General features: G+C 62.8%; 104 protein-coding genes and 2 tRNA genes (2 of these 106 running past the window's edge). 42 read left to right on the top strand and 64 right to left on the bottom strand.

Going from position 1 to position 115,343, the window contains the following annotated elements; all coding sequences use genetic code 11:
• A protein-coding gene (locus tag U0004_RS02225) for a DUF6445 family protein (protein ID WP_070258463.1) crosses the window boundary here: on the top strand, positions 1-369 show its end. It extends 897 nt beyond the left edge of the window; only the last 369 of its 1,266 coding nucleotides appear in the window; its start codon lies off the left edge, out of view; the stop codon is at positions 367-369.
• Between the two features lie 209 nt (positions 370-578).
• On the opposite strand, the gene U0004_RS02220 is transcribed toward U0004_RS02225, so the two are convergent.
• From U0004_RS02220 to U0004_RS02135, 18 genes are all read right to left on the bottom strand, one after another.
• Positions 579-1,520, bottom strand: a complete 942-nt coding sequence (locus tag U0004_RS02220) for a LysR family transcriptional regulator (RefSeq protein ID WP_034752932.1) — start codon at positions 1,518-1,520, stop codon at positions 579-581.
• Between the two features lie 93 nt (positions 1,521-1,613).
• Complete coding sequence (locus tag U0004_RS02215) at positions 1,614-2,588, bottom strand: glycoside hydrolase family 43 protein (protein ID WP_070258461.1); 975 nt, start codon at positions 2,586-2,588, stop codon at positions 1,614-1,616.
• A gap of 4 nt (positions 2,589-2,592) precedes the next feature.
• Positions 2,593-3,567, bottom strand: a complete 975-nt coding sequence (gene yjfF / locus U0004_RS02210) for a galactofuranose ABC transporter, permease protein YjfF (protein ID WP_070258459.1) — start codon at positions 3,565-3,567, stop codon at positions 2,593-2,595.
• Positions 3,564-4,646: an ABC transporter permease gene (locus tag U0004_RS02205; protein WP_070258457.1), complete on the bottom strand. Its 1,083-nt coding sequence runs from the start codon at positions 4,644-4,646 to the stop codon at positions 3,564-3,566. Before U0004_RS02205 ends, yjfF begins: the two co-directional genes overlap by 4 nt.
• Positions 4,643-6,184 carry a sugar ABC transporter ATP-binding protein gene (locus tag U0004_RS02200; RefSeq protein ID WP_070258455.1) on the bottom strand — a complete coding sequence of 514 codons (1,542 nt, stop codon included), beginning with the start codon at positions 6,182-6,184 and terminating at the stop codon, positions 4,643-4,645. The genes U0004_RS02205 and U0004_RS02200 overlap by 4 nt, the downstream gene beginning before the upstream one ends.
• A gap of 9 nt (positions 6,185-6,193) precedes the next feature.
• Positions 6,194-7,156, bottom strand: coding sequence for an ABC transporter substrate-binding protein (locus U0004_RS02195; RefSeq protein ID WP_070258453.1), 963 nt, complete (start codon positions 7,154-7,156; stop codon positions 6,194-6,196).
• 162 nt (positions 7,157-7,318) lie between these two features.
• Entirely contained in the window at positions 7,319-9,676 is a 2,358-nt protein-coding gene (locus U0004_RS02190; RefSeq protein ID WP_070258451.1) for a glycoside hydrolase family 127 protein, read from the bottom strand.
• 8 nt (positions 9,677-9,684) lie between these two features.
• Positions 9,685-10,719: an arabinan endo-1,5-alpha-L-arabinosidase gene (locus U0004_RS02185; RefSeq protein ID WP_070258449.1), complete on the bottom strand. Its 1,035-nt coding sequence runs from the start codon at positions 10,717-10,719 to the stop codon at positions 9,685-9,687.
• Between the two features lie 68 nt (positions 10,720-10,787).
• Positions 10,788-12,332 (bottom strand): alpha-N-arabinofuranosidase, encoded by a 1,545-nt coding sequence (locus U0004_RS02180; RefSeq protein ID WP_070258447.1) that lies wholly within the window; start codon positions 12,330-12,332, stop codon positions 10,788-10,790.
• A gap of 226 nt (positions 12,333-12,558) precedes the next feature.
• Entirely contained in the window at positions 12,559-13,326 is a 768-nt protein-coding gene (locus tag U0004_RS02175) for an SDR family NAD(P)-dependent oxidoreductase (RefSeq protein WP_070258445.1), read from the bottom strand.
• An 86-nt stretch (positions 13,327-13,412) separates the two neighbouring features.
• Positions 13,413-14,990, bottom strand: a complete 1,578-nt coding sequence (locus tag U0004_RS02170) for an aldehyde dehydrogenase (NADP(+)) (RefSeq protein ID WP_070258443.1) — start codon at positions 14,988-14,990, stop codon at positions 13,413-13,415.
• Positions 14,987-15,979, bottom strand: coding sequence for an AraD1 family protein (araD1, locus tag U0004_RS02165; RefSeq protein WP_070258441.1), 993 nt, complete (start codon positions 15,977-15,979; stop codon positions 14,987-14,989). Before araD1 ends, U0004_RS02170 begins: the two co-directional genes overlap by 4 nt.
• A gap of 12 nt (positions 15,980-15,991) precedes the next feature.
• The gene (locus U0004_RS02160) at positions 15,992-17,734 is read right to left on the bottom strand and encodes an IlvD/Edd family dehydratase (protein WP_070258439.1); all 1,743 of its coding nucleotides are present in this window, start codon (positions 17,732-17,734) and stop codon (positions 15,992-15,994) included.
• Between the two features lie 261 nt (positions 17,735-17,995).
• Positions 17,996-19,066 (bottom strand): aldose epimerase family protein, encoded by a 1,071-nt coding sequence (locus U0004_RS02155; protein ID WP_070258437.1) that lies wholly within the window; start codon positions 19,064-19,066, stop codon positions 17,996-17,998.
• An 18-nt stretch (positions 19,067-19,084) separates the two neighbouring features.
• Positions 19,085-20,032, bottom strand: a complete 948-nt coding sequence (locus U0004_RS02150; protein WP_070258435.1) for a glycoside hydrolase family 43 protein — start codon at positions 20,030-20,032, stop codon at positions 19,085-19,087.
• A gap of 24 nt (positions 20,033-20,056) precedes the next feature.
• Positions 20,057-21,409, bottom strand: coding sequence for an MFS transporter (locus U0004_RS02145; protein ID WP_070258433.1), 1,353 nt, complete (start codon positions 21,407-21,409; stop codon positions 20,057-20,059).
• Positions 21,410-21,518: 109 nt separating this feature from the next.
• Entirely contained in the window at positions 21,519-24,176 is a 2,658-nt protein-coding gene (locus U0004_RS02140) for a TonB-dependent receptor (RefSeq protein WP_070258431.1), read from the bottom strand.
• Positions 24,177-24,603: 427 nt separating this feature from the next.
• Positions 24,604-24,679: transfer RNA gene (locus tag U0004_RS02135), tRNA-Arg, on the bottom strand.
• A gap of 199 nt (positions 24,680-24,878) precedes the next feature.
• On the opposite strand from U0004_RS02135, the gene U0004_RS02130 reads away from it, so the two are divergent.
• The gene (locus U0004_RS02130) at positions 24,879-25,442 is read left to right on the top strand and encodes a c-type cytochrome (protein ID WP_070258429.1); all 564 of its coding nucleotides are present in this window, start codon (positions 24,879-24,881) and stop codon (positions 25,440-25,442) included.
• 133 nt (positions 25,443-25,575) lie between these two features.
• On the opposite strand, the gene U0004_RS02125 is transcribed toward U0004_RS02130, so the two are convergent.
• The 3 genes from U0004_RS02125 to U0004_RS02115 all read right to left on the bottom strand — a co-directional run bounded on the left by U0004_RS02125 (position 25,576) and on the right by U0004_RS02115 (position 30,359).
• Positions 25,576-27,651, bottom strand: a complete 2,076-nt coding sequence (locus U0004_RS02125) for a M13 family metallopeptidase (protein ID WP_070258427.1) — start codon at positions 27,649-27,651, stop codon at positions 25,576-25,578.
• 182 nt (positions 27,652-27,833) lie between these two features.
• The gene (locus U0004_RS02120; RefSeq protein WP_070258425.1) at positions 27,834-29,918 is read right to left on the bottom strand and encodes a M13 family metallopeptidase; all 2,085 of its coding nucleotides are present in this window, start codon (positions 29,916-29,918) and stop codon (positions 27,834-27,836) included.
• A gap of 219 nt (positions 29,919-30,137) precedes the next feature.
• The gene (locus U0004_RS02115; RefSeq protein WP_070258423.1) at positions 30,138-30,359 is read right to left on the bottom strand and encodes a hypothetical protein; all 222 of its coding nucleotides are present in this window, start codon (positions 30,357-30,359) and stop codon (positions 30,138-30,140) included.
• A 368-nt stretch (positions 30,360-30,727) separates the two neighbouring features.
• On the opposite strand from U0004_RS02115, the gene U0004_RS02110 reads away from it, so the two are divergent.
• The 3 genes from U0004_RS02110 (at position 30,728) to U0004_RS02100 (ending at position 35,398) form a co-directional block, all read left to right on the top strand.
• A complete protein-coding gene (locus U0004_RS02110; protein ID WP_070258421.1) occupies positions 30,728-32,170 on the top strand; it encodes a S41 family peptidase in 1,443 nt (480 codons plus the stop codon).
• Between the two features lie 187 nt (positions 32,171-32,357).
• Positions 32,358-33,479, top strand: a complete 1,122-nt coding sequence (locus U0004_RS02105) for a beta-ketoacyl-ACP synthase III (RefSeq protein ID WP_070258419.1) — start codon at positions 32,358-32,360, stop codon at positions 33,477-33,479.
• 209 nt (positions 33,480-33,688) lie between these two features.
• Positions 33,689-35,398: a cation:proton antiporter domain-containing protein gene (locus U0004_RS02100; RefSeq protein ID WP_070258417.1), complete on the top strand. Its 1,710-nt coding sequence runs from the start codon at positions 33,689-33,691 to the stop codon at positions 35,396-35,398.
• Between the two features lie 78 nt (positions 35,399-35,476).
• Here the strand turns inward: U0004_RS02100 and U0004_RS02095 are convergent, their stop codons facing one another.
• Positions 35,477-37,522, bottom strand: a complete 2,046-nt coding sequence (locus tag U0004_RS02095; protein WP_070258415.1) for an NADPH-dependent 2,4-dienoyl-CoA reductase — start codon at positions 37,520-37,522, stop codon at positions 35,477-35,479.
• Positions 37,523-37,682: 160 nt separating this feature from the next.
• Between U0004_RS02095 and U0004_RS02090 the strand changes: the two genes are divergently transcribed.
• Positions 37,683-38,264 carry an SRPBCC family protein gene (locus U0004_RS02090; protein ID WP_231958476.1) on the top strand — a complete coding sequence of 194 codons (582 nt, stop codon included), beginning with the start codon at positions 37,683-37,685 and terminating at the stop codon, positions 38,262-38,264.
• Between the two features lie 2 nt (positions 38,265-38,266).
• Here U0004_RS02090 and U0004_RS02085 read toward each other — a convergent pair whose 3' ends face one another.
• The 4 genes from U0004_RS02085 to U0004_RS02070 all read right to left on the bottom strand — a co-directional run bounded on the left by U0004_RS02085 (position 38,267) and on the right by U0004_RS02070 (position 40,839).
• The gene (locus tag U0004_RS02085; RefSeq protein ID WP_034752899.1) at positions 38,267-38,722 is read right to left on the bottom strand and encodes a hypothetical protein; all 456 of its coding nucleotides are present in this window, start codon (positions 38,720-38,722) and stop codon (positions 38,267-38,269) included.
• Between the two features lie 42 nt (positions 38,723-38,764).
• The gene (locus tag U0004_RS02080) at positions 38,765-39,205 is read right to left on the bottom strand and encodes a DUF2721 domain-containing protein (protein ID WP_034783716.1); all 441 of its coding nucleotides are present in this window, start codon (positions 39,203-39,205) and stop codon (positions 38,765-38,767) included.
• A gap of 112 nt (positions 39,206-39,317) precedes the next feature.
• Positions 39,318-40,274, bottom strand: a complete 957-nt coding sequence (pip, locus tag U0004_RS02075) for a prolyl aminopeptidase (RefSeq protein WP_070258411.1) — start codon at positions 40,272-40,274, stop codon at positions 39,318-39,320.
• A gap of 82 nt (positions 40,275-40,356) precedes the next feature.
• Positions 40,357-40,839, bottom strand: coding sequence for an Lrp/AsnC family transcriptional regulator (locus tag U0004_RS02070; RefSeq protein WP_034783718.1), 483 nt, complete (start codon positions 40,837-40,839; stop codon positions 40,357-40,359).
• Between the two features lie 153 nt (positions 40,840-40,992).
• Here U0004_RS02070 and U0004_RS02065 point away from each other — a divergent pair, with 153 nt between their 5' ends.
• Positions 40,993-41,613 (top strand): LysE family translocator, encoded by a 621-nt coding sequence (locus U0004_RS02065; protein ID WP_231958475.1) that lies wholly within the window; start codon positions 40,993-40,995, stop codon positions 41,611-41,613.
• On the opposite strand, the gene U0004_RS02060 is transcribed toward U0004_RS02065, so the two are convergent.
• From U0004_RS02060 to U0004_RS02040, 5 genes are all read right to left on the bottom strand, one after another.
• Positions 41,550-42,992, bottom strand: coding sequence for a tetratricopeptide repeat protein (locus U0004_RS02060; protein ID WP_139144241.1), 1,443 nt, complete (start codon positions 42,990-42,992; stop codon positions 41,550-41,552). The two genes, U0004_RS02065 and U0004_RS02060, sit on opposite strands and share 64 nt — an antisense overlap.
• A gap of 117 nt (positions 42,993-43,109) precedes the next feature.
• Positions 43,110-43,850, bottom strand: a complete 741-nt coding sequence (gene phbB, locus U0004_RS02055; RefSeq protein WP_034783722.1) for an acetoacetyl-CoA reductase — start codon at positions 43,848-43,850, stop codon at positions 43,110-43,112.
• A 142-nt stretch (positions 43,851-43,992) separates the two neighbouring features.
• Positions 43,993-45,171, bottom strand: a complete 1,179-nt coding sequence (locus U0004_RS02050; RefSeq protein ID WP_034783723.1) for an acetyl-CoA C-acetyltransferase — start codon at positions 45,169-45,171, stop codon at positions 43,993-43,995.
• Positions 45,172-45,384: 213 nt separating this feature from the next.
• Positions 45,385-45,870, bottom strand: coding sequence for a TIGR01841 family phasin (gene phaP / locus U0004_RS02045; RefSeq protein WP_034783725.1), 486 nt, complete (start codon positions 45,868-45,870; stop codon positions 45,385-45,387).
• Positions 45,871-45,998: 128 nt separating this feature from the next.
• Complete coding sequence (locus U0004_RS02040; protein WP_070258407.1) at positions 45,999-46,907, bottom strand: LysR family transcriptional regulator; 909 nt, start codon at positions 46,905-46,907, stop codon at positions 45,999-46,001.
• Between the two features lie 118 nt (positions 46,908-47,025).
• On the opposite strand from U0004_RS02040, the gene metE reads away from it, so the two are divergent.
• The 4 genes from metE (at position 47,026) to minE (ending at position 51,430) form a co-directional block, all read left to right on the top strand.
• Entirely contained in the window at positions 47,026-49,350 is a 2,325-nt protein-coding gene (metE, locus tag U0004_RS02035; protein WP_070258405.1) for a 5-methyltetrahydropteroyltriglutamate--homocysteine S-methyltransferase, read from the top strand.
• A 224-nt stretch (positions 49,351-49,574) separates the two neighbouring features.
• Positions 49,575-50,324: a septum site-determining protein MinC gene (gene minC, locus U0004_RS02030; protein WP_034783729.1), complete on the top strand. Its 750-nt coding sequence runs from the start codon at positions 49,575-49,577 to the stop codon at positions 50,322-50,324.
• A gap of 37 nt (positions 50,325-50,361) precedes the next feature.
• Positions 50,362-51,177 carry a septum site-determining protein MinD gene (minD, locus tag U0004_RS02025; RefSeq protein ID WP_034783730.1) on the top strand — a complete coding sequence of 272 codons (816 nt, stop codon included), beginning with the start codon at positions 50,362-50,364 and terminating at the stop codon, positions 51,175-51,177.
• Position 51,178: 1 nt separating this feature from the next.
• A complete protein-coding gene (gene minE, locus U0004_RS02020; protein WP_034752886.1) occupies positions 51,179-51,430 on the top strand; it encodes a cell division topological specificity factor MinE in 252 nt (83 codons plus the stop codon).
• 3 nt (positions 51,431-51,433) lie between these two features.
• Here the strand turns inward: minE and U0004_RS02015 are convergent, their stop codons facing one another.
• Positions 51,434-51,937 (bottom strand): hypothetical protein, encoded by a 504-nt coding sequence (locus tag U0004_RS02015; protein ID WP_034783732.1) that lies wholly within the window; start codon positions 51,935-51,937, stop codon positions 51,434-51,436.
• A 169-nt stretch (positions 51,938-52,106) separates the two neighbouring features.
• Here U0004_RS02015 and U0004_RS02010 point away from each other — a divergent pair, with 169 nt between their 5' ends.
• The 7 genes from U0004_RS02010 (at position 52,107) to U0004_RS01980 (ending at position 59,647) form a co-directional block, all read left to right on the top strand.
• Positions 52,107-52,796, top strand: a complete 690-nt coding sequence (locus U0004_RS02010; RefSeq protein WP_034783734.1) for a response regulator transcription factor — start codon at positions 52,107-52,109, stop codon at positions 52,794-52,796.
• Positions 52,797-52,877: 81 nt separating this feature from the next.
• Positions 52,878-54,152 (top strand): glutamyl-tRNA reductase, encoded by a 1,275-nt coding sequence (hemA, locus tag U0004_RS02005; protein ID WP_034783735.1) that lies wholly within the window; start codon positions 52,878-52,880, stop codon positions 54,150-54,152.
• Between the two features lie 88 nt (positions 54,153-54,240).
• Positions 54,241-55,317, top strand: a complete 1,077-nt coding sequence (gene prfA, locus U0004_RS02000; RefSeq protein WP_034783736.1) for a peptide chain release factor 1 — start codon at positions 54,241-54,243, stop codon at positions 55,315-55,317.
• Positions 55,318-55,444: 127 nt separating this feature from the next.
• On the top strand, positions 55,445-55,915 hold the full coding sequence (locus tag U0004_RS01995; protein ID WP_034783901.1) for a disulfide bond formation protein B: 471 nt from the start codon (positions 55,445-55,447) through the stop codon (positions 55,913-55,915).
• Positions 55,916-55,926: 11 nt separating this feature from the next.
• The gene (prmC, locus tag U0004_RS01990) at positions 55,927-56,757 is read left to right on the top strand and encodes a peptide chain release factor N(5)-glutamine methyltransferase (RefSeq protein ID WP_070258403.1); all 831 of its coding nucleotides are present in this window, start codon (positions 55,927-55,929) and stop codon (positions 56,755-56,757) included.
• 216 nt (positions 56,758-56,973) lie between these two features.
• The gene (gshA, locus tag U0004_RS01985) at positions 56,974-58,575 is read left to right on the top strand and encodes a glutamate--cysteine ligase (RefSeq protein WP_070258401.1); all 1,602 of its coding nucleotides are present in this window, start codon (positions 56,974-56,976) and stop codon (positions 58,573-58,575) included.
• Positions 58,576-58,603: 28 nt separating this feature from the next.
• Positions 58,604-59,647: a histone deacetylase family protein gene (locus U0004_RS01980; RefSeq protein WP_070258399.1), complete on the top strand. Its 1,044-nt coding sequence runs from the start codon at positions 58,604-58,606 to the stop codon at positions 59,645-59,647.
• A gap of 131 nt (positions 59,648-59,778) precedes the next feature.
• Here the strand turns inward: U0004_RS01980 and U0004_RS01975 are convergent, their stop codons facing one another.
• Entirely contained in the window at positions 59,779-60,561 is a 783-nt protein-coding gene (locus U0004_RS01975; RefSeq protein ID WP_115057392.1) for a LytR/AlgR family response regulator transcription factor, read from the bottom strand.
• Entirely contained in the window at positions 60,554-61,813 is a 1,260-nt protein-coding gene (locus U0004_RS01970) for a histidine kinase (protein WP_070258395.1), read from the bottom strand. Before U0004_RS01970 ends, U0004_RS01975 begins: the two co-directional genes overlap by 8 nt.
• 285 nt (positions 61,814-62,098) lie before the next feature.
• Between U0004_RS01970 and U0004_RS01965 the strand changes: the two genes are divergently transcribed.
• The 3 genes from U0004_RS01965 to U0004_RS01955 all read left to right on the top strand — a co-directional run bounded on the left by U0004_RS01965 (position 62,099) and on the right by U0004_RS01955 (position 63,790).
• Complete coding sequence (locus tag U0004_RS01965) at positions 62,099-62,524, top strand: organic hydroperoxide resistance protein (RefSeq protein WP_034783746.1); 426 nt, start codon at positions 62,099-62,101, stop codon at positions 62,522-62,524.
• Between the two features lie 121 nt (positions 62,525-62,645).
• Positions 62,646-63,122, top strand: a complete 477-nt coding sequence (locus U0004_RS01960; protein WP_070258394.1) for a GNAT family N-acetyltransferase — start codon at positions 62,646-62,648, stop codon at positions 63,120-63,122.
• Positions 63,119-63,790: a Dph6-related ATP pyrophosphatase gene (locus tag U0004_RS01955; RefSeq protein WP_070258392.1), complete on the top strand. Its 672-nt coding sequence runs from the start codon at positions 63,119-63,121 to the stop codon at positions 63,788-63,790. Before U0004_RS01960 ends, U0004_RS01955 begins: the two co-directional genes overlap by 4 nt.
• A 65-nt stretch (positions 63,791-63,855) precedes the next feature.
• Here the strand turns inward: U0004_RS01955 and U0004_RS01950 are convergent, their stop codons facing one another.
• On the bottom strand, positions 63,856-64,332 hold the full coding sequence (locus U0004_RS01950) for an FKBP-type peptidyl-prolyl cis-trans isomerase (RefSeq protein ID WP_070258391.1): 477 nt from the start codon (positions 64,330-64,332) through the stop codon (positions 63,856-63,858).
• 145 nt (positions 64,333-64,477) lie between these two features.
• The gene (locus U0004_RS01945; protein ID WP_070258389.1) at positions 64,478-66,355 is read right to left on the bottom strand and encodes a potassium transporter Kup; all 1,878 of its coding nucleotides are present in this window, start codon (positions 66,353-66,355) and stop codon (positions 64,478-64,480) included.
• 237 nt (positions 66,356-66,592) lie between these two features.
• Between U0004_RS01945 and rarD the strand changes: the two genes are divergently transcribed.
• Together rarD and ettA are read left to right on the top strand one after the other, a co-directional pair.
• A complete protein-coding gene (gene rarD, locus U0004_RS01940) occupies positions 66,593-67,477 on the top strand; it encodes an EamA family transporter RarD (protein WP_070258387.1) in 885 nt (294 codons plus the stop codon).
• 96 nt (positions 67,478-67,573) lie between these two features.
• Positions 67,574-69,241: an energy-dependent translational throttle protein EttA gene (gene ettA / locus U0004_RS01935; protein WP_034783756.1), complete on the top strand. Its 1,668-nt coding sequence runs from the start codon at positions 67,574-67,576 to the stop codon at positions 69,239-69,241.
• Positions 69,242-69,413: 172 nt separating this feature from the next.
• Here the strand turns inward: ettA and U0004_RS01930 are convergent, their stop codons facing one another.
• Positions 69,414-69,995, bottom strand: coding sequence for a porin family protein (locus tag U0004_RS01930; RefSeq protein WP_034752848.1), 582 nt, complete (start codon positions 69,993-69,995; stop codon positions 69,414-69,416).
• A 224-nt stretch (positions 69,996-70,219) separates the two neighbouring features.
• Between U0004_RS01930 and U0004_RS01925 the strand changes: the two genes are divergently transcribed.
• Positions 70,220-70,801, top strand: a complete 582-nt coding sequence (locus U0004_RS01925) for a putative pterin-binding protein (RefSeq protein ID WP_034783760.1) — start codon at positions 70,220-70,222, stop codon at positions 70,799-70,801.
• Positions 70,802-70,944: 143 nt separating this feature from the next.
• Here the strand turns inward: U0004_RS01925 and U0004_RS01920 are convergent, their stop codons facing one another.
• Positions 70,945-71,307, bottom strand: a complete 363-nt coding sequence (locus U0004_RS01920; RefSeq protein ID WP_070258385.1) for a hypothetical protein — start codon at positions 71,305-71,307, stop codon at positions 70,945-70,947.
• Positions 71,308-71,572: 265 nt separating this feature from the next.
• Here U0004_RS01920 and U0004_RS01915 point away from each other — a divergent pair, with 265 nt between their 5' ends.
• On the top strand, positions 71,573-73,027 hold the full coding sequence (locus U0004_RS01915) for a sensor domain-containing diguanylate cyclase (RefSeq protein WP_070258383.1): 1,455 nt from the start codon (positions 71,573-71,575) through the stop codon (positions 73,025-73,027).
• Position 73,028: 1 nt separating this feature from the next.
• Here U0004_RS01915 and U0004_RS01910 read toward each other — a convergent pair whose 3' ends face one another.
• Genes U0004_RS01910 through U0004_RS01880 form a run of 7 tightly spaced genes read right to left on the bottom strand, consistent with a single transcriptional unit; the run spans position 73,029 to position 78,699 of the window.
• Entirely contained in the window at positions 73,029-73,856 is an 828-nt protein-coding gene (locus tag U0004_RS01910; protein WP_070258381.1) for a Rossmann-like and DUF2520 domain-containing protein, read from the bottom strand.
• Between the two features lie 2 nt (positions 73,857-73,858).
• On the bottom strand, positions 73,859-74,446 hold the full coding sequence (locus tag U0004_RS01905; RefSeq protein ID WP_070258379.1) for a DUF924 family protein: 588 nt from the start codon (positions 74,444-74,446) through the stop codon (positions 73,859-73,861).
• Positions 74,447-74,451: 5 nt separating this feature from the next.
• Entirely contained in the window at positions 74,452-75,192 is a 741-nt protein-coding gene (locus tag U0004_RS01900) for an MgtC/SapB family protein (protein WP_034783768.1), read from the bottom strand.
• Positions 75,193-75,441, bottom strand: a complete 249-nt coding sequence (locus tag U0004_RS01895) for a hypothetical protein (RefSeq protein ID WP_070258377.1) — start codon at positions 75,439-75,441, stop codon at positions 75,193-75,195.
• On the bottom strand, positions 75,441-77,264 hold the full coding sequence (locus U0004_RS01890; RefSeq protein WP_070258375.1) for an aminopeptidase P family protein: 1,824 nt from the start codon (positions 77,262-77,264) through the stop codon (positions 75,441-75,443). Before U0004_RS01890 ends, U0004_RS01895 begins: the two co-directional genes overlap by 1 nt.
• 30 nt (positions 77,265-77,294) lie before the next feature.
• Complete coding sequence (locus U0004_RS01885) at positions 77,295-78,014, bottom strand: hypothetical protein (protein WP_070258373.1); 720 nt, start codon at positions 78,012-78,014, stop codon at positions 77,295-77,297.
• Complete coding sequence (locus U0004_RS01880; protein WP_034783773.1) at positions 78,001-78,699, bottom strand: Crp/Fnr family transcriptional regulator; 699 nt, start codon at positions 78,697-78,699, stop codon at positions 78,001-78,003. Before U0004_RS01880 ends, U0004_RS01885 begins: the two co-directional genes overlap by 14 nt.
• 180 nt (positions 78,700-78,879) lie before the next feature.
• Here U0004_RS01880 and U0004_RS01875 point away from each other — a divergent pair, with 180 nt between their 5' ends.
• The 9 genes from U0004_RS01875 to U0004_RS01835 all read left to right on the top strand — a co-directional run bounded on the left by U0004_RS01875 (position 78,880) and on the right by U0004_RS01835 (position 88,321).
• Entirely contained in the window at positions 78,880-80,811 is a 1,932-nt protein-coding gene (locus U0004_RS01875) for an AMP-binding protein (RefSeq protein WP_070258371.1), read from the top strand.
• A gap of 14 nt (positions 80,812-80,825) precedes the next feature.
• Positions 80,826-81,641, top strand: coding sequence for an ABC transporter ATP-binding protein (locus U0004_RS01870; protein WP_070258616.1), 816 nt, complete (start codon positions 80,826-80,828; stop codon positions 81,639-81,641).
• 19 nt (positions 81,642-81,660) lie between these two features.
• Entirely contained in the window at positions 81,661-82,557 is an 897-nt protein-coding gene (locus tag U0004_RS01865) for a branched-chain amino acid ABC transporter permease (protein ID WP_198521486.1), read from the top strand.
• Positions 82,558-82,640: 83 nt separating this feature from the next.
• A complete protein-coding gene (locus U0004_RS01860) occupies positions 82,641-83,699 on the top strand; it encodes a branched-chain amino acid ABC transporter permease (RefSeq protein WP_070258369.1) in 1,059 nt (352 codons plus the stop codon).
• Between the two features lie 65 nt (positions 83,700-83,764).
• Positions 83,765-85,084: an ABC transporter substrate-binding protein gene (locus U0004_RS01855; RefSeq protein ID WP_070258368.1), complete on the top strand. Its 1,320-nt coding sequence runs from the start codon at positions 83,765-83,767 to the stop codon at positions 85,082-85,084.
• A 126-nt stretch (positions 85,085-85,210) separates the two neighbouring features.
• Positions 85,211-86,047 (top strand): ABC transporter ATP-binding protein, encoded by an 837-nt coding sequence (locus tag U0004_RS01850; RefSeq protein WP_070258366.1) that lies wholly within the window; start codon positions 85,211-85,213, stop codon positions 86,045-86,047.
• Positions 86,048-86,063: 16 nt separating this feature from the next.
• Positions 86,064-86,423 carry an MmcQ/YjbR family DNA-binding protein gene (locus U0004_RS01845; RefSeq protein ID WP_034783779.1) on the top strand — a complete coding sequence of 120 codons (360 nt, stop codon included), beginning with the start codon at positions 86,064-86,066 and terminating at the stop codon, positions 86,421-86,423.
• Complete coding sequence (locus tag U0004_RS01840) at positions 86,420-87,676, top strand: phenylacetate--CoA ligase family protein (RefSeq protein ID WP_070258364.1); 1,257 nt, start codon at positions 86,420-86,422, stop codon at positions 87,674-87,676. The genes U0004_RS01845 and U0004_RS01840 overlap by 4 nt, the downstream gene beginning before the upstream one ends.
• A 63-nt stretch (positions 87,677-87,739) precedes the next feature.
• On the top strand, positions 87,740-88,321 hold the full coding sequence (locus tag U0004_RS01835) for a hypoxanthine-guanine phosphoribosyltransferase (RefSeq protein WP_034783782.1): 582 nt from the start codon (positions 87,740-87,742) through the stop codon (positions 88,319-88,321).
• Positions 88,322-88,376: 55 nt separating this feature from the next.
• Here the strand turns inward: U0004_RS01835 and U0004_RS01830 are convergent, their stop codons facing one another.
• The 3 genes from U0004_RS01830 to U0004_RS01820 form a co-directional block, all read right to left on the bottom strand.
• Entirely contained in the window at positions 88,377-89,330 is a 954-nt protein-coding gene (locus U0004_RS01830) for an NAD(P)H-dependent flavin oxidoreductase (protein ID WP_034752807.1), read from the bottom strand.
• Positions 89,331-89,430: 100 nt separating this feature from the next.
• Positions 89,431-90,354 carry an MBL fold metallo-hydrolase gene (locus tag U0004_RS01825; RefSeq protein WP_070258362.1) on the bottom strand — a complete coding sequence of 308 codons (924 nt, stop codon included), beginning with the start codon at positions 90,352-90,354 and terminating at the stop codon, positions 89,431-89,433.
• 7 nt (positions 90,355-90,361) lie between these two features.
• Entirely contained in the window at positions 90,362-90,595 is a 234-nt protein-coding gene (locus tag U0004_RS01820; protein WP_070258360.1) for a DUF1289 domain-containing protein, read from the bottom strand.
• Between the two features lie 278 nt (positions 90,596-90,873).
• On the opposite strand from U0004_RS01820, the gene U0004_RS01815 reads away from it, so the two are divergent.
• Positions 90,874-91,287 (top strand): CopG family transcriptional regulator, encoded by a 414-nt coding sequence (locus U0004_RS01815; RefSeq protein WP_034783786.1) that lies wholly within the window; start codon positions 90,874-90,876, stop codon positions 91,285-91,287.
• Positions 91,288-91,341: 54 nt separating this feature from the next.
• Positions 91,342-92,607 (top strand): extracellular catalytic domain type 1 short-chain-length polyhydroxyalkanoate depolymerase, encoded by a 1,266-nt coding sequence (locus U0004_RS01810; RefSeq protein ID WP_230522870.1) that lies wholly within the window; start codon positions 91,342-91,344, stop codon positions 92,605-92,607.
• A gap of 4 nt (positions 92,608-92,611) precedes the next feature.
• On the opposite strand, the gene U0004_RS01805 is transcribed toward U0004_RS01810, so the two are convergent.
• The 3 genes from U0004_RS01805 to U0004_RS01795 all read right to left on the bottom strand — a co-directional run bounded on the left by U0004_RS01805 (position 92,612) and on the right by U0004_RS01795 (position 97,135).
• On the bottom strand, positions 92,612-93,763 hold the full coding sequence (locus tag U0004_RS01805) for a response regulator (protein WP_034783788.1): 1,152 nt from the start codon (positions 93,761-93,763) through the stop codon (positions 92,612-92,614).
• A gap of 31 nt (positions 93,764-93,794) precedes the next feature.
• Entirely contained in the window at positions 93,795-96,842 is a 3,048-nt protein-coding gene (locus U0004_RS01800) for a response regulator (RefSeq protein ID WP_070258358.1), read from the bottom strand.
• A 95-nt stretch (positions 96,843-96,937) separates the two neighbouring features.
• Complete coding sequence (locus U0004_RS01795) at positions 96,938-97,135, bottom strand: cysteine-rich CWC family protein (protein ID WP_070258356.1); 198 nt, start codon at positions 97,133-97,135, stop codon at positions 96,938-96,940.
• Between the two features lie 231 nt (positions 97,136-97,366).
• Between U0004_RS01795 and argB the strand changes: the two genes are divergently transcribed.
• Positions 97,367-98,260 (top strand): acetylglutamate kinase, encoded by an 894-nt coding sequence (gene argB / locus U0004_RS01790; protein WP_010393729.1) that lies wholly within the window; start codon positions 97,367-97,369, stop codon positions 98,258-98,260.
• 65 nt (positions 98,261-98,325) lie between these two features.
• A tRNA-Thr gene (locus tag U0004_RS01785) sits at positions 98,326-98,400 on the top strand.
• Between the two features lie 166 nt (positions 98,401-98,566).
• On the opposite strand, the gene U0004_RS01780 is transcribed toward U0004_RS01785, so the two are convergent.
• Entirely contained in the window at positions 98,567-99,436 is an 870-nt protein-coding gene (locus tag U0004_RS01780; RefSeq protein ID WP_230522873.1) for a TraB/GumN family protein, read from the bottom strand.
• A gap of 95 nt (positions 99,437-99,531) precedes the next feature.
• On the opposite strand from U0004_RS01780, the gene U0004_RS01775 reads away from it, so the two are divergent.
• The 3 genes from U0004_RS01775 (at position 99,532) to pabB (ending at position 102,810) form a co-directional block, all read left to right on the top strand.
• The gene (locus tag U0004_RS01775) at positions 99,532-100,266 is read left to right on the top strand and encodes a pyrimidine 5'-nucleotidase (protein WP_081345803.1); all 735 of its coding nucleotides are present in this window, start codon (positions 99,532-99,534) and stop codon (positions 100,264-100,266) included.
• Between the two features lie 102 nt (positions 100,267-100,368).
• Entirely contained in the window at positions 100,369-100,944 is a 576-nt protein-coding gene (slmA, locus tag U0004_RS01770) for a nucleoid occlusion factor SlmA (protein ID WP_034752791.1), read from the top strand.
• A gap of 21 nt (positions 100,945-100,965) precedes the next feature.
• Positions 100,966-102,810: an aminodeoxychorismate synthase component I gene (gene pabB / locus U0004_RS01765; protein WP_070258352.1), complete on the top strand. Its 1,845-nt coding sequence runs from the start codon at positions 100,966-100,968 to the stop codon at positions 102,808-102,810.
• Positions 102,811-102,895: 85 nt separating this feature from the next.
• On the opposite strand, the gene U0004_RS01760 is transcribed toward pabB, so the two are convergent.
• Both U0004_RS01760 and U0004_RS01755 read right to left on the bottom strand, forming a co-directional pair.
• Complete coding sequence (locus U0004_RS01760; RefSeq protein ID WP_070258351.1) at positions 102,896-103,255, bottom strand: DUF1428 domain-containing protein; 360 nt, start codon at positions 103,253-103,255, stop codon at positions 102,896-102,898.
• A gap of 116 nt (positions 103,256-103,371) precedes the next feature.
• Complete coding sequence (locus U0004_RS01755) at positions 103,372-103,965, bottom strand: glutathione peroxidase (protein ID WP_034783905.1); 594 nt, start codon at positions 103,963-103,965, stop codon at positions 103,372-103,374.
• Between the two features lie 181 nt (positions 103,966-104,146).
• Between U0004_RS01755 and U0004_RS01750 the strand changes: the two genes are divergently transcribed.
• On the top strand, positions 104,147-105,271 hold the full coding sequence (locus U0004_RS01750; protein ID WP_070258350.1) for an extracellular catalytic domain type 2 short-chain-length polyhydroxyalkanoate depolymerase: 1,125 nt from the start codon (positions 104,147-104,149) through the stop codon (positions 105,269-105,271).
• Between the two features lie 6 nt (positions 105,272-105,277).
• On the opposite strand, the gene gabD is transcribed toward U0004_RS01750, so the two are convergent.
• The 10 genes from gabD to U0004_RS01700 all read right to left on the bottom strand — a co-directional run.
• A complete protein-coding gene (gene gabD / locus U0004_RS01745) occupies positions 105,278-106,732 on the bottom strand; it encodes an NADP-dependent succinate-semialdehyde dehydrogenase (RefSeq protein ID WP_070218955.1) in 1,455 nt (484 codons plus the stop codon).
• Between the two features lie 80 nt (positions 106,733-106,812).
• Entirely contained in the window at positions 106,813-107,655 is an 843-nt protein-coding gene (locus U0004_RS01740; RefSeq protein WP_070258347.1) for a PPK2 family polyphosphate kinase, read from the bottom strand.
• Positions 107,652-108,074, bottom strand: a complete 423-nt coding sequence (locus tag U0004_RS01735; protein ID WP_070258345.1) for a CoA-binding protein — start codon at positions 108,072-108,074, stop codon at positions 107,652-107,654. The genes U0004_RS01740 and U0004_RS01735 overlap by 4 nt, the downstream gene beginning before the upstream one ends.
• A gap of 66 nt (positions 108,075-108,140) precedes the next feature.
• Positions 108,141-108,794: a bifunctional 2-keto-4-hydroxyglutarate aldolase/2-keto-3-deoxy-6-phosphogluconate aldolase gene (locus tag U0004_RS01730; protein ID WP_070258343.1), complete on the bottom strand. Its 654-nt coding sequence runs from the start codon at positions 108,792-108,794 to the stop codon at positions 108,141-108,143.
• Positions 108,795-108,807: 13 nt separating this feature from the next.
• Positions 108,808-109,701, bottom strand: a complete 894-nt coding sequence (locus U0004_RS01725) for an SMP-30/gluconolactonase/LRE family protein (protein ID WP_070258340.1) — start codon at positions 109,699-109,701, stop codon at positions 108,808-108,810.
• A 16-nt stretch (positions 109,702-109,717) separates the two neighbouring features.
• Positions 109,718-111,448, bottom strand: coding sequence for an L-arabinonate dehydratase (araD, locus tag U0004_RS01720; protein ID WP_034783805.1), 1,731 nt, complete (start codon positions 111,446-111,448; stop codon positions 109,718-109,720).
• A complete protein-coding gene (locus U0004_RS01715; RefSeq protein ID WP_070258338.1) occupies positions 111,445-112,458 on the bottom strand; it encodes a 2-dehydro-3-deoxygalactonokinase in 1,014 nt (337 codons plus the stop codon). The genes araD and U0004_RS01715 overlap by 4 nt, the downstream gene beginning before the upstream one ends.
• 84 nt (positions 112,459-112,542) lie before the next feature.
• Complete coding sequence (locus U0004_RS01710) at positions 112,543-113,310, bottom strand: aldose epimerase family protein (protein WP_139144240.1); 768 nt, start codon at positions 113,308-113,310, stop codon at positions 112,543-112,545.
• The gene (locus U0004_RS01705) at positions 113,307-114,506 is read right to left on the bottom strand and encodes a XylR family transcriptional regulator (RefSeq protein WP_070258334.1); all 1,200 of its coding nucleotides are present in this window, start codon (positions 114,504-114,506) and stop codon (positions 113,307-113,309) included. The genes U0004_RS01710 and U0004_RS01705 overlap by 4 nt, the downstream gene beginning before the upstream one ends.
• Before the next feature lie 188 nt (positions 114,507-114,694).
• A protein-coding gene (locus U0004_RS01700; protein ID WP_034783811.1) for a sugar ABC transporter permease crosses the window boundary here: on the bottom strand, positions 114,695-115,343 show its 3' portion. It continues 494 nt past the right edge of the window; only the last 649 of its 1,143 coding nucleotides appear in the window; its start codon lies off the right edge, out of view; the stop codon is at positions 114,695-114,697.

Here is a 115,343-nt window from a genome sequence, read left to right as displayed (position 1 = left end):
AACAATTTCAATTTCTATGCAGGCGTGCTGTATCTGAACCCGCCCGAGCAATGCCAGGGCGGCACCACGTTCTGGCGCCACCAGCCCAGCGGCTGGTACCGGAGACTGCCCGAGGCGGACGTGAAAGCGGGCGGCTATGCCAGCTTCAAGGATTTCCAGAAGCGCTGGCTGCCGAACAGTAAAGTACAGAAATTCAATGACTTGCAGGAACAGCGCGACAGTTGGCAAGCGCTGCTGGAAGTGCCCATGCGCCACAATCGCCTGATCGTGTACAAGGGCCATTACTTTCACTCGATCAGCAATGTGTTTGGCGACACGCCGGAAAATGGCAGACTGGTGCAGCTGTTTTTCTTTGAGGTGCCGGATTAAGCATGCTGCACGAGTATTGTCGGATTACGCCCTGCGGGCTAATCCGACCTACCTGTCTTTTTTGAAGTGCCCGATTAATTGGCGGTAAAAATCCCCGAAGTTGGTGACGGCGCCGAAGAAAATGTTCAGGGCTAGGCGCCGTGCCGCAGGCAGTACGAATGTACGACAAGGCACGGCAACAACGCCATGGACGTTTTATTGGGTGATCGTCAATACATGTCCGCGGCGGTCGCGCGTACAGCTTTGAGCAGCATATCCGCCCCCGGCGACAATAAATGATCCTGCTGGCGGATGATGCCGAACGCATCCATCTTGCACGGCAATTCGATGGGCAAAATGCTCAGCACGTTCAACGATTCGTAGTAATGGGCCACTTCCGTCGGCATCACGTGCAGCGAGTCCGTTTGCTGCAGCAAGGACGTAATCAGCAGCAAAGCCGTCGTGTCGACCACGTCGACAGGCGGCTCCTGCCCCGCGCGGCGGAACATCATGTCGAAGCGGTGGCGCAGGATGCTGCCTTGCGGCGGCAAGATCCACGGCTGGCCCGCCAGGTCTTTCAATTGCAGATTCTTGCGCGACAGCAGCGGATGGCCATTGCGCGCCACGGCGCTGGCCGGCTCTTCCGTCAATTCCTCGTAGATGAGGCCGGCGCTGCTTTCCTTTTCCAGGATGCGCCCGATCATGAAGTCCAGGGTGCCGTGCTGCAGCATGTCCATCAGGGTATTGCTGTGCTCCAGGTGCACGCCGATGCGCATCAGCGGCGCCTGCTGCTTGATGCGGGCGATCGCGCGCGGCAGCAAGGCCATGGCCGGCGTCATGATGACGCCCACTTCCACCTGGCCCGTCAAGCCCGACTTCAGGGCGACGATGTCGTCATGCGCCAGCGACAGGCTCGTCAGGGCCATGCGCGCGTGGCGTATCATCGTCTCGCCGTAGATGGTCGGCTCCATGCCGCGCGGCAACCTGTCGAACAGGCGCACGTCCAGCATCTCTTCCAGGTCCTTGATTTGCTTGGACGCCGCCGGCTGCGTCATGTGCAATTCTTCCGCCGCGCGGTGGATGTTGCGCTGCTCGTCAAGGGCGATCAACAGCAGCAATTGCCGTGTCTTCAGGCGGGCTCGCAAGAACCAGTTGGGGTTGAGGGTATCCATGAATAAATCATATCATGATCGATATCGGTTCTAACTCAATATCGATGTTATAGATATCGGTGTGTCTCCTTTTTGTGCGTAGTCAACGAGCGTTCAGGATGCCTTGCAGGCGGCGCTGGGATTGGCGGCCGGACCGGCCGTTTGATGGATGAATTCGATGGTGCCGTCCGGCTTGTATTTCAGCTCTTCCACGGCCACGGAGCGCCGGTATTCTCCACCGCCGGGCAACTTGTCGTTGTGATAGAAGATGTAGGACTTGCCGTTGAATTCGATGATGGCCTGGTGAATGGTTTTCACGACGGCATTCTTGTCCATGATGGTGCCGCGGAAATGCCAGGGACCTGTCGGCGTCGGTCCTGTCGAGTACGCCGTTTCTTCCGGGAAATTGCGCGAGTACGACAAGTAATACGTGCCCGCATGCTTGTGCATGTAGGCCGCTTCCGTAAACGCATCCATGCCGAAGGTCAGGATCGGGCCGTCCAGCTCCGTCATGTTGGCTTTCAGCTTGGCGTATTTCAAGACCGTGTTGCCCCAGTAAATATAGGCCTGGCCGTCCGTATCGATGAAGACGGCCGGATCGATGTCGTCCCAGGGAATGGCCGTCTGCTTCGTCATGTCGTTCGTGATCAGGGCGCTGCCGCGCGCATCGACGAACGGCCCGGTCGGGCTGTCGGACACGGCTACGCCGATGGCCTTGCCGGGGATGGTCTTGTGGTCGACGGTCGAATAAAAATAGTATTTGTTGCCGCGCTTGACGATGTCGCCGGCCCAGGCATCCTTGCCGGCCCACGCGAAGGTCGAGTAACGCACGGGCGAGCCGTGGTCCGTCCAGTTCGCCATGTCGCACGAGGAATACACGCGCCACTCGTTCATGCGGTAATCCGTATCCGTGGCGCTCGCTTCATCGTGGCCGACGTACAGGTACACCCTGCCATTGTCGACCAGCGCGGCCGGGTCGCCCGTGTAGATATTTTTCACGATGGGGTTGGCCGCCTGCACGCCGAATGGGGCGCAGGCGAGCGCCGCCGCCATGCCGATGGCTGCGGCAAGTGTGTGTTGCTTGAACATCAGATTAACTCCCGTTGGTATTTTTCTGGCCCATGGCCATCAGTCTTTGCACGACGCAAAAGACAAACAGCAGGCCGCCGATGACGATCTTGGTCCACCACGAGCTGAGCGTGCCGTCGAAGGCGATCAGGGTCTGGATGGTGCCCAGCACCAGCACGCCCGACAGCGCACCCGCCACATAGCCGTAGCCGCCGCTGAGCAGGGTGCCGCCGATGACAACGGCGGCAATCGCGTCCAGTTCCGTGCCTTGCGCATGCAAGCCATAGCCGGACAGCATGTAGAACGAAAACAGCACGCCGCCGAGCGAGGCGCAAAAGCCGCTGAAGGCATAAATGAAAACCTTGGTGCGGCCGACAGGCAGCCCCATCATCAAGGCCGATTGTTCATTGCCGCCGATCGCATACACGGCGCGGCCGAACGGCGTGGCGTGCGCCAGCCAGATGGCCAGCAGCAAAGTGACCACGGCGATCACCACGCCCGGCGAGACAAAACCACCAAGAAATTGCAACTGCGTCTGCGACATGGCCACGAACAGCGGATCATCGATGGTGATGGAGTTGATGCTGATCAAGTAGCACAGCCCGCGCGCCAGAAACATGCCGGCCAGGGTGACGATGAACGGCTGTAATTTGAAATAATGGATCAGCGCGCCCATGCTGGCGCCAAATACGGTGCCCAGCGCCAGCACGGTGACGATCACCAGCAGCGGCGGCCAGTGCGCCACGTTGAGCAGCCAGGCGGCGATCATGGTCGACAGGGCCAGCACGGAACCGACGGACAGATCGATGCCGCCGGACACGATGACGAAGGTCATGCCGACGGCGATGACGAGCAAAAAGGCGTTATCGATCAATAAGTTAAAAATGACCTGCGTCGACAGCAGGCCCGGGTAGGCGGCGCCGCCCAGGCCCAGCATCACCACCAGCAGCAAGACCGTGACGAGCGAGGTGAAATACGGGGTGTGCAGCAAACCCTTCATGCTTTTCTCCGATGCAGCAATTGCTTGAATTCCGACGATTGCGACAGGCAGACGAGGAAGACGACGACCGACTTGACGACCATGTTCACTTCCGGCGGCACACCCAGCGAATAAATCGTGTAGGTCAGGGTCTGGATGATGAGCGCGCCGATCATGCTGCCGACTAAGCTGAACTTGCCGCCAGCCAGGGACGTACCGCCCAGGGTCACGGCCAGGATGGCGTCCAGTTCCAGCATCAGGCCAGCGTTGTTCGCGTCGGCGCTCTTGATGTTCGAGCTGATCATCAGGCCCGACAGCCCCGCGCAGGCGGCGCAAAAGACGTACACAAAGAAAATCAGGGTCGCCGTCTTGATGCCGGCCAGGCGCGCGGCGACGGGATTGATGCCGACGGCCTGGATGAACAGGCCCAAGGCCGTCTTGCGCATCAGCACGGCCGTGATGAGGAACACGGCAGCGACGAGGAACAGGGAAAACGGCAAGCCGAACAGGTAACCGCTGCCGATGAAAAAGAAGGGCTGGTAGTAGACGGTGACGATCTGCCCATCCGTGAGCAATTGCGCCAGGCCGCGCCCCGCCACCATCAGGATCAGGGTGGCGACGATGGGCTGCAAGCCCAGGCCCGCCACCAGCACGCCATTCCAGGCGCCGCACAGCAAGGCCGCGCCCAGGGCGGCGGCCAGGGCCCAGCCCATGGGAATGTTGCTCACGTAGGTCGGCACGCCATTTTCCATCACCATGGTGCCGCCGATCAGCATGGCGGCCACGGTGCCGGACAGGGCCACGACGGCGCCCACGGAAATATCGATGCCGCGCGTGGCGATCACCAGGGTCATGCCCAAGGCCGCCAGCATCAGCGGCGCGGCGCGGTTGACGATGTCGATCACGCTGCCGTACAGGTGACCGTCGCGAATTTCCAGATGGAAAAAACCGGGGATGGCGAAGAAGTCGACCAGCAGCAGCAAGAACAGCGCGGCCAGGGGCCGGCTCAGGGGGTGATGCAAGACACTCTGCAACATGGAAGCATTCGTAAGGGAAGCGGCGCGCGCCAGTGGCGCGCTCGATGGCGTGGATAAACTCATGTGGCGTCTCCGGCGATCACTTGCAGCACGGAACTGTCGTCCAGCTCGCCGCGCGCATAGTCGCCGCAGCCCTTGCGGTCGCGCATGACGACGATGCGGTCGCTGCAGCGCAGCACTTCCGGCAGCTCCGACGAGATGAACAGGATGGCCATGCCCTTGCGGCACAGCTTGCTTACATAGCTCATGATTTCCTGCTTGGCGCGCACGTCGATGCCGCGCGTCGGTTCATCGAGGATCAGCATGGCCGGCGACGTCACCAGCCAGCGCGCCAGCAAGGCTTTTTGCTGATTGCCGCCCGACAGGCTGCCGATGGGGGCTTCGATGCTGGCCGTCTTGATGCCGAGCGCCTTCACATATTCATCGGCCAGCGCCTGCTGGCGTTTGAACGGAATGGCGCGCAACAAGCCCGTGCGGGCCTGCAAGGCCAGGATGATGTTTTCGCGCACGGACAGCGACAAAATCGCGCCCTCATGCTTGCGGTCTTCCGAGCAAAAGCCGATGTCCCGGGCAATCGCATCGCGCGGCACGCTGAAGTGGCGTGGCTGGCCCTGCATCGTGATCGTGCCGGAATCGGCCTTGTCGGCGCCAAACAGCAGGCGCGCCAGTTCCGTGCGGCCCGAACCGAGCAAGCCGGCCAGGCCCAGCAATTCACCCTGGCGGATGTGGAAATCCATGGGCAGCAAGGCGCCCTTGCGGCCGAGGCCCTGCGCTTCGAGCACAGTCGGACCAAAGCTGGCGGCGCCCGCGTCTTGCGCCAGATCAAGCGTTTGTTCCTGCGTGTCGGCCGCCACACCGATCATCTTGTTCACCAGCGCCAGGCGCGACAGCTCGCTGCACGCGTACTCTCCCTCGCGCTCGCCATTGCGCATGACGGTGATGCGGTCGGAAATGGCATACGTCTGGTCGAGGAAATGGGTGACGAACAGAATCGCCATGCCCTGCTCGCGCAGGCGGCGCAGCACGGAAAACAGCAGATTGACTTCCGCCTCGTCCAGGCTGGACGTGGGTTCATCGAGGATCAGCACGCGGGCCGAAATGTTCAGCGCGCGCGAAATGGCCACCATTTGCTGGATGGCCAGCGGAAAGCTGGACAGTTGCGCCGTGACATCGATATCGATCTGCAATTGCTGCAGCAAGGCACGCGCCTGTTGCTGCATGCCACGCCAGTCGATAGCGCCAAAGCGGCGCGGATAGCGGCCGATAAAAATGTTTTCCGCCACCGACAGGTTCGGGCACAGATTGACTTCCTGGTACACGGTGCTGATGCCCAGTCCCTGGGCATCCGAGGTGGACGCGGGCGCAATGGGCTTGCCATCGAGCAAAATCTGGCCGCTGTCGGGCGTGTAGACGCCCGTCAGCACCTTGATCAGGGTCGATTTCCCGGCACCATTTTGCCCCATCAAGGTGTGCACTTCGCCCGGATACAGGCGCAGGGCTACGTCGCTGAGGGCTTTGACGCCGGGAAAGGACTTGCTGATGCCGCGCAACTCCAGCAAGGGAGCTGGCGCGGCATTGTGTTTCACTTGCGTCTTCATCATGCGGCAAGCTTAGTACTTACGGTTCGGGAATTCCTTGGCGGCCACCTCGGCAGGGAACACGCCTTCCACCGTCGTGATGCGCGCCGGCACGGGCTTGCCGGCCACCACATCGCGGGCAATCGACATCAGTTGCGGACCCAGCAGCGGGCTGCACTCGACGGTGACATTCAGCTTGCCGGCGATCATGGCCTCGAACGCGCCTTTGACGCCATCGATCGAGATGATGACGATATCCTTGCCCGGTTTCATGCCCGCTTCTTCGATGGCCTGGATGGCGCCGATGGCCATGTCGTCATTGTGCGCGTACAGCACGTTGATCTTCTTGCCTTCGGCCTTCAGGAAGGCTTCCATCACTTCCTTTCCCTTGGCGCGCGTAAAGTCGCCCGTTTGCGAACGGATGATCTTCATCTTCGGATTCTTGCCCACCACTTCCAGGAAGCCCGCCTTGCGGTCGATGGCCGGGGCGGAGCCCACCGTGCCTTGCAGCTCGACGATGTTCAGGGTGGCATCCGGGGTTTTCTTGGCATGCTCGAGCAGCCATTGGCCGGCACGGCGGCCCTCTTCCACGAAGTCGGAACCGATGAAGGTCACGTACAGCGATTTGTCGGCCACGTTGACGGCGCGGTCCGTCAGGATGACGGGAATCTTGGCAGCCTTGGCTTCGCGCAAGACGGTATCCCAGCCCGATTCAACGACCGGCGAGAAGGCGATGACGTCGACCTTTTGCGCGATGAACGAGCGCAGCGCCTTGACCTGGTTTTCCTGCTTTTGCTGGGCATCGGCAAATTTCAGGGTAACGCCATCTTTCTTGGCGGCATCCTTGATGGAGACGGTATTGGCGGTGCGCCATTCGCTTTCGGCGCCCACCTGCGAAAAGCCCATGACGAGGGGCTTGGCGGCGAAAGCGGAAGAAGTAGCGGACAGTGCGAGCAGCATGGCGCTGGCGAGGAGTGTGCGGCGTGTCAATTTCATTCTTGTCTCCAGTTTTTTTTGGAATACCATCACAGCCGGATGCCGGATGGGCGGTTTTTTATGAACCCATGGTAGGAGAAAGCAACATAGCCATCCAATCAATTCTTTTTCGCTTGCGATACCGATTTGCGTATCGGTATCGCCAGCAGAGTCCCTCTTCCCTCAGCGCAGCAAGCGCAGTCCATACAGGCCTCCCGCCACGGAATCCTTGCCAGCGACAAATTTCACGCGCAATTTACCCTTGGCGGCCGCTACCAAGGCCGCAGGCAAGGCAATATCGACCGTATGCAGCTCTTGCGGCGCATCGGCCGCCACGGCGACCGTCTCGACCTTGATGCCGTTGATCAGGACGTCAAAGACGCGGCCCGCATCGAGGGTGGACAGGGTCAGGCGCAATAGCTTCGCTTCGGCTTGCGGGTCGCTCAGTTCATAGCTGAACCAGCCTGTCGCATGGCGCCAGTGCCTGCCCTTGTTGACGCCGTTTTCTCCCCCTTCCGCCTGGAAGAAATGATCAGATTCCGGCTGCTGCTGCCCGGGCGCCACTTGGTCGATGGTTTGCGCATCGAGCGCCAGGCGCTGCGCTTCGGCTTGCGCGGTGGTTTCCTGCAGCTGCGCCATCCTGGCCGGCGTGGACACGGGCCAGTACAGCATGTAGCGAGAGTCATGCAGGCGGAAGAACGGGATCAGTTTTATCTTCGCCGCATCCTTGCCCTGGATCAACCCGGGCGCCGTAAACGTCAGCGGCTGTCCCTTCACGGGACGGATTCTCCGCATGAAATCCTTCTCATCGCTGACGAAAAGGGGCGACGATTCCAACGGGCACACTTGCCCCTGGGCGATATGGCCCATGCGCGAGTCGTCGGCAAAATAGTTCAGTTGTTCATTCGCGAACGGCTGCGTCCTGGCGGCCAGCACGATGGGGCCATGCAGCACGGCATAGTAATTCGACTGGTCCGGCATCTGTTCCAGGCGCGTCGTCATGGGTAGAGCGACATCGACGGTGTCGCCCGCTTTCCAGGCGCGCGTGATGGTCACGTAGTCACCGGGCACGCCGTTCACGCGCATGGACTTGCCGTTGAGCTTCAGGCGCAGCTTGCCCTTGGCTACCCACTGCGGGTAGCGGATCTTCATGCTGAAGGTTTTACTGCCCTGCACGGTAATGCGCGTCGTGTCCTGGTCCGGAAACTGCGTGCTCTGGATAATCTTCACGCCCTGCTCTTTCCAGTCCAGCGTGGACGCCATGAACAGGTTCACGTACAGGGCGTCGCCTTCATGCGCGTAGATGAACTCGCCATACTTGGCCTGGCTTTCGATGCCGGATCCCACGCAGCACCACATGCCCTTGTCCACTTGCGAATACACGCGGTAGTGGTTCGGGCGCATGGGCGTGAAATACACGAAGCCGCCCGTGCCCGGGCGCTGCGACGACAGGATATGGTTGTACAGGGCGCGCTCGTAGTAATCCGCGTAGCGCACCTGCTCATCGCGGCGGAACAGCTGCTGCGTGAGCTTGAGCATATTGTAGGTATTGCACGTTTCCGGCCCCTCGACCTCTTCCACCATCGACGAAAAATCGTGCTCGTCGTGGAAATGCTCCTTGACGCTGTTGCCGCCGATGGCCACCGTGCGCTTGTCGTGCACGGTTTGCCAAAAGAATGTCGCCGCCTGCTGCCAGTCGCGCCGGCCTGTCAGCGCGCCGATGCGCTCGAAGCCGATCACCTTCGGAATCTGCGTATTCGCATGCAGGCCCGTCAGCTTGTCTTGCCCCGCCGCCAGCGGCTGCAAGATCGCCTGATGCGAAAAGCGCACGGCCAGGTCCATGTAGCGCTGCTCGCCCGTCATCGCGTAGACGTCGGCCAGTACTTCGTTCATGCCGCCGTGCTCGGCGCGCAGCATCGCTTGCATCTGCGCATCGGTAAGCGAGGCCGACAGATTCACGGCCCAGTCCGACAAGGCGATCAGTATGGTTTTCGCTTCAAGATGGCCGGCGTACTGGTAGGCGTCGCGCAAGCCGGCGAACACCTTGTGCAGGTTGTACCACGGCACCCATTTACCATTGACGGAGAAGGTGTCGGCCTGCAATTTTCCCTTGGCGATGGCTTGCCAGGCGGCATTGCCGTCGGGGATACCGCCCAGATAGCCGTTGCCATTGGCATCCTGGCATTTCTTCAATTCCACCAGCATGTAGTCGAGGCGTTCGCGCGCCTGCGCGTCGCCCGTCGATGCCACCATCAGCGCCAGCGCGGACAGGTAATGCCCGCCCATGTGGCCGTCCAGCCCTGTCGATTCCCAGTTGCCATAGCTGGACTGCACCTGCGGCAAGCCCGCCTCGCGGCGAAACGGCGCCAGCAATTTGTCCGGATCGAACGCCAGCAGATAGTGCAAGTCCGTCGTTTGCGCATCGAGAAACGGCCCCGCTTTCAAGCGCACGGACGAGAGGGGAAACAGCTCGGCTGCCTGCGCCGCAGGCGCGAGCAGGCCGCCAGCGGCCAGCGCCAGCGTCAACAAGGTCTTTTGCATGGGCGCCCTCAGGGTTTGGCGGCCGGCAGTTGGCGGCTTTGATAGCGGTTCAAGTCGCGCGCATCGACCTGCGGCCAGCCATCCTTGTCCCACGTCATGGGCAGGATCTTGAGCTTCTGCAAGTAATTGTCCGCCGTCTCATACGCGTGCAGCACCAGGTAATCCTTGCCATCGAAGGTGTAGGCGCTGTTGTGGCCCAGACCCTTCCAGTCCTTGTCGCCTTGCAGCACCACCGTGCCGCCGCCCTGCGCCATGTCGCGGCCATCCCTGTCCAGGTAGGGACCCGTCACGCTGTTGGCGCGTCCCACGGCCAGGTGGTAGGTACTTTTTTCCTTCTGGCAGCACAGGCCCCAGGACACAAAGAGAAAATAATCGCTGCCATGCTGGAAGATGAACGGCGCTTCGATTTCCTCCGGTGCGGGCTTGAATTCGCCGGCCCTTGGCGGCAAGGGCACGCGTCGCGCCAGGGAATGCCACTCTTGCGGTTCCGCAATACGGGTCCAGTCGGGCGTCAGTTTCACCAGCTTGATGCCATTCCAGAACGAGCCGAACGACATCCATGGCGTGCCCTTGGCATCGGTGATGATGTTCGAGTCGATGGCGTTCCACTCGTCGCGCTCGGGCACGGATTGCAGCAGCATGCCCTGGTCGACCCAGCGGTAATCGGGCGAACGGGGATTCAAGGTGGTGTTGACGGTCACGCCAATGCCGGACGTGTTCTTGCCGAAGCCGGACACGGAGTAATACAGGTAATATTTTCCGTCATGGAATTGTACGTCGGGCGCCCAGATATGGTCGTCAAACGATGGAGCGGCTGTTTTTGCCCACGTGGGCTGGCCCGCGAAGACGCGCCCTTCGGGCTGCCAGTCGACCATGTTTTTTGAACTGTAAAAGGTGATGCCGGGACCCGTGCTGTACAGATAATACGTGTCGCCTTCTTTGGCCATCACGGGGTCGTGCACGCTGACCTGGTCCGCGTGCGCGGCAGCCATGATCGCCAGGGTGCCCAGAATGGCAGCCATGCCGCGGGTCAATGTATGCATCGTCTACTCCGATATGAATGGGCCGGCCCATCATGCGGGCCGGCCGGATGAATGACAAGGGGTGAAGACTATTCGACAGCCACCACCACGACGGCCTTGGCGGGCACCGATACGGTCAGCTTGCCGCCTTGCGCCTTGGCATTGAACGCCACCGGTTGTACGGCTTGCGGTTGCGCAAAGCTGTTGACGGCATCCATCTTGCCTGCGGTCAGCACGCGGCCATTCACGGCTGTCACTCTTTGACCTGCCACCGCCACGCTCACATCGACAGCCTTGTGCGGGTTGGTATTCACCAAGGACAAGTACACCTTGCCATCCTTGGCGCGCGCGGCCGAGGCGCTGACTTCCGGAATGCTGACCTTGCCCAGGCTGTACTTGCCATTGCCATTGATGGCGACCGGTAACGATGTGGCATCCTGGAACGGCACGTACATTTCAAACGCGTGATACGTAGGCGTGAGGAAATATTTGTCCTTGTCCGTGATGATCATCGCCTGCAGCACGTTGACCATTTGCGCGATATTCGTCATGCGCACGCGGTCTGCATGGGCGTGGAAAATATTGAAGTTCAGGGCGGCGACGAGCGCATCGCGCAAGCTGTTTTGCTGGAACAAGAAACCCGTGTTGGTGCCCGGCTCCACGTCGTACCAGGTGCCCCATTCATCGACGTACAAACCCGTCTTTTTCGATGGATCGTTCTTGTCGATGGCGGCGATATTGTTCTTGATCAAGCTATCGATGCGCAGGGTACGGCTCAGGGTGGAAATCCACTCATTTTCGCCAAAGCCCGTGGCGGCGCCCTTCTTTTCCCAGATCCCGGTCGGCACCGTGTAGTAGTGGAAACTGATGGCGTCCATCATGTTCGGCTTGATTTCGCGGCTCAGGGTGCTGGACCAGCTGATGTCGTCGTCATTGCCGCCGCTGGCGATGAATTTCGGGCGCGCGCTTTCCGGCGTCTTCATGAAGGTGTGATAGTGCTTGTACAGGTCGGCGTAGTATTGCGGGCGCATATTGCCGCCGCAACCCCAGGCTTCATTGCCGATGCCAAAGTAATCGACTTTATACGGCTGGGCGCGGCCATTCTTGCGGCGCAGCTCGGCCAGGGTGGACTTGCTGTCCGACGTCATGTATTCGAGCCATTCGGACATTTCCTGCGGCGTGCCGGAACCGAGGTTGCCGTTGATGTAGGTCTGCGCGCCCAGGAGCTCGGCCAGGTCGAAGAATTCGTGCGTGCCGACGGCGTTCGACTCTTCCACGCCGCCCCAGTTGGTATTGACCTTGGTCGGGCGCTGGGCGCGCGCGCCGATGCCGTCCTTCCAGTGATATTCATCGGCAAAGCAGCCGCCCGGCCAGCGGACCAGGGGCACGTGTAACTGTTTCAGCGCGCCCAGCACGTCATTGCGCCAGCCCTTGGTGTTCGGAATGGGCGAGTCCGGCCCCACCCACATGCCTTCGTAGATACCGGTACCCAGGTGCTCGGCGAACTGGCCGTACACGTTCTTGTTGATCACGGAACCGGGCTTGGCCACGTCGATGGTGACGCTGACGGGCGCGGCAAAGGCGCTGCCGGCGACCAGGCTCAAGGCCGCGATGCTGGTGTTGATGAATTTCATGCTGTCTCCTGTTTTTAAGTGAAAAGCAAGGGCCGGAATCAAGCCGGCAATGGATGTGGCGATGCCTCTCCTGCCGCAGGGTTGGGGCGGCAAGAGCGGTATTTCGAAAGAGGAAAGATTTGGCAGGCTGCAACTCTGCGGCCGACAAAACGCCCAGGGCTAGGCGCAGCGTCGAAGACAGTACGCTAGTACGGCGAGACGCTGCAACAACGCCCTGGACGTTTTGTCAAACCCAGCCGGCGTCGACGATGAATTCCTGGGACGAGCACATCGCGCCGTCATCCGAGGCCAGGAACAGCACCATGGCGGCGATGTCCTGCGGCATCAGCTTGCTTGGCAAGCATTGGCTTTTCTTGATTTCCACTTCGGCCGCGTCGTCGACCCACAGGTCGATCTGGCGCTGCGTCATGACCCAGCCCGGCGTGACCGTGTTGACGCGGATATTGTGGGCGCCATAATCGCGCGCCAGGCCCCGCGTGAGGCCCACGACGGCGGCCTTGGTGGTGGCATACACGGGGTAGCCGCCCGACTTCATGTGCCAGGAAATCGAGCTGACATTGATGATGGAACCGCCGCCCTTGCGCTTCATGCCTTCGAAGACGGCCTGGCACGTGAAGAACATCGGACGTTGATTGATCGCAATGCGCTCGTTCCAGTATTCCAGGGTCACGTCCTGCACCTGGTGGCGCTGGTCGTTGGCGGCATTGTTGACGAGGATATCGAAGTCGCCCAGCTCGCCTGCCAGTTCGGCCATGACGGCTTGCAACGATGGAATATCCGTGATGTCGCAATGGCGGAACAAGGGTGCCGTCCAGCCCGCTTCGGCCAGGTGGCGGCACAGGGCCTCGCTCGCTTCCACGGCGATATCGACAAACGCCACCAACGCGCCCTGGGCGGCAAATTCCGCCACCAGGGATTCGCCGATGCCGCTGCCGCCGCCCGTGATGAACACGCGCTTGCCCTGCAAGCTGCCATATTTCGCCAATTGCTTCATCTTGTCTCCACCTGTTTATTTTTTATATACAACGTGCAACACAAGCCGGCGCGGCAAGACCCGTTGGCCCCGCCGCGCAGCAGGTTTTAGTCCTTGCCCAGCACGCCATCGTGACGGCGCCAGATCCCCAGCGGATTATCGTCGCGCAGCGACTCCGGCAGCAAGTCCTGCAGCAGGTTCTGGTACGACACGGGACGCAGGAAGCGGTTGATGGCTGCCGTGCCGACCGAGGTGCTGCGGCCATCGGAGGTGGCCGGGAACGGGCCGCCGTGCACCATGGCCGTCGACACTTCCACGCCGGTGGGGAAACCGTTGGCCAGGATGCGGCCCACGCGGCGTTCCAGCACAGGCAGCAGGCGGCGCGCATCTTCCAGGTCGCCCGCATCCATCTGCAGGGTGGCCGTCAGCTGGCCTTCCAGGCTTTCCGTGATCGTCAGCAACTGTTGCATGTCGCGGCAAGCCACCAGCAGGGAGGCGGGGCCGAAGACTTCGTCGCGCAAGTCATGCTTGGCCAAAAACGCTTCGCCCGAAGTGACGAACAGGGCGGCGGCGCCCTTGCCTTCGTCGCCCGTATTTTGCACCAGCGGCGTCACATCGGCGTGCTGCGCCAGGGCGGCGACGCCCTTGGCATAGCTGCTGGCAATACCAGCCGTCAACATGGTGGCGGCAGGCGCCGGTGCCAGCGCTTCGGCGGCAGCGGCGGCAAAGGCCGTAAAGTCGGCGCCTTCCAGGCCCAGCACGAGGCCGGGATTGGTGCAGAACTGGCCCACACCCATGGTCAGCGAGGCGGCAAAACCGCTGGCGATCGCCGCGCCGCGGGCGGCCAAGGCTTGCGGCAGCACAAACACGGGGTTGATGCTGCTCATTTCCGCATACACGGGGATCGGTTGCGGACGTTCTGCCGCCACCTTCATCAGGGCGATGCCGCCCGAACGCGAACCCGTAAAGCCGACGGCCTGGATGGCCGGATGGGCCACCAACGCCTGGCCGATGCCATTGCCCGTTCCCGTCAGCAAGGCAAACACGCCGGCCGGCAGCTTGCAGATGGCAATCGCTTTCACGATGGCGCGCGCCACCAGCTCCGACGTGCCAGGGTGGGCCGAGTGGGCTTTCAGCACGACAGGGCAGCCGGCAGCCAAGGCCGAGGCCGTATCGCCACCGGCCACGGAAAAGGCCAGCGGGAAGTTACTGGCCGCAAACACGGCGACGGGGCCCAGGCCGATCATGCGCAAGCGCAAGTCAGGACGCGGCGGCACGCGGTCAGGCAGCGGGCTGTCGATGCGCGCATCCGTCCACGAGCCTTCACGCAGCAAGCCGGCGAACAGTTTCAGCTGACCGACCGTGCGGCCGCGTTCGCCTTCCAGGCGCGCGCGCGGCAAGCCGCTTTCCGTCATGGCGCGCACGATCAGGTCGTCGCCCAGTTCGAGGATTTGCGCGGCAATGGTGTCGAGGAAATCGGCGCGTTCCGCATCCGTGGTGGCGCGGAACGGGTCGAACGCGGCTTGCGCCAGGCGGCAGGCTGTGTCGATTTGCGCTACGTCAACCATATGGAAAGCGGGCGCGATGTGTGCGCGCGCGGCCGGGTCCCAGGCTTGGAAGGAGCCACCATTACCCTGGACGGCGACGCCGCCGATCAATGCATCACCGGTGATATTGAAACTCATAATGTGCTCACTTTCGCAAATTCGGTTGGGAAGACGTCGAGGCGGTTGCGCAAGGCAGGGCCAAAGGCCGGCGCTTCGATTTCAAAGGTTTCGCCCGGCGCCACGCTCACGCCATCGGCAAAGCTCAGGGTGGCCGTGCCAAAGAAGTGTACGTGCACGTCGCCGGGGCGCTTGAACAGCGGATACTTGAAGTGGTGGTGTTCCAGGTTGGCAATCGTGTGCGACATATTCTCTTCGCCGCTGACAAACGCCTTCTCCCAGCGCACATTGCCAGCCGCATCGAGCACGCGCGAGGCGCCAACGATATGCGCGGGCAATTCGCCCACCAGCAGGGCCGGCCCGACGCTGCAGGCACGCAGTTTCGAGTGGGCCAGGTACAGATAGTTCTGGCGTTCCGTGATGTGGTCCGAGAATTCATTGCCGATGGCGTAGCCGACGCGGTAGGGCTGGCCATCGTCGCCGATCACGTACAGGCCGGCGATTTCCGGCTCCTCGCCGCCATCGAGGGCAAAGTCCGGCATGCGCAGCGGCTGGCCGCCCGCGCGCACGATGGAGCCGTCGCCTTTGTAGAACCATTCCGGCTGGGCGCCGGCCGTGCCGTCAGCCGGCTTGCCGCCTTCCACGCCCAGGCGGAACATTTTCATGGAGTCGCTCAAAGACTCGGCGTCGCCGCCGATCTTCTTGTGCATGGCGTCGCGCGCGCCGGCGCTGCCCAGGTGGGTCAGGCCCGTGCCTGTCACGTAGCAGTGCGCTTCATCCGCGTGGTCCAGCGGCGGCAGCACACGGCCGCCAGCGGCCACGGCCGCATAGGAATGCGTGGTGTTGCCGACGGTGGCGTTCACCAGGTCCGTCAGGCCGACCTTCTTGCGGATGGCGTCTTGCGCCAGCGCATACGTCGTGTTGTAGCCTTCGATGACGCGGATCTGGTCGTCTTGCAGCAGGCCGACCAGGCGGCCGCCATGTTCATTCGTAAATTGCAGCAACAGCATGGGATTCTCCGCTTAGTGTGAGTGGCGCGGCACGGCGGAACCGCGATTGCCGACCAGGAAGTCGAAATCGCAGCCTTCATCGGCCTGCAACACGTGTTCGATGTACAGCTGCTGGTAGCCGCTCTTCGGCCCGGGCGCGCTGCCCAGTTCGCGGGCCGCCAGGCGCTCGGCGATTTCCGCGTCGCTGATGTCGATATTCAGGCTGCCGTTGTGGCAATCGAGGGCGATCATGTCGCCATCGCGCACGATGCCCAGCGGGCCGCCCGCCATCGCTTCCGGTGCCACGTGCAAGACGACGGTGCCATAGGCGGTGCCGCTCATGCGCGCATCCGAGATGCGCACCATGTCGGTGATGCCTTGCGCCAGCAGTTTCGGCGGCAAGCCCATGTTGCCCACTTCAGCCATGCCCGGATAGCCTTTCGGACCGCAATTCTTCATCACCAGCACGGAGTTCGCATCCACATCCAGATCCGGATCAACGATGCGGGCCTTGTAATGCTCGAAATCTTCGAAGACGACAGCCTTGCCGCGGTGCTGCATCAGGTGCGGCGAAGCGGCCGACGGTTTCAGCACGGCGCCGCGTGGCGCCAGGTTGCCGCGCAGCACACAGATGCCGCCATCGGCCAGCAGCGGGTTGTCCAAGGTGCGCACCACTTCATCGTTGTAGATCGGCGCTTCGACGCAGTTGTCCCACAGCGACTTGCCGTTGACGGTCAGCGCATTCTTGTGCGGCAGCAAGTCGCCCTCGCCCAGGCGGCGTATCACGGCCGGCAAGCCGCCCGCATAGTAGAACTCTTCCATCAGGAAACGGCCCGACGGCAGCAGGTCGACGATGGTCGGCGTGCCGCGGCCCACACGGGTCCAGTCTTCCATTTCCAGGGGCACGCCGATGCGCCCGGCAATCGCTTTCAAATGGATCACGGCATTGGTCGAGCCGCCGATGGCCGCGTTGACCTTGATGGCGTTTTCAAACGCTTCGCGCGTCAGCACTTTCGACAGGCGCAGGTCTTCGTGCACCATTTCAACGATGCGGATGCCCGACATATGCGCCAGCACGTAGCGGCGCGAATCGACGGCGGGGATGGCCGCGTTGTGCGGCAGCGAGGTCCCCAGCGCTTCGGCCATGCTGGCCATCGTCGAGGCCGTACCCATGGTGTTGCAGGTACCGGCCGAGCGCGACATGCCCGATTCGGCCGACATGAACTGGTGCAAGGTGATGGAACCGGCCTTCATCTGTTCGTGCAGCTGCCACACGGCCGTACCGGAACCGATATCCTTGCCATTGAGCTTGCCGTTCAGCATGGGGCCGCCGCTGACGACGATGGTGGGGATGTCGACGCTGGCCGCGCCCATCAGCAGCGCTGGCGTGGTCTTGTCGCAGCCGACCAGCAGCACGACGGCGTCCATCGGATTACCGCGAATCGATTCTTCCACATCCATCGAGGCCAGGTTGCGCGTCAGCATGGCCGTCGGGCGCAAATTCGATTCGCCATTCGAGAAGACAGGGAATTCCACCGGGAAACCGCCCGCTTCCAGGATGCCGCGCTTGACGTGTTCGGCCAACTGGCGGAAATGGGCGTTGCAGGGTGTCAGTTCGGACCAGGTATTGCAGATGCCGATGATCGGCTTGCCGTGAAACTCGTGGTCAGGTATGCCCTGGTTTTTCATCCAGCTGCGGTACATGAAGCCGTTCTTGTCCTGCGAGCCGAACCACTCGGCAGAGCGCAGGGCAACCTTCTTTTTTGTCTCAGACATGCCATTCTCCTGGTTGTGCCATGCCGGATCTAATGTCGTCGGCCCGGGCAGCGATGTTGGAATACTAAAGAATCCTGCCATGCCTTTCCAATCAATTTTTAATGCGTTCCGATATCGAAAACGATATCAGCATCCCCCAATGAAAAAGCCCTGCGCGCACGTGGCGGCAGGGCGTGAAAGGTTTTCAATCCGCGTTACCCCAGCAAAGGCTGGGGTCGTACCCTGAGGGTACGACCCCGGATTTCGTTTGGGGTTAGACGATTAATCTGCGGAAAACCGGTACACGGTTTGCGTCCGATACTCCTGACCCGGCCGCAAAATGGTACTGGGGAAGTGGGACTGGTTCGGCGAATCCGGGAAATGCTGGGTTTCCAGGCATAGCGCGCTGCGATAGCTGTTGGCGCGCAGCTTGCCGGGCTGGCTGCCGTCGAGGAAATTGCCCGAATAAAACTGGACACCGGGCTCCTGCGTGTACACCTGCATCACCCTGCCCGATTGCGGATCGCGCACGGTGGCGGCCAGCTTCAGCCCTTGCTCCGCCTGTTGATTCAGCACGAAGTTATGGTCATAGCCACGGCCGATGCGCAGTTGCTCATGTGGCAGGGCGATGCTGTCGCCGATGATGATGCTCTGGCGCAAGTCGAACGGCGTGCCGGCCACGTCCGCCAGCTCACCCGTGGGGATCGACCCCGCGTCCACGGGCAGGTAGCGGTCCGCGTTGATGGACAGCGCGTGGCCGAGGATATCGCCCTGCCCCGCCAGATTGAAATAGCTGTGGTTGGTCAGGTTGACGGGCGTGGCTTGGTCCGTGACGGCATGGTAGCGCAGGCTCAGCGCATTGTCGTTGTCCAGTTCGTACACGACGGTGACGTCCAGCTTGCCCGGATAGCCGTCTTCGCCGTGCGGGCTGCTGCGCGTGAACGTGACGCCAACCACATCATCCTTGGTGAACGGCTCGGCCTGCCACATGACCTGGTGAAAGCCCTGATTGCCACCATGCAAGTGGTTTGGCGCATTGTTGACGGCCAGCTGGTAATCCTTGCCGTCGAGGCTGAAACGCCCCTGCGCGATGCGGTTGCCGAAACGCCCGATGACGGCGCCTAGGAAAGCGCTGTTGTGCAGATACGGTTCGATGCGCTCGAAACCGAGCACCACGTCGGCAAAGCTGCCGTCGCGGTCCGGCACGTGGATTTCGCTGATGATGGCGCCAAAGTCGAGCACCTTGACTTGCATGCCCTGGCGGTTCGTCAGGGTAAATACGCTGACGTGCTGGCCATCGGGCAGGATGCCGAACGGCGCTTGCGTCACTGAAACAGAATCAACTGGGGTCATGGCGTCGGGTCCGTAACGTTACAGGGTCGATGAGCGGCCAAACACGGGCATGCCTTGCGCATCCCAGCGCAGCGGTTTGACAAACGTGTGGCGATCCGGGTTCCACAGAGGGTCGCCGACGATTTCCGTGTAGGTGCGGGCATGGTACACCAGCAATACGCCGTCGCCGTCGTCAGCCGTCGTAAAACTGTTGTGGCCGGGGCCGTAGATGCCGTGCTCATAGCAGGTGGCAAACACGGGCTCGGGGGACTTGCTCCATGAAAACGGGTCGAGCAAGTCGGCGGACTCGTCGGCCCACAGCAGCCCCATCGCGTAGTTTTCATCGGTGGCGCTGGCCGAATAGCTGATGAAGATCTTGCCATTGCGCTTCAGCACGGACGGTCCCTCGTTGACCCAGAAGCCGCGGATTTCCCAGTCGAATTCCGGTTTGCTCAGCATCACGGGCGGGCCGGCCAGCTGCCACGGCGTGGCCATCGGCGCGATGTACAGGTTGGAATTGCCCTCGATGGCGACATCTTTCTGCGCCCACAGGTAGTACAGCACGCCGTCGTGCTCGAACGTGGTGGCGTCCAGGCAAAAGGTGTCGATGCCCGTGTCGATCTGCCCCATGAATTCCCACTCGCCTTCGAGCGGATTCGCATTCGTATTGCGGATCGCATACATGCGGTGCTGGAACAGTTTATGTTTGATCTCGCGGCTCGGCGCGGCAGCGAAATACACATACCAGGCGCCCTGGTTGAAGTGCAGTTCCGGCGCCCACACCAGTTCGCTGTACGGCCCCGTTTCCGGCTTGTGCCACACGTCGACCGTTTGCGCGTCCGCAAGGCCGGCGATGCTGTCGGCGCGGCGCAGTTCGATGCGGTCGTACTGGGGCACGGAGGCCGTAAAGTAATAATAGCCGTCGCTGTGGCGGGTGATATGCGGGTCGGCGCGCTGTTCGATCAGCGGTTTCAAGACGTCTGCCATGTTGTTTACTCCATTCAGTTATTCTTACGCGACGACAAAACCGCGCTTGTGCATCTCTACCTTCACGCCGCTGTAGTACGCATCGCTGATGCGGTACTTGAACATCAGCAAGCCCATCAGCAAGTGGAAAAAGCCGGGGATGATCGACAGCATCAGGGCGATGCCGTTCAGGGCGAATTGCGTTTGCTCATGGTTGGGCTGGTAGTCGAAATACGCGAGCAGCACGCCCACCAGGCCGCCCGCCACCGCCATGCCCGCCTTCTGGCAGACGGAAATGCCGCCAAAAGCGAAGCCGGAGACGCGCTTGCCCGTCTTGACTTGACCATAATCGATGGTTTCCGCAATGGCCGACCAGAACACGGGCGCATGCAAGTCCACCACAAAGGACAGCAGGAAATACAGGGCGAAGGCCAGCACGGTGTCGCTCGGTTTTACAAAGAAATAGATCGCCAGGCTGATCAGCGCGACGCCGATCTGCGTGTAGCGGAACAGTTTCACCTTGCAATAGAACTTGGTGATCCAGGTCGAGGCGATCATGGCCAGGATGGCAGCCACCACGCCCGTCGTGAGGAAGGCGGCCACCGTTTCCGTGCTGCCGCCCAGATAGTATTTCGCGTAATAAATGGCGACGGAGCCGCGCACCACATAGCCGATGGTGCCCGTGACGCACACGCCGCACAGCACCAGCCACTGATCGTTCTGCAGCAGCACTTTCAATTGCTCGAGCAGCGATTGCTTTTCCACCACGTGCACGACGCGCTCGGTGGTGGAGAAATAGCAGAACAGGAACAGGGCCACGCCCATGACGGCCATCACGGCCATGGCCGCCTGGTAGCCGACGGCCGGGTTGCCGCCGCCCCAGCGCTGCGACAGGACCGGCACGACGATGGTCACCATGAAGGCGCCGATCTTGGCGAAGAACAGGCGGTAGCCGTTGGCCGACAGGCGGTCCTGCGGGTCGCTGGTCAAGCCGCTGATCAGGGAAATATACGGGATGCCCACGCCGGCCGTCATGATGGTCATCAGGATATACGTGGAATATGCCCAGATCAGCTTGGCGTCATACTGCCATTCGGGCGTGCTGAAGACAAAGAAGACGCTGACGCCATACGGCACGGCCAGCCACAGCAGGTACGGCCGGTAGCGTCCCGAGGCAAAGCTGTAGCGGTCGGTGATCTGGCCCATGACCAGGTCGGCGATGGCGCCGATGACTTTCACGGCCACGAACAGCAGGGCCAGGTCGGTGGTTTTCAAGCCATAGATATCGGTATAGAAAAAGGTGATGATCAGCATCATCGACGAGATGACGACATTGAGCGCCATGTCGCCGGCGCCGAAGCCGACCTTTTCAACGGTGGATAATTTTTGCGTCTCCATGCTTTCCGTCCATTCTTTTTATGATGAATCGTGCGTGACTGTCCAACTGACAGGGGCGTTGCCGGCCGAAACCATGGCAACGCCCTTGATTGTTTACTGTGCGATCAACTTACATTTTCCAGCGTAAAGAGAGGCCAACTGTCCGGTCATAGCGGCGCGTATCGCGCGCATACACGCCCGGTTCGTTCCAGTAATCCTTGAACTTGGTGTCCAGCAAGTTATTGCCATCGAGGGTCACCGTGAACTGGTCGTTGATCTTGTACGACAGCGAACCGTCGAGCTGGGCCGTCGGCGCCACTTTCAAGTCCAGGCCGGGGCCGCCCTGGTTGTAGCTGTCGATGAATTTCGAGCGCCAGTTGTAGGCCAGGCGGCCCGACCACGCATCTTTTTCGTACAGCAGCACCAGGTTGTAGGCATAGCGCGACACGCCCGTGATGGCATGGCTGCCCGTCTCGTCGTCGGTGGTGCCGCTCATGTAGGTGCCGTTCGCCTGCAAGCCCAGGCCGCTCAACAGGCCCGGCAAGCCGTCATAAAACTGCTGGTAGCCAATTTCCAGGCCCTGCAGCTTGCCGGCGGCTGTGTTGTACGGGCGGTCCACGTCATAGGTCTTGCCACCGATGGTTTCGCTGGAAATGCGTTGCTGGATATAGCCGTCGAACTTGTGGTGGAACACGGTGGCCGTCACGGAACCGGCTGGCGCGAAATACCATTCCAGTGCCGCGTCAACATTGTCGCCCGTCACCGGTTTCAAGTTCGGATTGCCGCCCGCGCCCGTCGCTTTCACCGTTTCCGTCGAGTTGACCAGGGCCACGCCCGGGTTCAGCTGGGAAAAGCCCGGACGGCTGATGGTGCGGCCGGCAGCGAAGCGGCCGACCAGGTCGGCACGCAGCTTGATTTTCAGGGCCACGCTCGGCAGCACATCGGTGCTGGCCGTGTCGCTGATGACGGGCGTGTAGACGCCATCTTGCGAACTGTTGCCTTGCAGGCTTTGCTCGGTACGCACGACGCGCACGCCCAAGGTACCATCGACAGGGTAGGCACCCAGCTTGAAGGCGATCTTCGCCTTGGTATAGATGGAATACGTCTTTTCCGTGTCCTTGAAGAACGAACCCGGGTCCATGGCGCGCGCCGCGCTGCTGCCCGTGACGGCTTCGCGGATGGTGCCAGTGTTGTTGAGCAGGAAGCTGGCGCACGGCGTGTACCACTGCTTCAAGCCATAGTCGGGGCCGCCGCTGGACATCGGTTCCGACAGGCAATTGAGGCCCGGAATCGACGTCACGCTCTGGCGGCCAAACGGAAACGCGGCGCCGGACACGTCCGGTGCTTCCGCATTGCCCTCGAAACTCTTGATCGATTCGGCTTCGCGCTTCACGCCGCGCAGGCCGACGCTGATTTCCTTGAAGATGCCGCCGGCACTGGGCGTGTACGCCAGGTCGGCGCGCAAGTCGTTCGAGCTGCCCTGGTCACGGCCGTAGCGGTCGAAAAAGCCCTTCAGATAGTAATTCGACGGGTCTTGCAAATCGATGCCCGTGTAGTCGACGTGCAAGGTGCCATTCTGGTTGGTATTGATGCGGGCATTCGGCACGACGGTAATCGCATCGAGAATCGGGTTGCGCCAGGCATAGGTGCTTTTGGTGCTGGCCACTTCCGACGTGAAACGCCATTCCGGGTTGATATCCCACAAGCCACCGACGGCAAATTGATGCGTCTTCGTCTGGTTCTTGTTCACCTGCGTCGACATGATGGTGTTGACGTCGGTGGAAGTGAGCGTTTGCAGCTGGTCGGTGCCGGGAATCTTTGTAGCCGACACGGGCGTGCCCCACCATGGCAAGCCGACAAAGTAGTCGGACTCGGCATCAAGCAGGAAACGCGTGGCCATGCCTTCCGCATACAGCTCGACGTCGGCGTTCGGACGCCATTGCAGCACGGCATTGGCGGTGCTGCGGCGCCGGTCGCCCTTGATCGGCAGCAAGCCCACCTGGTCCGGCCCCGTCAAACCGGGCAACAGGAAACTTTTATCCACGGGCGCCGTATTGAATGCGCGCTCTTCGTGGTAACGGTGCTGCTGCTGCGACAAGCCCAGCAGCGCGCCCACTTCGCCGATGCCCGTCTTCCAGCGGTTGGCCACCATGCCGCTGATGTTCGGGTCCGTGGCTTTCGATTTGTCGCTGTAGACGGCGCGCGTGTTGACGCTGGCCGTGAACTCCTTGAAGTCGAACGGGCGGTTGGTGCGCACGTCGATGATGCCGGCCACGCCGCCTTCGACCTGGTCCGCGCCCTGCGACTTGTACACGTCCACGCGCTGCAGCATGGTGGCGGGAATGTCGGCCAGGTTGACGTAGCGCCCCGTGGTGGTGAACAGTTCGCGGCCATTGAGCAGGGTCGTGACATCGCGCAAGCCGCGGATCATGACGGCACTGGCCTCGCCTGAATCGCGGCGGATCTGGATGCCGGAGATGCGCGCCAGGGTCTCGGCTACATTGTTATCAGGGAATTTGCCGATGTCGTCGGCGACGATGGAATCGATGACCTGGTCCGAGCGCATCTTGATCTGCTGCGAATTCTGCGCCGAACGGCGCACGCCGCTGACGGTCACGACCGACACTTCCGCAGCAGGCTCGGCACTGGCATCGGCCACCACCGCCTCCTGCGCCCATACCGAAGCCGTGCTCAGCAGGCCAATACCGGCCAATGCCGCAACGGCTGCCTTCAAGGTGAATGGACGAGGGGAAGTGGCCGCGAGCGGGCCGGTGGCGTTGCGCATCATGAATCTCCAGATATTGTATTGATATTTTTTGTGCTGCTTGCATGTCGTTCGCATGCTCGGCGTTTATCTTAGGGGCTGGGCGATAATCTCTCCAATCAATTTTTCCACTGTTTCGATATCAATTTTGATATCGGCGGTTAGTGGACTTTGGAGGTTGCAAACGGACAACGGCAGGGGCGTCAGGGGCGTTTTCGGAAGGTGGCGCACAAAAAAGTGGCAGTATCGACATGTAGCGGCACACGGTGCTCATGGCGAGCAGAAACAGTCACGTGCCTAGGCAAGCGTCGTTCTCGCACGAAGGTGTGGAGGTATTGGATTCGCCCGCAGCGCAGCGTCACAGTCCCTGCCGGGTTGAAATCACAATGGAGAACACGGCATGCAGCCGCATGGCAATGCTGGCTGGATAAAACGGGAGTCTTGATTTGTCTGGTGCGGCTGGCGGGGATCGAACCCACGACCCTTGGCTTCGGAGGCCAATACTCTATCCACTGAGCTACAGCCGCGTAGGGGGAATTTCTGAAGTGATGCGAAGGATACCGTTTTTCTTTACCTACGTCTACGGAAACTGTCGTATCGCTGGCAATTGCATGTCACTGCTCAATTTTTGTGCCTATAATTGTGGGTTTCATAAAGGTTTACATCCAGGCATGTAAAAATGCTACCTTACACGGCCATCAGTTTCAAATCTGGACTAAGGACATCATGAGCGACGCACATAACGAACAACAATCAGCGATCAAAACGCCTAAACAATTGCTTGCCGCCGTAGCTGGCTTCTTCCTCATCACCGTCATCGGCATCATCCTGCTGGTGCAGTTCGTCACGGCGCAAAAACTGACGGGCGCCGGTACGGACAGCCAGTCGCCGGAAGCCATTGCCGAGCGCTTGAGTCCGGTTGCCAATGCCGGCTTCACCTTCAAGGATGCCAGCGGTCCGAAAGTGCTGCAAAGCGGCGAAGCCGTCTACACGGCGACCTGCGTGGCTTGCCATGGCGCCGGCGTGGCCGGTGCGCCGAAGTTTGGCGATGCGGGCGGCTGGTCGGCCCGCCTGGCCCAGGGCTACGATACGGTCCTGAAACACGCCATCGAAGGCTTGCGCGCGATGCCGGCCAAGGGCGGCAATCCCGACCTCGACGATGTGGAAGTGGCGCGCGCCGTCGTCTACATCGCCAATGCGTCGGGCGGCAAGTTCAAGGAACCGGAAGTGCCGGCACCAGCCACTGCCGCTGACGGCGCTGCCGCACCAGTCGCGGAACCTGCCAAGTAAGCAGCTCGCAGTAGCAAGGAACCGCCCGGATGGGCGGTTTTTTTTTACCCGCAGTTTGCGCCAGATCACATGGCGTAAAAAAGCCGCCCGGCTTGATGCGGGGCGGCTCGGTACTAGCGCGTCAGAACTGCTGTTACCACATGATGACGCGGTCTTTCGGTGGCAAATACATCTTGTCGCCCGGTTTCACGTCGAAGGCCTGGTAGAAGCCGGGCTGGTTGCGCATGGTGCCATTGGCGCGGAACTGGCCTGGCGAGTGCGGGTCCGTTTTCAGCAAGACCAGTTGCTGCGCTTCGCGCATCTTCATGCGCCAGACCTGGGCAAAGCCCGCGTAGAAGCGCTGCTCGCCCGTGAAGCCGTCGATGACGGGAGCTTGTTTGCCGTTCAGCGACAATTTGTACGCCTTATACGCAATTGCCACGCCGGAATTGTCGGCGATGTTTTCGCCCAGGGTCAGTTCGCCGTTGACGAAGTGGCCCTTGACGGGGCTGAAGCTGTTGTACTGCGCCACCAATTGCTTGGTTTTCTTGGCGAAGTTTTTATGGTCGGCCTTGGTCCACCAGTCGCGCAGGTTGCCGTCGCCGTCGTACTGGGCGCCCTGGTCGTCGAAGCCGTGGCTGATTTCATGGCCGATCACACCGCCGATGGCGCCATAGTTGACGGCGTCGTCCGCGTTGGCGTCGAAGAACGGCGCTTGCAGGATGGCGGCCGGGAAGACGATTTCGTTCAGCTCAGGGTTGTAATAGGCGTTCACGGTCTGCGGCGTCATGCCCCACTCGTCGCGGTCGATGGGCTGGCCCAGCTTGTTCAACTCGCGGTTGTAGTTCAGCAAGTGCGAACGCTGGATGTTGCCGATCAAATCGTCCGGCGCCACCGTCAGGCCCGAGTAATCGCGCCATTTGTTCGGATAGCCGATCTTGGTGGTGAACTTGGCCAGCTTGATCTGCGCCTGTTTCTTGGTGACTGGGCTCATCCAGTCAAGCTTGTCGATGCTCTGCTTGTAAGCCGTCATCAGGTTTTTCACCAGCGCTTCCATGCGCACCTTGCGTTCGGCCGGGAAATACTGCTCCACGTACAGCTGACCCACGGCTTCGCCCAGCGCGCCTTCGACGGCGCCCACGCCGCGTTTCCAGCGCGGACGCATTTCCGTCACGCCCGTCAGGGTGGTGCCATAGAAGGCGAAGTTTTCATCGACGTACGCTTTCGGCAGGTAGCCGGCGTTAGCGTGCAGCAAGTGCCACTGGAAATACGCTTTCCACGTTTCCAGCGGAGTCTTGTTGGCGATCTCGGCAAAACCCTTCAGGTAGCTGGGCTGGCTGACGATCACGTAATTGACTTTGCCGGCGATGCCCGTATCCTTCAGGTAGCGGGCCCAGTCGTAGCCTGGCGCCACGGCGGCCAGTTTCGCCAGTTCCACCTTGTTGTAGGTCTTGACGGGATCGCGGTTCTGCACATTGCTCCATTGCGCCTTGGCCAGATCCGTTTCCAGCGCCACAATGGCTTTCGCATTGGCGGCCGCGTTCGCGTCGCCGGCCAGGCTCAACATTTTTTCCACGTGGGCCAGGTATTTGGCGCGCGTGTCGGCCTTGCCTGCTTCCAGGTAGTAGTCGCGGTCAGGCAAGCCCAGGCCGCTCTGCACGATGTCGGCCACGTACTTGGTGGAATCCTTGGCGTCCTGGTGGATGCCGAAGTCGTAAGGCGAAGTCACGCCCAGCTTGCTGAAATGGGCGATTACGGCAGGCAATTCCGCCTTGTCCTGCAGCGCGGCGATCTTCGCCAGCTCCGCACTCAAGGGGGTCAGGCCCAGGCTTTCCAGCTTGGCTTCATCCATGAAGCTGTTATAGAAATCACCGATCTTCTGGGCATTCGAACCGGCCGCGCGGGCCTTGTCAGCGGCAGCGCCTTCGACGATGCCGCGCAGCTGCGTTTGCGTATCGTCGGCCAGCTTGGCAAAGCTGCCCCAGCTCGACTTGTCGGCAGGAATCACGGTTTCCGCCAGCCATTTGCCATTCAGGTGCTGGAACAGATCGTCCTGCGCGCGCACGGCAGGATCGACGTATTCGACGGCGATGCCGGACGTCAGCGCCGCGCCGGCGACGGCCGTGGCGGGAGCGGCGGCGGTTTTCTTGGCCGCATCAGCGGCGCCAGCCATGCCGGACACGCCGGCCAGCAAACTCAGGGTCAATGCACTTAACAAATAACGATTCACGGTTGTCCTCTATATTGTATTGTGTGGAAACATAAGGGTCAGAAGGCCCAAGGCTTCTGGCCCGGTTTTTGACTGTAGCATACCGGCCGAAATGACAGAAAGAACTTTGGCCAGAATGCAAAAAAGACCACGCGAGTGGTCTCTTTTGTTGTTACAGGATTACGTTTTCATCGAGGCTGGGCTTACCAGATGATCACGCGGTTTTCCGGCGCGACATACATCTTGTCGCCCGGTTTCACGCCAAACGCTTCGTAGAAGCCAGGCTGGTTGACCATGGTGCCATTCGCGCGGTACTGGCCCGGCGAATGCGGGTCGGTCTTGATCTGCACGATCTGCTGCGCTTCGCGCATCTTGCTGCGCCACACCTGGCCAAAGCCCATGTAGAAGCGCTGGTCGCCCGTCAGGCCGTCCAGCACGGGCGCCGGCTTGCCGCCCAGCGAGATTTTATAGGCCTTGTAGGCGATCGCCACACCCGAGTTGTCGGCGATATTCTCGCCCAGAGTCAGTGCACCGTTGACGTGATAGCCCGGCAATGGGCTGTAACCGTCATATTGCTTGGTCAGCGCGTCGGCCTTGGCAGCGAAATTCTTGCGGTCGGCCGGGGTCCACCAGTCGCGCAGGTTGCCGTCGCCATCGGACTGGCTGCCCTTGTCGTCGAAGCCGTGGCTGATTTCATGGCCGATGACGGCGCCGATGGCGCCATAGTTGACGGCGTCGTCCGCGTTGGCGTCAAAGAACGGCGGCTGCAGGATGGACGCGGGGAAGACGATTTCATTCATCGTCGAGCTGTAATAGGCGTTCACCGTTTGCGGCGTCATGCCCCACTCTTCGCGGTCGATCGGTTTGCCCAGCTTGGCCACCTGGCGCGCGGAACCGAAATTGGCGGCGCGCATCATGTTGCCCACCAGGTCGCCCTGGACGATTTGCAGCTTCGTGTAATCGCGCCATTTGTTCGGATACGCGATCTTCGGCGTGAACTTGGCCAGCTTGGCTTGCGCTTCCTTCTTGGTTTCCGGGCTCATCCAGTCCAGGGTGTCGATGCTGTCCTTGTAGGCGGCCAGCACGTTTTTCACCAGCTCCTGCATGTGCGCCTTGCGTTCTGCCGGGAAGTATTGCGCGACATACAGTTTGCCGACGGCTTCGCCCAGCACGCCTTCGACAGCGCCCACGCCACGCTTCCAGCGCGGCTGGTTTTCCGTCACGCCGCTGAGCACCGTGCCGTAGAAGGCAAAGCTTTCATCGACAAAATTTTTCGACAGGTAGCTGGCATAGCTGCGCAGCAACTGCCATTCGAAATACGCTTTCAGGGTATCCAGGTCGGCAGACGCGAGCACCTTGTTGTAGCCGGCCAGGTAGCTCGGCTGGTTGACGATGACGTAATCGACCTTGTTGGCAATGCCCAGGGCGGCCAGGCCGGACTTCAGGTCGTAGCCCGGGGTCAGGTCGTTCAGTTTATTGATGTCGGTCTTGTTGTAGCGTTTGACGGGGTCGCGGTTCTCGACCTTGGTCCATTGCACTTCGGCCAGGGCCGTTTCCAGCGCAACGACAGCCTTGGCGCGGGCGGCGGCGTTCTTGTCGCCCGCCATGGCCAGCATCTTTTCCACGTGCGCCTGGTATTTTTCCTTGACGCCAGCCTGCTTGGCTTCCAGGTAGTAGTCGCGGTCCGGCATGCCCAGGCCGCTTTGGCTCACATATGCCGCATATTTCGTCGAGGCACGGGCATCCTGACCCACGTAGACGGCGTACGGCGTGGCCACGCCCGTCTGGCTCAGGTGGGCGATCAGGGCCGGCACGCCCTTCTTGTCGCGCAGCGAGCGGATGCGGTTCAGTTCGCCGGCCAGCGGCTTCGTGCCCAGCGCCTCGAGCTTGGCTTCATCCATGTAGCTGGCGTACAGGTCGCTGATTTTCTGCGCTTCGGAACCGGCTTTCCTGTTCTTGTCCTTTTGCGTGGCTTCGATGATGCCGCGCAACTGTGGCGTGGTGTCATCGCGCAGCTTGGCGAACGAACCCCAGCTCGACTTGTCGGCAGGAATCTCGGCCGTGGCCAGCCACTTGCCGTTCAAATGGGTGAAGAAATCGTCCTGCACGCGCACGGCGGGGTCGATGTACTGCACATCGATACCGGAAACGACGCCGGCGGCGGCAGGTGCGGAAGGTGCGACGCCGGGCGCCACGGTCGGGGCGGCAGAGGCGGATACGGGTTCGGCGGCATGGGCAAACGCAGCCAACAGGGTCAGGGTCAGACTGCTCAAGAGATAGCGATTCACGGATTGTCCTTATGGGGCATGTCAAAAAGACCGGGCGGATGGCTTCGGGCGGATAGCCTGCCGCGCCAGGCGCTGCAGGAATGTAGCACGCGAGCATGCCTTTTGGCCATCCTTGCCCCCGGACTGCCCGGGAATCGCGGCTCAGTTCGGCCAGACTCAAGGGGCTTTCATTGTCCAGTCCGGCGAGCATGGCGCGGGCTGGAACAGCGCATGCAGCGCTTATCCATACAGATACAGCAGCTCGTCAATCAGCGCCAGCTCCTGTTGCGTGAACTGCGTGTTGTTGAACTGCCCGATATCTTCGAGCACACCCCGAATCGGCACTTGCCGTGACGGATCCTGAACGATATCGATCAGCAGGCCGGCATCAGGATGCCGCCCCATCAGATACTTTTCAATCAGCGCTGTAAGCGCGGCACGTGCCTGCAAATCAGTTAACATTTTTCTATCTGCTGGGAAGGAAGAAGCGCCAGTCTAAATGAGCCTGAGCCCGCGGATAAAAAAAAGCCTGCGTCCGCGGACGCAGGCAAAACCACTTCGGGTCGAGAATGCGAGTCCACTATAGGGCCGCCGCACACGCTTTTTTTCGACTCTTACAAATGCTTACTCCCCTCAAGAGTAACTATACATCGCATACAAAACCGCAACATATGGCAAGCTGACAGCCCCGTTTTCGCGCGTAGACTGGGCCCAGGCATGCTTTTTCCACGGCCAGCCCACGCCGGCAGAGATTCAGGTCTATACTTTCAGGAAAGCGCCGCTCCACGGGGACTGGCGCTTGTGCAAGACACGCTAGCTGCAAAGGTGCAATGATGGGCAAACTCAAAAATACCGGCTTGATCGGCCTGGGCGTGGTGGCCGGCGTCGCCGTGTCGCTGCAATTTTCCGCCATGGCGCAAAAGACCGTCGAGCCGCCCCTGCCGCTGGAAGAGCTGCGCCAGCTGGCCGACGTATTTGGCCTGATCAAGTCCGATTACGTCGAGCCGGTGGAAGACAAGAAACTGCTGGAAGACGCCATTTCCGGCATGGTCGCCTCGCTCGACCCCCATTCCGCCTACCTGGACAAGAAAGCCTACGCCGAACTGCGCGAAGGCTCCGAAGGCAAGTTCGTCGGCCTGGGCATTGAAATCGGCCTCAGCGAAGACGGCTACATCAAGATCGTCTCGCCCATCGAGGATTCTCCCGCCTACCGCGCCGGCATCAAGGCCGGCGATCTGATCACCCGCCTTGATGGCCAGCCCGTGAAAGGCGTCAGCCTGGACGACAACGTCAAGCGCATGCGCGGCGAACCGGGCACCAAGGTGTCGCTGACGATTGCCCGCAAGGATGAACCGCAACCGCTGGCCTTCACCATCACGCGCGAGGAAATCCACCAGAAGAGCGTGAAGGCGAAGATGGTCGAGCCCGGCTACGCCTGGCTGCGCGTGTCGCAATTCCAGGAACCGACCGTCGACGACATGGCCGCGCAAATCACGGCGTTATACCAGCAAGACCCGAACATCAAGGGCATGGTGCTGGACTTGCGCAACGATCCGGGCGGCGTGCTGCAGGGCGCCATCGGCGTCTCGGCCGCCTTCCTGCCGAAGGACGCGGCCATCGTCTCGACGAATGGCCAGTTGCCGGATTCGAAACAGGTGTTCTACGGCGGCGCCGAATACTATACCTTCCGTTCGGAAGGCGATGCCTTGGCGAAATTGCCGGCCGCCATCAAGAAAGTGCCGCTGGTGGTGCTCGTCAACACGGGGTCGGCCTCGGCCTCGGAAATCGTCGCCGGCGCCCTGCAGGATTACAAGCGTGCCACCATCATCGGCACGCAGACCTTCGGCAAGGGTTCCGTGCAAACCATCCGCCAGCTGACAGCCGACACGGCCGTCAAGCTGACGACGGCCCGCTACTACACGCCGAACGGCCGCTCGATCCAGGCTAAGGGCATCGTGCCCGACCTGCTGGTCGATGAAAATGCGGACGGCGATGGCCTCAACGGCTTGCGCATCCGCGAAGCGGACCTGACCAAGCACCTGAGCAACGACCGCGACCAGGAAAGCTCCAAGGCCGCGCCCGTCAACGACGAGATGGAAGAGCAATTGCGCATCATCGCCCTGGAAAAGACCCGCAAGCCGCTGGAATTTGGCAGCAAGGACGATTTTCAATTGCACCAGGCGCTGAACCACCTGAAGGGTCTGCCGGTGCAACTGGCCAAGGCCGAACCGGTGGTGGTGCAGGCCGACGTCAAGAAAGAACAGAAAAAGTAAGCAGCAGCGCCAGCATCACAGCGGGGGGCGCCATGCCCCCCTGTCACCCGTCCACGCGACAAAAATCAATCTTCCGCCACACATCGCCCTGCCCCGCAACACGAAACTCTCTACAGTCGAGCCCGTTTGTGTAAAATTTGCTTCACTTATCGGCATCGCGCCGATTGCCAAATTTGAAAGCTTAACCATGAAACAAGTCGTCATCAGCGGTACCGGACTGTACACGCCGCCATTTTCGATCTCCAACGAAGAGCTGGTCACCTGCTTCAATGCCTACGCTGAAAAGTTCAATGCCGACAACGCCGACGCGATCGCCGCGGGCACAGTGACGGCGCTAGATCTGTCGAGCGTGGCCTTCATCGAAAAGGCGTCCGGCATCAAGTCGCGCTTCGTGATGGAAAAGGAAGGCATCCTCGATCCGGCGCGCATGGTCTCGCGCATTGCGGAACGGAGCGATGACGAACTGTCCCTGCAAGCGGAAATGGCGGTTGCCGCCGCGCGCGACGCGCTGGCGCGCGCGGGCCGCACGCCAGCCGATATCGACATGGTACTGGTGGCTTGCAGCAATATGCAGCGCGCCTACCCGGCCATGGCCGTGGAAGTGCAGGATGCGCTGGGCATCGACGGTTATGGTTTTGATATGAACGTGGCGTGCTCGTCCGCCACCTTCGGCATCCAGCAAGCCGTGGCCGCCGTGCAAAGCGGCCAGGCGCGCGCCGTGCTGGTCCTGAATCCCGAGATCACCAGCGGCCACCTGAACTGGCGCGACCGCGACAGCCATTTTATTTTTGGCGACGCCTGCACCGCAATCATCGTGGAAGCCAAGGACACGGCCGTATCCAGGCACCAGTTCGAGATCATCGGCACGGAACTGAAAACGCGCTTCTCTAACGCCATCCGCAACAATTTCGGCTTCCTCAACCGTTTTGACGAGTCCGGCGTGGGCCAGGCCGATAAACTGTTCCGCCAGCAAGGCCGCAAGGTCTTCAAGGAAGTGTGCCCGATGGCCGCCGAGATGATCAAGGCGACCCTGGCCAAGGCCGGCGTGGAAGTGGCGCAAGTCTCCCGCTACTGGCTGCACCAGGCGAACCTGAACATGAACTTGCTGATCGCGCGCCTGATCCTGGGCCGCGACGCGGAAGCCAACGAAGCGCCCGTGATCCTCGACACCTACGCCAACACCTCGTCGGCCGGCTCCATCATCGCCTTCCATAAATATCAGGATGACATGACGGCGGGCGCCACGGGCGTCATCTGCTCGTTCGGCGCCGGTTATTCCATCGGCTGCGTGATCGTGCGCAAGGTGTAAAGACACGGGGTGGCATAGGGTGGAATCCTTGAATTAGGAGAAGATCCGGGTGGATGACATGCGTTCGTGGCCACCTGGACGAAGATAGTGCACAGGTTTTTTGCAATAAAGCCGCAGGAAATTTTCCGGCAGGGGCTTTGATGCGTTTATACTTGGTCGCTGAGCAACATCTTTTTCCATCCGCACGTCCCATAAGGAACCCCACACGCATGCCCCATGACATCAGCCTGATCACCACCATCGCCGCCGCCCTCGGGTTCGGCCTCATCTTCGGCTTCATCGCCGCGCGCCTGAAACTGCCGGCCCTGGTCGGCTACTTGGCCGCCGGCATCATCATCGGACCGGCCACGCCCGGTTTTGTCGCGGATGCGGAAATAGCCGGACAATTGGCGGAAATCGGGGTGATGCTGATGATGTTCGGTGTCGGCCTGCACTTTTCCATCGAAGATTTATGGGACGTGCGCAAGATCGCGCTGCCTGGCGCCATCCTGCAGATCGGCGTCGCCACGGCGATGGGCATGGGCCTGGCCCACTGGTGGGGCTGGACCCTCGGTGGCGGACTGATCTTCGGCCTGGCCCTGTCCGTGGCCAGTACCGTGGTGCTGCTGCGCGCGCTGGAAGAACGGGGCATCCTCGACTCCCTGAATGGGCGCATCGCCGTCGGCTGGCTGGTGGTGGAAGACCTCGTCACCGTGCTGGTGCTCGTGCTGCTGCCGGCGTTTGCCGGCGTGTTGGGTGGCAAGGTGGCACCAGATGCCGAGGCTGTCAGCCTGTGGCAAACCCTGGCCATTACCCTGGGGCAAGTAGCCGGCTTCATCGTCTTCATGCTGGTGGTCGGCCGCAAGCTGTTCCCGTGGATTTTGTGGCAGGTGGCGCGCACCGGTTCGCGCGAGCTGTTCACCCTGTGCGTGATCGCCGCCGCCGTCGGCATCGCCTATGCGTCGACCAAGCTGTTCGGCGTGTCCTTCGCGCTGGGCGCCTTCTTCGCCGGCATGGTGCTGCGCGAATCCGAACTCAGCCACCGCGCCGCGGAAGAGTCGCTGCCCCTGCGCGACGCGTTTGCCGTGCTGTTCTTCGTTTCCGTCGGCATGCTGTTCGAGCCGAACATCCTCATCGAGAAGCCCCTGCAAGTGCTGGCCGTGTGCGCCATCATTATCTTCGGCAAGTCGATCGCCGCCTTCCTGCTCGTGATGGCGCTGCGCTATCCGCCGAAAACGGCCATCATCGTCTCGGCCAGCCTGGCGCAGATCGGTGAATTCTCGTTCATCCTGGCCGCCCTGGGCCTGTCGCTGGGCCTGATGCCACAGGAAGGCCAAAGCCTGATCCTGGCCGGCGCCATCCTGTCGATTGCCCTCAACCCGCTCGTGTTCAGCATGGCCAAGCCGTTGCTGCGCGTGATGAGCAACAGCGATTTCGCGCGCAAGTTCGAACGCACCACCGACCCGCTGGCCGAGCTGCCGATGACGGTGCCGCAGGAAAAACTGTCGGGCCAGATCGTCCTGGTCGGCTATGGCCGCGTGGGCCGGCGCATCGCCGCCGCCCTGATGGAACGGGGCATCCACTTCGTCGTGGCCGAGGAAAACCGCGAAATCGTCGACCAGCTGCGCAAGCAGGGTATCCCGGCCGTGGCCGGCAATGCGGGCGAACCGGCCGTGCTGATCCAGGCGCACATCACGCACGCCACCATGCTCGTCATCGCCACGCCCGATACCTTCCACGTGCGCGCCATGATCGAGACGGCGCGCGCGCTGAACCCCTCCATCATGACGGTGGTGCGCACGCACAGCGAGGAAGAGGCGGAATTGCTGCGCGCGGAAAACGCGGGCAAGGTGTTTATCGGCGAGCACGAGCTGGCGAATGGCATGGCCGAGCACGTGCTGCAGAGTTTTGATGCGGCGAAGAAGGGGCATGGCCATTAAGGTTCTTTGATACCGAACCTCTAGCCCATGCAAATGCCGGGGTCGGACCCTCAGGGTCCGACCCCAGTTTTTTCCGGGTTATAAACTGGCGGCCAGCTCCGCGCCTTCCCGTATCGCCCGCTTGGCGTCGAGTTCGGCCGCCAGCGCGGCGCCGCCGATCTTATGGAAACGAGGGCCGCCCGCCGCCAGCGGCTTGCCATCCTTGTCGGCGGGCGGCATGAGTTCCGTCAAGCTGTCCTGGCCCGCGCAGATGACCACGTTGTCCACCGCCAGCAGGCGCTGCTCTCCGCCCACCGTGATGTGCAAGCCCTGCTCGTCGATCTTGTCGTAGCTCACGCCGGCCAGCATGGCCACGCCGTTTCTCGCCAGTGCCGCGCGGTGCACCCAGCCCGACGTCTTGCCCAGTCCCGCCCCCACTTTCGAGGTCTTGCGCTGCAACAGGAAGATTTGCCGCACGGGATGCGGCGCCACGGGCGGCACCAGGCCGCCGCCGGTGGCCGCGTCCAGGTCCACGCCCCACTCGCCCGCCCAGGTGGCCACAGGCTGGGGCAGCGGATGCGCCGGGTCGTGCAGCAGGTATTCACCCACGTCGAAGCCGATGCCGCCCGCGCCGATGATGGCCACGCGCGCACCCACGGGCTTCTTGCTCTGTAGCACATCCAGATACGACAGCACCTTCGGATGGTCGATGCCGGGAATGGCCGGCAGGCGCACCTTGATGCCGGTGGCGACGATGACGTCGTCATAGCCGCCCGCCAGCAATTGCTCGCGCGTCACGCGCTGGCCCAGGTGCAGCTTGACTTCCAGCAGCGCCAGCCGGCGCGCAAAATAACGGATGGTTTCCGTAAATTCTTCCTTGCCAGGTATCTGCATGGCCACCTTGAACTGGCCGCCGACACTGTCGCTGCCGTCGAACAGGCTCACCTCGTGCCCGCATTCGGCCGCCACGCAGGCGGCGGACAGGCCGGCCGGGCCGGCGCCGACGACGGCCACCCGGCGCGGCACGGCCTTTTTCGCGTAGACGAGTTCCGTTTCATGGCAGGCGCGCGGGTTGACGAGGCAACTGGCGCGCTTGTTGGCAAACGTATGGTCCAGGCACGCCTGGTTGCAGCCGATGCAGGTATTGATTTCGTCGGCGCGGCCTGCGGCGGCCTTGGCGACAAAAAACGGGTCGGCCAGGAAAGGCCGCGCCATCGATACCAGGTCGCAGTCACCGCGTTCCAGGATGGCGTTCGCTTCGTGCGGCATGTTGATGCGGTTCGACGCCACCACGGGGATATTGACTTCGCGGCGCAGCCGGCCCGCCACGGAAGCGAAGGCGGCGCGCGGCACGGACGTGACGATAGTGGGGACTCTGGCCTCATGCCAGCCGAAACCCGTATTCAGAATGGTCACGCCGGCGTGTTCCAGGGCCTTGGCCACCGTCACCACGTCGTCCCAGGTATTGCCGCCCTCGACCAGGTCGAGCAGCGAATGGCGGTACATGATGATGAAGTTGGGGCCGACGGCGGCGCGGATGCGGCGCACGATGTCCACGGGCAGGCGCATGCGGTTCTCGATGCTGCCGCCCCAGCGGTCCTGGCGCAGATTCGTGCGCGCGCACAGGAATTGGTTCAACAGGTAGCCCTCGCTGCCCATCACTTCGATGCCGTCATAGCCGGCCTTTTGCGCCAGGCGCGCGCAGCGCACGTAGTCGCAGATAGTGCGTTCGATGCCCCGTTCGCTCAGGGGACGGGGCCGGAATGGCGAGATCGGCGATTTCTTCGCCGACGCCGAGACGACGAACGGCTGGTAGCCATAGCGGCCCGCATGCAGTATCTGCATGACGATCTTGCCGCCCTCCTCGTGCACGGCGCGCGTCACCTTGCGGTGATTCGGCACGTCGCCGAGGAAATTGAGCGTGCCGCCGAACGGCAGCAGCCATCCCTGGCGATTCGGCGAGATGCCGCCCGTGACGATCAGCCCCACGCCACCGCGCGCCCGTTCGCGGTAAAACGCGGCCAGCTTGCCATAATGGTAAAAGCGGTCTTCCAGGCCCGTGTGCATGGACCCCATGATGACTCTGTTGCGCAAAGAGGTAAAACCCAGGTCGAGCGGGGCCAGCAGATGGGGATAGGCAGTCATGATGATCGGTCCGGTAGAGGTGGTATGCAGGCCGTACGGTAGCAAGCATTGCCGCTCGCCGCAGCGTATTTCTCTAGACCGGGGGTTCTAAATCGCCCGGCGCACGGGCCGGCGATGCGTACAGCTTGTGCCGGGGGCAAGTTTCCCGTAGGCTAGGTGCATGACGCGACTCTTCCTTTGCCTGCTGATGCTGTGCGCCGTCCCCGCGACCGCGCAGGCACAGGCGACACGCCTGGACAGGCTGAAGGTCGACGTCAAGCGCATCGAGATCGACGGGCAGCGCATGTATGAAGTCGATGCCAGCGGCAGCGTGCAGGCGCCACCGGCCTCCGTCTGGAAGACCCTGACGACGTACGAGCGCATGCATGAATTCGTGCCCGACCTCAGCTCCTGCCGCGTGCTGTCGCGCAACGGCAATGAAGTCATCATCGAGCAGCAGGGCATGGCGCGCTTCCTGTTCATGAACCACCCCATCCACCTGGTGGTGCGGGCCACGGAAACACCGTTCACGGCCATCGACATCGCCCTGATCTCGGGCGACATGCGGCATTACGAATCGCGCTGGAATCTGTACCCCATCCCCGAGACGGGCGGCACGCGCATCGTCTTTTCCAGCCGGCTGATGCCGGGCTTCTACGTGCCCGGCATGCTGGGCACGACCATGATACGCGGCGATATCGAGCGCATGATGGCCGCCGTGCTCACCCGCATCGACAGCCAGTACGCCGATAAATCCGGATAACATTACGCCAGGTACGTGTCGCGGTCGCGGATTTCCGCGAAGTTTTCCAGGCTGCCCAGTTTTACCGTGACAGGGTTCAGGCTCGCCTGCGGCTGCATCGAGCGCCAGGCGAACAGCCATTCCTGCTCGGGCGCCTCGGCGCGCGTCTTGGTGAAGGCGGCGCCCAGGGCGGCGCGCTGACCGTATTCGACCAGGCCATCGATGCCTGCCCAGCTGGGCAGGGTGCGCTGCACGGCGCGGTGCAGGCGTTCGCCGAATTCTTCCGTATTGTGGATGATCAAACAGGCGTCAGCCGGGGCGAACAAATCGAACAATTGTTTGTCCCACACTTGCGAAAAGCTCAGGGTCAGACAATTGCCCGCTGGCGCCAGGCGGAACTGGCCCAGGCTCAGCGCCAGCTCGAGTTCGCTGCGCTGGCCGTAGCGGTGCAGGGTGGGGGGACGTTTGTAATCGTGCATGCTGGACTCGTTCTTCAATAGTAGGGTAAGCCGGCGCGCCGCTTAACGGGGCGGGCGGATATGGCGCCGGATGCGCTGGGCCGTCGCGGCCAGATAAATTTCGCGCAGTAAATAAATAAAACAGCCGATCAGGCAAATCACGGCCAGCACAAAGAAGGCCGCGATGTATTTGTCCAGGGTCAGGTTCAGAATATCGCCCAAAAACAGCATGGCGATGATGACGCAGACGAAGAAACCGCACGCCGTGCTCAGCGAAATCGAATAGTTGATCAGATGGGTACGCCGATACAAGGTATCTAGCTCATCCATATAGAAATCGTTGTAGCCGATGTCGAGCCGGTCTTCCAGCACGCGCGTGCGGTCGATGATGCGGCCCAGGCGGTTGGTCAGCACCACCAGCATGGTACCGATACCGGTCAACAGGAAAACCGGCGCAATCGCCAGCTGGATGATATGGCCGATGTCGCCGATCTGTATGTTCATGGATAAAAAGTCGTGGGTTCACACCGGCGCCCGACCGTGGCGCCAGCACAGGCCATAGTGTAGCAGGTGGCGCACGCCGGCTGGCCGCTTTGCCAACCGGCGTGGTTGAACGTCATGCGAAGCCGCGCCCCGGCACGAAGCGCTCGGTGGCGCGCACCAGCGCCGAAGCGATACCGTGCTCGAGCGCGCCATGGCCCGCGTCCGGGATCATTTCCAGCTGTGCGCCGGGCCAGGCTTGCTGCAAACGGTAGGCCGACAGCGGCGGGCAGATGGCGTCGTAGCGCCCTTGCACGATGACGGCCGGCAAATGCGCGATGCGCCCGATGTTGCGGATCAGCTGGTCTTCCTCGAAGAAACCGAGGTTGGCCATGTAATGCGATTCGAGCCGGCCCACGCCCAGGTCCAGCGCATCGTTCGGCGCATCTTCCGGTTGCGGCATCAGGTACACGCGGCGCCCTTCGAAGCGGCTCCAGGCGCGCGCGGCCGGCCAGTACACGGCCGGGTCGCTGCTGAGGATGCGTTTCACGTAGGCGGCCAGCAAGTCGCCCCGTTCCTCTGCCGGGATGGGCGCGGCGAATTCCTCGTACAGTTCCGGATAGAACCAGCGCACGCCGTCGATGAACCAGTCGATTTCCGCCTGCGTGCACAGGAAAATGCCACGCAGCACGAAACCGAGGCAAGCCTCCGGATGCGCCTGGCCATACGCCAGCGCCAGGGTCGAGCCCCAGGAGCCGCCAAACACCAGCCATTGGCCGATGCCGAACTGGGCGCGCAGGCGTTCGATATCGGCGATCAGCAGCTGCGTCGTGTTGTTGCGCCATTCGCCCAGCGGCGTGGACTTGCCCGCGCCGCGCTGGTCGAACAGGATCACGCGGTAGCGCTGCGGATCGAAGAAGCGGCGGTGCTGCGGCGACAGGCCCGCGCCGGGCCCGCCGTGCAGGAACAGCACGGGAATGCCGTCGGGGTTGCCGCACTCTTCCCAATAAATGGTGTGGATGTCATCGACCGCCAGCATGCCGTGCCGGTTCGGCGTCAGGGCGGGAAACAGGGGCGACAGGGAGTCTGGCATGGCGAGCGGTCCTTGGAGTGGCGGTCAGGGCGCCAGGCACGAGTCCTGGCAACTGTTCCAATTATAGTGCGCCGCCGGCGCCTCAGGCCAGCAGCAAGGGCAGGCGGTTCGACGACTTGATTTCGCGCATCGACAGGCTGGACTGGATTTCCGCCACGCCCGGCAGGCGGCGCAGCACGGTCGAGACGAATTCGCCATATGCTTCCAGGTCGCGCGCCACCACTTGCAGGAAATAATCGGCTTCGCCCGCCACATTGTGGCACGACAAGATTTCGGGAATCGTCGCGATGGCTTGCTCGAACTGCGACGGCTGCTCGCCGCCATGGTTGGCAAACACGACCCGGACGAACGCGACCAGGCCGATGCCCAGCTTCTTGCGGTTGAGCAAAGCCTGGTAGCCGGTAATAAAACCTTCCTCTTCCAGGCGGCGCAGACGGCGCCAGACGGGGGTTTCGCTGAGCTTCAAGCGCTCGGCCAGGCGCGCATTCGACAGCCGTCCTTCATCCTGCAACAACCTGAGTATCTGCAAATCGGTGGCGTCGAGGCTAACTTCTGGAATTTTCATCTATTTTTTGTTTTTATAGGAGTGGAATCTACCCGAATACTAGGACATGCAGGGCAGGAAAAGCAAGCACATTTCATCACAGCAAGAACATAATGGGATCCGGCGAGCAGGCTGCACCGTGCGCATGCTCCCGCTTTTCTTTTCGACTGGCCCATGTCCGATTCTACCTTCCTGATGTACCTGCTGGCACTGGCTGGCGCCTTTTTATTACCGGGCCCCGACATGGCGCTGGTGCTGGCGACGGGCGCCGCGCGCGGCGTGGCCACGGCGCTGGTGACGGCCCTCGGTATCGCCGGCGCGCGCGCCGTGCACGTGGCGCTGTCGGGCGCGGGTCTGGCGGCATTGATGGTGACGCATCCGCAAGCCTTGCAATGGGTCAAATGGGCGGGCGCCGCCTACCTGCTGTACCTGGCGCTGCGCCTGCTGCAGTCGGCCCTGTCGACCCAAACGGCGCAGGAAGCAGCCGCTCCCTCCACGGCGCATGGCGCCCGCGCCAGCCTGGTGCGCGGCTTCCTGACGAATCTGCTCAATCCGAAGGCACTGCTGTTTTGCAGCATGTTCCTGCCGCAATTCGTCGCCGGCAGCGAGCAGGTCGGCATGCAATACCTGCGCCTGGGTGCCGTCCTGGTGCTGGTCGGCCTGCTGTTCGACGCCCTGTACGCCGTGCTGGCCGCGCGCCTGGCGCGCCGCCTGCGCGGTAAACCTTCGCCTTACGGCAAGTTCGTGCTGCCCACCGTCTTCGTCTTGCTGGCCGGGCGGCTGGTGCTGGGCTGACTTTTCAGCGGCAGCGGAAGCGGCGCCCCGCCGGCAAAAAAGGCGGGGAAATCGTTCAGCAGGCTGCGCTCCAGCTCGTTGATCTTGCGAAATTGCCGCAGCGTGGGCATCATGGCCCGGCCCGCATCCCAGCTGCGCCAGGCATTCGGCGCATCGAATTGCGCCAGCAACGCATCGCCCAGGTCCTGGTACACGGCCGCCATCTGCGGCTTGGCCTGCAGCACTTGCAGATACAGCGCGGTCGCTTCCGGCCATTGCCCCAGCTTGGCGCGCAAATTCCCCTCGAACAGGGCCAGCACGGGCTGCTCCAGCCCCGTTTGCGTCCTTGATTCCTGCACCATCGTCAATGCTGCCTTGATGCCTTCCTGGTCCTTGGCCAGCAGTGCGCGCGTCAAGTCGTGGATGGGCTGGCACTCCTGCATGGCCAGCACCTGCTGTGGCGACAGCTTGTCGACCAGGGCGCCCGAGGAAAAATGGTCTTCCAGCATGATCAAAAATGCCTCGAAGGGCTTGCCTGCCGCAAACAGGCGTTCCGCCTCGGCGCGCAGCGCGGGATGTGCCTGCGGTCCCGGCGGCGGCAACCGCGCCGCCTGCGCCAGCACGCGCTCGAGCGGGGACGCATCGGCCGCCAGCGGGCGTGGCCGGTAGGCGGCCAGGGTATACGTGGCGGGCGCACCCGCCGTCATGGCGCTGACGCGGAAGTGGCGCGTCACGCTGCCACCCACCTCCTGGTAGTGCATGGTAAATTCGGCGGGAATGCGCTTGCCGTCGGCCAGCATCTTCAGCACCAGCGGATGGCCGCCCCAGGTGTAGCGCAGGTACTGGGCAAATGCCGTGGCATCGTCGCCGCTGACGGGGCTGCCGGCTATCCCCAGGCGCAGCAGGGGCTGCCCGTCGAGCGACCACAGCACGGCGCCGTCGAGCACTTGCGGCACCAGCGCGTTGCGCCGCTTGTTGTCCAGCACCGACAAAGCCTGTTCCTCATACACGGGCAACGTTGCGTGCTGCTCAAGGCCGCCCGCCTTCAATATGCCGACGATCCCTTGCCGGTGGCGCAGTTCGAAGACGCGAAATCCCGCCACGTCGAACAGCGAATACGTGTCGTAGGTGGATGCCGCCATATCGATCAGGTGGCGGCGGCGCGCGGCAAAATCGAGCACGGACAAGCGCGTGCCATCACGCACGCTGAGGTAATGGGAACCCAGCACGACATCGCTTTCCTGCGTATCGCGCGCGGGCAGGCTGGTTTTCACGCCGGGCTTGTTGACGCGCTCGGTAGTCACCGTGACATGGAACGCGACGCTGGCCTGGGCCGCGCCGGCGCCCAGGAAAAGAATGGCGGCCACGCTGGCGCGGCGCAAGACAGGAAAGAGGGGCATGGAAATAGTGCAGTGGAGAAATGCTGATTCTAAGGCAAATCCGGCGATCACCTTGTTTTGCTGGCAAGCATAAAAAAAGACAGCCGCAGCTGTCTTTTTGTTTGACCTCAATACCGATTACGACATGTGCTGGCCGCCGTTGATCGAGATGTTGGCGCCCGTGACGAACGCGGCTTCATCGGAAGCCAGGTAAGCGACCAGGCCGGCCACTTCTTCCGGCTTGCCCAGGCGCGCCATCGGAATTTGCGGGATGATTTTGCTGTCGAGCACTTCCTGCGGAATCGCCATGACCATCTTGGTGCCGATGTAGCCTGGCGAGATGGTGTTGACGGTGACGTTCTTGCGCGCCACTTCCAGCGCCAGCGACTTGGTGAAACCATGCATGCCGGCTTTCGCGGCCGAATAGTTGGTCTGGCCGAAGGCGCCCTTCTGGCCATTCACGGACGAGATATTGATGATGCGGCCCCAGCCGCGTTCCACCATGCCGTCGCAGACGGGCTTGGTCATGTTGAAGACGGAATCGAGGTTGGTGCCCATCACGGCATCCCAGTTCGGCTTGTCCATCTTCTTGAACGTCATGTCGCGCGTGATGCCGGCGTTATTCACCAGCACGTCGACAGGACCGATTTCCGCTTCCACGGCCGCCACGCAGGCAGCCGCCGAATCGTAGTCGGCCACGTCGCACGGATATGCCTTGAAGTCGTAACCCATGTCTTTGGTCGACGCCAGCCATTCCGCGACCTTCGGATTGCCTGGGGAATATGTGGTCACCACGCGATAGCCGAGCGCGGCCAGCTTGAAACACACCGCTTCGCCCAGACCACCCATGCCACCAGTTACCAATGCAACTCTTGCCATTTTCATCCCCTCAGTGTCGTTCTATTGCTAAAAAGTTAATTATTTAATGAAAGCAATCCAAAACCGCCGCGTGACGGCGGCGTACTGCACCGGACCAGGCCGCCACGCATTGCGCGTAACGGCCCAAGTTCGGTGTCAGCGATTAATCACGCTCAATTGCGAGGGCGACACCCATGCCGCCGCCGATGCACAATGCGGCCAGGCCTTTCTTGGCGTCGCGGCGGATCATTTCGTGGATCAGGGTGACCAGGATGCGCGCGCCGGACGCGCCGATCGGGTGGCCGATGGCAATCGCGCCGCCGTTCACGTTGATCTTGCTGGTATCCCAGCCCATTTCCTTGTTGACGGCAATCGCTTGCGCGGCAAACGCTTCGTTGATTTCCATCAGGTCCAGCTCTTCATGCGTCCAGCCGGCTTTTTTCAGGCACAGGCGCGATGCGGAGACGGGGCCCATGCCCATGACGGCCGGGTCCAGACCCGACGAAGCGTAGGCCTTGATGCGCGCCAGCGGCTTCAAGCCCAGTTCTTTCGCTTGCGAGGCCGACATCATGATCACGGCGGCGGCGCCGTCGTTCAGGCCGGACGCGTTGCCGGCCGTGACGGTGCCATCCTTGGCGAACGCGGGGCGCAGGCCGGCCAGCGATTCCAGGGTCGAACCGGGCTTGATGTATTCGTCGCTGTCGAAGACCACGGTGCCTTTTTTATTGGCGATTTCCAGCGGCAGGATTTCATCCTTGAACTTGCCCGCTTTTTGCGCCGCTTCCGCTTTCAGTTGCGACTGCAGCGCGAATTCATCCTGCTCGGCGCGCGTCACTTCGTATTTCTTGGCGACGTTTTCCGCCGTGATGCCCATGTGGTACTGGTTGTACACGTCCCACAGGCCGTCGACGATCATGGTGTCGATCATCTTGAAGTCGCCCATGCGGAAACCGTCGCGCGAGCCGTTCATCGCGTGCGGCGAGGCGCTCATGTTTTCCTGGCCGCCGGCGATGATGATGTTGGCGTCGCCGCACTTGATCGCTTGCGCCGCCAGGTGCGTGGCCTTCAGGCCGCTGCCGCATACCTTGTTGATGGTGAATGCCGGGATCGAGCTGGGCAGGCCAGCCTTGATGACGGCCTGGCGCGCGGCGTTCTGGCCGACGGCAGCCGTCAGCACCTGGCCCAGGATCGCTTCGCCGATCAGGTTCGGGTCGATGCCGGTTTGTGCCAGCAAGCCCTTGATTACATGCGCGCCCAGTTCGGACGCAGGAATCTTGGCCAGACTGCCACCGAATTTGCCGACTGCGGTACGGCCGGCGGCCACGATTACGACATCATCCATTTATTTCTCCGATAAGCAGGCCACGAGGGCCAAGGTCAAGGTGTTAATACAATCCAATGAGTATCCGGGAAGACACAGCAAGCTGCGTTTCATTCTAGCGCGGCACGCGCCGCAGTTCCAGCGCCGCACCGCAGGCGGCGGCGATGACAGCCTGCTTGCGGTGGCGGCGGGCGGCCTGGCGCGGCGGATAGCCGCTGCCGGGCCGCAACACGCTTACGCCTGGCGAGCAGGACGCGTATTTTTATTTTTATCATACCCTTCATCGGCGCCGCCGAAAGTGGTTTTTAGAAAATTATTGAAGGGAATAATCAGGGGCACAGGCGTTTGCTTTACCACCTGCACCAGCTCGCCAAATTTTTGACGCGATGCAGCAAACTCACCCTTTGTCACAGTGTCGAATTTCTCCTGGGTTTCTTGGGCAACATCCTTTGCCTGGCGGCCATATGCACCGATGCGTTCAATGGCCAGTTGCGACTGCGTGCGCGACAGTTCCAGCAGCGCTTGCGGATCCTTCACGGACAGCAGCTGATTGCCCGCCACCGTAGCGGCGGCCAGCGCCGCGCGGGCCGCATCGATCTGCAAGTCCAGCACGCTGGCGCCGCTGTCGACAGCGGCCTGGGCATACGCTTGCGCGCTGATCAATTGTGCTTCCACCAGGGCCTTGCCGGCCAGTGCCCATTGCTCGGAAAATGAAAACATAGTGTTCCTCTCCAATTTGATGGCGGTGCATGTTGCGCCGCACAGTACTCAACTGTAAGCGGTGGTTCATTGCTGAACCTTGATATTTATCAAGCTTTGCTGTTGGTTTGTTTCCAACTCAACGTTGATCAGGACAACAACTTGATACCGTCCAGCGAGGCCGCGCACTGCTCGCGTATCACGCTGACGAAATCGCGCACATACGCCTTGTCCTGCAGATGATCAGGCACGGAGACATACAGGTCGCTCCACAAGCCGTGCTCGCCCACCGGGCGCGCCACCACATAATCGTAATCGACATAATTCTTGATAGCCCAGTTCGGCAACGCGGCGATGCCGCGCCGGCTCGCCACCAGTTGCAGCACGGCGACCGTCAATTCCGCCATGCGGCGTTCAAACTGGATGCCGGCCGGCCGCAGCACTTCGCGGATCAGGTCGATACGCTCTTCCGGCACGGGATAGGTGATCAGGGTCTCGCCCGTAAAGTCGGCCGCCACCAGCCGGCGCTGCGCCTGCAGCCGGTGCTTCTGCGCCATCACCACCAGCATTTCAAAGCGGAACAGGGGAAACACGGTGAAATCGGGGCCATATGGCGAACCGATCACGAGGTCCGCCTCGCCCGAGCGCAGCAAGTCCGCCGGTTCGCTGTGAAAGCCGGAGACCAGGTCGATTTCCACCTCCGGCCAGCGCTGGCGAAACGCATCCATCACGGGCATGAGCCAATCGAAACAGGTATGGCATTCGAGCGCCACGCGCAACTGCCCCTTGTCGCCTTGCGACAGGCGCGCCACGTCGCGCTCGGCCAGTTCGATCTCGGGCAGCAGCTTGTCCGCCAGGGCCAAGAGACGGCTGCCCGTGGCCGTAAAGGCGATCGGCATCGACTTGCGCTCGAACAGGGGCGCCTGGTAGCGCTCTTCCAGCAAACGGATCTGGTGCGACAGGGCCGACTGGGTCAGGTTGAGCAGCTGCGCGGCGCGCACCAGGCTGCCGGACGAACGCAGGGCACTCAGGGTGCGCAGGTGGCGGATTTCTAGCATCGGGAAAATGGGGGATGTACGTGAATTATTTTCATGTTATTCGGCAAAATGTTTCGTTTTGATTATAGACCAAGTTGCCGCACACTCTAGCGCATTCACATTAAATCTCGATGACATCATGACCGTGCACACCCACATCCTTGGCTTTCCCCGCATCGGCGCCGCGCGTGAATTGAAACTGGCGCTGGAAAGCCACTGGCGCGGCGAGCTGTCCGAGGCGGCCCTGGAAGCGACGGGCCGGCAACTGCGGGCGCGCCACTGGGCCCTGCAAAGGGACGCCGGTCTCGACTACGTTACCGTGGGCGACTTCGCCTTTTACGACCAGGTGGCCAACCATATCCAGCTGCTGGGCTGCGAACCGGCCCGTTTCTGCTTCGCGCCAGAGCAGTCGCCGCTGTCACGCTATTTCACCATGGCGCGCGGCGCAGACACGCACGCCGCCCATGCCGGCTGCAGCCACGCACACCATGCACACGCCGCCGGCACTGCCGCGCTGGAAATGACCAAGTGGTTCGACACCAATTACCATTACCTGGTGCCCGAATTGTCGCCGCAGACCCGGTTTTCTCTCGCTTGCGAGCGCCTGCTGGCGGAAGTGGCCGAAGCGCAGGCGCTGGGCCACCAGGTCAAGGCGGCCTTGATCGGCCCCCTCACCTTCCTCTGGCTGGGCAAGGAAAAGACGCCCGGCGAGTCAAGCTTCGACCGCCTGGCCCTGCTGGAACAATTGCTGCCCGTCTACGGCGCCCTGCTCGACCGCCTGAAACAGCAAGGCGTGGCATGGGTGCAGCTCGACGAGCCGATCCTGGGCCTCGACTTGCCTGGTGCGTGGCGCAGTGCCTTCGAAAGCGCCTACTGGCAGCTGAACCAGGTGGGTATAAATATCCTGCTGGCCACGTATTTCTCGCCGCTGGAAGAAAACCTCAGCCTGACGTGCCGCCTGCCCGTGGCCGGCCTGCATGTGGACGGCATCCGCGCGCCGCATGAATTGATCAGCGTGACGGACTGGCTGCCCGCGCATAAAGTCTTGTCGGTCGGTATCGTCGATGGCCGCAATATCTGGCGCACCGACCTCGACGCGGCCCTGGCCGTACTGCAGCCGCTGGCGGCCAAACGCAACGGCCACCTGTGGCTGGCGCCGTCGTGCTCCCTGCTGCACGTGCCGTTCAGCCTGGCGGCCGAGACGGAGCTCGATGGTGACATCCAGAGCTGGCTGGCGTTCGCCACGGAAAAACTGTCCGAAATCGCCGTCCTCAAGGGCGCGCTCGCAGGCCGTCCCGATGATGCCGCGCTGGCCGCGTCTCGCCTGGCTATCGCCCGCCGCCGTGCCAGTCCCCGCGTGCACCGCCCGCAAGTGGCGCAGCGCCTGCAAGCGCTCACGCCCACCGTCGACCGCCGCGATTCCAGCTTCCCGCAGCGCCAGGCCATGCAGCGCGCGCGTTTGCAACTGCCCGACTTCCCGACGACGACCATCGGTTCCTTCCCGCAGACGACGGCCATCCGCGCCGCCCGCGCCAGTTTCAAGCGAGGCGAACTGGCTGTGAACGACTACGAACAGCAGATGCGCGCCGAGATCGCCCACGCCGTGAGCCGCCAGGAAGCGCTGGGCCTGGACGTGCTCGTGCATGGCGAAGCGGAACGCAACGACATGGTCGAATACTTCGGCGAGCAACTGGACGGCTTTATCCTCACGCGCCACGGCTGGGTGCAATCGTACGGCTCGCGCTGCGTGAAGCCGCCCGTGATTTACGGCGACGTGCAGCGCCCCACCGCCATGACCGTCGAATGGACGGTGCATGCGCAAAGCCTGACGCATAAACCGGTGAAGGGCATGCTGACGGGCCCGGTCACGATCCTGCAATGGTCGTTCGTGCGCGACGACCAGCCGCGCGCCACGACGGCGCTGCAGCTGGCCCTGGCCATCCGCGACGAGGTGCAAGACCTGGAAACGGCCGGCATCGGCATCATCCAGATCGACGAGCCGGCTATTCGCGAAGGCTTGCCGCTGCGCCGCGGCCGGTGGGACGCCTATCTGGACTGGGCCACGCGCGCCTTCCGCATCGCCGCGTCCGTCGTCAGCGACACGACGCAGATCCACACCCACATGTGCTATGCCGAGTTCAACGACATCCTGCCGCAGATCGCCGCCATGGACGCCGACGTCATCACGATAGAGACGAGTCGCTCCGACATGGAACTGCTGAAGGGTTTTGGCCAGTTCCAGTATCCGAACGAAATCGGCCCCGGCGTGTACGACATCCACTCGCCGCGCCTCCCCTCGACTCTCGACATGGTGAAATTGCTGCAAAAAGCCAGTACGGTCATTCCGCCAGCCAATTTATGGGTCAACCCGGACTGCGGCCTGAAAACGCGGGGCTGGGCGGAAACGGAGGCGGCTTTAAAAAATATGGTCGCGGCGGCGCAGCAGATGCGCGCGGCGGCATGACATAGGCCTACCCAGGCCGCATGCAGGGCTGCTTTCAGGGCGGCGCACCGGTTTTCCGGGGCGCCGTCCGTTTTTTTTGACATGAAGTAGGTGTTGCCCTGCGGAATAGCACGCGCCAGGCCCCTGATGCTGATTTTTTTGCAGTAGAATGCAAGAAATTTACTGCTCCCATTGTTGCCGTACGGAACATCTGGCCTGCCGCAGTTTCACTTTGATAAATGTTTATGTCCAAAAGCCCGTCGCAGAAGCCTATCGAAATCAAGATTTCCACCGTCGTTGCTGTCTCCGCCATTCTGCATAGCGCCGATACGCAGGCACTCGATGCCGCCTTGCGCGACATGACGGGAGGCGTGGCCGACTTTTTCGAGGATGACCTGGCCGTGCTGGACGTGGCGGCCTTGCCGCCCGGCGGCGTGCCCATCGACTGGGCCGCCCTCGTGGCCCTGCTGAAAAAATACCGCTTGAATGCCGTCGCCGTGCGCAATGCGCCGGCCGACATGCATGACGCCATCCTGGCGCAAGGCTTGAGCCTCGACAGCGGCAAGACGCGCGACGATGCGCCGCCCAAGGATGGCCCCAAGGATACGCCCACGGCCGCCGCCCAGTCGGGCGCCGACGCACAGGTGATGGTGATCGACACGCCCGTGCGCGCCGGCCAGCGCATTTATGCGCGCGGCTGCGACCTGATCATCACCGCCGTCGTCAACAATGGCGCTGAAATCATCGCCGACGGCAGCATCCACGTGTATTCCTCGCTGTACGGCCGCGCGCTGGCCGGCGCCTCGGGCAATGCCCAGGCGCGCATCTTCGCGCTGGCCATGGAACCGGAACTGGTCTCGATCGCCGGCGTGTACCGCACGTTCGAGGATGGTTTCCCTGCGGAAATGGCGCGCGGACCCGCGCAAATTCGTTTGGCTGGCGACAGAATCGATATACACTCTGTCAATCCGGTCACTCCCGTGAACCGCTCTTAAGCTGCACAATTCAAGAGATATCTGAAAAGGATTATTTGTGGCAAGAATTATTGTTGTGACGTCCGGCAAGGGCGGTGTCGGCAAGACGACCTCTAGCGCCAGTTTTTCCACTGGCCTGGCCATGCGCGGCCACAAGACAGCCGTGCTCGACTTCGACGTGGGCCTGCGTAACCTCGACCTGATCATGGGTTGCGAACGCCGCGTCGTCTACGACCTGATCAATGTGATCAACAAGGAAGCAACGCTGAACCAGGCCCTGATCAAGGACAAGCACTGCGACAACCTGTTCATCCTGCCCGCCTCGCAAACGCGCGACAAGGATGCCTTGTCGGAAGAAGGCGTGGAACGCGTGTTGAACGACCTGATCAACATGGGTTTCGAGTTCATCATCTGCGATTCGCCGGCCGGTATCGAGCATGGCGCGCTGATGGCGCTGACGTTTGCCGACGAAGCCATCATCGTCACCAACCCGGAAGTGTCGTCGGTGCGCGATTCGGACCGCATCCTGGGCATCCTGCAAGCCAAGTCGCGCCGCGCGCAGACGGGCGGCGAGCCCGTCAAGGAACATCTGCTGATCACCCGCTACTCGCCGAAACGCGTGGAATCGGATGAAATGCTGTCCTACCAGGACGTGCAGGAAATCCTGCGCATCCCGCTGGTGGGGATCATTCCGGAATCGGAGCAAGTGCTGGCCGCCTCGAACCAGGGCAATCCGGCCATCCATTTCACGGGCACGGACGTGGCGCAAGCCTATGAAGACGTGGTCTCGCGTTTCCTCGGCGAAGATGTCGAGTTGCGCTTTACCAACTATGAAAAGCCTGGATTACTCCAGCGCATTTTTGGGGCGAAGTGATATGGCCTTGCTTTCTTTCCTGTTCCCCCCCAAGCCGAAGACGGCCACCGCGGCCAAGGAACGCCTGCAGATCATCATCGCCCGCGAACGCAGCGGACGCGATGGTCCGGACTTCCTGCCCGCCCTGCACAAGGAATTGATCGCCGTCATTTCCAAGTACACCAAGGTCAATGCCGACGACATCAAGATTTCGCTGGACCGCCAGGGCAACCTGGAGGTGCTCGACGTCAACGTCGTGCTGCCGGACGCCTAAGCGTTAATCCGGCCTGACCGTGAGCAATTCCTGCGCCACCGCGGCGCAGGCGTTCACGTGCTGGTTGCCGATCTGGCGGAATACGGCGTAGCCGATGGCTGCCGCCACCGCCTGTCCGGCAAACGGCACGAAGCGCGCCACCTGCTTGGTGGCAATCTTGACGCCACTGCGCTTGAGCAGGTGGAGGATCAGTTCGCGCGATACCAGCTTTCCCACCAACATGCCGCCCATGCCCACCGCCGCGCGGTAGGCCATCATCTTGAACTGCGGGTTGAGGCGCTCGATCTGCTCGGGCGTGAGGCCGAATTCGTGGTTGATATCGTTGATCAGCATGGAAAACAGACCGACATCCGACATCAGGTCGATGCCGGGAATGGGAATGGCCGAAGCGCCCGCCGACATCATGGCACGCCGCTGCACCAGGCGCCGGCAACGCTCGCGCACTTGCTCGATTTCGGCACGACTGCCCGGTATCAGTGTCCAATCGGTAGTGCTCTTGTCTGACATGGCCGTTTCTCCGCGAGTAGGGGGTAGATGAACAAGTGTAACGTAAAGGCCTCAGCTGCCGATTTCACTGGACACAGTTGCAATCTCTGTTATATTTCACTTGAGCATTCCTTAACATTACGATAAGCAGAGCGGACCGTCTGTTTGTTGCTACACACTCCAGCCAATTATGCGAATTGCCGTACTCGATAGCGACCATAGCCAGGCAGAACTGATCTGCCAGGTGCTCACCGCCGCCGGCCACGCTTGCCACGAGTTTCAAAGTGCCAAGGACATGCTGGGGCAACTGCGCAAGGACAGTTGCGACATGCTCATCCTCGACTGGCATGTGAGCGATCTGGACGGTGCAGAAGTCTTGCGCCGAGCCCGGGAAAAACTGGCGCCCAAGGCACCCGTGTTGTTTATGACCAACAGTTCCGGCGAAGACGACGTGGTGGCGGGCATGACGGCAGGCGCCGACGACTACATGATCAAGCCCCTGCGGCGCAGCGAGCTGACCTTGCGCACCCAGGCGCTGCTGCGCGTGGCCTACCCGGCCCAGAATGGCGCGGAATACTTGCAATTCGGTCATTACACATTTGAAACCCGCCCCGGCCGCCTGCTGCGCGATGGCGAAGTGCTGGACGTGACGCACAAGGAATTCGCCCTGGCGCTGCTGTTTTTCCGCAACCTGGGCCGTCCCCTGTCGCGCGCCTACATCCACGAAGCCGTGTGGCAGCGCGACACGGCCTTGCCTTCGCGCACCATGGATACCCACGTCTCGCGCGTGCGCAACAAGCTGCAGCTGAAACCGGAACACGGCTACAGGCTGGTGCCCGTCTACAGCTACGGTTATCGCCTGGAAAAACTGGGCGGCTGAACGGCGGCAAACGGCTGACCTGCTCAAAGCGCGGGCACAAAGCGCTATAATGTCGGCATAAGTCATCCCAACAGCCCTGAAATGCAACTGCTCGCCGTCGGCCTCAACCATACCACCGCCCCAGTGTCGCTCCGCGAACAGCTGGCGTTTGCGCCTGAGCAATTGGGTTCGGCGGTGATGGCGGCGCGCACCTGGTTCCAGCGCATCGACTTGCGCGACAACGACGAAGCGGCCATCCTGTCGACCTGCAACCGCACCGAGCTGTATGCGGCCAGCCACGTGCCCAATCCGCTCGACGCGGGTGCGCATTTCCTGGCCGATTATCACAAGCTCAACTACAGCGAGCTGCGCCCCCACTTATATATGTTGCCGCAGCACGATGCCGTGCGCCACACCTTCCGCGTCGCCTCCGGGCTCGATTCGATGGTGCTGGGCGAAACGCAGATCCTGGGCCAGATCAAGGACGCCATCCGCACGGCCGACGAAGCGGGCGGCCTGGGCACGTATCTGCACCAGTTGTTCCAGCGCAGCTTTTCCGTCGCCAAGGAAGTGCGCAGCAGCACGGAAATCGGCGCGCACAGCGTGTCCATGGCGGCCGCCGCCGTACGCCTGTCGCAGCGCATCTTCGACAAGATCGCCGAGCAGAACGTGCTGTTCATCGGCGCCGGCGAAATGATCGAATTGTGCGCCACGCACTTCGCGGCGCAAAACCCGAAAAGCATCACCATTGCCAACCGCACCATGGAACGGGGCGAGGAACTGGCGCACCGCTTCAACGGCAAGGCCATCCGCCTGGCTGACCTGCCGGAGCAGCTGCACCAGTTCGACATCGTCATTTCATGCACGGCGTCGTCCTTGCCGCTGCTGGGCCTGGGCCTGGTCGAGCGCGCAATCAAGGCACGCCGCCACAAGCCCATGTTCATGGTCGACCTGGCCGTGCCGCGCGACATCGAAGCGGAAGTGGGCCGTTTGAACGACGTCTTCCTGTACACGGTCGACGACCTGGGCAAGGTCGTGCAGACGGGCCTGGAAAGCCGGCAAGCGGCCGTGGCGCAAGCCGAAGCCATCATCGAAACGCGCGTGCAATCGTTCATGAGCTGGGTCGATGACCGCGCCATGGTGCCCGTCATCCAGCATTTGCATGAAAACAGCGAAGCGCTGCGCCTGATGGAAGTGGAACGGGCGCGCAAGATGCTGGCCAAGGGCGCCGACATCGACGCCGTCCTGGAAGCGCTGTCGAAAGGCTTGACGGCCAAGTTCCTGCACGGACCGCAGCAGGCGCTGCACCACGCGCAAGGCGACGAGCGCAAGCAGCTGGTCACCCTGCTGCCAAAACTGTTCCGCCCCCGCCGTTAGCGCAGCCCCGCTGGCCGCCCGCGCGCGACCACCCCCTGCCCGCCTGCCGGGCCTGCACCATCCCTACACTCTTTTACCGCGAATCGCTATGAAACCATCCATGCTGGCCAAACTCGATCAACTGGCGAACCGCCTGGTCGAACTCGACGAACTGCTGATGCACCCGGACGCCACGTCGAACATGGACAGCTACCGCAAGATGACGCGCGAGCACGCCGAACTGGGTCCGCTGGTCGCCCTGTACCATTCCTATCAGGAAGCGGGCAACGATATTACGACAGCGCAAGAGATGTTGTCCGATCCGGACATGAAGGAATTCGCCCAGGAAGAAATCGAGGCGGCCAAGACCACCATGGCGCGGCTGGAGCGCGAATTGCAAACCATGCTGCTGCCGAAGGACGTCAATGACGAACGCAATATCTTCCTGGAAATTCGCGCCGGCACGGGCGGCGATGAATCGGCCCTGTTCGCCGGCGACCTGCTGCGCATGTACACGCGCTTTGCCGAACGCAACCGCTGGCAGGTGGAACTGGTGTCGGCATCCGACTCCGACCTGGGCGGCTACCGCGAAGTGATCGTGCGCGTAGTGGGTAACGGCGCGTATTCAAAGCTGAAATTCGAGTCGGGCGGCCACCGCGTGCAGCGCGTGCCGGCCACGGAAACGCAAGGCCGCATCCACACGTCCGCCTGCACGGTGGCCGTGATGCCGGAAGCCGATGAAGTGGAAGACGTCAACATCAACCCGGCCGACCTGCGCATCGACACCTACCGCGCCTCGGGCGCCGGTGGACAGCACATCAACAAAACGGACTCCGCCGTGCGCATCACCCACTTGCCGACCGGCATCGTGGTGGAATGCCAGGATGACCGCAGCCAGCACAAGAACAAGGCGCAGGCGATGAAAGTGCTGGCCGCGCGCATCAAGGACGTGCAATTGCGCGAACAGCAGTCGAAGGAAGCGGCCACCCGCAAGAGCCTGATCGGCTCGGGCGACCGCAGCGAGCGCATCCGCACCTATAATTTCCCGCAAGGCCGCCTGACGGACCACCGCATCAATTTGACCTTGTATAAGCTGGACTTCATCATGGATGGGGATTTGACGGACTTGACGAATGCGCTGGCGGCAGAGCACCAGGCGGAACTGCTGGCTGCCTTGGGCGATTAAACGCTGACACCGTTGTTGTCGGCTTACGCTACGCTAAGCCGACAGCTTTAAGTAGCGGCTAAGCAATAAAAATCCAGCCTTGTGCGAAAATGACCAGCTCGATTCCATCCACCTCACCGTGTCGCCCATGAAAAATTCACGCACCGTCCTCCTGTCGATCGCCGCCCTGTGTTTCCTGATGCTGGGCGTGGCCATGTATTTGCAGCATGCCATGAACATGGCGCCGTGCCCGCTGTGCGTGATCCAGCGCTACCTGTTCCTCGCCATCGGCATCGCCTGCCTGGCCGGCGCGGCCGCCAACCGTCCAAAGATCGGCGCCGGCATCGGCTTGCTGGCGGCCCTGGGCGGGCTGGGCGTGGGCGCCAAGCATCTGTACGTGCTGGCCAACCCCGGCTTCTCGTGCGGCATCGATCCGGTGGAAACGGCGCTGAACAAGATTTTCACGGCGCAAGTCATGCCCTTCATGTTTGAATCCTATGGCGCCTGCGAAAACGCCGGCGAGCCGTTTTTCGGCCTGTCGATTCCGCAATGGGCGTTCATCTGGTTCGCCATTTTTAGCGTCGGCCTGCTGTGGACCTTGCTGCGCCGTCAGAAATAATTGAAAGCACCATGCCAGAAACACTGATCCCCGCCGGCAGCACTGTCGGCGCCCTGCAAATCCGTCCACTGCTCGATCCGCTCGACAACCGCATCCTGCTGGGCCATGCGCTGGGCCTGTCGCGCGTGAGCCTGATCACACAATCGGAGCGTGTGCTCACTCCCGATGAAGCCCAACGCCTGTCCAGCTTGCTGGCACGCCGCCTGCAGGGCGAGCCGATCGCCTACATCGTGGGCCAGCGCGAATTCTTCGGCCTGCCGTTCGAAGTGAACGATGCCGTGCTGATTCCCCGCCCCGACACGGAAGTGCTGGTGGAACTGGCGCTCGAGCGCCTGCCGCCCGGCGGACGGGTGCTCGACATGGGTACGGGCAGCGGCGCCATTGCCGTCGCGCTGGCGCACACGCGGCCCGACGCCGTCGTCACGGCCCTGGATGTCAGCAGCACGGCGCTGGCCGTGGCGCGCCGCAACGCCAGCGCCAATGGCGTCAACATCACCTTCATGGCCAGCGACTGGTTCGAAGCGCTGGGCACGGAAAAGTTCGACCTGATCGTCTCGAATCCCCCCTACATCGCCAGCGGCGACCGCCACCTGGCCGAAGGCGATTTGCGCTTCGAGCCTGCCGGCGCGCTGACCGACCATGCGGACGGCCTGTCGGCCCTGCGCACCATCGTCTCCGGCGCCGCGCGCCACCTGGCGTCAGGCGCCTGGCTGCTGATGGAGCACGGCTATGACCAGGCAGCATCCGTGCGCGGCTTGCTGGCCGACGCAGGCTACAGCAAAGTGCAAAGCTGGCGCGACCTGGCCGGCATCGAACGAGTCAGCGGCGCCCGCCTGGGCTGACCGCCGCCACCTGCGCAAAGCTTGACCCGGCAGCGCGCCAGATCCCCCCGCAGTTTGTTAAAATATCAAGCGAATTCCTGACCGAAGCGCCGTCCCCGCTCCCCGGGGCGGACGCTGGCGACGCGGCGTTTTTTGGGCCGGCGCCGACGCATTTGCCAAAATTCGGTTAATCTCAGCACAAATTATTTATATGCTGCACAAGAAAGGAAGCTCAAATTGCCCAACCTGTTGACTCGCCGCCTGGCATTGCTGACTGAAGATGCCAACCGCGCGCTGCTGGGCGGCTTGCGCGGCATCGAGCGTGAAACCCTGCGCGTCGACCACGCCGGCCATCTGGCTTCCACGCCCCACCCCGTTGCCCTGGGTTCGGCGCTGACGCACCCAGAAATCACCACCGACTACGCCGAAGCGCTGCTCGAATTCATCACCCCGGCCGAAGCCGACATCGGCGTCACGCTCGACAAGCTCGACACCGTGCACCGCCACGCCTACAGCCGCCTGGGCGACGAGTTGCTGTGGAGCCAGTCGATGCCGTGCCAGCTGCCGCCCGAAGCGGAAATCGAGATCGCCAACTACGGCAGCTCGAACATGGGCATGCTCAAGCACGTCTACCGGCGCGGCCTGGCCTTGCGTTACGGCAAAGCCATGCAATGCATCGCCGGCATCCATTACAACTATTCACTCGACGAGCAGCTGTGGCAAGTGCTGGCCAGCAATCCGGACACCAGCGCCAGCCCGACACACGCGGCGGCCACGCCGAAAGACGTGCAGTCGGAAAGCTATCTGGCGACGATCCGCAATTTCCGCCGCTACAGCTGGCTGCTGATGTACCTGTTCGGCGCTTCGCCGGCCCTGTCCGCCGGTTTCCTGCGCGGCCGCGCGCACAAGCTCGACACCTTGTCCGACGACACCTTGTTCCTTCCGTATGCCACCAGCCTGCGCATGAGCGACCTCGGCTACCAGAACGATGCCCAGTCCGGCCTGCGCCCGCACGAAAACAGCCTGGACGACTACGTCAACGCGCTCACGCATGCCGTCAACGACCCGTATCCGCCGTACGAAGCCCTGGGAACAAAAAAAGAGGGCGAGTGGATCCAGCTGTCCACCAACGTGCTGCAGATCGAAAATGAATACTATTCGACCATCCGCCCGAAACGCGTGATCCGCACGGGCGAGCGCCCGATCCAGGCCCTGTGCCTGCGCGGCGTGCAATACATCGAAGTGCGCTGCATGGATGTCGACCCGTTCGAACCGGTCGGCATCAGCCTGGAAACGGGTCGCTTCCTCGACGCGTTCCTGCTGTTCTGCGCACTCGACGACAGCGCTCCCATCTCGGCCGAGCAAAGCGCCTGCTACACGAACAATTTCGCCCGCACCGTCAAGGAAGGCCGCAAGCCGGGCTTGACCCTGCGCCGCGATGGCGAGGACATCACCCTGCAGGCGTGGGGCGAGGAATTGCTGGCGCGCATCGCCCCCGTGGCGGCCCTGCTGGACGCGCGCCTTGGCGGCACGCAGCACGCGGACAGCCTGGCGGCGCAAGCCATCAAGCTGGCCGACCCGGATGCGACGCCATCGGCGAAGGTCCTGGCCGAACTACGCGCCAACGGCGGCTCGTTTGCCGCCTTCGGCCTGCGCCAGAGCGAGCGCCACGCAGCCTATTTCCGCACGCATCCGGCAACACCGGAACAAAGCGCGTATTTCGACGAGATGGCCGCCAGCTCGCTGGCCGAGCAGCGCGCCATGGAGGCGGCGCCCGCCGGCAGCTTCGACGATTTCGTCGCCGCCTACCGCGCCAGCACCCTGTGTTCGCACACCTGATCCTGCCTGACTTCCTGCCTGGCGCCCCATGCTGACCTTCTACAATGAATTGCACAGCCAGCATCGGGGCCGCTTCGAAATGTTTCGCGGCACCATGGTGCCCTGCTTCGAGACGCCCGAGCGGGCCGACATGGTGGTGGCCGAACTGGGACGGCGCAACCTGGGCCGCATCGTCACGCCGCACGGCGTGCCGCTGACCTCGCTGGAACGCATCCACACGCCGCGCTACCTGCATTTCCTGCGCCACGCCTGGCACGACTGGCTGGCGCTCGACCCCGACAATGCGGGCAGGGATGCCTTGCCGTCCGTGTGGCCCGTGCGCACCCTGCGCAGCGACATCGAACCGGACGACTTCACGGCCAAGCTGGGCCTGTACTCGATGGACAACGGCACGCCACTGACGGCCGGCACGTGGACGGCGGCCAAGACGGGCGCCGACTGCGCCGTCAACGCGGCCCATGCGCTGCGCCTGGGCGAGCGGGCCACGTTTGCCCTCACCCGCCCGCCGGGCCACCACGCGGGCAGCGATTTCTTTGGCGGCTACTGTTTTCTCAACAACGCTGCCCTGGCCGCGCAGCATCTGCTCGACGACGGCGCCCGCAAGGTCGCCATCCTCGATATCGATTACCACCACGGCAACGGCACGCAAAGCATCTTTTACCAGCGCGACGACGTGCTGTTCGCCTCCATCCACGCCGACCCGCGCAGCGAATATCCGTTTTACCTGGGGCACGCAGATGAAACGGGCAGCGGCGCCGGGCTCGGCTACAACGTCAACCTGCCGCTGCCATCCGGCAGCAGCACGGCCAGCTGGTTCGCCGCGCTGGAAACGGCCTGCCTGCGCATCAATATGTACGCACCCGACGCGCTGGTGGTCTCGCTCGGTGTCGATACTTTCGCCGGCGACCCGCTGTCGCACTTCTCCCTGCAAAGCGGCGACTACCTGCGCGTGGGCGAGCGCCTCGCGCATCTGAACCTGCCCACCGCCTTCATCCTCGAAGGGGGCTACGCGGTGAAGGAAATCGGCATCAATGTCGTCAATGTGCTCGAAGGCTTTGAAACGGCTGATTAAGAGCGCCTGACAGAACCGTAGCGAGCGGCAGTGAGTTGCGGCTGAGAGGCGCAGCTGTGCGAATGCACAGTGAGCATCGGAGGCCGCAAATCGCGACGCGCAGTAGATTATGTCAGGAGCTCTAAACCGGCCTACATATTCCGGAACAGCGCCATGAACGGCTGGCTCACGGCCAGGGTTTCCGGCCGCGTCTTCAGGCGCAAGGCGCCGCGTCCCACTTCGTCGCGCGTGACGGACGCCACCATTTTCATGTTGACGATGGTGGAGCGGTGGATCTGTTTAAAGATGGCCGGATCGAGCACGTCGAGCAGTTCGCGGATCGGCTTGCGCAGCAGCGCCTCGCCCTCGGCCGTCATGACGGCCGTGTACTTGGTGTCGGACTGAAAATAGGCGATGTCTTCCACCATGATCAGCCGCGTATCCTTGCCGCTGCTGGCCGTCAGCCATACCAGCGGCGGCGACTTGGCGGCCGCCGGCAAGGCGCTGCTCAACTGCTGCAGCAGGCCGGCCAGCGCACCGTCATCCACCTGGGTCTTGCCGGCCCGTGCCTGCACGCGCTGCAAGGTCGCCTGCAGGCGCTCGCGGGCTATGGGTTTCAATAAATAGTCGACGGCGCCCTTGTCAAAGGCATCGATCGCGTACTGGTCGTAGGCGGTGACGAACACCACCTGCGTGGCGGGACTCGCTTCGAGCGCGCCGGCCGCCACTTCCAGCCCCGTCAATCCCGGCATGCGGATGTCGAGGAAGGCGATGTCGGGCTGATGCGTGGCGATGGCGTCGAGCGCCGCGCCGCCATCGTCGCAGGCGGCGACGATGCGCAAGCTGGGCCACTCTTCGGCCAGCAGGGCCACGAGCGCATCGCGCAGCAGGGTTTCGTCTTCGGCGATGACGCACGTCATCTCGGGCTTATGCATAGGAGACTCCCTGCGCCGTGCTGTCGGGTACCGTGATGGTGGCCGTCACGCCATCGGGGAAATTGGCGAGGATGGAAAACGACGCGGCCGCGCCATAGGTCAGGCGCAGGCGTTCGCGCACATTGCGCAAGCCGATGCCCGTGCCGGCACCGTCGTCGCTGAAGCCCTTGCCATCGTCGGCCACTGTGACGATCACCGTGCCGTCGCCGCTGCGCGCCATGATCCAGATCGTGCCGCCGCCGCTTTTCGGCTCCAGGCCGTGCTTGATGGCGTTTTCCACCAGGGTTTGCAGCATCATCGGCGGCAGTTCCGCCTGGCGCAGGTATTGCGGCACTTCGATCTGCAGGTTCAGGCGTCCACCCATGCGGATTTTCAGGATATCGAGGTAGGCGCGCGCCCGTTCCAGTTCCGTGCCCAGGGTCGACATGGCTTGCTCCGTGCGCGGCAGCGAGTGGCGCAGGTACAGGATCAGATTACCGAGCATCTCGTCGGCACGCACGGGATCGCTGCGCGTGAGCAGCTGCGCGCTGGCCAGGGTGTTGTACAGGAAGTGCGGCTCGACCTGTGCATGCAGCAGGCTCAGCTTGGCTACCGTGAGTTCCTTTTCCGTCACCGTCTGGCGCGCCTCGGCCTGCTCGCCGCGGCGGCGCTGCGCCACCCGGCGCGTCATCGCCCGCGTCACCGCTTCCGCGTTTTCCAGGTTGCTGCCATGGTCGACAAGGAACCAATCGGTCCAGGCATTGCGTGCCGGCTCGCAGATCAGGGTCACGCTGCCCGCCTCGCCATTCGGCGTGACGGTGGCGAGAATCTGGTTCGGCCGCGGCTCAATGAAGCTCAGCAAGCGCATGCGGGGCAAGCCCGTGTGCGTGTACGGCGCGGCGCGGCGCACGCGGGCCTGCACCTGCAGGCTGTCGCGCGCGCTTTCGACCACTTCGCTGCCCGGCAGTTCGCGGATGGCCGCGTCGATCATGTCGAACGCTTCGCCCGCCTCGAACGGGATCTCGATCTGGCGCCGCTGGCGGCTCGACAGGGTGCCGGCATTGACGGTGCCGGCGATCAGGCGTACGCGCCGCACGTGCGAAAATGCATTCGTGATGACGGCGCTGGCCAGCAGTGCGCCAACGATGACAAAGAAGCCTTCCGTCCGCCCGAAGATATAGCGCAGGAAATTCTCGACCAGGATCGCCGTGGCGATGATGTAGGTGAGCATCGTGGCCAGGGTGATGCGCAGGATAAAGAAGAGGCTAGTCATGATTTTTCCTTGGGGTGTGAAGTGGGGCCAAGCATAACCACCAGCCCCACCGGCGGTGGCCATTATGCGATGGAAGGGCAATACTGGCGACAAAGGCAAGAAAATAAAGCATAAATCCGCGCCCTTCCCAAATAAAATAGCTTGCAATTAAATAGTGCGCGATATATATTGAGCACATGGACGCCGCATACCGCTTCTTCAGACGGGCATCCTGGGGCAGTAGCCCACGAAACAAGTAGCACACTATTTAGTCGTTAACTATTTAACTCACCGAGGAAAACCATCATGTCGATCAAACAAGTCCTGTACCGCGCTCAAGCCACCGCCACCGGAGGCCGCGAAGGCCGTGCCGTCTCGTCCGACAATGTGCTGGACGTCAAGCTGACCACGCCAAAAGAACTGGGCGGCAATGGCGCCGTCGGCACCAATCCGGAACAACTGTTCGCTGCCGGCTACTCGGCCTGCTTCATCGGCGCCATGAAATTCGTCGGCGGCCGCGACAAGATCGCCCTGCCAGCGGACCTGTCCATCGAAGGCAACGTCGGTATCGGCGCCATCGAAACGGGCTTCGGCATCGAAGTGGAACTGAAAATTTCGCTGCCAGGCATGGAACGCGCCGCCGCCGAAGCGCTGGTCGCCGCCGCCCACATCGTGTGCCCCTACTCGAACGCCACGCGCGGCAACATCGACGTCACCTTGACGATCGTCTAAGCGTACCTGGACTGCGGCGCATCGCGCTCTGCCGTCAAAACCGCACTGCCTGCATGGCAATGCGGTTTTTTTTGCGTGCGCCTTTAGAATGACGCTCTTTCCCTGATTTTTCGGAGCACTCATGATCGCTTGGCAATGGAACACGTTCGACGAACTCGGCCCCCACGATTTGTACCAGGTGCTGGCCTTGCGCCAGCGCGTGTTCGTCATCGAACAGCAGTGCATTTACCCGGACCTCGATGGCCATGACCAGCAAGCCATGCATTTGCTGGGCTGGCAAACGGCCGATGGCCAGCGCCGGCTGGCCGCGTACCTGAGGGTGCTGGCGCCCGGCGCCAAGTATGTGGAAATGTCGCTGGGCCGCGTGCTGACGGCGCCCGAGGCGCGCACCACGGGCGCCGGCAAGCATCTGCTGGCGGAAGGCATCGCGCGCGCGGAACGCCAGCACCCTGGCCACGCCATCCGCATCGGCGCCCAGCAGTATCTGGAGCGCTTCTACCAGTCCTTCGGCTTTGTCACCGTCAGCGCGCCCTACGATGAAGACGGCATACAGCACGTCGACATGCTGCGCGCGGTGCCGCCGGGACCGGCGGCATGACGACGGCCCTCATTTCCTGGAGTGGCGGCAAGGATTCCTGCCTGGCCCTGTGGCGCGCGCGCAACGCCGGCACGAGCGTGCCGCTGTTGATCACGGCCATGGATGAAGACGGCCGCAAGTCGCGCTCGCACGGCGTGCCGCCCGCGCTGCTCGAGGCGCAGGCAGCCAGCCTGGGCGCGCGCCTGCAGCGCTATCACGCCAGCTGGGCCAGCTACGAAGAGCAATTCATCGCCATGCTGCGCGCGGCGAAAGACGAAGGCATCGCCCACGCCATCTTCGGCGACATCGACCTGCAGCCGCACCGCGACTGGGAAGAAAAAGTCTGCGCCGCTGCCGGCCTAACGGCCCACCTGCCCCTGTGGGGCGAGGATCGCCGCGCGCTGGTCGATGAGTTCCTTGCCGCCGGCTTCAAGGCCATCGTCGTGTGCATCAATGGCCAGCACTTGCCGCGCGCATTTTGCGGGCGCGAGTTCGACGCCGCCTTCCTCGCCGACCTGCCGCCCGGCGTCGATGCCTGCGGCGAAAACGGCGAATTCCACACCTTCGTCTACGACGGCCCCGCCTTCAGCGCCCCGGTGGCGCTGCGCCGCACGCAAGTGCTGCAATATGACGCGCCAGCCAATCTGGGCGGCGCCACCTACTACTTCCAGGAACTGGCGCCGGTTTGAGTGGCCACAAAAGCAAAAAGGGCGACTCCATGGAGTCGCCCTTTGTCCGTGCACCTTGCGCGTGCTTACTTCTTCTCCACTTTTCGCAGCGTGATGTCGAACACCAGACCGGCGTAAGGCGGGATCACCACAGCACCCGTCGCGTCACGGGTGCCGCTCACGCCATAGCCCAGGTCATACGGAATGAGCAGGCGGCGCGTGCCGCCTTCCTGCATGCCGACCATGCCACGGTCCCAGCCCAGGATATGTTTGCCGATACCCAGGATAAACGTATAACCCGAGAGAGAAGGAGACGCGTCGAATTGCACGCCTTTGCCGTCCGGCTTGCTCGCGTCGTACAGCCAGCCCGTGTAGACCACCGTCAAGGTATCGCCCGCCGCGGCGGCCGTGCCGGTGCCTTTCACCAGGTCGGGAAAGGCGAATTCTTTCACTTGCGTGTTCGGGTCAAGCACGACCGGCTTCTCGGTGTTGGCAGCAGCGCCGCAAGCGGTCAGGGCCACGGCGCAAGCGAGGGTGGCGATCATTTGAAATACCGATTTCATGGTTTCCCTTTAAATATTGGTGTGTGGCTAAGCCCGTACGGTGCGGACCGGTACGGGCTGGAGTTTAACAGGACTCGCGTAGCCCATTTGTAAGCAGACGTAAGCAAGGCAGTAAGTGTGTCTCGATGCAACGTTGACACAATATCTATATTTCCACCTGCGTGCCCAGTTCGATCACCCGGTTGCTCGGGATCTGATAGTAGTCGGCCGCCGTGCGCGCATTGCGCGACATGGTGACGAACAGGTGCTCGCGCCATGGCATCATGCCGGCGCCCGGCGTCGAAATGATGGTCTGGCGCGCGATGAAGAACGACGTTTCCATCATCTCGAAATCCAGTCCCTGCTCGGCGCACTGCGCCAGCGCGGCCGGAATGTCCGGTTCATCCTTGAAGCCGTAATGCACATTCACCTGGTAGCACTGGTGGCCCAGGTCCACCACGCGCACGCGCTCGGAAGGCGCCACCCACGGCTCTTCATGCATGAAGACGGTCAGGAAGATCACCCGCTCATGCAACACTTTGTTGTGCAGCAAGTTATGCAGCAGCGCATGCGGCACGCCATCCGTTTCGCCGCGCAGGAAGATGGCCGTGCCGGGCACGCGCAGCGGCGGCGCGATGAACAGCGACGAAAGGAAATCGTCGAGCGGAATCGCATGCTTTTCCAGGTTTTGGAACACCAGCTGGCGGCCCCGCTTCCAGGTCAGCATGACGATGAACAAAATCGAGCCCAGCAGCAGCGGGAACCAGCCGCCGTGGAACAGTTTCAGCGCCGTGGCCGACACCAGGTTGACGTCGATGATCAGGAAAAAGCCCGTGGCGGCCCAGCACAGGGCCAGGTTCATCTTCCAGCGGTAGCGGATGACGAAGAAGGTCAGGATAGTGGTCGACAGCATGGTGGCCGTCACGGCAATGCCGTAGGCGGCGGCCAGGTTTTCCGAGGAACCGAAACCGATGACGGCCAGCAGCACCACGGCCAGCTGCAGCCAGTTCACGGCGGGGATGTAGATCTGCCCGATTTCGCTTTCCGACGTGTGGCGCACGCGCATGCGCGGCAAGAAGCCCAGCGCGATCGCTTGCTTGGTCATCGAGAAGGTGCCGGAAATGGTCGCCTGCGAGGCGATCACGGTGGCCATGGTCGACAGGATCACCAGCGGATACACGCTCCACGCGCCCAGCTGCTGGTAAAACGGATTCGAGACGGCTTCCGGATGCGCCAGCAGCAAGCCGCCCTGGCCCAGGTAGTTCAGCGCCAGCGCGGGAAAGGCGATCAGGAACCAGGCCAGGCGGATAGGCTTCTTGCCGAAATGGCCCATGTCGGCGTACAGCGCCTCGGCACCCGTCAGCGCCAGCACCACGGCGCCCAGGGCAACGAAGGCGACAAAGCCGTTATTCATCAGGAAAGTGGCGGCGTGCAGGGGATTGAGTGCGGCCAGGATGGCCGGCGACTTGATGATGTTGACCACGCCCATGCCGGCCAGCGCGGCAAACCACAACACCATGATGGGGGCAAAATAGCGGCCGATGCCGGCCGTGCCGTGCGACTGCACCGAGTACAGCGCCACCAGCACCACCATCGTCAGCGGTACCACATACGGACTGAAGGCGGGCGTGGCCACTTCCAGGCCTTCGATCGCCGACAGCACGGAAATGGCCGGCGTGATCACGCTGTCGCCATAGAACAGGGTGGCGCCGAAGACGCCGATCACCATCAGCGGGAAATGCCAGCGCGACAGGCGGCTGACGGACGACAGCACCAGCGCCATCAGGGCCATGATGCCGCCCTCGCCGCGGTTGTCGGCACGCAACACCAAGGTCACGTACTTGAGCGAGACGATCAGGGTCAGGCCCCAGAAAATCAGCGAGACGATGCCCAGCAGGTTCTCGTGCGAGAGCAGCAGGCCGTGGGCCGGGTCAAAGACGGTCTTCAGGGTGTACAGCGGACTGGTGCCGATATCGCCGTAAACGATGCCCACGGCCGCCAGCGTCATGCCGGCAAGGCCGCTTTTTTTATGTTCCGACGTCAAGGTTGCACCCGTTTTTGTTTTGTTGCATCGCACAATATGATAGGTATTAGCAAATAGCAAGAGTATTTTTGCATGGTTCCGCAGCTGCCCCAAAGTCGTGGTTTTGTGCCGCTCCGCCTTGCTGCGCGGGCTTGCGGCATTAATTTGTTGCCATTCTACGCCTCGCCAGCGGCGCCGGGCAGCCCCCGATGTTTTCAGCCATAATGACAGACTGTCTACTCTCCAGCGAAGCCCATCATGAATCCAGGCATGCTCTACGCCTCCCTCGCCTTCCTCTGCTGGGGCCTGTTCCCCCTGTACTTTCACGCCATCGGCGAGATCGCGCCACAGGAAATCCTGGCGCACCGCATGGTCTGGTCGCTGTTGTTCCTGGGCATCGTGCTGACCGTGCGCCGGCAGTGGAGCTGGCTGGGCAGCCTGAAAGCGCAGCCCAGGGTGGTGGCCAGCTTCGTGGCCAGTGCGTTCTTGCTGTCCGCCAACTGGTTCATCTATATCTGGGCCGTCAACAACGGCCACGTGGTCGACGCCAGCCTCGGCTATTTCATTACGCCCCTGATCAATGTCATGCTGGGCTTTTTGCTGCTGCACGAGCGCCTGCGCCGCCTGCAGTGGCTGGCCATCGGCCTGGCCGCCTGCGGCGTGGCCTGGCTCACCTGGCAGGCGGGCCAGGTGCCGTGGATCGCCCTGCTGCTGGCGGCCACCTTCGGCGGCTATGGCTTGCTGCGCAAGACGGCCGCGCTGGGCGCGCTCGAAGGCTTGTCGTTCGAGACATTGATTCTGTTCCCCCTGGCGCTGGCCTATATGCTGTGGCTGGGCTGGCATGGCCAGAGCGGCTTCGTCAATACAGATTCCACCGCCACGCGCGCGCTGCTGCTGGCGTCCGGCCCCATCACGGCCATTCCCCTGCTGCTGTTTGCCGCTGGCGCGCGCCGCCTGCCGCTGGCCGTGCTGGGGCTGCTGCAATACATCGCCCCCACGGGGCAGCTGCTGATCGGTGTATGGGTCTTCCACGAATCGTTCACGCCCGAGCGCATGCTGGGCTTCCTCGTCATCTGGACGGCGCTGGGCCTGTATGCGGCCGAGGGCCTGTGGACGGCCCGCAAGGCGCGCGCCGCCGCCTAGTCTTGCCCTGGAGCCCGTTTCCGCAGCGCGCAGCGCTGGCCGGAAGCGGGCGTTTACCGTATCCTGTCCGTCTTTGTATATCACCCGAGATTTCTAATGGCAAATTACGTCTACACCATGAATCGCGTGGGCAAAATCGTCCCGCCCAAACGCCAGATTCTGAAAGATATTTCCCTCTCCTTCTTCCCAGGCGCGAAGATCGGCGTACTGGGCCTGAACGGCTCCGGCAAATCGACCCTGCTGAAAATCATGGCAGGCATCGACACCGACATCCAGGGCGAAGCCGTGCCGATGCCGGGCCTGAACATCGGCTACCTGCCGCAGGAACCGCAGCTGGACCCGGAAAAGACCGTGCGCCAGGAAGTCGAGTCGGGCCTGGGCGAAGTATTTGAAGCGCAAGCCAAGCTGGAAGCCGTGTACGCCGCGTATGCCGAGGAAGACGCCGATTTCGACGCCCTGGCCACGGAACAGGCACGCCTGGAAGCGATCATCTCGACTTCCGACGGCGGCAATTTGAATTTGCAGCTGGAAATGGCCGCCGACGCGCTGCGCCTGCCGCCATGGGACGCCAAGGTCGGCGTGCTGTCCGGCGGTGAAAAGCGCCGCGTGGCACTGTGCAAGCTGCTGCTGTCGAAACCCGACATGCTGCTGCTCGACGAACCGACCAACCATCTGGATGCGGAATCGGTCGACTGGCTGGAACAATTCCTGCTGCGCTTCCCCGGCACCGTGGTGGCCATCACCCATGACCGCTACTTCCTCGACAACGCGGCAGAGTGGATCCTGGAACTGGACCGCGGCAGCGGCATTCCATGGAAGGGTAACTACTCGACCTGGCTGGAGCAGAAGCAAGCCCGCCTGAAGCAGGAAGAATCGACGGAATCGGCGCGCCAGAAGGCGCTGCAGAAGGAGCTGGAATGGTCGCGCCAGAACCCGAAAGCGCGTCAGGCGAAATCAAAAGCCCGCCTGGCCCGCTTCAACGAGTTGTCCGAGCACGAATACCAGAAACGCAATGAAACGCAGGAAATCTTCATTCCCGTGGCCGAACGCCTGGGCAATGACGTCATCGAGTTCAAGAACGTGTCGAAAGCGTTCGGCGACCGTTTGCTGATCGATAACCTGAGTTTTACCGTGCCGCCAGGCGCCATCGTCGGCATCATCGGCCCCAACGGCGCCGGTAAGTCGACCCTGTTCAAGATGATCACCGGCAAGGAACAGCCGGACAGCGGCGAAGTGGCCATCGGCCAGACGGCACGCGTGTCCATCGTCGACCAGAACCGCGATTCGCTGGCCGACAACAAGTCCGTCTTTGAAGATGTGTCCGGCGGCGCCGACATGCTGACTGTGGGCCGCTTTGAAATGCCGTCGCGCGCCTATCTGGGCCGCTTCAACTTCAAGGGTTCGGACCAGCAAAAAATGGTCGGCAACCTGTCCGGCGGTGAGCGTGGCCGTCTGCACCTGGCGAAAACCCTGCTGATGGGCGGCAACGTCCTGCTGCTCGATGAACCGTCGAACGATCTGGACGTGGAAACCTTGCGCGCACTGGAAGACGCCTTGCTGGAATTTGCCGGCAGCGTCATGGTCATTTCCCATGATCGCTGGTTCCTCGACCGTATCGCCACGCACATCCTGGCGTTCGAAGGCAACTCGCAGGTCACCTTCTTTGACGGCAACTATCAAGAGTACGAAGCCGACAAGAAGAAACGCCTGGGCGAAGAAGGCGCGAAACCAAAACGTATCCGCTACAAGCCGTTGACCACGTAATTTCGGTCTGGCCATGCAAAAAGGCAGTTACCTCGCGGTAACTGCCTTTTTTTTCAGCAAACATCCAGTTTTTAAAACCGTAGCGAGCGGCAACGAATTGTGGCTGAGAAGCGGAGCTGTGCTATAGCACAGTGAGCATTGGAGGCCGCAAAGCGTGCCGCGCAGTAGGTTTTTAGAAGTTGTAGCGTGCGCCCAAAGCGAGGCCGGTGGCCTTGCGGCCCTGGTCCGCGCTCTTGCCGAAGTGTTCCACTTCCGCCGTCAGCGAGACTTTCTCGTTGATCGCGTACTGGGCACCGACGGAAGCGTACACGCCCGTCTTGTCGTTGCCGCTGATGCCGGTCGACAGGCCGGTGCCGCTCAAGCTGTTCTTGACCTTGGCCACGCCGAGCTTGCCGAATACACCGACCTTGTCGGTCACGGGCATGGTGGCCTTGCCGGCCAGATAGTAGCCGTGCGAATCGCTTTTCACGGAACCGTTGCCGGCGCCGGTGACATAGCTGTAATCCTTGCTGCCGAAATCGGCGTAGCCGCCCTCGACCGCCCAGGTTTTATCGAAATCGTAACCGGCGAAGATCTTGGCGCCTGCCTTGTAGCCGCTGTGATTATCGGCGCTGGTGGCGCCAGGAATATCGAAGTTATAACGGTTGCCCGTGACGCCGGCACCCACATAGGCGCCTTCGGCGTGTGCGGCGCTCATGCCGGTCAGTGCGGTAACGGAAGCGATCATTGCAAACAGGATTTTCTTCTTCATCATGTTCTCTCTCTCAATTAGTTGACTTGCCTGGATTCGCAGTTCAGCGAAGTGCGATGACTACACAATAACAGCCGAAAAAAGCTACGTCTTTCTCCATTCCGTAAGAACTGTGACAAGATGTAAGTCAACATTCCAAACTGACAATAACCGTAAAATGCGCACTGTTAAGCGAACTTAAGATAGACTTAAGAACATTAGCGATTTTCAGTCAAGAGGAGAAGTGCATGCACAAACGCCAGTTTCTCGCCGCCGCCATGGCTGCCAGCGCCTTGCCCGCCATAAGCAGGGCGGCACCCGCCGGCCTGCGCGGTCCGGCCCTGCTGACCATCACGGGCAGCATCGACAAGCCGAACCGGGGCCCGTTCGACGCCGTGCGCGATCAGATGATGCACAAGCAAAAGATCAGTTTCGAACGGGCGCGCGCCTTCGACTTCGCGGCGCTGGCGAACTTGCCGGCACGCACCATCCACCCCACCCTGGAATACGATGGCAAGGCGCATGCCCTGCGCGGGCCGCTGCTGGTCGATGTATTGAAGGCGGCGGGCGCGCCTGAGGAAGATGCCGTGCGGCTGCTGCTGCGCGCCGTGGATGGCTATGCGGCGGCGCTGACCATGGCACAGGCGAGGGCACAGCGTTTTATTGTCGCCACCCACCTGGACGGGCAGGCGATGGCGCTGGGCGGCCTGGGACCGCTATGGGCGATCCACGATGCGGACCGCATCGCGGCCGTGGCGGCGCTGCCCCTGGCAGAACGCTACACCAGCTGCCCGTGGGCGCTGTATCACATTGGCGTGGAGGCGGGTTGACGCTACTTAAAACGCCAAACAAAACCGTAGCGAGCGGAAGGAAGAGGTGACTGAGAAGCGGAGCTGTGCTAATGCACGGGGCCGCCGAGGCAGTGAGCATCGCAGGCCGCCTATACCGACGCGCAGTAGGTTTTGATAGGCGTTTAGGCGTAGGCTTCCGCCATCGACATAACCCGTGGCGCGATGGTGATGCCATGCTCCTCGAACAGGGCCGTGATGGCCGCCAGGTTGTGCGTGCACTCCTCGGTTTTCCAGCCCTTGAAGATATCCGTGCCATCCTTCTGGAAATGCAGGTCCAGCACCTTGCCCGCATCCTTGTGCAGGTAGGGCGAACTATAGGTGTTCTCGAAGCCGAGCGCCTTCAATTGCCCCAGCAAAGCCGATGGTGGATGGTCTGGATCGGTGGCGAGAAAAATGCCGAAGGTCTTGCCAGGCGGCTTGGCGGCAATGTCGACCTCGTAGATGCCGGGGGCCTTGCTGACAGACGTACTCTTTAAAAATAACATACAACACTCCCTGCGCGTAATGTCCCGCGCCTGAAACGGGCGGCAAGACAGGGGCGGTGCGCAATGATTCCCCTCGTCAAATCTTATTGCTAATTTGCATCTTTGTCGACAAATCGGCACTTTTATTTGGTAAGTCGTGGTTATCTTGTCGCCTTCAGCAAGGTAAATTGTCAATAAATCCAGTTATCATTGCGCCAATACCCGCCCTGCTGCATACTTTTGGCTTGCGTCACGATTGCCTTCCCGCCGGCCACTCCTCGTCTCCATGCGTCTTCTGTCGATCAAGTACCGCCTGCTCATCCTCCTGACCCTGATCCTGGGCGCGGGCTTCATGGCCACCAGCCTGGCCAGCTACCTGGCGTCGCGCCAGACCATCGAACATGGTATCGCCGACCAGACCTTGCCGCTGACGGGCGACAATATCTATTCCGAAATCCAGAAGGACATGCTGCGCCCCGTCTTCATTTCCTCGCTGATGGCGCACGACACCTTCGTGCGCGACTGGATACTCGCCGGCGAAAACAAGCCGGAACAGATCGTGCGCTACCTGGCCGAAGTCAAGAAGAAATACGGCGCCATCACCAGCTTTCTCGTCTCGGACAAGAGCAGCAAATATTATTACGCGGAAGGCACCCTGAAATCCGTCAGCCCGCAGGCGACGCGCGACATCTGGTACTACCGCGTGCGCGCCATGGAAAACAGCGACTATGAAACGAATGTCGACGTGGACATGGCCAACCGCGACAGCATGACCATCTTCATCAACCACCGCGTACTCGACTACGACGGCCGGTTCATCGGCGCCACCGGCATCGGCCTGACTCTGGACACCATGAGCCACATCATCGACCGCTACCAGGCGCGCTTTCACCGCAACATCTATTTTGTCGATGGCGCCGGCACCCTGGTGTTGGCGGGCAAGACCATGCGCAACGGGCACGGCAACATCCGCAGCCTGCCCGGCGTGAACGCCATTGCCGACCAGATCATCAACCACCAGAGCGAACCGACGCATCTGTCGTACCAGCTGGGCCGCGCGCAAATCCTCGTCAACTCGCGTTTCATTCCCGAACTGGGCTGGTACCTGGTGGTCGAGCAGAACGTCAGCGACGAAGTCCAGTCGCTGCAGCGCGTCTTCATCCTCAACCTGGCCATCAGCTTTGGCGTCACCCTGCTGGTACTGGTGCTGACCTTGCTGACGGTAAACCGCTACCAGCGCCGCATCGAGCGCATCGCCTCGACGGATGCGCTGACCGGGCTATTGAATCGCCAATCGCTGGAATTGCTGTTCCAGCGCGCCATGCTCCTGTCCAGGCGCAACGAGCAACCGATGTCCGCCATCCTCTTCGACATCGATTTCTTCAAGCGCGTCAACGATACGCACGGCCACCTGTGGGGCGACAAGGTCATCCGTGGCGTGGCCGACGTGGCGCGCGCCACCGTGCGCGAAAGCGATGTCATCACGCGCTGGGGCGGCGAGGAATACCTGGTATTGCTGAATAACTGCAACCTGGTCAAAGCGGAGGAAGTGGCGGAAAACCTGCGCGCCGCCATCGAAGGCCACGATTTCGGCTTGCCCGAACCGCAGGTACCCGTGACGATCAGCCTGGGCGTGGCCGAGTACCGGCCAGAGGAAAGCGAATCGGCCTTCTTTTCGCGTGCAGACAGCGCGCTGTATCAGGCCAAGCAGCACGGCCGCAACGGCGTGCACGCCGCCTGAGTCATCCCCCGCGCTTGCGCCTGGCCAGATCTTGCGTGGGCGCCACCAGCGCCCGGTACAACTCGCCCGTGGCGGCATCCCAGCTTTGCACGGCCAGCTGCTGGCGTTGCACGGTGGCCGAATCGCCGCGCGCGATGGGGCCGGACAGCGCGGGCGCGGCGCCCAGGCGGAACACATTGGCCACCGCTTCCGTCACCAGAGGCTGCGCCAGTTCGCGCGCCACCGCCTCGGGAATGCCGGCCGCCTGGTAGGCGCGCAAGGCGGCGTCGAGCACCGTCACCAGGTAATTGCTGGCGAAGACGGCAGCGGCGTGATACAGGGTCTTGGCGGCCGGGTCGATGGGCACGGGACGCGCGCCGATGGCGTTCAATGCCGGCGTGAGGAACGCCAGCGCCAGCGGATCGCCTTCGACGCCGCAAAACGTGCCGTCAAAGGTGGCGGCCACCTGCTGCGGGTCGGCAAAGCTGCGGATCGGGTGGGCGCTGGCGACAAAAGCGCCGGCCTGCGTGGCGGCCAGCAGCGCGTTCGACGCCAGCGCGCCGCTGCAGTGGAACACAATGGCGCCCGCCTGGCGTCCTTCGGCCACCAGCGCCGCGCAGGCCGGGACGATCTGGTCGTCCGCCACGGCCAGCATGGTGACGTCGGCGCGCCGCAAGGCCGCATAGCTGGCGACGGGAGTGCCGGCACCCATGAAATCGACGGCCGATTGCGCCGACGCCATCGAGCGCGTCAGTACGTCCTGCACGGCGACACCCTCCACGCCGGCGAACAAACGGCCCAGCACACGGCCCACATGACCGGCGCCGATGATATTCAGGGTGACGTTCATGTCTAGAAACTTGATCCCGGCTGGCGCAGGAATTCCACTTCTTGCGGCGTGGAAGCGCGGCCCAGGATGGCGTTACGGTGCGGGAAGCGGCCAAAGCGGGCGATCACTTCCTGGTGCCGCTCGGCGTAGTCGAGCATGCCGTCAAAGCCGGGCTGCGCCTGCGACAGCAGCTGGAACAGCTCGACGGCGCGCGCCTGCATGGCCAGGTCTTCCGCGTGTTCGAACGGCAGGTAGGAGAAAGCGCGCAGCATCGGCGGCAACTGCTGATCAAGGCCTTGCTCGGTCAAGGATAGAGCCAGCGCCAGCGCACGGGCGTCGCCGGCAAAGGCGCGCGGCGTGCCGCGATACACATTGCGCGTGAATTGATCGAGCACGATGAGGCGCGCCAGCGCACCGTGCGGCGCCGTGTCCCACTCGCGCAAGCCACCCTCGATGGCGGCATCGATCAGCGCGCCGAAACGATCGCGTATCTGCGCATCGAAGCCGTCATCCTTGCGGAACCATTCCATGCGCGACTGGCCGTAATGCGGGTTATCCGGCGGCAGGAACCAGAAATCGAGTACCTCTTGGGCCTGTGCATCCATGTCCATCCTTTTCAATTGCGTGCGTGCGACAGCTGGAAGCCGGCGATGCCTTCGAAAGCGGCCAGTTCGGCCGACATGGCGGACAGGCTGGCGCCCGTGTTCTTGCCATGCGCGATGGCGACGAAGCGCCATTCCTGCATGCCTTCGTTGCTGCCGATGGTCAGCGAGCCGCTGGCGATGTCGTAGCCGCGCTTGGCCGCCATGCGCCGCAGCGCATCTTCACGCGGAATAAACCCCTGGCGGAAGCGCATGGTGATGGCCACCGCGTGGCGCGACGGCAGCCAGTTCTCCAATTTTGACAGAAAAATCATCGCCATCGCGCACAGGAAGGCCAGGCCCATGGCCGACAGATAAAAGCCGATGCCGACCATGATGCCGATCACGGACGAGGCCCAGATCGAGGCGGCCGTCGTCAGGCCGCTGATATTGAAACCCTCGCGCATGATGACACCGGCGCCGAGAAAACCCACGCCCGTGACGATACCCTGGATCACGCGCGTGGGGTCGCTGCCGACGATGGCGCCATGGCCGCCGTACCAGAACTCGGGATAGCCGCCCAGCACCGTCAGCGCGGCCGAAGCCATGCAGACAAGGCTGTAGGTGCGCATGCCCGCCGCGCGCCCGTGATACGAGCGTTCATAGCCAACCAGCAAGCCCAGCAGCAGCGCGCCCAGCAGGTTCAGCAGGATCACGCCATTCGTCGCCAGCTCGGCCGGCGACCAGTAGGCGCGCAGGAAGTCGATGGTCGGCATTTAGGGCTTTTTGCTCAGCTGCTTTTCAAACGCCACGTCGAGCTTGCTGACGCGGCGCGCCTTTTGCGGCCCCAGGCCATTGACGAAGGCGACAAAGGCGTCCAGTTCCAGCGGCGGGCACAGGGGCGGCAAGCCGGGGCCTTCCGTGAGGAAGAACAGTTCATCGCCCGTGCGCGCCATCGTGTAGAGGCGCTGGCCGGTGCGTTCCTTGAGCCGCTCGATGGCGGACGTGGCGCGGGTCGAGCGCATCAGATGGCTCCCGTGCGCTGTTCCAGCCACGCCAGCGCAGGCGCATCGGCCGGCGCGGCCAGGTGCGGCGCGAGGCGCGCGCGCACGGTCGCGTGATAGTCGTTGAGCCAGGCCGCCTCGTCGTCGCGCAATAGCGAGCGCTCCACGCAGCGCGTGTCGATCGGGCACAGGGTCAGGGTTTCAAAACGCAAAAATTCGCCAAACTGCGTCGTCCCTGCCGGGACATTCAGCACCAGGTTCTCGATGCGGATGCCCCACTGGCCGGGACGGTAGATGCCCGGCTCGATGGACGTGATCATGCCAGGTTCCATGGCCGTCTGCGGCTCCGGCATGGCGGACTGGGAAATCGATTGCGGCCCTTCATGGACGTTGAGGAAAAAGCCCACGCCGTGGCCCGTGCCATGACCGAAATCGATGCCCTCGGCCCACAGGGGCGCGCGCGCAATCGAGTCCAGCATGGGCGACTTCACGCCGCGCGGGAATTGCGCGCGCGACAGAGCGATCATGCTGCGCAAGACCAGGGTGAAATCGCGCTTGTGCTCGGCCGTGATCGTGCCGACGGGGACCACGCGGGTGATATCCGTGGTGCCGCCCCAATACTGGCCGCCCGAGTCGATCAGCAGCAAGCCGTCGCCTTCGATGGTAGCTTCGCTGCCCGCATGCGCGTGGTAATGCATGATGGCGCCATGCGCATTGAAGCCGGCGATGGTGCCGAAACTGGGGCTGACAAACCCGGCGCGGCGCGCGCGGGCGGCCGTCAGGTGCTCGTCGACGCCGATTTCCGTCAACGGTGCGCGCTGCGGGTCGGCCAGGGTGCGATCCAGCCAGCTGAAAAACTCGCACAGGGCGGCGCCATCCTGCTCCATGGCGGCGCGCACGTGCGCGGCCTCGCTGTCCGTCTTGCGCGACTTGGCCAGGGTGGTCGGGTTGATGGATTCGACCACCTGCACGCCATCGGCCACGGCCTGGCGCGTGCCGAACGTAATGCGGCGCGGGTCGAGCAGCAAGGTGGCGCCGGCAGGCAAGGCGGCCAATGCGGCGCCGGCACGGTCATACGCGGCCACGTCCACGCCCTGGGCTTCCAGGGTGGCGCGCAGGGCGGCCGGCAGCTTGCCGTCGGCGACGAACAGCGTGGCGCGCTCGGGGCCCACCAGCGCATGCGCGAGGAAGACGGGGTTGTAATTGACGTCGGCGCCACGCAGGTTGAACAGGTAGGCGATATCGTCGAGGGTGGAAATCACATGGTGGCTGGCGCCTTGGGCCGCCATGCTGGCGCGCAGGGCCGCCAGTTTTTGCGTGCGCGACAGCGAGGGATACGCGGCCGCATGCTCGAACACGGGCGGGGCGGGCATGGCCGGGCGATCCGGCCACACGGCTTGCAGCACATCGGTGTCCGTGCGCAGGATCACTTGCGCGCCCAGCGCCTGTTGCAGCAGGCGCGCATTGGCCAGGCCCAGCACGGCGCCATCGACGGCCACCGTCTGCCCCGGCTGCATGGTTTCGCCCAGCCAGTCGATATACAGCACGCTGGCACCGGACGGGATTTTCTTCAGGACGATGCCGCTGCCGGCCAGTTCGTCTTCCGCCTGTTCCCAATAGCGACCATCGGTCCACACGCCGGCGAAATCCTGCGTCACGACCAGGGTGCCGACGGAACCCGTAAAGCCCGACAGCCACTCGCGGCCCTGCCAGCGGGCCGGCAGATACTCGGACAAGTGCGGGTCGGCCGAGGGCACGATCAGGGCGTCGATGTGCTGCGCGCGCATGGCGCTGCGCAGTTGCGACAAACGGGAGGCGGGAGTGGCTTGGTCAGGTGTCTGCATGGGGACGGAAAAAGCGGTGCTGGGAAGTGCCTATGATACCCCGATTAGCCCGGGTAAGGCACTGCGCGCCCGCAACGCCTTTTCCGCCGGTTTCAGGTTGCGTTCGAGTTTTTTCCGGATGCCCGCGTGGCGCACCTGGTCCAGCGCCGCGCGCAGGGCTTCCAGGCTTGCCTGGGTGGGGATGGTTTCCACGCCATGGCCCAGCGCCATGGCCAGCGACTGCGACGGCGCGCTTTTCGCCGTGCCGGGCGCCACGCATACCTGCGGCAGCAAGGTGGCGATGACGGGCGCGAACCATGCGTCATCGCGGTAGGCGGCCACCCGCGCGGCGCGCGCCAGCACGCCGGAATCGGCCGTGGCGAAAGCCGCATCGGCCACGTACGGCAGCTGGCCCGCATGGATGGCGGCGACGTGCGCAGCCGCTTCTTCCAGGATGACGCGCGAAAAATCCGCATACGCGGCGTCGCCGGCCAGCTCTTGCGCGGGATCCGTATCGCCGATGTCATCGCGGCTCCAGTGCCCGCTGTGCGGCGAGCGGGCCAGCGCCAGCAGGGAGGCATCGCGCAATTGCGGCAGCAAGGCCAGTTCGCGCAGGGTAATCGGCATCGGCAGCACGGCGTGGCGCGCCTGCATGACCGCATCGAGCCGCGCCAGGGCCTTGGCGCCAGCCAGGCGCGCCTGCAGGAACGACTGGTAGTGCTGCTCCGTCAGGTGCCGCACCTCGTCCATCGACACGTCATTCGCCATCATCGGCCTCATAGCGGCGCAAGCCTTCCAGGTCCAGCACGCGGATGCCGCCGTAATCGAGGCGCAATAAACCTTTTTTTTCCAGCACTTGCAAAGCCTGGTTGGCGCGCTGGCGCGAAGAGCCGGACAACAGTCCGATTTCTTCCTGCGACAGCTGCACCAAGGTTTCCACGCCCGGGTACAAGTGCGAATTGAACATCGAGGCCAGGCAGCGCGCCACGCGCGTGTTCAAGTCCAGCAGGCGCTCGTTTTCCACCATGCCGATGAACTGGCCCAGGCGCTCGTTGAGCTGCATCAGCAGGAAGCGCGTGAATGGCAGGCTCGTTTCCAGCAGCCAGTGGAAGGTGGCGCCGGGCAGGCGCGCCACGCGCGTGTCGCGCAGGGCCATGGTGTCGTATTTGCGGATTTCATTCTTCAGTAATGAACCTTCTCCGAACCAGCTGCCGGGCGGCACGCCGATAAAGGTCATGGCCTTGCCGGAAGCGGAAAAATTATTCATCTTGACCATGCCGCTGATGACGCCGATCCAGTTGTCCACGGGCTCGCCCTTGCGGCAGACAAAGCCGCCTTTCGGCACGAAGGTTTCAAACACATCCGCCTCGACCCTGGCCAGTTGAACGGGATCGAGCAGCTGTGCCCAGTGGGCCGCGCGCACGGCATCCTTGAGGCTGATATCAGGATTGGTCATTGTGCGATGCACCATCGAAAAGTGGGTAAATGTCCCCGAAAAGACAACTTGGCAAACTAACGCAAGCTACTATCATTGCACAAACGCCTTACACATAAAAAACACAGAGCGCCATCCAACGAGGTGGGGCCTGAGACAAGCAACAGGGAGACACTGGTGCAAACGAATACCACAGCAGCAATGCCGACTTTTCCGCGGCGCTTATTGCAACACGGGACAGTACGATCCGACAAGCCCGCATTTCGCGAAAAATACCTGGGCATCTGGCAAACCTGGACCTGGCGCGAGGTCAACGAGGAAGTACGCGCGCTGGCCTGCGGCCTGGCAGCCATCGGCTTCCAGCGCGGCATGAACCTGGCCATCATCGGCGATAATCGTCCCCGCCTGTACTGGGCCATGCTGGCGGCGCAAAGCCTGGGCGGCGTGCCCGTGCCACTGTACCAGGACGCGCCGGCCGCCGACATGGCCTACGTGCTGCAGGATGCGGACATCCGCTACGCCATCGTCGAAGACCAGGAGCAGGTCGACAAGCTGCTCGAACTCAAAGCGCTGTACCCGCACGTCGCCCACATCGCCTATGACGATGAACGGGGCATGCGCCATTATCGCCAGCCGGAACTGATGTCCTTTGCCGCCCTGCAGGTGCTGGGCCGGGCCTATGACCGCGAACACCCGGGCTTTTTCGACGCCGCCGTGGCAGCGGGCCAAGGGAGCGACTCCGCCGTGATCCTGTACACCTCGGGCACCACGGGCAAGCCGAAGGGCGTATGCCAGAGCCACACGGCGCTGCTGGCTGCCGGCATTGGCGGCGTCGCCTTCGACAAGCTCACCGACGAGGAAGACATCCTGTCCTACCTGCCCATGGCGTGGGTGGGCGACTGCCTGTTCTCGCTGGCGCAGGCCATGGTGGCCGGCTTTACCGTCAACTGCCCCGAATCGGGCGACACGGTGATGATCGACATGCGCGAAATCGGCCCCACCTGCTACTTTGCGCCGCCGCGCGTGTTCGAAAACATGCTCACCAGCGTGATGATACGCATGGAAGACGCGAGCAGCATCAAGCGCCATATGTTCAGCCATTTCATGGACGTGGCCAAGCGCTGCGGCGCGCAGATCCTGGATGGCAAGCCCGTATCGCTGGCGGACCGCCTCAGCTACAAGCTGGGCGAGCTGCTCGTCTACGGTCCCCTGAAAAACGTCCTGGGACTGTCGCGCGTGCGCGTGGCTTATACCGCCGGCGCCGCCATCGGCCCCGACCTGTTCCGCTTCTACCGCTCCATCGGCGTCAACCTCAAGCAGCTGTACGGCTCGACCGAAACCTGCGCCTATGTCTGTCTGCAACCGGATGGCAATATCAAGTTCGACAGCGTCGGCTTGCCGGCGCCGGGCGTGGAAGTCAAGCTGGCGGCGAATGGCGAAGTGCTGGTCAAGTCGCCTGCCACCATGAGCGGCTACTTCCGGCGTCCCGACGCCACCGCCGAAGTGATCGACAACGACGGCTATTTCCATACGGGCGACGCGGGCGTGTTCGACAGCGAAGGCCATCTGAAAATCATCGACCGCGCGGCCGACGTGGGCAAGATGAATTGCGGCGCCATGTTCGCCCCCAACTACATCGAAAACAAGCTCAAGTTCTTCCCCTTCATCAAGGAAGTGGTGGCCTTCGGCCATGCGCGCGACCAGGTGTGCGCCTTCATCAACATCGACATCGAAGCGGTGGGCAACTGGTCCGAGCGGCGCGGCATCGCCTACTCCGGCTACACCGACCTGGCGGCGCGCGCCGAGACCTATGGCCTGATCCGCGATTGCATCGAGCAAGTCAACGCGGAACTGGCGGCCGACCCGCTGATGGACCGCACGCAGGTGCACCGCTTCCTCGTGCTGCACAAGGAACTCGATCCGGACGACGACGAGCTGACCCGCACGCGCAAGGTGCGCCGCAAATTCATCGCCGAAAAATACGCGGTGCTCATCTCCGCCCTGTATGAGGGCAAGGCAACGCAATACATCGAGACCCAGGTGAAATTCGAGGATGGCCGCACCGGTTCGACCAGCGCCGACCTGCAGATCTGGGACAGCAAAACGTATCGGCCCCAGGGCCTGGCCGCATGATGGAGCACAGCACGATGCAAATGAACGAACCCGACGCCCATTTCGGCACGGCCCGCAAGGCGGGCCCCGTGATCCTCGACCTGAAGAACATCTCGCTGTCGTTTGGCGGCGTGAAGGCGCTGACCGACATCTCGTTTGACGTCAAGCAGCATGAAATCCGCGCCATCATCGGCCCGAACGGCGCCGGCAAAAGCTCGATGCTCAACGTGATCAACGGCGTGTACCGCCCGCAGCAGGGAGAAATCATCTACCGGGGCGAGCACCGGCGCGGCATGGATTGCTATGCGGCCGCCAAGGCCGGCATCGCGCGCACCTTCCAGAACATCGCCCTTTTTAAAGGCATGACGGTGCTCGACAACATCATGACGGGACGCAACCTGAAGATGAAGTCGAATTTCCTCTTGCAAGCCCTGTACTGGGGGCCAGCGCGGCGCGAGGAAATCGAGCACCGCAAGAAGGCAGAGGAAATCATCGACTTCCTGGAAATCCAGGCCATCCGCAAGACGCCCGTGGGACGCCTGCCCTACGGCCTGCAAAAGCGCGTGGAGCTTGGCCGCGCGCTGGTGGCCGAACCGGAAATTTTGCTGCTCGATGAACCGATGGCCGGCATGAACGTGGAAGAAAAGCAGGACATGTGCCGCTTCATCCTCGACGTCAACGACCAGCTGGGCACGACCATCGTGCTGATCGAGCACGACATGGGCGTGGTGATGGATATCTCCGACCGCGTGGTGGTGCTCGATTACGGCAAGAAGATCGGCGACGGCACGCCCGACGAGGTGCGCAGCAACCAGGATGTCATCAACGCCTATCTCGGCGTGGCGCACTAGACGAGGAATAGCAATGAATATCAATTTTTTCTTTGAAGTGCTGATCGGCGGCCTGCTGTCGGGCGTCATGTATGCGCTGGTGGCGATCGGCTTTGTCCTGATCTACAAGGCGTCGGGCGTGTTCAACTTCGCGCAGGGAGCGATGGTGTTTTTCGCCGCCCTCACCTGCGTCGGCATCATGGACAAGTTCGGCCTGTCGCTGTGGCTGGCCATCCCACTGACGATGCTCACCATGATCGTGCTGGGCATGGCGATTGAACGGGTGGTCTTGCGCCCGCTCGTCAACCAGCCGGAAATCACGCTGTTCATGGCCACCATCGGCCTGACCTTTTTCATCGAAGGCCTGGCGCAGCTGATGTGGGGCTCCCAGGTGCACAAGCTGGACCTGCCCATCGAAGACGTGCCGATGCAGTTTTTGATGGACCGCTTCGACATCAACATCTCGCAGTTCGACCTGATGGCGGCCGGCATCTGCGCGCTGCTGGTGATCTGCCTGGCCTTGCTGTTCTCGAAAACCAAGGTGGGCCGCGCCCTGCGCGCCGTCGCCGATGACCACCAGGCGGCACTGGCGGTCGGCATCCCGCTGCAGCGCATCTGGGCCGTCGTGTGGGGCGTGGCGGGCCTGGTGGCCATGGTGGCCGGCTTGCTGTGGGGCGCGCGCAACGGCGTGCAGTTCGCCCTCACCTTCATCGCCTTGAAAGCGCTGCCGGTGCTGATCCTCGGCGGCTTTACGTCGGTGCCGGGCGCCATCGTCGGTGGCCTGATCATCGGCGCGTCGGAAAAGCTGGCCGAAGTCTACCTCGGTCCCATGGTGGGCGGCGGCATCGAAGGCTGGTTCCCGTATGTGCTGGCCCTGCTGTTCCTGCTGGTGCGGCCGGAAGGCCTGTTCGGCGAGAAGATCATCCGGCGAATATAACGCCACCGTAACAGCATCGTAGGTCGGGTTAGCGCATGGCGCGTAACCCGACAACAGCCAAAACAGCCAGCAAAGGACACGCCATGATTTACCGTGAAGCAGGACAATTCAAGACCAGCTACCAGGCTGACAACCAGATTTTCCCGATCCGGCAAGACCGCCTGGCGCTGACGGCCACGCTCCTCGTCGCCGTCTTCCTCCTGCCGTATTTAGCCTCGCCTTACATGCTGTCGGCGATCCTGATTCCCTTCCTGATCTTCGCCCTGGCAGCACTGGGCCTGAACATCCTCACCGGTTACGCGGGCCAGCTGTCGCTGGGCACGGCCGCCTTCATGGCCGTGGGCGCCTTTGCCTCGTATAACTTCATGGCCCGCCTGCCAGGCTTGCCGCTGCTGGTGTCGTTCATCCTCGGCGGCCTGTGCGCGGCCATGGTGGGCATCGCCTTCGGCCTGCCTTCCCTGCGCATCCGCGGCTTTTACCTGGCCGCCTCCACCCTGGCGACGCAGTTCTTTGTCGTCTGGTGCCTGACCAAGATCCCGTATCTCACCAACTACAGCTCCTCGGGCGTGATCACGGTGCAGAAGATGACGATCCTCGGCTACCAGTTCGATACGCCGCAAAGCAAATACCTGCTGGTGCTGGCGATTGTCGCCGGCATGGCGCTGCTGGCCAAGAACATGATCCGCTCGAATGTGGGCCGCTCGTGGATGGCCGTGCGCGACATGGACATGGCGGCCGAAGTGATCGGTTTCCGCCTGATGCGCACCAAGCTGCTGGCGTTTGCCGTCAGCTCGTTCTACTGCGGCGTGGCCGGCGCGCTGTATGCGTATGCCTACCTGGGCACGGTGGAGCCGGAAGCGTACAACCTGGACCTGTCCTTCCGCATCCTGTTCATGATCATCATCGGCGGCGTCGGCTCGATCCTCGGTTCCTTCCTCGGCGCGGCCTTCATCGTGCTGCTGCCCGTCTTCCTGAACACCATCGCGCATGGCCTGGCATTGCCGACCAGCGTGGCTTCGAACCTGGAACTGATGGTGTTCGGCGCGCTGATCATTTTCTTCCTGATCGTCGAACCGCACGGCCTGGCCAGGCTGTGGCAGATCGCGAAGGAGAAACTGCGCCTGTGGCCTTTCCCGCACTAGGAATTTGTACCTTGCTGTCTGATGTCGATTGACTTGAAATCAAATAAAACAAGAGGAGACACACAATGAAACACATCAAATCGCTCATGCTGGCCGCCGCCATCGCCAGTGCCGCACTCACCATGGCCGGCAGCGCGCAAGCCCAGGACAAGGAACAGTACATCGCCCTGCCGTCCTACCGCGTGGGCCCGTACGCGGCCGGCGGCTCCGGTTTCTACGGCGGCATCATCGACTACTTCAACCTGGTCAACCAGGCCGGCGGCGTCAATGGCGTCAAGATCAGCTGGGAAGAATGCGAGACCGAATACAACCCGTCGCGCGGCGTCGAATGCTATGAACGCCTGAAAACCAAGCAGGGCGGCGCCACCCTGGTCGAAACCCTGTCCACCGGCGTCGCCTACGGCATCCTCGACCGCGTGGCGCAAGACAAGATCCCCATGACGATGATCGGCTACGGCCGCTCGGACGCCGCCAACGGCAAGGTCTTCCCGTATGTGTATCCGCTGATCTCCAGCTACTGGAGCCAGGCCGCCGCCATGATCAAGTACCTGGGCGACAAGGATGGCGGCATGGACAAGCTGAAAGGCAAGAAGATCGTCCACCTGTACCACGATTCGGCCTTCGGCAAGGAGCCGCTGCCCGTGCTCGAAGCGCTGTCGAAACAGTACGGCTTCGAGCTGGTGAAAATTCCCGTCGCGCCGCCAGGCAGCGAACAGCAGTCGCAATGGCTGCAGATCCGCCAGGCCAAGCCGGACCACGTGATCCTGTGGGGCTGGGGCGTGATGAACTCCGTTGCCATCAAGACGGCGCAGCGCAACGGCTTTCCGCGCGACAAAATGCTGGGCGTCTGGTGGGCCGGCTCCGAGGAAGACACGATTCCATCGGGCGATGCGGCCAAGGGCTACACGGCGATGACGTTCAATACGCCGGGCAACTACCCCGTGCTCGACGACATCCGCAAGAAACTCTACGCGTCCGGCAAGGGCAACCTGTCCGACCAGTCGCGCATCGGCTCCGTCTACCACATGCGCGGCGTGACGGCCGGCATCCTGTGGGTGGAAGCGATCCGCGTGGCGCAGGAAAAATTCGGCAAGGGCAAACCGATCACGGGCGAGCAGATGCGCTGGGGCCTGGAAAACCTGAACGTCGACGATGCGCGCCAGAAGGCCGTCGGCGCGCTGGGCATGTTCCCGACCGTGAAAACCAGCTGCGACGACCATGAAGGCTCGGGCGCCGTGAAAGTGCAGCAGTGGGATGGCAAGAAATGGACCGCCATCACGCCGAAATGGATCGTCGGCGACAAGGCCCTGGTGCGCAAGCTGGTCGATGAATCGTCGAACAAGTACGCCGAAGAGAAAAAGATCACACCGGCGTGCATGAAGTAAATCGCTGCCGATGGTGGTGTCGGATTACGGCCTGCGGCCTAATCCGACCTACGCCGCATCCACGTAGGTCGGATTAGCGAAGCGTAATCCGACAGCATCGCCAACACATATGAAAACGAAGCAGCCATGACACCCACTGCCACGCAAACACCGGAAACGCCACCGCCCTACCTGTCGGTGAACAATATCGAAGTCATCTACGACCACGTGATCCTGGTCCTGAAAGGCGTGTCGCTGCAAGTCCCGCAAGGCAAGATCGTGGCGCTCCTGGGCGCCAACGGCGCCGGCAAGTCGACCACCCTGAAAACCATCTCGACCCTGTTGCGCGGCGAACGGGGCGACGTCACCAAGGGCGAAGTCCAGTTCAAGGGCGAGCGCGTGGATCAATTGACGCCGAATGAACTTGTCAAGCGGGGCCTGTCGCAAGTGATGGAAGGGCGCCACTGTTTCGGCCACCTCACCATCGAGGAAAACCTCCTGACGGGCGCCTACACGCGCAGCCTGTCGCGCGGCGAGCTGAAAGACGCGCTGGAAAAGGTGTATCACTACTTTCCTCGCCTGAAAACCCGGCGCAGCAGCCAGGCCGGCTACACCTCGGGCGGCGAACAGCAGATGTGCGCCATCGGCCGCGCGCTGATGGCCAAGCCATCGATGATTTTACTGGACGAGCCGTCGATGGGCATCGCGCCGCAGATCGTCGAAGAGATCTTCGGCATCGTCAAGGACCTGAACCACAAGGAAAACGTGTCTTTCCTGCTGGCCGAACAGAACACCAACGTGGCGCTGCGCTACGCCGACTTCGGCTACATCCTGGAAAACGGCCGCGTCGTGATGGAAGGGCAAGCGCAGGAACTGGCCAGCAACGAAGACGTCAAAGAGTTTTACCTGGGCGTGTCCAGCGCCGGGCGCAAGAGCTTCCGCGACATGAAGTTCTACCGCCGCCGCAAGCGCTGGCTGGCCTGACATCGGAGTTGCCGTCATGGACCTGGAACGGGCCAAGCAAGTATGCCGCGGCTTTCCCGGCGCGACAGAAGACATCAAGTGGAGCAACGTGCTGGCGTTTTCCGTCGGTGGCCGCCTGTTCGCGCTATGCGGCGCGGAAGCACACAGCACGCGCGGCATGAGCTTCAAGGTCGATGCGGAACGCTTCCTGGAATTGACGGACCGCCCCGGTTTTCGCCCGGCACCCTACCTGGCGCGGGCCAAATGGGTGCTGGTCGCCAGTCCCGACGCCCTCGACGACGATGAAATGGCCGCCCTGCTGCAGCGCTCATACAGCCTGATTGTTGCGGGGCTGACGAAAAAAATGCAACGTGACATTGGAGAATCAGCAACATGACCGATACGCTCGACAGTCTGGAAGCACGCGCCCCCGAAGCGCGTGAAAGCGAATTGATGGCCGGCCTGCCGCAGCTGATCGCGCGCGCGCAGAAGGCGCCGGGCTGGGCCCGCATCCTTGATGGCGTCACCGCAGCCGACATCACCAGCCGCGCCGCGCTGGCGCAGCTGCCCGTGACGCGCAAGTCCGACCTCAAGCAATTGCAGCACGACGCGCTGCCGTTCGGCGGCTTGAACACGACGCCAAAGAATGCCCTGTCGCGTGTATTCGTCTCGCCCGGCCCCATCTTCGATCCGGAAGGCCGCGGCCCTGACTGGTGGCGCTTCGCGCGGCCCATGTATGCGGCCGGCGTGCGCGCCGGCGGCTTGCTGCAGAACTGCTTTTCGTATCACTTCACGCCGGCCGCCTTCATGGTCGAAGGGGGCGCCGCGCGCATCGGCTGCACCGTCATCCCGGCCGGCATCGGCCAGACGGAAATGCAGGTGCAGGCGATGGCTGACCTGAAGCCGGACACGTATATCGGCACGCCGTCATTTCTGAAACTGATCATCGAGAAAGCGCGCGAAATGGGCGCCGACATCAGCAGCGTCACCAAGGCCGTGATGGGCGCGGAAGCCTTGCCCGAATCCTTGCGCAGCTGGTTTGCCGAAAATGGCGTGCCACACGTGTTCCAGACCTATGCCTCGGCCGATATCGGCAGCATCGCCTATGAAACGGCCAGCAATGGCAAGCTCAATCCGGGCATGGTCGTTGACGAAAACGTGCTGCTGGAAATCGTCCATCCGGGCAGCGGCATTCCCGTCGCGCCGGGCGAAGTGGGCGAGGTCGTCGTTACCGTCTTCAATGCCGACTATCCGCTGATCCGCTTCGCCACGGGCGATCTGTCGGCCGTGCTGATGGACGCGCCGGATTCGCCGTGCGGCCGCACGAATACGCGCATCAAGGGCTGGATGGGGCGTGCGGATCAAACCACCAAGGTGCGCGCCATGTTCGTGCATCCGTCGCAGGTGCACGAGATCGTGCGCCGCCATCCGCAGATCAAGAAGGCGCGGCTGGTGGTATCGGGACGCATGGCCAACGACGAGATGGCTTTGCATTGCGAAGTCGACGATCCGACGGACGCCAGCGGCGTGGAAGCCATCATCGGCTCGATCCGCGAACTGACCAAGCTGCGCGGCGACGTAGTGCTGGTGGCCGTGGGCAGTCTGGCGCAGGATGGGAAAGTTATCGACGACATGCGCGATTACAAATAAGGCCGATTTGCGGGATAATACCGGCATTGACCATCAGCCCCATTCATCGCCATGCAAGAGTCCATGCAAGAATTTCATCACAACCGTGCCCGTGACCTGATCAAGAACGCGGAACTGCTGTTCGACCAAGACGCCGTGCAGGCGTCGATCACGCGCATGGCCGATGTGCTCAACACGCGCTTCAACGCCGACGATTCGAAAGAATTCCCGCTGGTGCTGGGCGTGATGGGCGGCGCCGTCGTGTTTACGGGCAGCCTGCTGCCGCAACTGAGCTTTCCGCTCGAATTCGACTACATCCACGTGAGCCGCTACGGCGACGACGACAAGGGTGGCGAAGTGGTGTGGAAAGTCATCCCCCGCTCGAATGTTGCGGGCCGCACCGTCATCGTGCTCGACGATATTCTCGACGAAGGCGAAACCCTGGCGCACGTCAAGCAGCGCTTGCTGGACATGGGCGCCTCGGAAGTGATCCTGGCCGTCTTCGCGGACAAGGCCATCGGCAAGAAGAAGCCGGTACAAGCCGACATCGTCGGCCTGGTGATCCCGAACCGCTTCGTCGTCGGCTTCGGCATGGACGCGTATGGCTACTGGCGCAACCTGCCGGGCCTGTGGGCCATCAAGCCCGAGGATTTGAAGCAGCAGTGATTCATGATGGTTGTCGGATTAGCGCGCAGCGCGTAATCCGACATCCTCACCAACGTTACAGCTTCAACCGCGCGCGCGCCGCATCGTATTCGGCCTTCAGGCGCGCCACCATCTCTTCCACGCTCGGCACGTCATCCATCAAGCCCACGCCCTGGCCCGCGCCCCAGATGTCGCGCCAGGCCTTGGCGCTGCCGGAGCCGAAATTCATCGCGCTCTTGTCCGCTTCGGGCAAGGCTTCCGGATCGAGTCCGGCCGCTTCGATCGATTTTTTCAGGTAATTGCCGTGCACGCCCGTAAACAGGTTCGTGTAGACGATGTCGGCCGCGCTGGAATCGACGATGGCGTCGCGGTAGCCATCGCTGACGTTCGATTCCTTGGTTGCCAGCCAGCGCGAGCCGATGTAGGCAAAGTCCGCGCCCATCGCTTGCGCGGCCAGCACGGCATCGCCCGTGGCGATGGAGCCGGACAGCGCCAGCGGGCCGTCGAAGAACTTGCGCACTTCGCCCACCAGCGCGAACGGCGACAGGGTGCCCGCGTGGCCGCCGGCGCCGCTGGCGACCAGGATCAAGCCATCGACACCCGCCTCCAGGGCCTTTTTCGCGTGACGGATCGAGATCACGTCATGCAGCACGATGCCGCCATAGCTGTGGATGGCGTCGAGCATTTCCTTGGGCGGCGCGCGCAGCGAGGAAATGATGATGGGAATCTGGTGTTTCACGCACACTTCCACGTCATGTGCCAGGCGGTCGTTCGACTGGTGCACGATCTGGTTGACGGCGATCGGTCCCACTTTTTTATCGGGATTGGCGGCCTGGAAGGCGGCCAGCTCGGCCTGCAGCTCGGTGAGCCAGGTGTCGAGCAATTCGGCGGGACGCGCGTTCAGGGCCGGGAAGGAACCGACGATGCCGGCCTTGCACTGCGCCGCGACGAGGGCCGGGCCGCTGGCGATGAACATCGGCGACGCGATAACGGGTAAGGAGAGGTTTTGCAACGCAACAGGCAATGCCATGGCGGACTCGCTGGAAAGTTGATCGGACGTGAAAAACACACTGAACGTTGATTATAGTGCAGAAAAAGTACGGTCGTGCTGAATTTATCGCCTATCCGTGTCAGCCCTCGTTAAGCAAGTACTCACCCTCGATCCGTGCCGCTGTAGCCCTCACCAGCTGCGACACGGCCCACTCGGCCAGCGCGGCCGCCTCCTGGCGCAGGAAGCGCCGGTTGGCCTCTTCGAAGACGGGCATGCCCCGCAGCAGGGCCGGTATCTCGGCGAGGGCGATGCGCTGGCGTTCCAGCAGCAGGAATTTCAGCAGCACTTTCACCGCATTCTGCGCATTGCGCACGGGATCGGACGCCAGGTAATCGAGACGTGAATACGCGCGCTGCAGGGCGCCGGCGGCGTCCTGGAACGGCCGCCCGTGGCCGGGAATGACGACTTGCACATCGAGGCTGGCGATCAGGTCCAGCGTGGCGCGCGCTTCAGGGAAGCCGGAGCCGCCATCGAGTTCGGGGAAGATCACGCCAAAGCCGTTTTCCCACAGCGCGTCGGCGGAGATCAGGATGCCCTCTTCGGCGCAGTAAAAAATCAGCGAGTGCGGATCGTGGCCCGGCGCGCCCAGCGCCTGCCAGCGCATGTCGGCCAACGTCAACGTGTCGCGGGGCGAGACGGTGGCATCAAAGCCGAAGCGCGGACATTGCTGGCCCGTGGCCTGGAAACTCAGGGCCTCGACATCCCACGCGCGCACCTTGTCCGCCTCCGACACGGGAATGGCCGTATGGCAGCCGTATTCCGCTTGCAGCAGCGCGTTGCCGCCGCAATGGTCGGAATGCAGATGGGTGTTGAACAGGCGGTCCAGGGGACGGCCAGCCAGGCTATGACGCAGCAGGGCCAGCGTTTGCGGCGCATGCGTGGCATAGCCGCTGTCGATCAGCGCCGTGTCGTCCCGGCCCTGGAACAGGATGTTATTCGACGACAGCCAGCCGCGTTCGAACACCTGCATGGCATCGGGGAACAGCGCTGGCGATCGCGGCATGGCTTCCTCAGTAGTCGGGCTCGAAATCGAGCTGGGATTCGCGTCCTGGCAATTCGGCCCACACAGCACGCTTGAAGTCGTCGTCGGCCTTGCTCCAGGCGATGATCTCGTCGAGCGTGCGCAAGCAGCCTTCGCACAAGCCGCTGTTGCGGTTCATCTTGCACAGGCTGACGCAGGGCGACGGCACCGGCGACGGCAAGGGGAGCGGAACGGCGGGCGGAGGTGGGGGAGTGACCATCATGGAGCGGCATCGGTGTAGGTACAGGCTTGCATTATGCCGCGAAACCGTGCCGGCGAGTCGGTGGCATCGCCATGCAATGTTTCTGTGAATATATTTTCAAGCAAAAATATGATCAAAAAACCATCTTCCGGAAATTTATTTTGCAGCCCATTCTCACTCTGCGAGTACCCGTCCTACAACACGATCAGGTCAAATCCTGCTTGACTTGAGATATTTCACAACTATACTACCATCCATACAGATGGCAATTGGATGCCACGTGGAGTTTTTGGAGAGATATGGCCAAGCAAGACAGCAAGCCCAAAATTGGGGAATCCGAGAAAATCACGATCAACCTCGGCTTGATCGACCTGGGGCAGATCGATCTGCTGGTCCAGGAGGGATTTTATTCCAACCGCACGGATCTGATCCGTACGGCCATACGCAACCAGCTGGGTATCCACGCCGACGTGGTGAAACAAACCGTCGCCCGTAAAAGCCTGGTATTGGGCATGCAGCACTATTCGCGCGCCGACCTGGAAGCGATCCAGGCAGCCGGCCAGCGCCTGCAGATACAGGTGCTGGGACTGGCCAGCATCGCCAGCGACGTCTCCGTGGAACTGGCACTGGCCACCATCGAGTCGATTTTCGTATTAGGTGCCCTGCACGCCAGCACCGTCGTCAAGACGGCGCTCGCAGGGCGAATTCACTAGCGTATCGGTTCGCGGCGATGACCCGGCCGATGCGCGGCACCGTTAAGGATGGTCATGAAACTCCCTCTCAACATGTTGGCGCAGATGCGCGCAGCAACCCGTAATCTGATGGGCCGCGGCCCCGCCGCCGCCACCGAAGCGATCCAGCAGGCGCTGTCTGCCGCCGGCCTGGCACCGCAGGCGACAGCCACGCAAGCGCCGCCGCAGACCATGCGCGACATTAATCCGCCACCACCAGCGCAAGCCCGAGCCGAACAGCCGCAAACTGCTGCCGCGCCAGAAACGCCTGATGCGCCGCCCACGCCCGCGCAAGCGGCGCAGGACTTCGCGCAGGATTTCATGGCGCGCCTGGGCGTGCCGGCAGGCCTGGGCCAGCACAGCTTCGACATGCCCAGCTTCGAGCTGCCGAATTTCCACCCGCCCGGCTTCAACGCGCCGGCCACCACGCCGGCGGAGGTGCCCGCTGGCGCGCAGTTCATCGACGGCGTGTACCGCAACCATGCTGGCACGCGCTCCTACAAGCTGTATATCCCCAGCAGCTACCACGGCCAGGCCATGCCGCTGATCGTCATGCTGCACGGCTGTACGCAAAATCCCGACGATTTCGCCGCCGGCACGCAGATGAATGCGCTGGCAGAAGAAAAGGAATGCTTTGTCGTCTACCCGGCGCAGACGCAGGGCGCCAACAGTTCGCGCTGCTGGAACTGGTTCAATGCCATCGACCAGCAGCGCGACCAGGGCGAACCATCGCTGATCGCCGGCATCGCCCGGCAAGTCATCGACGACTACCCGGTGAATGAACGCGAAGTGTTCGTCGCCGGCCTGTCGGCGGGCGGCGCCATGGCCGTCATCGTCGGCACCCTGTATCCGGACCTGTTTGCCGCCGTCGGCGTGCATTCGGGCCTGCCGTTCGCCTCGGCGCAGGACTTGCCGTCGGCACTGGCAGCCATGAAGGGCGGCGCCATGCCCAATGCCCAGCGCAAGGCGCCGGCGGGCGGCGTGCCCATCATCGTTTTCCACGGCGACCGCGACACCACCGTCAACCCGCGCAATGGCGATGAACTGATTGCCCAGGGCGTGCGCAGCCAGGCGGGCGGCAAGGCGGCCAAGGCCGCATCCATCGACGGCAGCGTGCCGAATGGCCACCGCTACACGCGCACCACGCACAGCCAGGCCGATGGCTCGCCGCTGGGCGAACACTGGGTCATCCACGGCGCCGGCCATGCCTGGTCCGGCGGCAGCAATAACGGCAGCTACACGGATGGCAAGGGACCGGACGCCAGCCGCGAGATGCTGCGCTTCTTCAAGACGGTCAGCTAATCCGTCAGCTGATGTTTTCGGTGTAGGGCGCGATCTGCCGCTGCTTGTCGGCGATCTCGCACACGCCGTCGGCGTAGCGGTGGGAGATGGCGATGAACTGGTCCTGGATCTGCAGGAAGGCGTCGACGATCTCGGCGTCGAAGTGCGAACCGCGCCCCTCGACGATGATCTGCACGGCCTGCGCATGGTCCATGCCCTGCTTGTAGATGCGACGGCTGATCAGGGCGTCATACACGTCGGCCAGCGCCATCAGGCGCGCCGAAATCGGGATGGCTTCGCCAGCCAGGCCTTGCGGGTAGCCGCTGCCATCCCATTTCTCGTGATGGCTGTAGGCGATCTCTTTCGCGTACTTGAGGAAATCGACTTCGATGCCCAGCTCGTGTTCCGCCGCCAGGATGGCGTCGCGCCCGAGCGTGGTATGGGTCTTCATGATGGCCATTTCATGCGGTTCGAAACGCCCCGGCTTGAGCAGGATATGGTCGGGGATGCCCACCTTGCCGATATCGTGCAGCGGCGCCGTCTTGAACAGCAGTTCGATATTCTTGTCCGTCAAAAAATCACGGAAACGCGGCAAGCCGCGCACCTTCTCGGCCAGCGCCTTCAGGTAATGCGAAGTGCGGCGGATATGGTTGCCCGTCTCGCTGTCGCGCGTTTCGGCCAGCGACGCCATGGCGTGAATGGTGACGTCCTGCAGCGCGGCCACTTCCTGCACCCGGCGCTCCACTTCCGTTTCCAGGTAATGATTCTGGTCGCGCAAGAAATCCTGCATCTGCTTCATCGCCAGCTGCGTCCTGATGCGCGCCAGCACGATGGGCGCTGAAATCGGCTTGGTGATGTAATCGACGGCGCCCAGGGCCAGGCCCAGCTGCTCATCGGCCACCTCGCTCATGGCGGTGACGAAAATCACGGGGATGCCGGCCGTGGCGGGATCGGCCTTCAGCGCGCGGCACACATCGTAGCCGCTCATGCCCGGCATCATGATGTCGAGCAGGATCAGGTCGGGCTGGTCGCTGCCGGCGGCGATCTTCAGGGCGCGCTCGCCATTGACGGCGATCTTGGTGCGGTAATCGTCTTCCAGCACCGCGCGCAGCAGGTCGATATTGTCTGGCGTGTCGTCGACCACCAGGATGGTTGGCTTGCTTGCCGGCGCTTTCATGCCCTTCCTTCGCTCTGCATAGTTATCCTTGTCACAGTGTCAGCTCCAGCGCATCGGCCACCTCGCCCAGCTGCGCCAGCGCACCTTCGAAATCGTATTGTCCCAGCATGCGCTTCAACTGGCGCGCGTGTTCCGCCTGCCCGGCCGCGACCAGCATGGGGCCGATGCCGTCCAGGTGCTTGACGGCCTGCGCGTCGTCCTGCTGCAGCAGCTGCGACAGCTCGCGCAAGCCCGCTTCCAGGTACGCCCGGTCCACCGGCGCCACGTGCGCCACCGGCGCGCCGCCCGCCTCGGCCACATGGCCGCGCGACTGCATGGCCAGCACGATCTTCGGCACCAGCTCGTCGAGCGCCAGGGTGCAGGCGGCCAGCGCCTGCGGCAAGCCGTCGTGCGATCCCAGGCTGAGCAAATGCTCGACCCGCGCGGCGCTGTCGGCCAGGCCGCCGGCGCCGATATTGCCGGCCAGGCCCTTCAGGGTATGCGCTTCGCGGATCGCCGTCTCGAGCTGGTTGTTCTCGATGGCGGCAACGATGCGCTGCATGGCATCGAACTGGGTTTCCACAAAACGGTCCAGCAATTTTCGCATCAAAGCGGTATTGCCGCCCACGCGGCGCATGGCTTCCGCCATTTTCAGGCCGGCGATCACGGGCAGCTCCGCTTCCGGCTGCGCCACCACCGCCGTCATTTCCTGCGGCGTGGCCGGCGCGATCCAGCGCGCCAGGGTGCCGAACAGCTGCGCCACGTCGATCGGCTTGGCGATGAAATCGTTCATGCCGGCGTCCAGGCATTTTTCCTTGTCGCCCACCATGGCATTGGCCGTCATGGCGATCACGGGCAAATTCGAATACCGGGGATCCTGGCGCAGCTTGCGCGTCGCCTGATAGCCATCCATCACCGGCATCTGGCAATCCATCAGCACGCCGTCATAGGCGTTTTCCTCGATCTTCGCCAGCGCGATGGCGCCATTGCCCGCGATATCGACGCGGATGCCGGCGTCGTTGAGAATATGCTGCGCCACTTCCTGGTTCACTTCATTATCCTCCACCAGCAGCAGCCAGGCGCCGCGCAGGGCGCGCTCGTCGTCGCGGTAGCTGCTCTGGCGCTGCGTCTTGCGGCTCTGTCCCGTCACGCCGCCAAACACGAACGCTATCTGGTCGAGCAGGGTCGAGGCGCTGATCGGCTTGTTCAATACGCCGTCGAGCGGCAAGTCGCGCTGGCGCGCCGCCTCCAGCAGCGCTTCCCGATGGAAGGCCGTGACCATGATGCAGGCCGGCGTCGCATCGATGCCGGCGGCATCGGCACGGATGCCGGCCAGGGTATCGAGACCGTTCATGCCCGGCATTTTCCAGTCCATCAGCACCAGCCCGTACGGACGCCCCTCGGCGCGCGCCTGCGCCACGGCGCCGATGGCCAGCACGCCGCCAGACACGGCACGCGCCTCGAAGCCCAGCGCCGTCAGCATGCTGACGAAGATTTCACGCGCGCTGGGGTTGTCGTCGACCACCAGCACGCGCAAGCCCTCAAAGCGCTGCGGAGCAAGCAGGCTGTCGCGCGGCACGGCGGCCAGGCCGAAGCGGGCCGTAAAGAAAAAGGTGCTGCCCACGCCCGCTTCGCTGACCAGATCGATCTCGCCCTCCATCATTTCCACCAGGCGCTTGCTGATGGTCAGTCCCAGGCCCGTGCCGCCATGGTGGCGCGTGGTGGAAGTGTCGGCCTGGGTAAATGCCTGGAACAATTTGCTGCGCTGGGGCGGCGTCAGGCCGATGCCCGTGTCGCGCACATCGACGCGCAAGACAGCCGCATGCTCTTCCAGCTGCTGCAGGCGGATGGTGACGACGATCTCGCCCTTGTCCGTAAATTTGATCGCATTGTTGGTCAGATTGATCAGCACCTGGCCCAGGCGCAGCGGGTCGCCCTGCAATGCGTTCGGCACGTCGGGAGCGATGTCGAACAGCAGTTCCAGGCCCTTGTCCTGCGCCCGCATCACGGACAGGTCGGCGATCTGCGCCAGCACGTCCTCGAGGAAGAAATCGACTTTTTCAAAGGCCATCTTGCCCGCCTCGATCTTCGAAAAATCGAGGATGTCGTCGATGATGGCCAGCAGGTTCTTCGAAGCCGATTCCACCTTCTCCAGGTAGTTGCGCTGGGTCGACGTGAGCTCCGTCTGCAGCGCCAGGTGGGTCATGCCGATGATGCCGTTCATCGGCGTGCGAATTTCATGCGACATATTCGCCAGGAAGTCCGACTTCATCTTGGTCGCATCCTCGGCCACCTCGACGGCGTGGCGCAGGTCCTGTTCCACGGCCAGGCTGGTGCTCATGTCCTTGAGCGCCTGCAGCAGTTCGCCCGTCTCGTCGCGCGATGTCACTTCGATGACGGAACTGAGGTCGCCGTTGGCCACGCGCGTGGCGATCGCCACCGCCTCGCCCAGCGGACGCGTGATCGAGCGCGCCGACCAGGCAAAGGCAAGCCCTGTCAGCAGGGCCGCCAGACCGATGCCGCCCATCAGCAGCAGCGAGGTGTCGATGTCGTTGCGTATCCGGGCCGCGCTGTCGCGGATCTGCTGCTGCTGCAGATCGTCGAGCTGGCCCACGTACAGCAGCACCTTTTCCAGCACCGGCAAGGTCTGCGTCTGCATGGCCTGCTCGGCGCGCGCATCCTCGCCGCGCTCGACCAGTTCGAACATCGTCTGGAGCGACACATAGTAGCCGGCGCGGGCCAGGTGCATCTGTTCCAGCAGGCGCCGTTCGTCGGGCCGCGCATCGAGACCGTCGAGGATGCGCACCTGCTCATCGATGTCTTGCTTGATCGCTTCCAGGCGCGCCTGGTTCTCCTGGCGCAGCGCCAGCTCGTGCTGGTTCGGCAGGTTGCCGATGCGCGTGGCCGCCTCGCGCGCCAGCCCATGGATCTTGCTGGTGGCCTTGGCGGCGACCCAGTCGCGCTGCAGGATATCGTCGGTCTCGGCGCGGATGGCATAGATGCGGCTACCCGCCAGGACGATAACAACCAGCATCAGCACGATCAACATGGCATAACCGGCATTGATGCGCACGCCGATACTGATATCCCTGAAGCGCATGACTTTCCTATAAGAAATTCTTGAAAATCGAAGTCTGAACGTATTCCCCTACAAAATGCAAGGTCTTTTGCAAAGGAAAAAGCGTGCCGCGGCTCTTATTTGGCCGGCGTTGCTGCCGGGGGCGTCAAGGTGGCGATGTGGGCTTGCAGGCAGGCGGGGCACCAGCAGCCGACGCCGAGGCTGCCGGGCACGGGAACGGCCGGCGGCAGGGCCACGCACCAGCAGGGTTCCTTGGCGTCCGGATCGAGCTGGCCACACTGGAAGGTGGCGCCGCAGAGAGTGCACTGGCTCATGGCTGTGTGTGAATTGGCAAGTGTGTGTCATGCTGCGCCGGAATGCGACGCAGATGTAACTGGCAGTAAAAGGGCTGGCTGGGGGACATATCGGGCCAGACTATAGGATCATCAGGGAAAATACAACAAGATCGCCCTATAATGCCTCCAGGATTTTCTTCTTCCCTGTAAAATCGCACAAATCTATTTTCCGGACTCGCCATGAATCAACTAGCTAACTTGAACCTGGACATGAATGACGACTTGACGGCGGTGTCGCCGCAAATCAAGGCGCAGATTCTGGCCGAGGCCCTGCCATACATCCGCAATTTTCATGGCAAGACCATCGTCATCAAGTACGGTGGCAATGCCATGACGGACGAACGCCTGAAGCACGGCTTCGCGCGCGACGTCATCCTGCTCAAGCTGGTCGGCATGAACCCGGTCGTGGTGCACGGCGGCGGACCGCAGATCGACAACGCGCTGAAAAAAATCGGCAAGCAAGGCACCTTCGTGCAAGGCATGCGCATCACCGATGAAGAAACCATGGAAGTGGTGGAGTGGGTGCTGGGCGGCGAAGTGCAGCAGGATATCGTCATGCTGATCAACCATTACGGCGGCCAGGCTGTGGGCCTGACGGGCAAGGATGGCGGCTTGATCCGCGCGCGCAAGATGCAGATGCCGGACCGCGAACATCCGGGCGAATTCCTCGACATCGGCTTTGTCGGCGAGATCGACGCGATCAACCCGGCCGTCGTCAAGGCGCTGCAGGACGACGCCTTCATTCCCATCATTTCGCCGATCGGTTTCGGCCAGGATGGCCAGGCCTACAACATCAACGCCGACGTGGTAGCGGGCAAGATCGCGGAAATCCTGAAAGCGGAAAAGCTGATCATGATGACCAACATCGCCGGCGTCCAGGACAAGCAGGGCAACCTGGTGACCGACCTGTCCGCGCGCGAAATCGACGAGATGTTCGCCGATGGCACGATCTCGGGCGGCATGCTACCGAAGATCTCGTCCGCGCTCGACGCCGCCAAGTCCGGCGTCAACACGGTGCACATCATCGACGGCCGTATCGAACACTCATTATTGCTGGAAGTGTTGACCGAGCAGGCTTTTGGTACTATGATCCGTTCGCACTAAAAAAATCGCAACGCATCACAGCGAGTAGTTTGGCGGCGCAGATCACCTGGCGCCGCTTTTAATTTGCCCTTGTAGCTCAGTGGTAGAGCACTCCCTTGGTAAGGGAGAGGCCACGTGTTCGATCCACGTCAAGGGCACCATCGATTTATCCCCGTATCTGAAAAATGTCCATGGCGGCGTTGCCTCGCCTCGCCGTACATGCGTACTGTCTTCGGCTCGGCGCCTTGCCCTGAACACTTTTCATCTACTCTGCCGCCGTTTGTTGCGCGGCTAAGCTACGGCACCCTTGCTGCCTGCTTGCCAAACTTAATACACCCGCTCGACCTTCAAGCCCTTCTGACGCAATAAATCCGGGACGCTTTTCGTTCCCACCAGGTGCAGCACGCCAATGGCGGCCAGGCTGGACTTTTCGCGCGCCAGGAGTTTGGCGATGCCGTCGGCCAGGGCCGGGTTGCGGCCATCCAGCAACACCTTTTGCACGAACTGGGCTGCGAACGACGGGTCTGTCGCTGCCTTGGCGGCCAGCCTGTCGAAGGCGGCGGCATCGGCCGTGCGCCAGGCATCGGCGATCTCGCGCGCTTCCTGGCTTTGCTCCTGGTCCTCGATCGACGCCACGCCGTCTTCCAGGAAGCGGCACTGGTCGGCCGGCGACATGGCGCCAAACAGCGCCATCTGGCCTTCCATCGACTCGAGTTCCAGCACGGGGATCTTGCGCGCCTTGGCCTGCTGCGACAGATAATTGTCAACGGCCAGGTCCGAGCGGTAGCCGAGCGTGGAAAATTCGCCGATGGCCAGCATGCTGGCCAGCATCCACGGTTTCATCGGCGCCACCGACTCGGCTGGAATGCCGTATTTTTGCAACAGCGGCGCCAGGCGCGGCGCCAGCGTCTGGCGGCAGTCGGCAGGCACTTTGCTGCCCGGCGCTTCCATGCCGTATTTCAGCACGGCGCCCAGGGCGGCACGCGAATCGGCGCCGGGATCGATCTCCAGCGCCAGCGCGCCAGCCTGGTGCAGCGCCTGCGTCACCGTCGGTTCCAGCGGATAAAAATCGGGCGCGCCGACGTGGATGGTGCCGAACAGATACAGGGTGTGGCTGGCATCCTGCACCTTGAACAGGGCGCCCCGGTTTTGCGCCACGGGCGGTGCTTCGGCAAAGGCCGCCGGCAACGGCAGCAAGAATAATCCGCAAAACATCACTATAATCTGGCGTCGCATGGTTTTCCTGATTGTTGAATTTTTCATCTTGCTTATCATCTTGCCTAAAGACTCCTGTGCCTGTGTCCCATCTTAACCGCTCGTCGCCGGTCTGGCTGTTTGACCTCGACAACACGCTGCACAATGCCTCGCACGCCATCTTCCCCACCATCACGGCCAATATGAACACGTATATTGCCCGCGTGCTGGGCGATGGCGTCACGCCGGCCGACGACGCCATCGTCAATGCGGCGCGCGCGGCCTACTGGCGCCGCTACGGCGCCACCTTGCTGGGCATGGTCAAGCACCATCAGGTACAGGCAGCCCATTTTTTGCACGAGACGCATAGCTTCGACGATTTGCGCGCCATGATACGCGCCGAGCGGGGACTGGGGGCTTTACTCAAACGCCTGCCTGGCCGTAAAATTTTACTCACCAACGCGCCGCTGCGCTATTCGAGCGACGTGATGCGCCACCTGGGCTTGCGCCAACACTTTGCGCAGCATATCGCCATCGAGGCGATGCATGTGCACCGCCAGCTGCGGCCCAAGCCATCGACCCTGATGCTGCGCAAATTGATGCGCAAGCACCAGATCCGCCCTGGCCGCTGCATCCTGGTGGAAGACACCCTGGCCAACCTGAAGGGCGCGAAAAAACTGGGCCTGCGCACGGCCTGGATCACGCAATACCTGAAAATGGCGGATCCGATCGGCGTGGCGAAGTTGCCCAAGGCGTTAAATCGCCCCGCTTACGTCGATGTCAAAGTAAAATCTGTCCGGCATTTGGCACGCCGCCTTCACCGTCTGCGTTGAAGGGGACTCCTGGGCTTCCGGTTGACGCCGGAAGCCGCACCGCTAGCGGCGGTGACGGACCTCCCCATCGAGGCAGCATTTTTTTTAACGACAAGAGAAAATATGGCAAGCACACCGCCGGGCCAACGCAGGCTACAAATTCTTCAGGCCCTCGCCGCAATGCTGGAGCAGCCGAAAGGCGAAAAGATCACCACTGCCGCACTGGCGGCCAGACTGACCGTGTCGGAAGCGGCCCTGTACCGCCATTTCGCCAGCAAGGCGCAAATGTTCGAAGGGCTGATCGAATTCATCGAGTCAAGCGTCTTCGGCCTGATCAACCAGATCGCGGAAAAGCACAGCGACGGCATGACGCAAACACGCGACATCATCGGCATGCTGCTCAATTTCGCCATCAGCAATCCGGGCATGACGCGCGTGCTGATCGGCGATGCGCTGGTCAATGAGGACGAGCGCCTGCAAGTGCGCATGAACCAGTTCTACGACCGCGTGGAACTGGCGCTCAAGCAAGCCTTGCGCGTGGCAGCTGCCGAAGGCCATGGCAAGGAAAGCGAAGTGGCGGCGCGCGCCACCCTGATCGTCAGCTTCGTCATCGGACGCTGGCACCGCTACGCCAAGAGCGGCTTCAAGATCAATCCATCCCAGGAAGCGGCGCTGCAAATCGCCATGCTGCTGGGGTAAGTCACCGCCGCGGCTGTCCCCATGCACACCGACTGTTTCGCCCTGCTCGACGACGCCAGCACGCCCGGCGCCGGTTCGCGCCTGTACACGGGCCTGGCGGCAGTCTTGCAGTGCACCGAGGGGCAACAGTGGCCCACCCTGCTCTGGGGGCTGCAAGAGGCCTTGGAACGCGGCCAGTACGCCGTCAGCGTGTGCAGCTACGAACTGGGGGCCCACTTGCTGGGCATGCCACCGCGCGCGACAGATCCCGGCGCGCCGCCGCTGGCGCAAGTGCTCGTCTTTGAACATTGCACGCAGCTGTCGCAGGATGAGGTGCTGCAGTGGCTGGCCGAACGTACGCCGGCGACGGCAACGCCGGCCGGCATCGCCGGCATCCGCGCGAATGTCGACCAGGCGCAATTTACGCAGGCGCTGCACCGCATCCACGACTACATCGTGGCCGGCGACACCTACCAGGTCAACTACACCTATCGTTTGCGCTTCGACGCCTTCGGTTCGCCCCTGGCCCTGTATGCGCGGCTGCGTGCGCGCCAGCCCGTGCCGTATGGCGCGCTGGTGATGCTGCCCGATGGCGGCGCCCTGCTGTCGCTGTCGCCGGAGCTGTTCGTGCGCCATGCCCAGGGCGAGCTGATGGCGCGCCCCATGAAAGGCACGGCGCCGGCCGCCCCTGCGGACCAAGTAGCAGAAAACGCGCGCCGCGCCGCCGCCCTGGCCCATGATCCGAAGAACCGCGCAGAAAACCTGATGATCGTCGACCTGCTGCGCAACGACATCGGCCGCATCGCCGCCACGGGTTCCGTCAAGGTGCCGGCCCTGTTCGAGGTGACGCGCTACAGCAGCGTGCTGCAAATGACCTCCACCGTGCAGGCGCGCTTGCGCGACAACGCCAGCCTGGCCGACATCTTCCAGGCCTTGTATCCATGCGGCTCGATCACGGGCGCGCCGAAACGCCGCACCATGGAAATCATCGCCGAACTGGAAGCGGCGCCACGCGGCATCTATACGGGCGCCATCGGCTGGTTCGATCCGCCAGCCGCCGGCGCTGCCAACGCGGTGGGCGACTTCTGCATGTCCGTGCCGATCCGCACCCTGGCCCTGCAAGCGGCTGGCCATGGCGGCATCCGGCGCGGCGAGATGGGCGTGGGCGCCGGCATCGTGCTCGACAGCGACCCGCAGGAGGAATTTGCGGAGTGCCAGCTCAAGGCCCGCTTCCTGACGGAGCTGAGCAACGACTTTGAACTGTTCGAAACCCTGCACGCCAGCCGTGCCGGTGGCTGCCGCCAGCAAGAGCGCCACCTGGCGCGCCTGGCCGCCTCCTGCGCCTACTTCGGTTTTGTCTGGAGTGAAAGTGCCGCGCGTGCCGCGCTGCAGGCCGCCTGCGCGGCACGCCCGGACGATGCCCCCTTCCGCCTGCGCCTGGCGCTGCGCCAGGATGGCCAGTTCACGACGCAAAGCGGCGCGCTCACCGCCTTGCCGGACACGGTCAACATCCTGTTGGCGCCCGACGCCACCGTGGCGGACGACCTGTTCCTGCGCCACAAGAGCAGCGTGCGCGCGCGCTATGACGCGGCCTGGCGCGCGGCCGAGGCGCAAGGCGGCTTCGACATGCTGTTCTTTAACGAACGGGGCGAACTGACGGAGGGCGGGCGCAGCAATGTCTTCGTCCGGCTAGACGGCCGCTGGCATACGCCGCCCCTGTCCTGCGGCCTGCTGCCCGGCGTGCAGCGCGCGGCCATGCTGGCCGATCCCGCCTGGAACGCGCAGGAAACCATCATCACGCGCCCCATGCTGGCACGGGCCGAAGCCATTGTCGTGTGCAACGCGCTGCGCGGGGCGTTGCCGGCACATATTATCGCTAGCGCCTGAAACCGTTCAGGGCAAGGCGCATTGCCAAAGGCAGTGCGAACTGCACGACGAGGCACTGCAACGCCGCCATGGACTGTTTCAGCCGCTAGAGATCCACCTGCATTTCATAACCGCCGTAGATCATCCGCTTGCCATCGAACGGCAGCTTGGCCGGATCCATCATCTCGGCCAGACGCGGATCTTTCATGACCTTGTCGTTGATTTCATCGCGCTTGGCGCGTGACGCATACACGATCCATGAAAACACCACCACTTCGCCATCCTGCAAGTCCACCGCCTGCGGGAACGAGGTCAGCTTGCCTGGCTTGACATCGTCGCCCACGCATTCGCGAAATTCCAGCGCGCCATACTCGCGCCAGACGGCGCCGCAACTGCGCGACATGGCCAGGTAGGCATCGAGCTTGGCTTTCGGTACGGGCACCACAAATCCATCGACATACGCCATGATGTTCTCCTTTGTTGTGACAAACGCGAACAACCAGCTTAGGACAATGATAGCAAGACGACAAGCGCAACATTAAAAAAAAAGCAGGCGTTCAAGCCTGCTTGCGTCTCGGCAACTTACAGCGCCAGCGCTTTTTCCACCGCGCCGACGAGTTTCTTGTCATCCGGCGTCACCTTGCTGGGGAAGCTTTCCACCACTTTCCCGTGGCGGTCGATCAGGTATTTGTGGAAATTCCAGGCCGGGGTCTTGCCCGTCTGCTTGATCAGGTCCACATACAGCGGGTTCGGCGCGGGACCGGAGACGACGGACTTCGCAAACATGGGGAACTTCACGCCATAGGTGTTGTAGCAGAAATCGGCGATTTCCTTGCTGTTGCCGGGTTCCTGCTTGCCGAAATCGTTCGACGGGAAACCCAGCACCACCAGGCCCTTGCTGCCATACTTGGCGTACAGCGCCTCGAGCCCTTCATATTGATTGGTAAAACCGCAATAACTGGCCGTATTCACCACCAGCACCACCTTGCCCGCGTACTGGCACAGGTTTTGCGGCGCTTCATCCTGCAGGCGGTTGAAGGTTTGCTTGAGGATGGCGGGGCAGGCGGCCGGAGCAGCGGTAGCTGTAGCGGCTTCGGCAGCATGGGCCGGCATGGCCAGGCTGGCACTGGCGGCAAGGGTGGTGAGCGCAAACAGCTGGGCAAGGGTCTTGGACATGAAGGGCACCATGGTTGAACGGAAAAAAACCATTCTATGTCAAACGCCGCGCGCGCGTATGAGACGGACAACAACAGCGATTGCTTGAGCGACATCAACGACAGTGCAGTACTTGCCCAGCGCACAGTTTTTTTACCTATGCTCGGCCTTCCTGTCCCTTTTCTTGCCCTGTGGAGTCGCCATGCCCTTCCCGCACCTGACCGTACTACCCTCCGTCCTGCTGGCAGCCAGCCTGCTCATCCTGGCGCCAGGCGGCGCGCACGCCGCCACGACGGCCAAAGCCGTCAAGCCCGCCGCGACCAGGGACGCCCCCGCCCTGCCCGGCTACCAGGCCGACCTGAGCCAGACCACCGTATCCGGCCTGTCCTCGGGCGGCTTCATGGCGGCGCAATTTGCCGTCGCCTACTCGGCCACGGTGGCCGGCGCAGGCATCATTGCGGGCGGCCCGTATTTCTGCTCGGGCCAGCCAGGCCGTTTCCCCTACATTCCCTACCTGACGAATGCCCTGACCACCTGCATGAATCCGGGCAGCGCGCAGGTGGCGCCACCCGTAGCCAGCGAATTGCTGCGCGCAGCGAACGATTTTGCGCGCGCCCGTCTCATCGACGACACGGCCAACCTGAAACGCCAGCGCGTATATCTGTTCAGCGGAACGAAAGACCAGACCGTGACGCGGCCGGTGGTGGAGCAGGTGGGAAAATTCTATGCATTGGCGGGCACGCCGGCCGAGCAGATCCGCTTCGTCGACACGGTCGGGGCGGGCCATGCCATCATCACGGACAACAACCAGGACAAGGCTTGCGATGTAACGGCGTCGCCCTTCATCAATGACTGCGACTTCGTGCAGGCGCGCGACATCCTGCAGCACCTGTATCCGGACCTGCAGCCCTCGTCGACCACCCTGACGGGCAAGTTGATATCCTTCAACCAGCGCGCCTTCATCCAGAACGCGTACTCGAGTATGAACAATACAGGCTACGCCTACATCCCGAAAGCCTGCGACAGCGAGAGCTGCCGCGTGCACGTGGTGTTCCACGGCTGCCTGCAAACGACGCAGGCCATCGGCGACCGTTTCTATACCAGCACCGGCTACAACCAGGTGGCGGACGCCAACAAGATCATCGTGCTGTATCCGCAGGCCGAACCGAGCCCCGTCTACCCGTACAACCCGAAAGGCTGCTGGGATTTCTGGGGCTACACCAGCATCAATCCGATCGACCCGGATTTCTACCGCAAGAGCGGCACGCAGATGGAAGCGGTCAAGGGCATGCTCGACCGCCTCGCCGCGCGCCGCGGCTCGCGCTAGGCGACCTTAAATACCGCCCATGCAGATGTATTTAATGACTAAATAATCTTCGATACCGTAGGTCGACCCTTCACGGCCCAGGCCCGATTGCTTGACGCCGCCGAAGGGCGCGATCTCGTTCGAGATCAGGCCCGTGTTGACGCCGACCATGCCCGTTTCCAGGCCTTCGGCCACGCGCCAGATGCGGCCGATGTCGCGCGAATAGAAGTAGGCGGCCAGGCCGAATTCCGTGTTGTTGGCCAGGGCGATCACTTCATCGTCCGTCTTGAAGCGGAACAGGGGCGCCAGCGGGCCGAAGGTTTCCTCGGTCGCCACGCGCATGTCGTTCGTCACATCGGCGATGATGGTCGGCTCGAAGAAGCCGTTACCCAGCGCATGGCGCTTGCCGCCGGCCAGCAGGCGGCCCCCCTTGCCCAGCGCGTCGGCCACGTGTTCTTCCACCTTGGCGACAGCCTTGGCGTCGATCAGCGGGCCTTGCGTGACGCCCGCCTCGATGCCATTGCCGACCTTCAGCTTGGCCACGGCGGCTACCAGCTTGTCGGCAAACGCGTCATACACGCTGTCCTGCACGTACAGGCGGTTGGCGCAGACGCAAGTCTGGCCCGCATTGCGGTATTTCGAGGCGATGGCGCCTTCCACGGCAGCGTCCAGGTCGGCGTCGTCGAAGACGATGAATGGCGCATTGCCACCCAGTTCCAGCGACAGCTTCTTGATCGTCGGCGCACACTGTTCCGCCAGCAGGCGGCCCACCTGGGTCGAACCCGTAAACGTCAGCTTGCGCACGATGGGGTTCGACGTCATTTCGCCGCCGATGTCTTTCGGCGCGCCCGTGACGATGCTGAACACGCCCGCAGGCACGCCTGCGCGCTCGGCCAGCACGGCCAGCGCCAGCGCGGAAAACGGCGTCGCTTCGGCCGGTTTCAGGACCATCGGGCAGCCGGCAGCCAGGGCCGGGCCGACTTTGCGGGTGATCATGGCGGCGGGGAAGTTCCACGGCGTGATGGCGGCGCATACGCCGATCGGCTCCTTGGTGATGACCAGGCGGCGGTCTGGCCACGGCGATTGCAGGGTATCGCCCGCCACGCGCTTGCCTTCTTCCGCAAACCACTCGATGAACGAGGCGCCGAACTGCACTTCGCCTTTCGCTTCCGGCAGGGGCTTGCCCTGCTCGGTGGTCATGATCAGCGCCAGGTCGTCGGCGTTTTCCAGGATCAGGTCATGCCAGCGGCGCAGCACGGCCGCGCGCTCCTTGGCCGTCTTCTTGCGCCAGGCGGGCCAGGCGGCATTGGCCGCCTCGATGGCGCGGCGCGTCTCGGCTGCGCCCATCAGGGGCACCGTGCCGATATGCTCGCCCGTGGCGGGATTGCTCACATTAATCGTCTGGCCACCATCGGCATCCGCCCAGGCTCCATTCACGTAAGCCTGGTGACGCAACAAGGTAGGATCTTTCAACTGCAGCATATGGATCTCCGGTCTGGTTTGAATTATCGACGAGGGATACTATGCCACAGCGCGGCCGATTCCGCAGGCGATGCGCGGAACTACTCGACCTTGAAAGACGACAGTTTCGGGTCCGGCGCCGGGTATTCCAGCTTCATGCCCTGCAGGGTTTCCAGCAGCAGGGACGCCACCACCAGGTTGCGCTGCGTCTTGGAGTTCGATGGCACCACGTACCACGGCGCGTGGTCGGCATCCGTCTCGCGGATCGCCGTTTCATAGGCGCGCTGGTAGCCATCCCACTTCTTGCGCTGGGCGATATCGTTGGGGTCGAACTTCCACTGGCGGTCGGGATCGTCGAGCCGCTCCTGCAGCCGTCCGCGCTGCTCGTCCTTCGAGATATGCAGGAAGATTTTCAGGATGACGGTGCCTGTTTCGCTCAGCATGCGCTCGAAATCGCGGATCTGCGCGTAGCGGCGCTGGCATTCGGCCTTCTCGATCATGTCCTGCACGCGCGTGATCAGCACATCCTCGTAATGGCTGCGGTTGAAGATGGCGATCTCGCCCTTGACGGGCACGTGCTGGTGCACGCGCCACAGGTAATCGTGCGCCAGTTCGATATCGGTAGGCCCCTTGAACGCCACGGCGCGGATGCCCATCGGATTGATATTGCTGAAGATCGCCTTGACCGTGCCATCCTTGCCCGACGTATCCATGCCCTGCAAGACCAGCAGCACCTTCTTTTTGTGCTGCGCATACAGCATGCTCTGGCACTCGGCGATCTGCGCCGTCAGGGCCACGGTTTCCTCGCGGTCCAGGGCCTTGCACTGGGCTGCCGTCAGCTTCTTGTTCGCCGCCTTGGTGGCGGCGCCCAGCAGGCGCTTGCCGGCGAAATCCTCGTTCAGCTCAAAATCCTTGCCGGCACGAAATTGTGTGCGCGCCTTCATGCCGCCACCGCCAGCTTGCGGTGCTCGATTTTTGTGCAATGGTCCATCACCACCTCCAGCCCCGCCGCCCGTGCCAGTTGCGCCGCCTGTTCGTTGACGACATCGAGCTGCAGCCACAGGCAGCCGGCCTTGACGGCAATGGCTTCCTCGGCGATGGGCAGGATGTCTGCCGACTTGCGGAAGCAATCGACGATGTCGATGCGCGCCGGCGCCACGGCTGCCGCAGCCTCCGTCAGGGTGGCATAGGCGCGCTGCCCCAGCACATCGCGCCCGGCGAGGGCCGGATTGACGGGCAATACGCGGTAGCCCTGCTGCAACAGGTAGTCGGCCACTTCATGGCTGGCGCGTTCGGGCTTGTCGGACATGCCGACGATGGCGATGATGCGGCTGTCTTGCAGGATGCGGGCGATGTTGGGCATATTCGGGTCGTAGTTAGGCGTGCGACATTGCCCGCCTAGCGTAGCAGATTCCCGTCCCGCCGGGAGCTAGCCAGAAGACTTAGCCTTACGCACGGCCGCCATCTTCGCCACGAAGGCTTGCGCGCGCGCCGTCACGGCCGCGTAATCTCCCGTGGCGCCCGGGCCACTCAGGCTGCTGCCGATACCCACGGCCACGGCGCCGCTGGCAAACCATGCATGCAGGTTTTCCACCGTCACGCCGCCCGTGGGCATCAGCGGCGCTTGCGGCAGGGGCGCGCGCAGGGCCTTGATGTAGGCGGGACCGAACATCTCGGCGGGGAAGACCTTGACGATGTCGGCACCGGCCTGCAGGGCCGTGACGATCTCCGTCGGCGTCATCGCCCCCGGCATGGACAGCACCTGGTAGCGCTGGCACAGCGTGATGGTCTCCACGTTCACGCCGGGCGAGATGATGAATTGGGCACCGGCCAGGATGGCGGCGCGCGCCGTCTCCGTATCGAGCACCGTGCCCGCGCCCAGCAGCACGTCATGACCATGGCGTTCGCGCAGGGTGCGCAGCACGCCCAGGGTATCGGGCGTGGTGAACGCTACTTCCAGCGCCGTGATGCCGCCGGCGATACATGCCTCGGCAATCTGCACGGCCGCCTGCGCCGAAGAGGCGCGCACGATGCCGACCATGCCCCGTTCGATAATGCCCTCGAAAACCGTGTGCTTCTGCATTTGCTCTCTCCTGTCAGGCCGGCAGGGCGCCAAAGCGCACTTCCGGCAAACCGCGCACGCCCACCTGGCGCGCATGAAACAATCCCCCGGCCAGCGGTTCGCTCTCCAGCTGGGCCGGGCTCAAGCTCTCCTGCGCCGTCGTGACGAACAATTCATCGTAGTGCGGCCCGCCCAGGCTCACGCAGCTGGGCTGCGAGACGGGCAGGCTGATCTTGCGCTCGACGCTGCCGTCCGGCGCGAAGCGCAAGACCCTGCCGGCGCCCCACTGCGCGCTCCACAGGTAGTCATCCGCGTCGATGGTGGCGCCATCGGCGGCGCCCGGCCCCGGATCGAGCACGGCAAACACGCGCACCCGGCTGGCGTCGCCCCCCAGGTAATCATCCCAGCGATAGATCGCCTTTTTCATCGAATCGCAGAAGTACATGGCCGTGCCGTCGACGCTGAAGCAGATGCTGTTCGAGATGGCGATCTGCGGCAGCGGCAAGCGCTCCAGGGTCAAGTCCAGGTTGAGGCGATAAAAGCTGGCGATCGCATCGCGGCACGGGCGTTCATCGAGCGTGCCGAAGACAAAGCGTCCCTGGCGGTCGCAGCGGCCATCGTTCAGGCGCGTCATGGGCAAGTCCCCCTCCACCGTGTGCAAGCGCGTGACGGCCCCGCTGCGCGCGTCAAACCAGGCCAGTCCGGAAGCCAGTCCCAGCAACAGCACATCGTCGCTCTCCGTCAGCGCGAAGCACGCCAGGCGCTCGGGCATGGCCCAGCTCTGGCGCTCCCCCGTGTCCAGCACCAGCGCATGCAGCTGGCAGCCTTCGATATTCGTCCAGAAAACGCGGCCGCTGCGTTCGCACCAGCGCACGCCCTCGCCCAAAAAATTCTGCGCATCGACCAGTAGTTGGGCCTGTGTCCCCATCATTTTTCCTTGTTTTTCAGTGTGATTCGCGCGGAACCGCCGAGCCGCGGCAGCCGACGAGAAAGTCCAGGTCCGCGCCTTCGTCGGCCTGCGTCACGTGCTTGATATACATCGACTGGTAGCCGCCCTTCATGGCCGGCGGCGGCGCGCTCCACTCGGCGCGCCGCCGCGCCAGTTCGGCCTCGTCGACGTCCAGGTGCAAGCGGCGCCCCGCCACATCCAGTTCAATCATGTCGCCATCGCGCACCAATGCCAGCGGCCCGCCCACGGCCGCTTCCGGCGCCACGTGCAGCACCACCGTGCCGTAAGCCGTGCCGCTCATGCGCGCGTCCGAGATGCGCACCATGTCGCGCACGCCCTGCTCCAGCAGTTTTTTCGGCAGTCCCATATTGCCCACTTCCGCCATGCCCGGATAGCCCTGCGGGCCGCAATTTTGCAGCACCATCACGCAGCTGGCGTCGATATCGAGCGCGGGATCGTCGACGCGCTTTTTATAATGCTCGATGCTGTTGAAGACGACGGCGCGGCCACGGTGCTGCATCAGTTCCGGCGAAGCGGCCGACGGCTTGATGACGGCGCCGCGCGGGGCCAGGTTGCCATGCAGGACGGCGATGCCGCCTTCGTCCTTGAAGGGCTGCGCCAGCGGCGTGATCACCTCGGGATTGAAATTTTCCGCTTCGGCCACGTTGACGGCCATGCTGGCGCCCGTGACGGTGAGCGCCTCGCCATGCAATTTGCCCAGCAGATCGCGGATGATCACGGGCAGGCCGCCCGCATAGTAAAAATCTTCCATCAGGTACTGGCCCGACGGCATCAGGTTCAGCAGGCAGGGAATGTCGCGGCCCAGGCGGTCCCAGTCACCCAGGCGCATGTCCACGCCGATGCGCCCGGCGATGGCCAGCAGGTGGATCACGGCATTGGTCGAGCCGCCGATGGCGCCGTTGACCATGATGGCGTTTTCAAACGCTTCGCGCGTGAGGATCTGCGACAGTTTCAGGTCTTCATGCACCATATCGACGATGCGCCGGCCCGTCAGTTGCGCCTGCAGCTTGCGGCGCGCATCGACGGCGGGAATGGCCGCGTTGCCGGGCAAGGTCACGCCCAGCGCTTCGACCATGCTGGCCATGGTGGAAGCCGTGCCCATCGTCATGCAGTGACCGGCGGAGCGCGACATGCACGATTCGGCCTGCTTGAATTCGTTTGAGGTCATGCGCCCTGCCCGCACGTCTTCGGAAAACTTCCATACGTCCGTGCCTGAACCGATCGGTTTGCCGCGGTAATTCCCGTTCAACATGGGACCGCCCGACAGCACGATGGTCGGCAAGTCCACGCTGGCCGCGCCCATCAGCAGGGCCGGGGTGGTCTTGTCGCAGCCCGTCAGCAACACCACCCCGTCGATCGGGTTGGCGCGGATCGATTCTTCCACATCCATGCTGGCCAGGTTACGGAACAGCATGGCCGTCGGACGCAGATTCGTCTCGCCCAGCGACATGACGGGAAATTCGACGGGAAAGCCGCCCGCTTCGAGCACGCCGCGCTTGACCATCTCGGCCAGGTCGCGGAAATGGCCATTGCAGGGCGTCAGCTCGGACCAGGTATTGCAGATGCCGATGACGGGACGGCCATCGAAGGCGTCGCTGGGATAGCCCTGGTTCTTCATCCAGCTGCGGTGAATAAAACTGTCCTTGTCGTCGCCGCCAAACCACGCTTGCGAACGCAAGGGACGCTTGTTCTTGTTGCTGCTCATACTGTCTCCTGCGGGGAAATCAAGCCGCGCGAGGCGGCGATCAGCAGCGCACCGTGACCGGCCAGATTGGCTTGCTGCTGGTCGTCAACGATGATGCGCTTGCCATAAAAAAATCCGTGTTCTTCGATCAGCAGCCCGAGCGCCTGGCGCAGCATGGGTTTACCGGTAATGACGAGCGGCGTATCGGGCCGCATCTGGATGGCGGTGCTGTTGCGCAGCGCCAGCAGGTCGCCGCTGAGGACGGCACCCATCAGGAAATTGGCCCGCTCATTGCATTCGACAGCGCTGAACTGGCCCAGGGTGCGCACGCTGAAGCAGGCGCGCGCCAGCCCCGTTTTTTGCGCCGCTGCCGCGCCGGCCAGCAGCATTTTCGGCACCAGGGTCTGGGCAAATCCGCCGTCGACCGATTGCTTGATCAGGGTGTGCTGCGTGATCGCCTGCAGCAGCTCGCCCGCGATGGTGGTGCTGCAGCCGAGGATGCGGCGCTGCTCGTCCACGCTGATCAGTTTGGTATGCGAGCCGGGCATGATCAGGGTCGCCGCGCCCCGCAACTGCAGGCGCTCGAGCAGCGCGACGACTTCCGTCTCTTCGCCGCGCATCATGTCCATCGCTTCGACGTTATGCAGGCCGACGGCGCCATGCTGGTTGCGCACGCCGGGAATCAGCCACAGGGGCTGCGCCAGCACGTCGGGCAAGTCCACCGCCTGCATGCCTTGCGCCAGCTGGGCCAGGCCGGCAGGCGCCGGCAAATGCGGCACTTCCCGCACGCCCATGGGCGAAGTGATCATGCCAGACGCCAGCGCCAGGTCCACCTCGGATGGCGCGATGCCGGCACCGGCCAGCACGCTGGCGATGGTGTCGCGCAGCGCCTGTTTCAGCGCGCCGTTATGGCCATCGATGGCGGTATTGCGCACGCCCGTTTCCAGCTGCGCCTGGGCGACGACGGCGCCCGCGCGCCACAGCAAGGTACGCGTATTGGTAGTGCCGGCATCGATGGTGAGTATGTTCATGGGCAGGTTCGCAGCGTCGGTCAGGACAAAAATAAATGAGGGAAAAACTACCCCATGGTAGAACTGCCCCGCATATCTGACCAATCACTTATTTGACATCATTGATACCGGTTCGGATATGTCAAACGCATCGATATCCTGCACGCCCAAACGGTAGGCAAGGTTGAAGCGCCTCGCCTCTCCCGGCTGCAGTTGCACGTCCTGCGCCAGCAGGGAAAAACAGCGCGCATCGGAATACAGATGGCAGCTGTCCTGGGTGCTGGAAAAACGCAAGACCCGGCCCGACGCGGGGTCGGCAACCCGTGCCGCCTCGCGCAGCTGGCCGCTGCCCGTCCAGTAAAAGTCATGCCGGAATCCCGGCGATTGCGCCAGCGCGGGCCAGGCCAGGCGCGAAGCGAGCGGCGCCGCGTGACGGAAGTCGAACGCACTGCCCGCCACATCGAGCGGAGCGCTGCACGAGTGTCCACCAGGCCGGTAGCGGTCGGCGGCCAGGCGCAGTACATGGTCGCCCACGCCGGCACGGCCGCCCTGCAGATTGAACAGGGGCGCGGCAAGAGCGAAACAGGAAGCCGCCTCGGCCGTGGCGGCGCAATCGAGGTGCAGGCTGCCATCGTCGTCAAGCCGGTAGGCCAGGCGCACCGACAGACCATCTTGCGCCAGATGCAGCCGCAAGTGGCCGTCGTTTGGCGGCGCGCACTGCCAGCCCGTGGACGCACGCGCCGCCGGGGGCACTGCGCCCAGCACATCGGCCAGACGGCCATAGCGGTCGGGCGCCCACCAGGCCCGCACGCTGGCATCGTGCGCGTCGATGGCCACGCACATGCCGCGCGCATTGCGCAGCAGATGCATCATGGCGCCGGTCCGGGCGCTGGCGGCGGCCGGCTGCGCTGCTGGAATTCGCGCGGCGTGCAACCGAGTTCGCGCTTGAAGACGGCATGCATGTACTGCACCGTGGTAAAGCCGCAACGCACGGCCACCTCGGCCACCTGCCCCGGCCCGCGCGCCAGCAGGGTCTTGGCCGCATCGAGCTTGAAATGCAGGATTTCATCGTGCACGCTACGCCCCAGCTCATGGCGGAAGTGCGCTTCGAGCGAGGAGCGCGAGACCCCCACGTAATCGGCCACCTGCTCCGTCTTGATGCCCTGGCAGGCGTACTGGCGGATGAAGTGGCGCGCCTGCATCACCTGCGGATGCTGGAAGGGCTGGTGGCGCGTGGAAGCGAGCACGTTCAGGCCGGCCGGCGGCACGAGGATGCGCGTGCCGGACAGGCGCGCGCCATTCAACATCTGGTGCAGCAAATGCGCCGCCGTGCGGCCCATTTCCTCCGTGCCCTGGATCACGGAACTCAATGGAATGCGCGTAAGCATGCGCGCCAGCGGGTCGTTGTCGATGCCGATCAGGGCCACTTGCTCCGGCACGGCGATCCCCGCATGCATGCACGCCTGCAGCAGCTGGCGCGCGCGCGCGTCGCTGACAGCGATGATGCCGACGGGTTTTTCCAGGCTGTTGAGCCATGCGATCTGCTGCTCCACCGCTTCGTCCCACGAGGGCGCGCTGGTGGCGACGCCCCGGTACACGTCGGCACGCATATGGTCGCGCTCCATCAAGGCGCAAAACGCCGTTTCGCGCTCCTGCGCCCAGCGGTTGACATCGGCCTCGGGCAGGCTGAAACAGGCAAAGCGGCTCAATCCCGCTTCCACCAGGTGTTCATAGGCAAGCTTGACGATCTTGAAATTATCGGTCGCCACGTACGGGATGCCGGCCGGGTAATCCTCCGCGCGCGCATACGAGCCGCCGACGGCCACCACCGGCAGGTGGCTGTTGGCCAGCGCCGCACAGACGGCCGGGTCGTCGAAATCGGCGATGATGCCGTCGCCCTGCCAGCGTTCGATGCCAGGCAGGCGGCAGCGAAAATCCTCTTCCAGGAACAGGTCCCAGGACACGCGCGTGGTGTTCAGATAGGCGGCGATGCCGGCGATGATGTCGCGGTCATAGATCTTGTTGCCATTGAAAAGCAGCGCGATACGGTGCGCGGTCGGCAGTTTCATGCAGGTGTCTCCTCCATGTGGCGGCCAAAGAAGTATCTCTGGCCGCACGACGTAGTCAGGCCTTTCGGGACCTCGAAAAACCGTAGCGAGCGGTCCAATATCGTCTTGAGTAGCGCAAGCGTACAAAGGTACGCTGAGCAACGCAGAGGCGATAGTGGGGCGCGCAGTAGGTTTGTCGAGGGTCCACGCTATCTGCGTCCGGCCCGGGTGCTGACATCGACCCACACGGCGAGGGTGAGGATACTGCCTTTTACGATCATCTGCCAGTAGGTGTCCACGTCCAGCATGGACATGCCGTTATCCAGGCTGGCCATCACCAGCGCGCCGATCAGGGCGCCGTACACGGTGCCCGAGCCGCCGCGCATCGAGGTGCCGCCGATGAAGCAGGCGGCAATCGCATCGAGTTCGCTGAAGGTGCCGGCCGAGGGCGAACCGGCCGCCAGGCGGCCCGTGTTGATCAGGCCCGCCAGCGCGCACATCAGGCCCATGATGCCGAAGATCCACAGCTTGACGGCTTTCACGTTGATGCCGGACAGGCGCGTCGCTTCCATATTGCTGCCGACAGCGTAGATGCGCCGGCCAAACACGGTCTGGCTGGTGATGTAGCTGAACAGTCCCAGCAAGGCCAGCAGCAACAGCACGGGCAGCGGGATGCCTTCATAGCCGTTCAGGGTTTGCACAAAGGCATACAGCACGGCGCCGATGACGGCCAGACGCAAGCCGTCGGCCCAGGGCGCCGTCTGCGGCAAGCCATGCTGTGCGCGGCTGGCACGCGCGCGCCACGTCAGGAAGGCGGCCAGCAGGAACAGGCCGATGCCCAGCACGATGCCGGGCACG

Source organism: Janthinobacterium lividum (genome assembly GCF_034424625.1).
GTDB classification, from domain to species: Bacteria; Pseudomonadota; Gammaproteobacteria; order Burkholderiales; family Burkholderiaceae_D; genus Janthinobacterium; species Janthinobacterium lividum.
This window is presented reverse-complemented; position numbering and strand designations above follow the sequence as displayed.

Coding starts and splice junctions, on each gene's coding strand:
- prfA (WP_034783736.1), top strand. CDS start 54,241: ATGAAACCATCCATGCTGGCCAAACTCGATCAACTGGCGAACCGCCTG.
- U0004_RS01760 (WP_070258351.1), bottom strand. CDS start 103,255: ATGGCGTATGTCGATGGATTTGTGGTGCCCGTACCGAAAGCCAAGCTC.
- U0004_RS01825 (WP_070258362.1), bottom strand. CDS start 90,354: ATGCCGCGATCGCCAGCGCTGTTCCCCGATGCCATGCAGGTGTTCGAA.
- U0004_RS01845 (WP_034783779.1), top strand. CDS start 86,064: ATGGACCTGGAACGGGCCAAGCAAGTATGCCGCGGCTTTCCCGGCGCG.
- U0004_RS01820 (WP_070258360.1), bottom strand. CDS start 90,595: ATGATGGTCACTCCCCCACCTCCGCCCGCCGTTCCGCTCCCCTTGCCG.
- prmC (WP_070258403.1), top strand. CDS start 55,927: ATGCCAGAAACACTGATCCCCGCCGGCAGCACTGTCGGCGCCCTGCAA.
- U0004_RS02130 (WP_070258429.1), top strand. CDS start 24,879: ATGAGCGACGCACATAACGAACAACAATCAGCGATCAAAACGCCTAAA.
- metE (WP_070258405.1), top strand. CDS start 47,026: ATGACCGTGCACACCCACATCCTTGGCTTTCCCCGCATCGGCGCCGCG.
- slmA (WP_034752791.1), top strand. CDS start 100,369: ATGGCAAGCACACCGCCGGGCCAACGCAGGCTACAAATTCTTCAGGCC.
- U0004_RS01750 (WP_070258350.1), top strand. CDS start 104,147: ATGCCCTTCCCGCACCTGACCGTACTACCCTCCGTCCTGCTGGCAGCC.
- U0004_RS02085 (WP_034752899.1), bottom strand. CDS start 38,722: ATGCACGATTACAAACGTCCCCCCACCCTGCACCGCTACGGCCAGCGC.
- U0004_RS01900 (WP_034783768.1), bottom strand. CDS start 75,192: ATGCCGACCATCGACTTCCTGCGCGCCTACTGGTCGCCGGCCGAGCTG.
- U0004_RS02170 (WP_070258443.1), bottom strand. CDS start 14,990: ATGAGTTTCAATATCACCGGTGATGCATTGATCGGCGGCGTCGCCGTC.
- U0004_RS01855 (WP_070258368.1), top strand. CDS start 83,765: ATGAAACACATCAAATCGCTCATGCTGGCCGCCGCCATCGCCAGTGCC.
- U0004_RS01705 (WP_070258334.1), bottom strand. CDS start 114,506: ATGAAACTGCCGACCGCGCACCGTATCGCGCTGCTTTTCAATGGCAAC.
- U0004_RS02110 (WP_070258421.1), top strand. CDS start 30,728: ATGATGGGCAAACTCAAAAATACCGGCTTGATCGGCCTGGGCGTGGTG.
- U0004_RS02080 (WP_034783716.1), bottom strand. CDS start 39,205: ATGAACATACAGATCGGCGACATCGGCCATATCATCCAGCTGGCGATT.
- hemA (WP_034783735.1), top strand. CDS start 52,878: ATGCAACTGCTCGCCGTCGGCCTCAACCATACCACCGCCCCAGTGTCG.
- U0004_RS02200 (WP_070258455.1), bottom strand. CDS start 6,184: ATGATGAAGACGCAAGTGAAACACAATGCCGCGCCAGCTCCCTTGCTG.
- U0004_RS01980 (WP_070258399.1), top strand. CDS start 58,604: ATGCTGACCTTCTACAATGAATTGCACAGCCAGCATCGGGGCCGCTTC.
- U0004_RS01950 (WP_070258391.1), bottom strand. CDS start 64,332: ATGAAATCGGTATTTCAAATGATCGCCACCCTCGCTTGCGCCGTGGCC.
- U0004_RS01875 (WP_070258371.1), top strand. CDS start 78,880: ATGCCGACTTTTCCGCGGCGCTTATTGCAACACGGGACAGTACGATCC.
- U0004_RS02070 (WP_034783718.1), bottom strand. CDS start 40,839: ATGAAAATTCCAGAAGTTAGCCTCGACGCCACCGATTTGCAGATACTC.
- U0004_RS02150 (WP_070258435.1), bottom strand. CDS start 20,032: ATGGCAGACGTCTTGAAACCGCTGATCGAACAGCGCGCCGACCCGCAT.
- U0004_RS02015 (WP_034783732.1), bottom strand. CDS start 51,937: ATGTCAGACAAGAGCACTACCGATTGGACACTGATACCGGGCAGTCGT.
- U0004_RS01850 (WP_070258366.1), top strand. CDS start 85,211: ATGACACCCACTGCCACGCAAACACCGGAAACGCCACCGCCCTACCTG.
- U0004_RS01890 (WP_070258375.1), bottom strand. CDS start 77,264: ATGCAGACACCTGACCAAGCCACTCCCGCCTCCCGTTTGTCGCAACTG.
- U0004_RS02180 (WP_070258447.1), bottom strand. CDS start 12,332: ATGAAATTCATCAACACCAGCATCGCGGCCTTGAGCCTGGTCGCCGGC.
- phaP (WP_034783725.1), bottom strand. CDS start 45,870: ATGTTTTCATTTTCCGAGCAATGGGCACTGGCCGGCAAGGCCCTGGTG.
- U0004_RS01805 (WP_034783788.1), bottom strand. CDS start 93,763: ATGAAAGCGCCGGCAAGCAAGCCAACCATCCTGGTGGTCGACGACACG.
- U0004_RS01795 (WP_070258356.1), bottom strand. CDS start 97,135: ATGAGCCAGTGCACTCTCTGCGGCGCCACCTTCCAGTGTGGCCAGCTC.
- rarD (WP_070258387.1), top strand. CDS start 66,593: ATGAATCCAGGCATGCTCTACGCCTCCCTCGCCTTCCTCTGCTGGGGC.
- U0004_RS01830 (WP_034752807.1), bottom strand. CDS start 89,330: ATGGCATTGCCTGTTGCGTTGCAAAACCTCTCCTTACCCGTTATCGCG.
- U0004_RS02040 (WP_070258407.1), bottom strand. CDS start 46,907: ATGCTAGAAATCCGCCACCTGCGCACCCTGAGTGCCCTGCGTTCGTCC.
- U0004_RS01740 (WP_070258347.1), bottom strand. CDS start 107,655: ATGAAGGCGCGCACACAATTTCGTGCCGGCAAGGATTTTGAGCTGAAC.
- U0004_RS01905 (WP_070258379.1), bottom strand. CDS start 74,446: ATGGACATGGATGCACAGGCCCAAGAGGTACTCGATTTCTGGTTCCTG.
- U0004_RS02100 (WP_070258417.1), top strand. CDS start 33,689: ATGCCCCATGACATCAGCCTGATCACCACCATCGCCGCCGCCCTCGGG.
- U0004_RS02175 (WP_070258445.1), bottom strand. CDS start 13,326: ATGAAGCAATTGGCGAAATATGGCAGCTTGCAGGGCAAGCGCGTGTTC.
- U0004_RS02160 (WP_070258439.1), bottom strand. CDS start 17,734: ATGTCTGAGACAAAAAAGAAGGTTGCCCTGCGCTCTGCCGAGTGGTTC.
- U0004_RS02205 (WP_070258457.1), bottom strand. CDS start 4,646: ATGAGTTTATCCACGCCATCGAGCGCGCCACTGGCGCGCGCCGCTTCC.
- U0004_RS01735 (WP_070258345.1), bottom strand. CDS start 108,074: ATGCCCAACATCGCCCGCATCCTGCAAGACAGCCGCATCATCGCCATC.
- U0004_RS01755 (WP_034783905.1), bottom strand. CDS start 103,965: ATGTCCAAGACCCTTGCCCAGCTGTTTGCGCTCACCACCCTTGCCGCC.
- U0004_RS02095 (WP_070258415.1), bottom strand. CDS start 37,522: ATGACTGCCTATCCCCATCTGCTGGCCCCGCTCGACCTGGGTTTTACC.
- U0004_RS01810 (WP_230522870.1), top strand. CDS start 91,342: ATGAAACTCCCTCTCAACATGTTGGCGCAGATGCGCGCAGCAACCCGT.
- U0004_RS01840 (WP_070258364.1), top strand. CDS start 86,420: ATGACCGATACGCTCGACAGTCTGGAAGCACGCGCCCCCGAAGCGCGT.
- ettA (WP_034783756.1), top strand. CDS start 67,574: ATGGCAAATTACGTCTACACCATGAATCGCGTGGGCAAAATCGTCCCG.
- U0004_RS01975 (WP_115057392.1), bottom strand. CDS start 60,561: ATGCATAAGCCCGAGATGACGTGCGTCATCGCCGAAGACGAAACCCTG.
- U0004_RS01910 (WP_070258381.1), bottom strand. CDS start 73,856: ATGAACGTCACCCTGAATATCATCGGCGCCGGTCATGTGGGCCGTGTG.
- pabB (WP_070258352.1), top strand. CDS start 100,966: ATGCACACCGACTGTTTCGCCCTGCTCGACGACGCCAGCACGCCCGGC.
- U0004_RS01730 (WP_070258343.1), bottom strand. CDS start 108,794: ATGCAGAAGCACACGGTTTTCGAGGGCATTATCGAACGGGGCATGGTC.
- U0004_RS02140 (WP_070258431.1), bottom strand. CDS start 24,176: ATGATGCGCAACGCCACCGGCCCGCTCGCGGCCACTTCCCCTCGTCCA.
- phbB (WP_034783722.1), bottom strand. CDS start 43,850: ATGGCAAGAGTTGCATTGGTAACTGGTGGCATGGGTGGTCTGGGCGAA.
- U0004_RS02010 (WP_034783734.1), top strand. CDS start 52,107: ATGCGAATTGCCGTACTCGATAGCGACCATAGCCAGGCAGAACTGATC.
- U0004_RS01895 (WP_070258377.1), bottom strand. CDS start 75,441: ATGCGCTCGACCCGCGCCACGTCCGCCATCGAGCGGCTCAAGGAACGC.
- gabD (WP_070218955.1), bottom strand. CDS start 106,732: ATGCTGCAGTTGAAAGATCCTACCTTGTTGCGTCACCAGGCTTACGTG.
- U0004_RS01965 (WP_034783746.1), top strand. CDS start 62,099: ATGTCGATCAAACAAGTCCTGTACCGCGCTCAAGCCACCGCCACCGGA.
- U0004_RS02060 (WP_139144241.1), bottom strand. CDS start 42,992: ATGCCCCTCTTTCCTGTCTTGCGCCGCGCCAGCGTGGCCGCCATTCTT.
- U0004_RS02195 (WP_070258453.1), bottom strand. CDS start 7,156: ATGAAATTGACACGCCGCACACTCCTCGCCAGCGCCATGCTGCTCGCA.
- U0004_RS01835 (WP_034783782.1), top strand. CDS start 87,740: ATGCAAGAATTTCATCACAACCGTGCCCGTGACCTGATCAAGAACGCG.
- minE (WP_034752886.1), top strand. CDS start 51,179: ATGGCCTTGCTTTCTTTCCTGTTCCCCCCCAAGCCGAAGACGGCCACC.
- U0004_RS01870 (WP_070258616.1), top strand. CDS start 80,826: ATGCAAATGAACGAACCCGACGCCCATTTCGGCACGGCCCGCAAGGCG.
- U0004_RS02050 (WP_034783723.1), bottom strand. CDS start 45,171: ATGGATGATGTCGTAATCGTGGCCGCCGGCCGTACCGCAGTCGGCAAA.
- araD (WP_034783805.1), bottom strand. CDS start 111,448: ATGAGCAGCAACAAGAACAAGCGTCCCTTGCGTTCGCAAGCGTGGTTT.
- U0004_RS01960 (WP_070258394.1), top strand. CDS start 62,646: ATGATCGCTTGGCAATGGAACACGTTCGACGAACTCGGCCCCCACGAT.
- U0004_RS01715 (WP_070258338.1), bottom strand. CDS start 112,458: ATGAACATACTCACCATCGATGCCGGCACTACCAATACGCGTACCTTG.
- minC (WP_034783729.1), top strand. CDS start 49,575: ATGTCCAAAAGCCCGTCGCAGAAGCCTATCGAAATCAAGATTTCCACC.
- U0004_RS02105 (WP_070258419.1), top strand. CDS start 32,358: ATGAAACAAGTCGTCATCAGCGGTACCGGACTGTACACGCCGCCATTT.
- U0004_RS01710 (WP_139144240.1), bottom strand. CDS start 113,310: ATGATGCATCTGCTGCGCAATGCGCGCGGCATGTGCGTGGCCATCGAC.
- U0004_RS01725 (WP_070258340.1), bottom strand. CDS start 109,701: ATGGGGACACAGGCCCAACTACTGGTCGATGCGCAGAATTTTTTGGGC.
- U0004_RS01860 (WP_070258369.1), top strand. CDS start 82,641: ATGATTTACCGTGAAGCAGGACAATTCAAGACCAGCTACCAGGCTGAC.
- U0004_RS01880 (WP_034783773.1), bottom strand. CDS start 78,699: ATGACCAATCCTGATATCAGCCTCAAGGATGCCGTGCGCGCGGCCCAC.
- U0004_RS01815 (WP_034783786.1), top strand. CDS start 90,874: ATGGCCAAGCAAGACAGCAAGCCCAAAATTGGGGAATCCGAGAAAATC.
- U0004_RS02115 (WP_070258423.1), bottom strand. CDS start 30,359: ATGTTAACTGATTTGCAGGCACGTGCCGCGCTTACAGCGCTGATTGAA.
- araD1 (WP_070258441.1), bottom strand. CDS start 15,979: ATGCTGTTGCTGCAATTTACGAATGAACATGGCGGCCGCCTGGTCGGC.
- yjfF (WP_070258459.1), bottom strand. CDS start 3,567: ATGAAGGGTTTGCTGCACACCCCGTATTTCACCTCGCTCGTCACGGTC.
- U0004_RS01995 (WP_034783901.1), top strand. CDS start 55,445: ATGAAAAATTCACGCACCGTCCTCCTGTCGATCGCCGCCCTGTGTTTC.
- U0004_RS02155 (WP_070258437.1), bottom strand. CDS start 19,066: ATGACCCCAGTTGATTCTGTTTCAGTGACGCAAGCGCCGTTCGGCATC.
- U0004_RS02065 (WP_231958475.1), top strand. CDS start 40,993: ATGTCCGATTCTACCTTCCTGATGTACCTGCTGGCACTGGCTGGCGCC.
- U0004_RS02090 (WP_231958476.1), top strand. CDS start 37,683: ATGACGCGACTCTTCCTTTGCCTGCTGATGCTGTGCGCCGTCCCCGCG.
- U0004_RS01925 (WP_034783760.1), top strand. CDS start 70,220: ATGCACAAACGCCAGTTTCTCGCCGCCGCCATGGCTGCCAGCGCCTTG.
- U0004_RS02220 (WP_034752932.1), bottom strand. CDS start 1,520: ATGGATACCCTCAACCCCAACTGGTTCTTGCGAGCCCGCCTGAAGACA.
- pip (WP_070258411.1), bottom strand. CDS start 40,274: ATGCCAGACTCCCTGTCGCCCCTGTTTCCCGCCCTGACGCCGAACCGG.
- U0004_RS02215 (WP_070258461.1), bottom strand. CDS start 2,588: ATGTTCAAGCAACACACACTTGCCGCAGCCATCGGCATGGCGGCGGCG.
- U0004_RS01885 (WP_070258373.1), bottom strand. CDS start 78,014: ATGATGGCGAATGACGTGTCGATGGACGAGGTGCGGCACCTGACGGAG.
- U0004_RS01970 (WP_070258395.1), bottom strand. CDS start 61,813: ATGACTAGCCTCTTCTTTATCCTGCGCATCACCCTGGCCACGATGCTC.
- U0004_RS01930 (WP_034752848.1), bottom strand. CDS start 69,995: ATGATGAAGAAGAAAATCCTGTTTGCAATGATCGCTTCCGTTACCGCA.
- U0004_RS01915 (WP_070258383.1), top strand. CDS start 71,573: ATGCGTCTTCTGTCGATCAAGTACCGCCTGCTCATCCTCCTGACCCTG.
- U0004_RS01800 (WP_070258358.1), bottom strand. CDS start 96,842: ATGCGCTTCAGGGATATCAGTATCGGCGTGCGCATCAATGCCGGTTAT.
- U0004_RS02190 (WP_070258451.1), bottom strand. CDS start 9,676: ATGCAAAAGACCTTGTTGACGCTGGCGCTGGCCGCTGGCGGCCTGCTC.
- U0004_RS01920 (WP_070258385.1), bottom strand. CDS start 71,307: ATGTTATTTTTAAAGAGTACGTCTGTCAGCAAGGCCCCCGGCATCTAC.
- U0004_RS02145 (WP_070258433.1), bottom strand. CDS start 21,409: ATGGAGACGCAAAAATTATCCACCGTTGAAAAGGTCGGCTTCGGCGCC.
- U0004_RS02185 (WP_070258449.1), bottom strand. CDS start 10,719: ATGCATACATTGACCCGCGGCATGGCTGCCATTCTGGGCACCCTGGCG.
- U0004_RS01955 (WP_070258392.1), top strand. CDS start 63,119: ATGACGACGGCCCTCATTTCCTGGAGTGGCGGCAAGGATTCCTGCCTG.
- argB (WP_010393729.1), top strand. CDS start 97,367: ATGAATGACGACTTGACGGCGGTGTCGCCGCAAATCAAGGCGCAGATT.